At 64.5% G+C, this 115343-nt stretch carries 95 protein-coding genes and 2 pseudogenes (1 of these 97 cut by a window edge); 43 read left to right on the top strand and 54 right to left on the bottom strand.

Annotated elements, in window-relative coordinates; translation table 11 throughout:
* Positions 1–61: 61 nt before the first annotated feature.
* From ACFY68_RS10175 to ACFY68_RS10165, 3 genes are read left to right on the top strand one after another with little or no spacing between them, the layout of a single operon-like run.
* Positions 62–1399, top strand: coding sequence for a DUF1329 domain-containing protein (locus ACFY68_RS10175; RefSeq protein ID WP_387526368.1), 1338 nt, complete (start codon positions 62–64; stop codon positions 1397–1399).
* A 12-nt stretch (positions 1400–1411) separates the two neighbouring features.
* On the top strand, positions 1412–1801 hold the full coding sequence (locus ACFY68_RS10170) for a YidH family protein (RefSeq protein ID WP_387526365.1): 390 nt from the start codon (positions 1412–1414) through the stop codon (positions 1799–1801).
* Positions 1791–2090: a DUF202 domain-containing protein gene (locus tag ACFY68_RS10165; RefSeq protein WP_387526362.1), complete on the top strand. Its 300-nt coding sequence runs from the start codon at positions 1791–1793 to the stop codon at positions 2088–2090. The genes ACFY68_RS10170 and ACFY68_RS10165 overlap by 11 nt, the downstream gene beginning before the upstream one ends.
* Positions 2091–2108: 18 nt before the next feature.
* Here ACFY68_RS10165 and ACFY68_RS10160 read toward each other — a convergent pair whose 3' ends face one another.
* Both ACFY68_RS10160 and ACFY68_RS10155 read right to left on the bottom strand, forming a co-directional pair.
* Positions 2109–4067, bottom strand: coding sequence for an alkyl/aryl-sulfatase (locus ACFY68_RS10160; protein ID WP_387526359.1), 1959 nt, complete (start codon positions 4065–4067; stop codon positions 2109–2111).
* A 101-nt stretch (positions 4068–4168) separates the two neighbouring features.
* Positions 4169–5068, bottom strand: coding sequence for a LysR family transcriptional regulator (locus ACFY68_RS10155; protein WP_387526356.1), 900 nt, complete (start codon positions 5066–5068; stop codon positions 4169–4171).
* Positions 5069–5168: 100 nt separating this feature from the next.
* On the opposite strand from ACFY68_RS10155, the gene ACFY68_RS10150 reads away from it, so the two are divergent.
* The 7 genes from ACFY68_RS10150 (at position 5169) to ACFY68_RS10120 (ending at position 14556) form a co-directional block, all read left to right on the top strand.
* The gene (locus ACFY68_RS10150; protein WP_387526353.1) at positions 5169–6407 is read left to right on the top strand and encodes a 3-hydroxyacyl-CoA dehydrogenase NAD-binding domain-containing protein; all 1239 of its coding nucleotides are present in this window, start codon (positions 5169–5171) and stop codon (positions 6405–6407) included.
* On the top strand, positions 6404–8191 hold the full coding sequence (locus tag ACFY68_RS10145) for an acyl-CoA dehydrogenase C-terminal domain-containing protein (RefSeq protein ID WP_387526350.1): 1788 nt from the start codon (positions 6404–6406) through the stop codon (positions 8189–8191). Before ACFY68_RS10150 ends, ACFY68_RS10145 begins: the two co-directional genes overlap by 4 nt.
* 43 nt (positions 8192–8234) lie before the next feature.
* The gene (locus tag ACFY68_RS10140) at positions 8235–9398 is read left to right on the top strand and encodes an iron-containing alcohol dehydrogenase (protein ID WP_387526347.1); all 1164 of its coding nucleotides are present in this window, start codon (positions 8235–8237) and stop codon (positions 9396–9398) included.
* Positions 9399–9400: 2 nt separating this feature from the next.
* On the top strand, positions 9401–9835 hold the full coding sequence (locus ACFY68_RS10135) for a thioesterase family protein (protein WP_346612460.1): 435 nt from the start codon (positions 9401–9403) through the stop codon (positions 9833–9835).
* 21 nt (positions 9836–9856) lie between these two features.
* On the top strand, positions 9857–11041 hold the full coding sequence (locus ACFY68_RS10130) for an acetyl-CoA C-acyltransferase (RefSeq protein ID WP_387526344.1): 1185 nt from the start codon (positions 9857–9859) through the stop codon (positions 11039–11041).
* A gap of 318 nt (positions 11042–11359) precedes the next feature.
* Positions 11360–13213: a DUF1302 domain-containing protein gene (locus ACFY68_RS10125; RefSeq protein WP_387526341.1), complete on the top strand. Its 1854-nt coding sequence runs from the start codon at positions 11360–11362 to the stop codon at positions 13211–13213.
* Between the two features lie 20 nt (positions 13214–13233).
* Entirely contained in the window at positions 13234–14556 is a 1323-nt protein-coding gene (locus tag ACFY68_RS10120; protein ID WP_387526338.1) for a serine hydrolase domain-containing protein, read from the top strand.
* Here ACFY68_RS10120 and ACFY68_RS10115 read toward each other — a convergent pair whose 3' ends face one another.
* On the bottom strand, positions 14557–18648 hold the full coding sequence (locus ACFY68_RS10115; RefSeq protein WP_387526335.1) for a DEAD/DEAH box helicase: 4092 nt from the start codon (positions 18646–18648) through the stop codon (positions 14557–14559).
* A gap of 376 nt (positions 18649–19024) precedes the next feature.
* Between ACFY68_RS10115 and ACFY68_RS10110 the strand changes: the two genes are divergently transcribed.
* Positions 19025–19720 (top strand): 3-oxoacid CoA-transferase subunit A, encoded by a 696-nt coding sequence (locus ACFY68_RS10110; RefSeq protein ID WP_346612465.1) that lies wholly within the window; start codon positions 19025–19027, stop codon positions 19718–19720.
* Positions 19721–19728: 8 nt separating this feature from the next.
* Positions 19729–20370, top strand: a complete 642-nt coding sequence (locus tag ACFY68_RS10105; RefSeq protein ID WP_346612466.1) for a 3-oxoacid CoA-transferase subunit B — start codon at positions 19729–19731, stop codon at positions 20368–20370.
* A 467-nt stretch (positions 20371–20837) separates the two neighbouring features.
* Here ACFY68_RS10105 and ACFY68_RS10100 read toward each other — a convergent pair whose 3' ends face one another.
* The 5 genes from ACFY68_RS10100 to ACFY68_RS10080 all read right to left on the bottom strand — a co-directional run bounded on the left by ACFY68_RS10100 (position 20838) and on the right by ACFY68_RS10080 (position 25676).
* Positions 20838–21071: a hypothetical protein gene (locus ACFY68_RS10100; RefSeq protein WP_387526331.1), complete on the bottom strand. Its 234-nt coding sequence runs from the start codon at positions 21069–21071 to the stop codon at positions 20838–20840.
* A 223-nt stretch (positions 21072–21294) separates the two neighbouring features.
* Positions 21295–22548, bottom strand: coding sequence for an aspartate aminotransferase family protein (locus ACFY68_RS10095; protein WP_387526328.1), 1254 nt, complete (start codon positions 22546–22548; stop codon positions 21295–21297).
* A 61-nt stretch (positions 22549–22609) separates the two neighbouring features.
* Positions 22610–23515, bottom strand: coding sequence for a LysR family transcriptional regulator (locus ACFY68_RS10090; protein WP_387526325.1), 906 nt, complete (start codon positions 23513–23515; stop codon positions 22610–22612).
* Positions 23516–23606: 91 nt separating this feature from the next.
* On the bottom strand, positions 23607–24143 hold the full coding sequence (locus tag ACFY68_RS10085; RefSeq protein WP_387526322.1) for a 2,4'-dihydroxyacetophenone dioxygenase family protein: 537 nt from the start codon (positions 24141–24143) through the stop codon (positions 23607–23609).
* A gap of 123 nt (positions 24144–24266) precedes the next feature.
* A complete protein-coding gene (locus ACFY68_RS10080) occupies positions 24267–25676 on the bottom strand; it encodes an amino acid permease (RefSeq protein WP_387526319.1) in 1410 nt (469 codons plus the stop codon).
* Positions 25677–25922: 246 nt separating this feature from the next.
* Here ACFY68_RS10080 and ACFY68_RS10075 point away from each other — a divergent pair, with 246 nt between their 5' ends.
* Complete coding sequence (locus ACFY68_RS10075) at positions 25923–26174, top strand: hypothetical protein (RefSeq protein WP_346612476.1); 252 nt, start codon at positions 25923–25925, stop codon at positions 26172–26174.
* A gap of 463 nt (positions 26175–26637) precedes the next feature.
* On the opposite strand, the gene ACFY68_RS10070 is transcribed toward ACFY68_RS10075, so the two are convergent.
* The 8 genes from ACFY68_RS10070 to nikA all read right to left on the bottom strand — a co-directional run bounded on the left by ACFY68_RS10070 (position 26638) and on the right by nikA (position 41435).
* Positions 26638–26904 carry a hypothetical protein gene (locus ACFY68_RS10070; protein WP_387526316.1) on the bottom strand — a complete coding sequence of 89 codons (267 nt, stop codon included), beginning with the start codon at positions 26902–26904 and terminating at the stop codon, positions 26638–26640.
* Between the two features lie 90 nt (positions 26905–26994).
* Positions 26995–27714: a Crp/Fnr family transcriptional regulator gene (locus ACFY68_RS10065; protein WP_387526313.1), complete on the bottom strand. Its 720-nt coding sequence runs from the start codon at positions 27712–27714 to the stop codon at positions 26995–26997.
* A gap of 54 nt (positions 27715–27768) precedes the next feature.
* On the bottom strand, positions 27769–36402 hold the full coding sequence (locus tag ACFY68_RS10060) for a GH36-type glycosyl hydrolase domain-containing protein (protein WP_387526310.1): 8634 nt from the start codon (positions 36400–36402) through the stop codon (positions 27769–27771).
* 96 nt (positions 36403–36498) lie between these two features.
* Complete coding sequence (nikE, locus tag ACFY68_RS10055) at positions 36499–37311, bottom strand: nickel import ATP-binding protein NikE (protein WP_387526307.1); 813 nt, start codon at positions 37309–37311, stop codon at positions 36499–36501.
* Entirely contained in the window at positions 37308–38078 is a 771-nt protein-coding gene (gene nikD / locus ACFY68_RS10050) for a nickel import ATP-binding protein NikD (RefSeq protein WP_387526304.1), read from the bottom strand. Before nikD ends, nikE begins: the two co-directional genes overlap by 4 nt.
* The gene (nikC, locus tag ACFY68_RS10045) at positions 38079–38924 is read right to left on the bottom strand and encodes a nickel ABC transporter permease subunit NikC (RefSeq protein WP_387526301.1); all 846 of its coding nucleotides are present in this window, start codon (positions 38922–38924) and stop codon (positions 38079–38081) included.
* Positions 38921–39862 carry a nickel ABC transporter permease subunit NikB gene (nikB, locus tag ACFY68_RS10040; RefSeq protein WP_387526298.1) on the bottom strand — a complete coding sequence of 314 codons (942 nt, stop codon included), beginning with the start codon at positions 39860–39862 and terminating at the stop codon, positions 38921–38923. Before nikB ends, nikC begins: the two co-directional genes overlap by 4 nt.
* Position 39863: 1 nt before the next feature.
* Positions 39864–41435, bottom strand: coding sequence for a nickel ABC transporter substrate-binding protein (gene nikA / locus ACFY68_RS10035; RefSeq protein ID WP_387526295.1), 1572 nt, complete (start codon positions 41433–41435; stop codon positions 39864–39866).
* Between the two features lie 227 nt (positions 41436–41662).
* Between nikA and ACFY68_RS10030 the strand changes: the two genes are divergently transcribed.
* Both ACFY68_RS10030 and ACFY68_RS10025 read left to right on the top strand, forming a co-directional pair.
* Positions 41663–42187: a cupin domain-containing protein gene (locus ACFY68_RS10030; RefSeq protein ID WP_387526292.1), complete on the top strand. Its 525-nt coding sequence runs from the start codon at positions 41663–41665 to the stop codon at positions 42185–42187.
* A 121-nt stretch (positions 42188–42308) separates the two neighbouring features.
* Positions 42309–42653 (top strand): hypothetical protein, encoded by a 345-nt coding sequence (locus ACFY68_RS10025; protein WP_387526289.1) that lies wholly within the window; start codon positions 42309–42311, stop codon positions 42651–42653.
* Between the two features lie 4 nt (positions 42654–42657).
* Here ACFY68_RS10025 and ACFY68_RS10020 read toward each other — a convergent pair whose 3' ends face one another.
* Positions 42658–43746, bottom strand: a complete 1089-nt coding sequence (locus tag ACFY68_RS10020; RefSeq protein WP_387526286.1) for a polyamine ABC transporter substrate-binding protein — start codon at positions 43744–43746, stop codon at positions 42658–42660.
* 43 nt (positions 43747–43789) lie between these two features.
* Positions 43790–45088 (bottom strand): NAD(P)/FAD-dependent oxidoreductase, encoded by a 1299-nt coding sequence (locus ACFY68_RS10015; RefSeq protein WP_387526502.1) that lies wholly within the window; start codon positions 45086–45088, stop codon positions 43790–43792.
* 133 nt (positions 45089–45221) lie between these two features.
* Here ACFY68_RS10015 and ACFY68_RS10010 point away from each other — a divergent pair, with 133 nt between their 5' ends.
* On the top strand, positions 45222–46136 hold the full coding sequence (locus ACFY68_RS10010) for a LysR substrate-binding domain-containing protein (RefSeq protein ID WP_387526284.1): 915 nt from the start codon (positions 45222–45224) through the stop codon (positions 46134–46136).
* 55 nt (positions 46137–46191) lie between these two features.
* Here ACFY68_RS10010 and ACFY68_RS10005 read toward each other — a convergent pair whose 3' ends face one another.
* Positions 46192–47937: an FAD-dependent oxidoreductase gene (locus tag ACFY68_RS10005; protein WP_387526281.1), complete on the bottom strand. Its 1746-nt coding sequence runs from the start codon at positions 47935–47937 to the stop codon at positions 46192–46194.
* 183 nt (positions 47938–48120) lie between these two features.
* Between ACFY68_RS10005 and ACFY68_RS10000 the strand changes: the two genes are divergently transcribed.
* The 5 genes from ACFY68_RS10000 to ACFY68_RS09980 all read left to right on the top strand — a co-directional run bounded on the left by ACFY68_RS10000 (position 48121) and on the right by ACFY68_RS09980 (position 53529).
* The gene (locus ACFY68_RS10000) at positions 48121–48897 is read left to right on the top strand and encodes an IclR family transcriptional regulator (RefSeq protein WP_387526278.1); all 777 of its coding nucleotides are present in this window, start codon (positions 48121–48123) and stop codon (positions 48895–48897) included.
* 136 nt (positions 48898–49033) lie between these two features.
* On the top strand, positions 49034–50086 hold the full coding sequence (locus ACFY68_RS09995; RefSeq protein ID WP_387526275.1) for a Gfo/Idh/MocA family protein: 1053 nt from the start codon (positions 49034–49036) through the stop codon (positions 50084–50086).
* Between the two features lie 33 nt (positions 50087–50119).
* Positions 50120–50935, top strand: coding sequence for a sugar phosphate isomerase/epimerase family protein (locus tag ACFY68_RS09990; RefSeq protein ID WP_387526272.1), 816 nt, complete (start codon positions 50120–50122; stop codon positions 50933–50935).
* Positions 50936–51218: 283 nt separating this feature from the next.
* Complete coding sequence (locus ACFY68_RS09985) at positions 51219–52760, top strand: gamma-glutamyltransferase family protein (RefSeq protein WP_387526269.1); 1542 nt, start codon at positions 51219–51221, stop codon at positions 52758–52760.
* 73 nt (positions 52761–52833) lie between these two features.
* Positions 52834–53529 carry a GntR family transcriptional regulator gene (locus ACFY68_RS09980; protein WP_387526266.1) on the top strand — a complete coding sequence of 232 codons (696 nt, stop codon included), beginning with the start codon at positions 52834–52836 and terminating at the stop codon, positions 53527–53529.
* Here the strand turns inward: ACFY68_RS09980 and ACFY68_RS09975 are convergent.
* From ACFY68_RS09975 to ACFY68_RS09960, 4 genes are read right to left on the bottom strand one after another with little or no spacing between them, the layout of a single operon-like run.
* On the bottom strand, positions 53498–54745 hold the full coding sequence (locus ACFY68_RS09975) for an amidohydrolase family protein (RefSeq protein WP_387526263.1): 1248 nt from the start codon (positions 54743–54745) through the stop codon (positions 53498–53500). The genes ACFY68_RS09980 and ACFY68_RS09975 overlap by 32 nt on opposite strands.
* A complete protein-coding gene (locus tag ACFY68_RS09970) occupies positions 54742–57228 on the bottom strand; it encodes an ATP-binding cassette domain-containing protein (RefSeq protein WP_387526260.1) in 2487 nt (828 codons plus the stop codon). Before ACFY68_RS09970 ends, ACFY68_RS09975 begins: the two co-directional genes overlap by 4 nt.
* Positions 57225–58094 carry a branched-chain amino acid ABC transporter permease gene (locus tag ACFY68_RS09965; protein ID WP_387526257.1) on the bottom strand — a complete coding sequence of 290 codons (870 nt, stop codon included), beginning with the start codon at positions 58092–58094 and terminating at the stop codon, positions 57225–57227. The genes ACFY68_RS09970 and ACFY68_RS09965 overlap by 4 nt, the downstream gene beginning before the upstream one ends.
* 15 nt (positions 58095–58109) lie before the next feature.
* Positions 58110–59282, bottom strand: coding sequence for an ABC transporter substrate-binding protein (locus ACFY68_RS09960; RefSeq protein WP_387526254.1), 1173 nt, complete (start codon positions 59280–59282; stop codon positions 58110–58112).
* Between the two features lie 185 nt (positions 59283–59467).
* Here ACFY68_RS09960 and ACFY68_RS09955 point away from each other — a divergent pair, with 185 nt between their 5' ends.
* Positions 59468–59866, top strand: a complete 399-nt coding sequence (locus ACFY68_RS09955) for a nuclear transport factor 2 family protein (RefSeq protein ID WP_346612497.1) — start codon at positions 59468–59470, stop codon at positions 59864–59866.
* Between the two features lie 46 nt (positions 59867–59912).
* Here the strand turns inward: ACFY68_RS09955 and ACFY68_RS09950 are convergent, their stop codons facing one another.
* From ACFY68_RS09950 to ACFY68_RS09935, 4 genes are read right to left on the bottom strand one after another with little or no spacing between them, the layout of a single operon-like run.
* Complete coding sequence (locus tag ACFY68_RS09950; RefSeq protein ID WP_387526251.1) at positions 59913–61589, bottom strand: FAD-dependent oxidoreductase; 1677 nt, start codon at positions 61587–61589, stop codon at positions 59913–59915.
* 20 nt (positions 61590–61609) lie between these two features.
* On the bottom strand, positions 61610–61930 hold the full coding sequence (locus ACFY68_RS09945; protein ID WP_387526248.1) for an NIPSNAP family protein: 321 nt from the start codon (positions 61928–61930) through the stop codon (positions 61610–61612).
* Positions 61915–63648, bottom strand: a complete 1734-nt coding sequence (locus ACFY68_RS09940) for an FAD-binding protein (RefSeq protein WP_387526246.1) — start codon at positions 63646–63648, stop codon at positions 61915–61917. The genes ACFY68_RS09945 and ACFY68_RS09940 overlap by 16 nt, the downstream gene beginning before the upstream one ends.
* 4 nt (positions 63649–63652) lie before the next feature.
* Positions 63653–64462, bottom strand: a complete 810-nt coding sequence (locus ACFY68_RS09935) for a shikimate dehydrogenase family protein (protein ID WP_387526243.1) — start codon at positions 64460–64462, stop codon at positions 63653–63655.
* 298 nt (positions 64463–64760) lie between these two features.
* Between ACFY68_RS09935 and ACFY68_RS09930 the strand changes: the two genes are divergently transcribed.
* Positions 64761–65531 carry an IclR family transcriptional regulator C-terminal domain-containing protein gene (locus tag ACFY68_RS09930; RefSeq protein ID WP_387526240.1) on the top strand — a complete coding sequence of 257 codons (771 nt, stop codon included), beginning with the start codon at positions 64761–64763 and terminating at the stop codon, positions 65529–65531.
* An 81-nt stretch (positions 65532–65612) separates the two neighbouring features.
* On the opposite strand, the gene ACFY68_RS09925 is transcribed toward ACFY68_RS09930, so the two are convergent.
* Positions 65613–67334, bottom strand: coding sequence for an amidohydrolase (locus tag ACFY68_RS09925; RefSeq protein ID WP_387526237.1), 1722 nt, complete (start codon positions 67332–67334; stop codon positions 65613–65615).
* Between the two features lie 244 nt (positions 67335–67578).
* Here ACFY68_RS09925 and ACFY68_RS09920 point away from each other — a divergent pair, with 244 nt between their 5' ends.
* The 4 genes from ACFY68_RS09920 (at position 67579) to ACFY68_RS09905 (ending at position 72218) form a co-directional block, all read left to right on the top strand.
* Positions 67579–68490, top strand: coding sequence for a LysR family transcriptional regulator (locus ACFY68_RS09920; protein ID WP_387526234.1), 912 nt, complete (start codon positions 67579–67581; stop codon positions 68488–68490).
* Positions 68491–68729: 239 nt separating this feature from the next.
* The gene (locus tag ACFY68_RS09915) at positions 68730–69800 is read left to right on the top strand and encodes a C45 family autoproteolytic acyltransferase/hydolase (protein ID WP_387526232.1); all 1071 of its coding nucleotides are present in this window, start codon (positions 68730–68732) and stop codon (positions 69798–69800) included.
* Positions 69801–69856: 56 nt separating this feature from the next.
* Positions 69857–71230: an MFS transporter gene (locus ACFY68_RS09910; RefSeq protein WP_387526229.1), complete on the top strand. Its 1374-nt coding sequence runs from the start codon at positions 69857–69859 to the stop codon at positions 71228–71230.
* A gap of 361 nt (positions 71231–71591) precedes the next feature.
* Positions 71592–72218, top strand: a complete 627-nt coding sequence (locus ACFY68_RS09905; RefSeq protein ID WP_387526227.1) for a VOC family protein — start codon at positions 71592–71594, stop codon at positions 72216–72218.
* Positions 72219–72398: 180 nt separating this feature from the next.
* Here the strand turns inward: ACFY68_RS09905 and ACFY68_RS09900 are convergent.
* A pseudogene (locus ACFY68_RS09900) lies at positions 72399–72878 on the bottom strand (helix-turn-helix domain-containing protein); the annotation flags it as partial.
* On the opposite strand from ACFY68_RS09900, the pseudogene ACFY68_RS09895 reads away from it, so the two are divergent.
* Positions 72868–73008 (top strand): annotated as a pseudogene (locus ACFY68_RS09895) (EamA/RhaT family transporter); the annotation flags it as partial. The pseudogenes ACFY68_RS09900 and ACFY68_RS09895 sit on opposite strands and share 11 nt — an antisense overlap.
* 126 nt (positions 73009–73134) lie before the next feature.
* Here the strand turns inward: ACFY68_RS09895 and ACFY68_RS09890 are convergent.
* Positions 73135–74658, bottom strand: a complete 1524-nt coding sequence (locus tag ACFY68_RS09890; protein ID WP_387526224.1) for an MFS transporter — start codon at positions 74656–74658, stop codon at positions 73135–73137.
* A 103-nt stretch (positions 74659–74761) separates the two neighbouring features.
* Here ACFY68_RS09890 and ACFY68_RS09885 point away from each other — a divergent pair, with 103 nt between their 5' ends.
* Together ACFY68_RS09885 and ACFY68_RS09880 are read left to right on the top strand one after the other, a co-directional pair.
* Complete coding sequence (locus ACFY68_RS09885) at positions 74762–75664, top strand: LysR substrate-binding domain-containing protein (protein WP_387526221.1); 903 nt, start codon at positions 74762–74764, stop codon at positions 75662–75664.
* 812 nt (positions 75665–76476) lie between these two features.
* A complete protein-coding gene (locus ACFY68_RS09880) occupies positions 76477–77742 on the top strand; it encodes a DUF4303 domain-containing protein (RefSeq protein WP_387526218.1) in 1266 nt (421 codons plus the stop codon).
* A 313-nt stretch (positions 77743–78055) separates the two neighbouring features.
* Here the strand turns inward: ACFY68_RS09880 and ACFY68_RS09875 are convergent, their stop codons facing one another.
* Complete coding sequence (locus ACFY68_RS09875) at positions 78056–78340, bottom strand: hypothetical protein (protein WP_346612511.1); 285 nt, start codon at positions 78338–78340, stop codon at positions 78056–78058.
* A gap of 90 nt (positions 78341–78430) precedes the next feature.
* Between ACFY68_RS09875 and ACFY68_RS09870 the strand changes: the two genes are divergently transcribed.
* From ACFY68_RS09870 to ACFY68_RS09855, 4 genes are all read left to right on the top strand, one after another.
* Entirely contained in the window at positions 78431–79423 is a 993-nt protein-coding gene (locus ACFY68_RS09870; protein WP_387526215.1) for a hypothetical protein, read from the top strand.
* Between the two features lie 337 nt (positions 79424–79760).
* The gene (locus tag ACFY68_RS09865; RefSeq protein WP_387526213.1) at positions 79761–80264 is read left to right on the top strand and encodes a sigma-70 family RNA polymerase sigma factor; all 504 of its coding nucleotides are present in this window, start codon (positions 79761–79763) and stop codon (positions 80262–80264) included.
* Complete coding sequence (locus ACFY68_RS09860; RefSeq protein ID WP_387526210.1) at positions 80261–81229, top strand: FecR domain-containing protein; 969 nt, start codon at positions 80261–80263, stop codon at positions 81227–81229. Before ACFY68_RS09865 ends, ACFY68_RS09860 begins: the two co-directional genes overlap by 4 nt.
* A gap of 114 nt (positions 81230–81343) precedes the next feature.
* Complete coding sequence (locus ACFY68_RS09855; RefSeq protein ID WP_387526208.1) at positions 81344–83830, top strand: TonB-dependent siderophore receptor; 2487 nt, start codon at positions 81344–81346, stop codon at positions 83828–83830.
* A gap of 537 nt (positions 83831–84367) precedes the next feature.
* Here the strand turns inward: ACFY68_RS09855 and ACFY68_RS09850 are convergent.
* From ACFY68_RS09850 to ACFY68_RS09840, 3 genes are all read right to left on the bottom strand, one after another.
* Positions 84368–84562: a DUF1737 domain-containing protein gene (locus ACFY68_RS09850; RefSeq protein WP_387526205.1), complete on the bottom strand. Its 195-nt coding sequence runs from the start codon at positions 84560–84562 to the stop codon at positions 84368–84370.
* A gap of 155 nt (positions 84563–84717) precedes the next feature.
* Positions 84718–86265 carry a J domain-containing protein gene (locus ACFY68_RS09845; RefSeq protein WP_387526202.1) on the bottom strand — a complete coding sequence of 516 codons (1548 nt, stop codon included), beginning with the start codon at positions 86263–86265 and terminating at the stop codon, positions 84718–84720.
* A gap of 3 nt (positions 86266–86268) precedes the next feature.
* On the bottom strand, positions 86269–87963 hold the full coding sequence (locus ACFY68_RS09840; protein ID WP_387526199.1) for an Hsp70 family protein: 1695 nt from the start codon (positions 87961–87963) through the stop codon (positions 86269–86271).
* A 193-nt stretch (positions 87964–88156) separates the two neighbouring features.
* Between ACFY68_RS09840 and ACFY68_RS09835 the strand changes: the two genes are divergently transcribed.
* Both ACFY68_RS09835 and ACFY68_RS09830 read left to right on the top strand, forming a co-directional pair.
* The gene (locus tag ACFY68_RS09835) at positions 88157–89134 is read left to right on the top strand and encodes a YiiG family protein (protein ID WP_387526196.1); all 978 of its coding nucleotides are present in this window, start codon (positions 88157–88159) and stop codon (positions 89132–89134) included.
* A 286-nt stretch (positions 89135–89420) separates the two neighbouring features.
* Positions 89421–89894, top strand: a complete 474-nt coding sequence (locus tag ACFY68_RS09830) for a hypothetical protein (protein WP_387526194.1) — start codon at positions 89421–89423, stop codon at positions 89892–89894.
* A 246-nt stretch (positions 89895–90140) separates the two neighbouring features.
* Here the strand turns inward: ACFY68_RS09830 and yfcF are convergent, their stop codons facing one another.
* Positions 90141–90773, bottom strand: coding sequence for a glutathione transferase (yfcF, locus tag ACFY68_RS09825; protein WP_387526192.1), 633 nt, complete (start codon positions 90771–90773; stop codon positions 90141–90143).
* 318 nt (positions 90774–91091) lie between these two features.
* On the opposite strand from yfcF, the gene ACFY68_RS09820 reads away from it, so the two are divergent.
* Positions 91092–91802: a tellurite resistance TerB family protein gene (locus tag ACFY68_RS09820; protein ID WP_387526189.1), complete on the top strand. Its 711-nt coding sequence runs from the start codon at positions 91092–91094 to the stop codon at positions 91800–91802.
* 18 nt (positions 91803–91820) lie between these two features.
* Here ACFY68_RS09820 and ACFY68_RS09815 read toward each other — a convergent pair whose 3' ends face one another.
* Complete coding sequence (locus tag ACFY68_RS09815) at positions 91821–92375, bottom strand: YdeI/OmpD-associated family protein (protein ID WP_387526186.1); 555 nt, start codon at positions 92373–92375, stop codon at positions 91821–91823.
* Positions 92376–92724: 349 nt separating this feature from the next.
* On the opposite strand from ACFY68_RS09815, the gene ACFY68_RS09810 reads away from it, so the two are divergent.
* From ACFY68_RS09810 to ACFY68_RS09800, 3 genes are all read left to right on the top strand, one after another.
* Positions 92725–92967, top strand: coding sequence for a hypothetical protein (locus ACFY68_RS09810; RefSeq protein ID WP_387526183.1), 243 nt, complete (start codon positions 92725–92727; stop codon positions 92965–92967).
* 154 nt (positions 92968–93121) lie between these two features.
* The gene (locus ACFY68_RS09805) at positions 93122–93382 is read left to right on the top strand and encodes a DUF3077 domain-containing protein (protein WP_387526180.1); all 261 of its coding nucleotides are present in this window, start codon (positions 93122–93124) and stop codon (positions 93380–93382) included.
* Positions 93383–93557: 175 nt separating this feature from the next.
* Positions 93558–94478, top strand: a complete 921-nt coding sequence (locus tag ACFY68_RS09800) for an NAD-dependent epimerase/dehydratase family protein (protein WP_387526177.1) — start codon at positions 93558–93560, stop codon at positions 94476–94478.
* A gap of 65 nt (positions 94479–94543) precedes the next feature.
* On the opposite strand, the gene ACFY68_RS09795 is transcribed toward ACFY68_RS09800, so the two are convergent.
* On the bottom strand, positions 94544–94792 hold the full coding sequence (locus ACFY68_RS09795) for a CsbD family protein (RefSeq protein WP_346616060.1): 249 nt from the start codon (positions 94790–94792) through the stop codon (positions 94544–94546).
* Between the two features lie 185 nt (positions 94793–94977).
* On the opposite strand from ACFY68_RS09795, the gene ACFY68_RS09790 reads away from it, so the two are divergent.
* Positions 94978–95673, top strand: coding sequence for a GntR family transcriptional regulator (locus ACFY68_RS09790; protein ID WP_387526173.1), 696 nt, complete (start codon positions 94978–94980; stop codon positions 95671–95673).
* 61 nt (positions 95674–95734) lie between these two features.
* Here the strand turns inward: ACFY68_RS09790 and ACFY68_RS09785 are convergent, their stop codons facing one another.
* The 15 genes from ACFY68_RS09785 to ACFY68_RS09715 are packed head-to-tail and all read right to left on the bottom strand — an operon-like array spanning position 95735 to position 110319.
* A complete protein-coding gene (locus ACFY68_RS09785; RefSeq protein ID WP_387526499.1) occupies positions 95735–96016 on the bottom strand; it encodes a YceK/YidQ family lipoprotein in 282 nt (93 codons plus the stop codon).
* A gap of 44 nt (positions 96017–96060) precedes the next feature.
* Positions 96061–98532, bottom strand: a complete 2472-nt coding sequence (locus ACFY68_RS09780; protein ID WP_387526171.1) for an alpha/beta fold hydrolase — start codon at positions 98530–98532, stop codon at positions 96061–96063.
* A 9-nt stretch (positions 98533–98541) separates the two neighbouring features.
* A complete protein-coding gene (locus tag ACFY68_RS09775) occupies positions 98542–99984 on the bottom strand; it encodes a TIGR01777 family oxidoreductase (protein ID WP_387526168.1) in 1443 nt (480 codons plus the stop codon).
* The gene (locus ACFY68_RS09770; RefSeq protein WP_387526165.1) at positions 99977–100462 is read right to left on the bottom strand and encodes a cell division protein; all 486 of its coding nucleotides are present in this window, start codon (positions 100460–100462) and stop codon (positions 99977–99979) included. Before ACFY68_RS09770 ends, ACFY68_RS09775 begins: the two co-directional genes overlap by 8 nt.
* A 51-nt stretch (positions 100463–100513) precedes the next feature.
* Entirely contained in the window at positions 100514–102748 is a 2235-nt protein-coding gene (gene gspD, locus ACFY68_RS09765; protein ID WP_387526162.1) for a type II secretion system secretin GspD, read from the bottom strand.
* Positions 102745–103257, bottom strand: coding sequence for a hypothetical protein (locus tag ACFY68_RS09760; RefSeq protein ID WP_387526159.1), 513 nt, complete (start codon positions 103255–103257; stop codon positions 102745–102747). Before ACFY68_RS09760 ends, gspD begins: the two co-directional genes overlap by 4 nt.
* On the bottom strand, positions 103254–103865 hold the full coding sequence (gene gspM / locus ACFY68_RS09755) for a type II secretion system protein GspM (RefSeq protein WP_387526157.1): 612 nt from the start codon (positions 103863–103865) through the stop codon (positions 103254–103256). The genes ACFY68_RS09760 and gspM overlap by 4 nt, the downstream gene beginning before the upstream one ends.
* Positions 103849–104886, bottom strand: coding sequence for a type II secretion system protein GspL (locus tag ACFY68_RS09750; RefSeq protein ID WP_387526154.1), 1038 nt, complete (start codon positions 104884–104886; stop codon positions 103849–103851). The genes gspM and ACFY68_RS09750 overlap by 17 nt, the downstream gene beginning before the upstream one ends.
* Positions 104883–105596 carry a type II secretion system minor pseudopilin GspK gene (locus tag ACFY68_RS09745; protein ID WP_387526151.1) on the bottom strand — a complete coding sequence of 238 codons (714 nt, stop codon included), beginning with the start codon at positions 105594–105596 and terminating at the stop codon, positions 104883–104885. The genes ACFY68_RS09750 and ACFY68_RS09745 overlap by 4 nt, the downstream gene beginning before the upstream one ends.
* Positions 105593–106198, bottom strand: coding sequence for a prepilin-type N-terminal cleavage/methylation domain-containing protein (locus ACFY68_RS09740; protein WP_387526148.1), 606 nt, complete (start codon positions 106196–106198; stop codon positions 105593–105595). Before ACFY68_RS09740 ends, ACFY68_RS09745 begins: the two co-directional genes overlap by 4 nt.
* Complete coding sequence (locus ACFY68_RS09735) at positions 106195–106557, bottom strand: type II secretion system protein (RefSeq protein WP_387526145.1); 363 nt, start codon at positions 106555–106557, stop codon at positions 106195–106197. The genes ACFY68_RS09740 and ACFY68_RS09735 overlap by 4 nt, the downstream gene beginning before the upstream one ends.
* On the bottom strand, positions 106554–106994 hold the full coding sequence (locus ACFY68_RS09730) for a GspH/FimT family pseudopilin (RefSeq protein WP_387526143.1): 441 nt from the start codon (positions 106992–106994) through the stop codon (positions 106554–106556). Before ACFY68_RS09730 ends, ACFY68_RS09735 begins: the two co-directional genes overlap by 4 nt.
* Positions 106995–106996: 2 nt before the next feature.
* Positions 106997–107419 (bottom strand): type II secretion system major pseudopilin GspG, encoded by a 423-nt coding sequence (gspG, locus tag ACFY68_RS09725; RefSeq protein ID WP_387526140.1) that lies wholly within the window; start codon positions 107417–107419, stop codon positions 106997–106999.
* A 10-nt stretch (positions 107420–107429) separates the two neighbouring features.
* Positions 107430–108629, bottom strand: coding sequence for a type II secretion system F family protein (locus tag ACFY68_RS09720; RefSeq protein ID WP_387526137.1), 1200 nt, complete (start codon positions 108627–108629; stop codon positions 107430–107432).
* Between the two features lies 1 nt (position 108630).
* Positions 108631–110319: a GspE/PulE family protein gene (locus ACFY68_RS09715; RefSeq protein ID WP_387526134.1), complete on the bottom strand. Its 1689-nt coding sequence runs from the start codon at positions 110317–110319 to the stop codon at positions 108631–108633.
* Positions 110320–110593: 274 nt separating this feature from the next.
* Here ACFY68_RS09715 and ACFY68_RS09710 point away from each other — a divergent pair, with 274 nt between their 5' ends.
* On the top strand, positions 110594–111043 hold the full coding sequence (locus ACFY68_RS09710; RefSeq protein ID WP_387526131.1) for a hypothetical protein: 450 nt from the start codon (positions 110594–110596) through the stop codon (positions 111041–111043).
* A gap of 75 nt (positions 111044–111118) precedes the next feature.
* Positions 111119–113773 (top strand): glycoside hydrolase family 3 C-terminal domain-containing protein, encoded by a 2655-nt coding sequence (locus ACFY68_RS09705; protein WP_387526496.1) that lies wholly within the window; start codon positions 111119–111121, stop codon positions 113771–113773.
* A gap of 8 nt (positions 113774–113781) precedes the next feature.
* Here ACFY68_RS09705 and ACFY68_RS09700 read toward each other — a convergent pair whose 3' ends face one another.
* Positions 113782–114426 (bottom strand): TetR/AcrR family transcriptional regulator, encoded by a 645-nt coding sequence (locus ACFY68_RS09700; RefSeq protein WP_387526128.1) that lies wholly within the window; start codon positions 114424–114426, stop codon positions 113782–113784.
* Positions 114427–114486: 60 nt separating this feature from the next.
* A protein-coding gene (locus ACFY68_RS09695) for an MATE family efflux transporter (protein ID WP_387526125.1) crosses the window boundary here: on the bottom strand, positions 114487–115343 show its 3' portion. The gene runs 490 nt beyond the window's last position; only the last 857 of its 1347 coding nucleotides appear in the window; its start codon lies beyond the right edge, outside the window; it ends in the stop codon at positions 114487–114489.

Below are 115343 nucleotides of genomic sequence, written 5' to 3'. Positions count from 1 at the left end.
CCCGAAAGGGCGTGCCAAGGCAAGCCCGGCCGGACACCACAACAACAAGAGGCCAAGCCCGATGAAACCATTCGCCCTGCTGCGCAGCTTCCTGTTCGTCAACGCCAGCCTGCTGAGCCTGTACGTGGGGGCCACGCCACTGCCCGCAGGCCTGACGCCGGTGGGGGCCGAACGCGGGCCCAGCAGCGACGGCCGCATACCGGCCTGGAACGGCGGCCTGCAGGCGGGGCAAGTGTCGCTGGCGGTCAACGGCACGCCGCTGGACCCGTACGCCGATGAGCAGCCGCTGTATGTGATCACCGCCAACAACTACACCCAGTACCGGGAGCAACTGACGGCGGGGCAGGTGGCCTTGATGCAGCGTTACCCGCAGTCGTTCCGCCTGCCGGTGTATCCCTCGCACCGCACTGTCGCGGTGCCGCCACCCGTGGGCGAGTGGGCCCGGCACAATGCGGCCAGTGCGCGGCTGGTCAATGACGGCAACGGCGTGCAGGGCTTTGCCGGCGTAGTGGCATTCCCCAAGCCCGAGAATGGCCTGCAGGTGCTGTGGAACCACCTCACCCGCCCGCGCAACGGCAGTTACAGCCTGGCCTCGGACAGCATCACCCCGCGTGGCGATGGCCGCTTCGCAACGATGAGCCTGCAACAGAACTTCGCCCGCCCCGACGTACTGGAGGGCGGCCAAGCGGGCAACGTGCTGTATTACCTGAGTTACCGCATGACCGCGCCGTCGCGCCTGGCGGGCGATGCCGTGGTGTTGCACGAAACCCTCGACCAGGTGGCCCAGCCGCGCCTCTCGTGGCTGTACAGCAGCAGCCAGCGGCGGGTGCGGCGCGCCCCGGCGCTGGCCTATGACAGCATCACCCCGGGCACGGCCGGCCTGCGCACCGCCGACAGCCGCGACATGTTCAATGGCGCCCCGGACCTCTACCAGTGGACCCTGGTGGGCAAGAAGGCCCTGCACGTGCCGTACAACAGCTATCGCCTGGCTTCGCCCGTGCTCGGTTATGCCGCGCTGGTCGGGCCGGGCCACGTCAACCCGCAACCCACCCGCTACGAGCTGCACCGGGTGTGGGAAGTGGTGGGCACCCTCAAGCCTGGGGCGAAGCATCTTTATGCCAGCCGCCGCTATTACCTGGACGAGGACAGCTGGGCCATCCTCGAGGCGGACTTCTTCGACCACAAAGGGCAGCTGTGGCGCACTGCCCAGGCCCACAGCTACTACCACGTGACCGGGCAGGCGCTGGTCAACGCCATGGAGGCGATCTACGACCTGCGCAGTGGCCGCTACCAGCTGTCTGGCCTGACCAACGAGCAGCCAAAGCCGTACGCCTTCGACGTGCGCACCAGTGCTTCCTACTTCTCCCCCGGCGCATTGCGCAGCCAAGGGCTGCGTTGACACAGGGCTCTCATGAATTCCGATCACCGTCATACCCCTTGGGAACGCTGGTTGCTGGGGCAGGGCAAGGCGCCCGACCCGCGTTTTACCCTGGCCAATGAGCGTACCTTTCTTGCCTGGATCCGCACCGCTTTGGCCTTGCTGGGCGGCGCCATCGCCATCGAAACCTTCGCGGCCCAAGCCTGGCCGCCGTCTGGGCGCGTGGCGATGGAGCTGGCGTTGCTGGCCACCAGCTTGCTGGTGAGCCTGGGCGCCGGCTGGCGCTGGTTGGCGGTGGAGCGCGCATTGCGCCGCGAGGCGCCGCTGCCGTTACCGCGCCTGGTGCCGCTGCTGAGCGTGGCGTGCGGGCTTGCCTGCCTGGCGCTGGTCGGCGTGCTATGGGCGCGTTGGCATGGCGGATAGCGCCGGCGACACGGGGCTGCAGGCCGAACGTACGGTGCTGGCCTGGCGGCGCACGCAGGTGTCGTTGCTGCTGGTAGCGTGCCTCGCCTGGCGTGGCGAAATGTGGGTGGTGGCCGGCATGGCGGCGCTGCTGGCGCTGCTGGGGCGGGCCCGTGAGCGCGGGGTATACCGCCGTGGGCTGGGCATGCTGCACCGCGAGCAGGGCCACGCGGCCGCCTGCAGCGTGCTGCTCTGCGCCCTGGGGGTGGCGGGCCTGGTGCTGAGCGTGTGGTTGCGCCGCTCGCTTTAGGGCGGCGCTGTGGGTGGTTCAGGGGGTGACGATATTGAAGCGCCCGTCCGGCTCGTCCAGCCCTGCCATGAAGCGCATGAATTTCACCCGCTCACCACTGATCTCGATATCACCCACGGTCGCCTCCTTGAGAAAGCCGGTCTGCTTCAGGGCGATGCGGTCCAGGGTAGCCTTGCTCATTTTTACCTCGACATCCGCCTGCCCGTGGCGGGTGTGGTCGCGGTGGGTGAGCACGCCGTTGCGCAGGGTCAGGGCGTAGTCTTCGTTCAGGTCGGTGAAGTGCCAGTTGATGGTCAGGTCCTGCTCGGCGGCCTTGGCAGCATCCACGCGTACGCCCAGGTAATCGAAGAACAGCGTCGGCGTCAGGGCGCGTACCAGGTCGTCCGCGCTGCCGCCTTTGCTGGCGGCCGGCGCCACACCGTTGCGCAGCTCTTGCGCACCGGTCAGGTAGGCGTTGCGCCAGGTGGCGTTCTCGCTCTGGTAGCCCAGTTGCTCCAGGGCGTCGGCCTGCAGCTCGCGCGCTGCGCTGTTGTCGGGCTGGGCGAATACCAGGTGCCGGGTGAGCTCGGTAACCCAGCGGTAATCACCGCTGCCGTAAGCCTCACGGGCCAGGGTCAGCACCCGCTCGGCGCCGCCCAGGGCCTTGACGTAATGCGTGCCGGCCTCGCTCGGCGGCAAGGGGTTGAGGGTTGCCGGGTTGCCGTCGTAAAAGCCCATGTAGCGCTGATACACCGCCCGCACGTTGTGGCTGAGCGAGCCGTAGTAGTCGCGGCTGTACCATTTGCTGGCCAGCCGTGGCGGCAAGCTGGTCAGCTCGGCGGCGATCTCGGTGGGGCCAAGGCCGCGGTTGATCAGGCGCAGGGTCTGGCTGTCGATGAAGGCGTACATGTCGCGCTGGTCAGCCAGGTAGTCGCGGATCGCCGCGCCGCCCCAGGTCGGCCAGTGGTGCTGGGCAAATACCACTTCGGCCTGCTCGCCATAGCGCAACAGCGACTGGTCGAGGTAGTGCGCCCACACCTTGGCGTCGCGCACCTGGGCGCCGCGCAGGGTCAGCACATTGTGCTGCACGTGCGAGGCGTTCTCGGCCATGCACAGGGCCTTGAACTGGGGGAACCACAGGTTCATTTCAGCGGGCGCTTCGGTGCCAGGGGTGAGCTGGAACTCGATGTCGACACCGTCGATGCGCAGGGTCTCGAAAGGCTGGTCGATCAGCCGGGTCGGGGTAATCAGGCTAACCGTGGCATTGGCCGGCACACCCTTGCCCAGGCCGGCATCCACCTGGCCGCGTGGCCCGCGTGGCAGTGGCGCGCCGTACATGTACTGCGCCCGCCGCTTCATTGCCGGCCCGGCCAGCACGTTTTCGCTGACGGCATGTTCGAAGAAGCCCTGCGGGGCGATGACCTGCACCTTGCCGGCCTTGACGTCGGCCTCGTCGATCACCCCACGCACACCGCCGAAATGATCGACGTGCGGGTGGGTATAGATCACCGCCACCACCGGCCGCTGCGGGCGATGGCGAAAATACATGGCCAAGCCGGCCCTGGCGGTTTCCACCGACAGCAGCGGGTCCATCACGATCAAGCCGTGCTCGCCTTCGATCAAGGTCATGTTGGCCAGGTCCAGGCCGCGCACCTGGTAGATGCCTTCGCTGACCTTGAACAACCCGGCAAGGGTGTTGAGCTGGGCAATGCGCCACAGGCTCGGGTTGACCGTGGCCGGTGCCTCGCCTTTCAGGAAGGCATAGCGCTGCAGGTCCCAGACGGTTTTGCCGTCGGCATTGACCACGGGCTGGTCGACGGCTTCGAGCAGCCCGCGGCGGGCATTGTCGAAGTCGCTGCGGTCGTCGAAGGGCAGGCGCTGCAACCATTGCTGATTGCTCTGGCGGGTGAGGTCGCTGGCGTCCTTGGCCGGCCCGTCGGCCAGCGCCGCGTAGGGCAGGGCCAGGGCCAGCAGGCAGGGCAGTGTGCGTAGGCGCATGGGGTGGTCCTTGTTGTTCTGAGGGCGAACACTCTAAGGACAGAGTTCGCTGGCGAACCAATACCACTCTTGCATGGCCACCCATGCCCAAATGCGATGGCTCAGCCGGCACCAATGTCCATGATGCGCGCCACCAGCCAGGCCAGTGCCGGGTCGTGCTGGCGATGGGCAAGGTACACCAGCTCCAACTGGAAGGGCTGCAAAGCGAACGGCAGGTCGAATACCTGCAGCGGCAGCAGCCGGGCGAAATGGCGGGCCAGGGCGGTGGGCAGCACCACGCACAGGTCGGAGCTTGCGGCCAGGTGCGCGGCCTGCAGGTAATTGGGCGTGGTGTAGACGATGCGCCGGGCCAGGCCCTGTTCCCCCAGCCATTGGTCGACCATGCCACGGGTCTGGCCGCCGTGCACCCACAAGTGGCGCAGGGCGAGAAACGCTTGAAGGTCGAGCGTGCCATCCACTTCGGGGTGGCCCTGGCGCACCGCCACGTGCAGGGTTTCGCTGCGCCAGTGGCGCCGCTCGTAGCGCGCGGGCACCTCATCGAAGCGCCCCAGCACCAGGTCGAGTTCGCCGCGGTCGAGGGCTTCGGCGGGCAGGTTGGGCGTCAGGTGCAGCACGTCCACGCGCAAGTGCGGGGCCTGGTTTTGCAAGGTGGCCAGCAACTTTGGCATGCACAGCTGTTCGGCGAAGTCGGTGAGGGCGATACGCAGCTGGCGGTGGCTGAGCTGCGGGTCGAAGCTGTCGCCGGCGCCAAGGGTCTGTTCGATCTGTAGCAATGCCGCGCGAATCGGGCCTTCCAGGGCCAGGGCGCGCGGGGTGGGGCGCATGCGCCGGCCCACGCGCACCAGCAGCGGGTCGCCCAGCAGGTCGCGCAGGCGCGCCAGCGCATTGCTCACCGTCGGCTGGGTCAGCGCCAGGCGCTCGGCAGCGCGCGACACGTTCTGTTCACGCAGCAGCATGTCCAGGACGCGCAGCAGGTTGAGGTCGAAGTTGGCTATATTCATGCGAAAAATACATGGGATGGAAAATGAGAATTTCAAAAATAGTAGGCGCCTGACTAGGGTGAGGGCAATGCCTTCACACCTCGAATCAGGAGCGTCACCCGTGAGTACTCCCTACAACGTTCAGCAGGCGGCGGTGATCGGCGCCGGCACCATGGGCCGCGGCATCGTCATCAGCCTGGCCCGTGCAGGCCTTGCGGTGCTGTGGTTGGACAACGACCCCAGCGCCACCGAAGCCGGCCTGGCGATGATCGCGCAAACCTGGGCACAGCAGGTGGCCAAGGGCCGTATCGATCAGGCCGAGGCCGACGCTTGCCTGGCGCGGGTGCGCCAGGTAACGGCCTATGACGACCTCGCCAAAGCCGACCTGGTGATCGAGGCGGTGTACGAGAACCTGGCGCTCAAGCAGGCCATCTTCCGTACCCTGGACAGCACGCTCAAGGCCGACGCCATTCTGGCCAGCAACACCTCGGCACTGGACATCGACGCCATCGCGGCCGTCACCCGCCGGCCCGAACAGGTGCTGGGGCTGCATTTCTTCAGCCCCGCCCATGTGATGAAGCTGTTGGAAGTGGTGCGCGGCGAGCGCACTTCGCCTGCGGTACTCGAGGCGGCCCAGGCCCTTGGGCAGCGCATGGGCAAGGAAGTGGTGGTGGCCGGCAACTGCCCGGGCTTCATCGGCAACCGCATGCTCGCCAGCTATGTGGCCGAGGCGCGCAAGCTGCTGCTCGAAGGCGCCACGCCGCGGCAGGTTGATGGGGCGCTGCAGGCGTTCGGCATGGCCATGGGCCCGTTTCGCATGTACGACGTGGTCGGCATCGACCTGGAGTGGCGTGCGCGCCAGCTGGCCGGCAAAGACATGGATGCGCCGTTGGTACAGGTCGACAATGCCCTGTGCGCGCTGGGGCGTTTCGGCCAGAAAAGCGGCCAGGGTTACTACCGTTATGCCCCCGGCAGCCGTGAAGCCGTGCACGACCCCGAGGTCGATGCGCTCGTGCTCAAAGTCGCCCAGGACCTGGGCGTGCACCGGCGCGCGATCGACGACGAGGAAATCCGCGAGCGCTGCCTGCTGGCGCTGGTCAACGAGGGTGCGAAAATTCTCGAGGAAACGGTGGCCAGCTGCAGCGCTGACATCGACCGGGTGTACCTGCATGGCTATGGCTTCCCGCACGAGGTCGGCGGGCCGATGCGCTGGGCCGACCAGCAGGGCCTGAGCTTGCTGCTGGCCCGCCTGGAACGTTTGCAGGGCCTGTTCGGCGAGCACTGGCGCCCGGCCGGGTTGCTGATGCGCCTGGTGGCTGAGGGCAAACAGCTGGCCGACGTCCGCGAGGGCCGCGCATGAACTACCGAGCCCCCCAGCGTGACATGCACTTCGTGCTGCACGAACTGTTCGATGTGACGGCGCATTGTGCCCGCCTGGGCAATGAGCTGGACCGCGAAACCATCGATGGCATCCTTGAGCAGGGTGCACGCTTTGCCGGCGAAGTGGTTGCGCCGCTCAACCGCCAGGGCGATGAGCAGGGCTGCCGCCTGGAGCAAGGCAACGTGCGCACACCGGAAGGTTTTCGCCAGGCTTACCGGCAGTATGTGGAGCAGGGCTGGGGTGGCATGACCGGCCCGCTGGAACATGGCGGCCAGGGCCTGCCGCAAATGGTTTCGGCCTGTTTTCACGAAATGCTGATGGGCGCGTCGCTGTCGTTTCGGATCTATTCCGGCCTGACCGAGGGCGCCGTGCTGGCCTTGCACCGGCATGGCAGCGCAGCGCTCAAGCGCGATTACCTGGGCAAGCTGGTCAGCGGCGAATGGGCCGGCACCATGTGCCTGACCGAGCCGCAGGCCGGTACCGACCTGGCGCTGCTGCGTACCTGTGCCGAGCCGCAGGGCGATGGCAGCTACCGCATCAGCGGCAGCAAGATCTTCATCAGCGGTGGCGACCAGGACCTTACCGACAACATCGTCCACCTGGTGCTGGCGCGCCTGCCGGATGCGCCGGCCGGTGTGCGTGGCATCAGCCTGTTCCTGGTGCCCAAGTTCGAGTGCACCGAAGGCGCAGGGTTGGGCCCGCGCAATGCGGTCGAATGCGGCGCGCTCGAGCACAAGATGGGCATCAAGGGCGCGGCGACCTGCGTGATGAATTTCGATGGCGCCCGTGGCTGGCTGGTGGGGGAGGCCAACCAGGGCCTGGCGTGCATGTTCACCATGATGAACGATGCGCGCTTCCAAGTCGGCCTGCAGGGGCTGGGCATCGCCGAGGCGGCCTTCCAGGGTGGCCTGGCCTATGCCCGCGAGCGCTTGCAGTCGCGCAGCCTGGCAGGGCCGGTGGCGCCCGAGCGCAGTGCCGACCCGATCATCTGCCACCCTGACGTGCGGCGCATGCTGCTGACCCAGAAAACCCTCAGCGAAGGCTGCCGCATGCTGGCGGCCTTTGCCGCCCAAGCGCTGGACCTGGAGCACGGCGCTTTGCAGCCTGAGGTGCAGGCGGCCGCCGGGCGCCGGGCGGCGTTGCTGATCCCCATCGTCAAGGCCTTCCTCACCGATGTCGGCCAAGAGACTGCCAGCCTGGGCGTGCAGCTGTACGGCGGGCATGGCTACATCCGCGAATGGGGCATGGAGCAACTGATGCGCGACAGCCGCATCACCCAGCTGTACGAGGGCACCAACGGCATTCAGGCGTTGGACCTGATTCGCCGCAAGCTGCTTGGCGACGGTGGCGAGCAGTTGCGCCTGCTGATTGATGAGTTGCTTGAAGCGGCACGCAACTGCCGCGCAGACGCCCTAGCCGGGATGGCCCAGGCGGTTGCCCAGCGCCTGCAGGAATGGCGCAGCCTGAGCGCCGAGGTGCTCGACGCCTGCCGCTGCGACCCGCAGGAAATCGGCGCGGTGTCGGTGGATTTTCTCGCCTATTCGGGCTACGTGCTGCTGGCCGCGCTGTGGCTGCGGGCGGCCGAAATCGCCAGCGCGGCCTTGGCCGCCGGCAGCCAGGACAGCGCCTTCTACCAGGCCAAGTTGCACGCTGCAGCCTTTTACTGGCGGCGGGTGTTGCCGCGCGCGAGTGCCCACTGCGAGGCCGTGCGCGGCGGCGCGCAGTGCCTGATGAGCCTGGATGAAGCGCACTTCGCCTTTTGACCTGGCCCGGCTGTTCACCCACAAGAACAAGAGGAACATGAGCATGCAGCCTTTCAGTTTTGCCACTACTCCCCATTTGCTGTGCGAACCCGGCGCCGCCGGGCGCCTGGCGCAGCTGTGCCAGCAACGCGGCGTGCGCCGCGTGCTGATCGTGACCGACCCGGGTATCGTTAACCTGGGCATGCTCGATGACTTGCTGCCAGGGTTCACCCAGGCCCGCCTGAGCGTAGCGATCTTCAGCGAGGTCAGCGCCGACCCCAGCCATGCCTGCGTGCTGTCGGCCGTCGCTCGGGCGCGGCATATCGGCGCCGAGCTGATCGTCGGCTTCGGTGGCGGCAGCTCCATGGATGTCGCCAAGCTGGTGGCGCTGCTGGCGCACCCGGCCTGTGACCAAACCCTGGAGGCGGTCTACGGCATCGACCAGGCCAAAGGCCAGCGCCTGGCGCTGATCCAGGTGCCGACCACCGCCGGAACGGGGTCGGAGGTTACACCCGTGGCCGTGATCACCACCGGCGAGGCGGCCAAGATGGCGGTGATTTCACCCCTGTTGCTGCCCGACCTGGCGTTGCTCGACGCCGAGCGCACGCTGGGCCTGCCCCCGGCGATCACCGCCGCCACGGGGATCGATGCCATGGTCCATGCCATCGAGGCCACCACCAGCCAGTTCAAGCGCAACCCGCTGTCCAGCCTGTTGGCCCGTGAGGCGCTGGCGCTGCTGGCCGGCAACCTCGACCAGGCGGTGCACAACGGTGGCAACCTGGCGGCGCGCCAGGCCATGCTGCTGGGCGCCTGCCTGGCCGGGCAGGCGTTTGCCAACGCGCCGGTGGCAGCGGTGCATGCGCTGGCCTACCCATTGGGGGCGCGTTACCACGTGCCGCATGGGCTGGCCAATGCGCTGGTGCTGCCCCACGTGATGCGCTTTAACCGTCGCGAAGCGTTCGCCGACTACGCCGCGCTGGCCCCGGCACTGCTGGGCGATCGGCTGGTGCCTGGTGACCCGCATGAGCTGTGTAACCAGTTCATCGATGAGCTGGAGCAGCTGGCGCCACGCTGCGGCCTGCCCAGCCGGCTGCGAGATGTAGGGGTACCGCGGCACAGCCTGCCATTGCTGGCCGAGGATGCCCTGCAACAGCAACGGTTGCTGGTCAACAACCCGCGCAAGGTTACCCTCGACGACGCATTGGCCCTCTATCAGGCGGCGTTTTGAACATGGCCAGGGAACGCCCGCTGCGCGGTGCCTACCGCCACTTCCAGCCGATCACCACGCGCTGGCACGACAACGACCTGTATGGGCATGTGAACAACGTCGTTTATTACGGTTTTTTCGACAGTGCCGTGAATACCTGGTTGATCGAGCACGCTGGCCTCGATATCCACCACGACCCGGTGGTGGCCTACGTGGCCGGGTCCGCCTGCGACTATTTTGCCGCCGTCGCCTTCCCGCAACGCATCGAGGTGGGCATCGCCGTCGAACGGTTGGGCAACAGTTCGGTGCACTACGCCCTGGCCGTGTTCGTCGAGGGCGAGCCCGAGGCCTGCGCCGCTGGCCGTTTCACCCATGTGTTCGTCGATCGCCGCAACAACCGCCCGGTCACGATTCCCGCCAAATTGCGCAGCGCCTACGCAAGCCTGCTGCCGGTGTAATTGCCCAAGGAGAGCCGTTTCATGCAAGACGCCGTCATCGTATCCACCGCGCGCACGCCCATCGCCAAGGCTTGGCGCGGCGCGTTCAACGACCTCACCACCCCCAGCATGAGCGCCATTGCCATCCGCGCCGCCGTCGAGCGCGCCGGCGTGGAGCCGGGCGAGGTCGAAGACCTGTTGCTGGGCACCGCCATGCAAAGCGGGACCGCCGCCATCAACCCGGCGCGCTTGTCGGCCTTGGCGGCCGGCTTGCCGCAGTCGGTGGCCGGGCAGACCATCGACCGCCAATGCGCATCAGGGCTGATGGCCATTGCCATCGGCGCTCAGCAGATCCGCGGCGAGGGCATGCAGGTGGTGGTCGGCGCCGGGCAGGAGCAGATCAGCCTGGTGCAGCAGGCGCACATGCAGGCCGCCAATGCTGCCCAGGACGCCATGGTGCGGCGCCTGTGCGAGCACGCCTACATGCCCATGCTGCAAACGGCCGAGCACGTCGCCAAACGCTATGGTATCGACCGCCACGCCCAGGACCGTTACGCCTTGCTGTCGCAGCAGCGCACAGCGGCAGCGCAGGAGGCGGGGCTGTTTGCTGATGAAATCGTGGCGGTCACGGCGCAGCGCAAGGTCGTCGACAAGGCTACTGGCGTCCAGTCCCCCGAGCGCGTGCACTTGACCCAGGATGAAGGTAACCGCCCGCACACCCGGCTGGCGGACCTTGAGGCACTGCAACCGGTGATCGAGGGCGGCTGCGTGACTGCGGGCAATGCCAGCCAGTTGTCCGACGGTGCCAGCGCCTGTGTGCTGATGAGCGGTGCCCGGGCGGCACGCGCAGGCTGCCAGCCGCTGGGGTTGTACCGGGGCATGGCGGTGGTCGGCCTGGCCCCGGAGGAAATGGGCATCGGCCCGGTGCTGGCGATACCGCGGCTGTTGGCGCGCCATGCGTTGCGGGTCGAAGACATCGGCTTATGGGAGATCAACGAGGCATTCGCCTGCCAGGTGCTCTACTGCGCCGAACACCTGGGCATCGACCCGTCGCGGCTTAATGTCAACGGTGGCGCCATCGCCATCGGCCACCCCTATGGCATGAGCGGTGCGCGCATGGTCGGGCATGCCTTGCTCGAAGGCCGCCGGCGCAAGGTTCGCTACGTGGTGGTGAGCATGTGCGTGGGCGGGGGCATGGGCGCCGCAGGCTTGTTCGAAGTGCTCTGAAACGCCGCCATCGAGCCATAACGAACCGGCATGGCATTGATCCGAAGACGCTATTTGTGAGCGCAATCAAACCTACCTGATACTGCTCGTCACCGACACCGCCGGCCTTGGCGGCCGGCGCGTCCGCGCTAAACCCATCATTTCCCTCTCTAGGGTTTGTACGAAAAGTCGCCGAGCGGCGATCAGGCAAGGCGAAAGCAGGCGAGGAAGCGGAGTTTACGGGTTGTAAATGAGCATTCCGAGCCTGCTTTCAACGCAGCATGATCGTCGCGCAGGCACTTTTCGTACAAAGCCTAATAAAACAACAAGAGGTTAAGAGTGAGCGCAACCCTCCTATTCTGCCGGCGCCAGGCGCCGCTGGCGGCCCTGTGCTGCCTGCTCGCCACCCCGGTTGCGGGCGTTCAATTCGACGTTGGCGCGCTGCAAGGGCGTTTCGACTCGGCGCTGTCATTGAGTACCGCCGTCAGCACTGCCAACCCCGACAAACAGCAGTTGCAGGCAGCCAATGGCAACGACGCGCGGCGCAATTATCGCTCGGGCGATGTGTTTTCGGCGATGTTCAAAGGCACCCACGACCTGGAGCTGCGCCGCGAGAACGTGGGTGTATTCCTGCGTGGCACCTACTGGTACGACACCGCGCAGCGCGACCACAGCCAGCGGGCCGTCGACATCGACGACCGCAACCGCCAGGTTTCGGCGAAAACCGCGGGGGCCGAGCTGCTCGATGCATTCGCCTATGGCCTTTACGACATTGGTGGTGAACCCGGGTCGCTGCGGGTGGGCAAACAGGTGGTCAACTGGGGGGAAAGCCTGTTCATCCAGGGCGGGCTGAACGTGATAAACCCCTTCAACCAGGCTGCGCTACGCCGGCCGGGCTCGGAAGTGAAAGACGCCCTGGCGCCGGTCAACCTGCTGTATGTCACGCAGAACCTCAACCAGGCGCTGTCTTTCGATGCCTTCTACCAGCTGGACTGGGAGCAGACCCGGCTGGAGAACTGCGCAACGTTCTTTTCCGGCAACGACTTCATGCCCGAAGGCTGCCAGGGGCTGGATGTCGGCGGGCAGATGGTGACCAACCCGGCCGTGTCGCCGGCCCTGGCCCCGTTTGGTGTGACGCTGACGGAGGAGGGCGTGCGCGTGCCTCGGGGCGCCGACCAGGATGCACGCAACGGTGGCCAATGGGGTGTTTCGCTGCACTGGTACGTTGAGCCACTGGATACCGAGTTCGGCCTGTTCGCCGCCAATTACCACAGCCGTTCGCCTTACCTGGGCACGGTCAGCAGCCGCTATTACGCCAATACGGGCTTTGCCCGTGAACTGTGCGGCAATGTCGGTGTGGCGCTGGCCAATTGCGGGGCTTTTCTGGCGTCCAGCAACGGGCAGACCCTGGCCGGCGCGCTGCGCATGGGCACCTCGCAGTACCGGGCGCAATACCCCGAAGACATCCGCCTGTACGGCCTGACCTTCGCCACCACCCTGCGCAACGGTGCCGCCGTGCAGGGCGAACTGAGCTACCGGCCGAACATGCCGGTGCAGCTCAACGGCAACGATGTGCTGCAGTCATTGCTCAATGCCCCCGGCCGCAGCCCGCTCAACGGCGACGGCCTGCGCCCTGCGACAGACAACACACCCTTTGACGGTTACCGGCGCAAGGAGGTGACCCAGGCCCAGGTATCCGCCGTGCAGGCGTTCAGCCAGGTCATGGGCGCCAACCAGCTGCTGCTGATGGGTGAGGTGGGCGCCACCTATGTCGGCGGGTTGGAGGGGCGTTTCGGGCCGCGTTATGGCCGCTCCGGTGCCTATGGCAACGGCGAGCTGGCCGACAACAGCCTGTGCCTGGCGATCTCGAAAAGCCCGGGCGACTGCAACGACGAGGGCTTTGTCACACCCTTTTCCTGGGGCTACCGCCTGCGCGCGACCTGGAGCTACCCCAACCTGATCCAAGGCCTGGACATTCGCCCAGGCCTGGCCTGGGCCCATGACGTCAAGGGTTACTCACCGGCGGACAGCTCGGCCTTCAACGAAGGCTCGCGCTCGATCAGCCTGGGCGTGGACGTCAGCCTGGCCAGCCAGTACTGGGCAAGCCTTGCCTATACCGATTACCTCGACGGCGATTACGGCACCCGCGGCGACCGCGATTATGTGGCGTTCAGCGTGGGCGCCAACTTCTAGTGCAACCAAGGAGCAAGACCATGTCCAAGCGCAGCATGCAGCCTTCATCCGCCAACCTGACTAGTATCGCCCTGGTGCTGGCCGGTGCCTTGGCCCCAACGCTGGCGGTCGGTGCACCGACCGGGCAGGGCGTGATGCAGGGGTTCCCTCCGGCGCCGGAGTTGCGGGTTAACCAGGCCAATGCCTTTCAGCCACCGTACTTGCGCTGGTCAATGCGCCACGCCCGGGAGGTGTCGCCCACCCGGGGCATCGGCCGCGCAGCCACACCGCTGGCCTTGACCGAAGGCCGCGCGGCGGCGCTCGACCAACTGGCTTTCAGCGCCGGCGAGCAGCCGGTGACCTTGGCCGGCTACCTGCAGCAAACCAGCACCGACGGGCTGATCGTGCTGCACCGGGGCAAGGTGGTGTACGAGCGTTACATGGACGGCTTCCAACCCGGCCAGCCCCATATCTGGGCGTCGATGACCAAGTCGGTCACCGGCCTGATCGCCGCCCAGCTGATCGCCGAAGGTGCACTGGACCCGCAGCGTACCCTGGCGCATTACGTGCCGGAACTGCGCGGCACGCCGTTTGGCGAGGCGACGGTGCAGGCCAACCTGGACATGCAGGTAGCGGTGCAGTACCCCGCGCAGATGCCACCGGACCTCGGCCTGTTTGCCGCCACCGGCCTGATACCGCGGGGCGAGGGCATGCCGGGGGATATCTACAGCTTCCTGCGGCAGGTGCAGCAGGCGCCGAACCCCGCTGGCCAGGCGCCGTTCTTCTACCAGAACGGCTCGCCGGAAGCGCTGGCCTGGGCGTTGCGGCGCATCACCGGGCTGAACTGGGCGCAGTTGGTCGAACAGCGGTTGTGGTCACGCTTCGCCGAGGACGATGCCTATGTGCAAGTCGACCCGCTCGGTACCGAAATGGCCAGTGGCGGCATCAGCTGCAATTTGCGCGACACCGCCCGCTTCGCCGAACTGGTGCGCCGCGAACTGGCCCGTGATGCCAAGGGCGACAGCTTCAACCAGGCGGTGCACAGCACGTTCCAGCCTGCGGACCCGGCAGTGTTCGCCCAGGGCAGCCTCGGCCCCGGCCGCCCTGGCTACAGCTACCGCAATTACTGGTACCAGAAAAACGACGGTGACGGTTCGTTCGAGGCCAGCGGGCGCTTCGGGCAGAAAATCTACATCAACCCTCGCCGCGAACTGGTGATCGTCAAGCTCTCAGCCACCGCCGACCAGGCCCGTCGCGCCACGCGTGCTGACGGCGAGGCAAACGCCCCCGCGCGCGTGGTGGACTCGCCGGCTACGTTCAATAGCATGGTGGGTGCGGTGCTGGCGGCGCTGCCACGCTCATGATCAGCTCGCAGCGCCAGCAAGCAGCTTCAACAATGCGTCAGCGTCGATTTTTGCACTGACCTCGCCACCCTCGAGCAGGCTGTCGGCCAAGTCGCGCTTGCGGGCATGCAGGGCGACGATCTGTTCTTCGATGGTGTTCTCGGCCACCAGCCGGTAAATGGTCACCGGGCGCTGCTGGCCAATGCGATGGGCACGGTCACTGGCCTGGTCCTCGACCGCCGGGTTCCACCAAGGGTCGAGGTGGATCACATAGTCGGCAGCGGTAAGGTTAAGGCCGCTGCCCCCGGCTTTCAGGCTGATGAGGAACACCTCACCGACCCCGGCCTGGAAGGCATTGACCCGGCTTTCCCGGTCCTTGGGCAGCACACTGCCATCGAGGTATTGGTAGGCGATACCTTTTTTTGCCAACCAGGCGCGGACGATGCTCAGCTGGTCCACGTACTGGCTGAAGACCAAGGCTTTGTGGCCATTGTCCAGCAGCTCTTCGACGATCGCCATGAACGCCTGTAACTTGCTGCCGGGCAGGGTAGTTTCCGGCATCACCAGCGTCGGGTGGCAGCAGAACCGCCGCAGGCGGGTGATTTCCGTGAGTATCTGGAAAGACTTGCCTGCCCCGGGCGCCAAGCCAGACACATTGTCGACCGCTTGCTGACGCAGGGCTTCGTAAAGATGCGCCTCTTCGTCGGAGAGCGGGACTTTGTAGGTGATCTCGGTGCGTGCGGGCAGTTCGTCGAGCACCTGGCTTTTAAGTCGGCGCAGAATGAACGGTTGAATGAGCGCTTTGAGCGCCCGCCGGGCCGTTGCATCACCCTGCTCGATGGGGAGTGCAAAGCGGCTGCTGAAACTTTCCTGGCTACCGAGCAGGCCTGGGTTGATGAAGCGGAACAGGTTCCACAGCTCGCCCAGGTGGTTCTCCACCGGAGTGCCAGTGGCGACCAGGCGGAAATCGGCCTGCAAAGCCATGACCGCCTGGGAACGCTTGGTCTGTGCATTCTTGATGGCCTGGGCCTCGTCGAGCACCGCGCTGTGCCAGTGGCACGCGGCGAAGGCGGCACTGTCCTGCTGCAACAACCCATAGCTGGTGATGACCACGTCGCCAGGGCCGAGGTCACTCAGCATGCGCGTCTTGTGGTACAGATGAAGCCTCAGCTGCGGCGCGAAACGCCTGCTTTCGGCCTGCCAGTTGAGCGTTACCGAAGTCGGGGCCACCACCAGTTGCGGCCCTGCTGCTGCACGTTGCAACAGCAGCGCGAGGATCTGGACTGTCTTGCCCAGGCCCATGTCGTCGGCCAGGCAGGCACCCACGCCCCAGTGCGCCAGGCGCGCCAGCCAGACGAAGCCGTCATGCTGGTAGTCGCGTAAATCGGCCTGCAGGGCGCGGGGTAGCTGAGGTTGGTAAACGCGCAGCGACTGCAGTTTCTCAAGGTGCGCTTGCCAGCTTTTGTCGGCTTTGAACTCACCTGCCTCTTCGGCCAGCCCGGCCAGCAGCGGGCTGGTCAGCGGGCTGAGGCGAAGGCCTTGGTCGGTGACCCGATCAGCCAGGTGCGCCAGCTCATCCAGGCGCTTGCGCAGGCGTTCGTCAAGTGCCAGCCAGTCGCGCTCGTTGAGCTTGAGGAAGCGCCCGGGGTTGGCCTTGAGCCGTTCCAGCAGTTCACGCAGTTGCAGCACCTTGCCATCGTCGAGGTCGATTTCACCTTGCAGGAAAAACCAGTCTCCCCGCTGGCGCAGGCCCAGCTTGAGTGCCCTCAAGTCCGGGCGGCCCTTGATTCGCATACGCTCGCCTTCCGGCCACACGCAGTGCACCTGGTCGCCGTCCAAGGCATGCAGCTCGCTGAGTACCTGCAAGGCGTGCTGAGGCTGGTCAAGTTGCCATTCCTGGCCATCGCCGCTCGCGTTGGCCAGCCCGGGGCAGGCGTCCAGCACCTGTTGCAGCGCCTGGCGTTCACTTGCCAGGTCACGGCTAACCTGCAGTGGCTTGCCATCACGCTCGCCGAGCACGTTCTGCGCCCCTTGGCCCGGGTGGAACCAACTGCTTTCGGCCAACGGACGCACCAGCAATTGCAGGCGCAAACCCTCGGCAATGGGCAGCAAATGGGCGTAGAGGCGTGTATCGGCGGGCTCCAGTTCGAGCTGCGCGGTGAGCTCTGGCAGGTCCGAATGGATGGGCACCAATGGGGTGATAGCGCTGACCGCTTCGATCAGTTGCGCTTTGCCCGATTGCGGCACGCTCAGGCCGTCGCCGACGATCTTGGCGATCTGGCGTATGTCGCTGCTCACCGCATAGATCAACAGCCGGCTGGGTGTCTGTTGGTGCAGGTAGTGCGTGTCGTCGGTGACGATGCCCTGTGGTTCCAGGCGCAGCTGGATCATTCCGTCCTGAGCCTCAAGGTGCAGGCTGCAGTGGCCGGTCTCAAGTTCGATACGTACATCAGGTGCGTCGTGCCAGAACAACGCCGGATGGCCGACTAACCTGGACAGGCCCAGGCTGACCGGTAATTCGTACTCGGCGCTGGAATAGTAGGTCTGGCTGGCCTGGATCAAGCTGATCGCCTGACGGTCCTGCTCGCACAGAAACGCCAGCCGGTCACCTTCTTCCATCAGGCGTTTGAGCGCTACCGGGCGGCCCTTGCTCCATTGCCCCTTGGGGCCGAGCTTCTGCTCGCGCGGTTCAAGTTGGTTGGGATAGCCATGGAAATTCAGCAGCCACGCCAGGCGTGTGGTCTGCCTGCCCGCAGAGCTGGCTGCATCACTGGCCGGCTTGAGCTGGCTCAGTGCGCTGAGTGCATGCTGCCAGGCCGCCTGGCGCTGATGCAGCGAGAGCAGGGGGGCAAGGCCGGCGTCCCGATGCAGGTCGGGGAGCTGCCGTGGCGCGCCGAACTGCGCGGCAATCAGCGCGTCGAATTCTGCCGCCAGCCAGGCGTAACCTTGCTGGTCGAGTACGGCCCGGTAATCTTCCAGCATTGTGCGCCAACCCGGCTCACGCGCCAGCGGTGCATCCAGCCAGTACAGCGCCAGGGCCATCAGCAGACCATCCAGGCCATTGAGCGTGACGCTCCTCAGGTATTTCAACTCCGGCTTGTTGCCCTGCAGCTGTTCGAATAGCTCAAGCAGTGCGGAGTAAGCCTGGCCGTAGTTCTGCTTTTCGCCCAACGCCAGGGCCTGCTTGAGTGCTGCGTGGTGCTGGCTGTCGTTTTCGCCGATAAGGGCCAGGCAATAGAGCGCATTGAGCAGCGGCGGCAGGTCGATCTTGCGTTTTTTGGTCTGCCTGCGCTGCTCGGTAAGCCATGCCCTTAGCTGTTGCAAGGTTTCGGCGACTTGGCCACGCATCAAAGATTGCACACACCGGGTTGCCAGCGGATAGCCCTGAGTGCCGTACTCTTCCAGCGCCTGCCATTCCCCGCGCCAGAGTGCCTGCAGCATTACTTGTCGCCCCAGTTCGGCGCACGGGCTGATCGCCAGTTCGCGCTTGGCCCAGGTGTAGCTGGCGGTGGCCGGCCCCAGCCGTCTATTGATCAAGCGAAGGTGGTCTTCGAGCAGCAGCCAGCGCACCCTGTCATCCAGCTGGCCGAACACTTCCAGGCCTGCTGCATCGGCCTGCAGCAAGTGCATGGGGTGCAGCACATCCCATTCCTTGGCCGGGAACATTAGGCTTGAATGACCCAGCAATGACTTGAACCGCTCGCTTTCAGCGCTTAGCAGGCTGAGCCAGAGTTCTTGCAGTGCCCGCTGTTTGCCAATTGCCTGAAAGGGGGCAAGTGCGGGCAAACTGGCGTTGATCTGGCCCAGGTGAGCCTTGCCTTGCGCTGCGCCCAACATGCTCAGCAGCACGCTGTTACGCCGCTGCGCAGCCACGGCAAAATATTGCCCTTCGTTGCGCTGCTCCACTTCGACCCAGCCGTGTTCCTGCAGCCATTGCAGCGCGGCGGGGAGGGAGGTGACGTCAAACAGTCTGCCGTCTGCATCCTCGATAGCCATTGTCCGCAGCAGCTTGAGCAGCGCGGTCTTGCCTTTGCCAGGAAAGGACGTTATCAGTGCATGGAGCACGGCCTTGTAGTGGTCTGGCAGCGTGTCGTAGCTAGGGGAACGGGGCATCCTGAATCTCGTGCGTAGGCCGGGAGCGGCAACATGGGGTTCAAAAGCTGTCAGGATACCAATCGCACCCAACCGTTCACCACCATCACGCTGCAAAGCAGCCACTGCATGCCCCCGACCCCGGCAATTCGATACATCGCCCGGCACGTAACGAAGTGTATTAAACGCTGGGCACTACTGACCGAAAAACGCACAATCGTTCGGTAACCGCACATATTCCCGCAACCCCCCCTCTACTGTTGCCCCGTCTTGCGGCACGCTATAGCCATATCAGCAAAACAACGCCAATCGCTGAGTGGCCCAGTAATTCACCCATGGCTTGGCGGCTGACCACTGACCAGATAAACCCTACTCCAGGAACCACCAGGAGCTCGCCTTGATCAACAAAACGTTTGAGTCCATCGCCAGCGCGGTAGAAGACATCATCGACGGTTCGACCATCATGGTCGGTGGCTTTGGTACGGCCGGCATGCCGTCCGAGCTCATCGACGGGCTGATCGCCACCGGTGCCCGCGACCTGACCATCATCAGCAATAACGCCGGCAACGGCGAGATCGGCCTGGCCGCGCTGCTCAAGGCGGGCTGCGTGCGCAAGGTGGTCTGCTCGTTCCCGCGGCAGTCCGACTCGTATGTGTTCGACGAACTGTACCGCGCCGGCAAGATCGAGCTGGAAGTGGTGCCGCAAGGCAACCTGGCCGAGCGCATCCGCGCTGCAGGCTCCGGCATCGGCGCGTTCTTCTCGCCGACCGGCTACGGCACTCTGCTGGCCGAAGGCAAGGAAACCCGCGAGATCGACGGCCGCATGTATGTGCTGGAAATGCCGCTGCACGCTGACTTCGCGCTGATCAAAGCGCACCAGGGCGACCGCTGGGGCAACCTGATCTACCGCAAGGGCGCGCGCAACTTCGGCCCGATCATGGCCATGGCCGCCAAGACCGCCATCGCTCAAGTCGACCAGGTTGTCGAGCTCGGCGTGCTAGACCCGGAGCACATCGTCACCCCGGGTATCTTCGTCCAGCGCGTGGTTGCCGTCCCCGGCGCTACCGCTTCCTTGATCGCCAACGCTGTCTGAGGCCTGCCATGACCATCACCAAAAAGCTCTCCCGTACCGAGATGGCCCAACGCGTGGCCGCAGACATCCAGGAAGGCGCCTACGTTAACCTGGGTATCGGCGCCCCGACGTTGGTGGCCAACTTCCTGGGTGACAAGGAAGTGTTCCTGCACAGCGAGAACGGCCTGTTGGGCATGGGCCCGAGCCCGGCGCCGGGCGAGGAAGACGATGATCTGATCAATGCCGGTAAGCAGCATGTGACCATGCTTCCCGGCGGCGCATTCTTCCACCACGCCGACTCGTTCTCGATGATGCGCGGGGGCCACCTGGACATCGCCGTGTTAGGCGCTTTCCAGGTGTCGGTCAAGGGCGACCTGGCCAACTGGCACACCGGTGCCGAAGGTTCGATCCCCGCCGTGGGCGGCGCGATGGACCTTGCTACTGGCGCCCGCCAGGTGTTCGTGATGATGGACCACCTGACCAAGTCCGGCGAAAGCAAGCTGGTGCCCGAGTGCACCTACCCGCTGACCGGCTTCGGTTGCGTCAGCCGCATCTACACCGACCTGGCCGTGCTGGATGTGACATCTGACGGGCTGCGGGTGGTCGAGATCTATGCGGATATCGACTTCGAGCAGTTGCAGGCGTTGAGTGGCGTACCGCTGATCCAGTGATCGGCGCAGTACGCATTGCCACTGCGTTCCACGAGGGGCTGCTATCGACCCATTGCGGACGTTCGCCATGACATCGTCTGCGCCTATGAGATCGAGCGCCGCCCGCGCGGCGCATCGCGGATAAATCCGCTCCTACGTTTGTTTTTGGCCAATTATGTCGGAGGGGTGCGCGCGACCGCCTTGGTGCGTGACGCAATATCGAGTCGTACAAACAAGGGTTCGCGCGCGTCTGTCACTGACGTTACTGGCCTGAAACAAACGTAGGAGCGGATTTATCCGCGATGCGCCGCGCGGGCGGCGCTCGATCTCATAGGCGCTGAAGATTTCAAGGCGAACACATCCGAACACCGCACTCACCCCAAGGCATCTAGGGACCGCTTCAGGTCGATTGCGGTGATCCATGAGGATCAGCTTGCGATCCGAAGCGCAGGGTTGGTTTTGGGCATAGAGGTGTGGTTGAGTGAACCCTAGCTGTCGCCGTCCTGCACGGTAACCCTCACGCCCGTCGCTACGATCTCGTATTCGCGTTCGGAAATCTTGTTTACGGCACCCCCAAACTGCATTTCAAAATGCTTTAAGCCGGGATGTCGAATCATGCCATTGGGCGAGCGCTCCACGGTCTCGTCCTGATAAATGTTGATGACGTAGCTCACATTATCCGTGCCAACTCCGACTATTTTTCCAACATATTTATCGGCCATGTCCGCACTCCTTGAGTGAAACTTCAAGGTAGCCGCAACGGATGGATCAAGCCACAGCAATCAGCGATTTACCGTGACCGGCTATCCTGCGGGCCAGGGGTGTGCACGCCTGAAGGCAATTGTCGCCATTGAGATCGAGCGCCGGCAGCGGCGCTCGATCATGAACAACAAACCCACATTGGCGAGCGCCGCAGGCTTGCAGGAAAAAATGCTGACCCGTGGCTCAACGATTCCAATCGGCAAAACGCGGCGCCAGCTGCACTGCAGCTGCTTCGAACGCGCGCGTCATCTGCTCCACGATTGCATCGCTGTGCTCGAACGACAGGTAAATCCGCCCGTACTGCGACGGCATCACCAGCAGCCCCTGCGCACGCAGCGCCAGGTGCAGGGCCTGGCTGAAGCCTGCATCGCCGAACGCAACCGCTTCTGCATAGGTGGCCGGCGCACGCGCTGATGGCCAGATGGCGAATACGTTGCCGTAGCCGCTGGTGCTGATGGTGATGCCCTGGGCCTTGAAGATCGCCTGCACGGCCTGGCGCAACTGCTCGCCGCGTGCAATCAGCTGTGGGTAGTCGCCAGCGTCCAGTTGCTCCAGCGTGGCGAGCACCGCCGCGCACGCCAGGGGGTTGCCGCTGAAGGTGCCGCCGCGCAGTACCTTGCCTTGCTCGAAGCCCGCGAGGATATGCGGCTTGCCGACGATGGCCGACACCGGCACGCCGTTGCCGATGGCCTTGCCGACGCTGGCGATGTCCGGGTCCAGGCCGGCGTGCAGGCTGGCAAGCCCGGGATGCAGGCGAAAGCCCATCAGCACTTCGTCACTGATCACCAGCGCACCGTGGCGGTGAGCCACCGCCTGCACGTGCTGCAGGTAGCCTGGCGCGGGCATGATGCAGCCGGCATTGGCGAGCATGGGTTCGAGGATCACCGCGGCGATGTCCTGGTCTTCGTCGAACAACCGCTCGACGTCGTCGAAGTCGTTGAAGCGCAGCAGCGTGGTGCGCGCGGTGGCGGGGCGCTCGCCATCGGCGAACGCGGCTTCGGGTGAGCCGACGTTACCGAAGCTGACATCGTCGAACCAGCCGTCGAAGCCGGCCGCCATCTTGGCGATGCGGCCGCGCCCGGTATGGGCGCGCGCCGCACGGCAGGCCAGGTGCACCGCTTCGCTGCCGGAATTGGTGAAGATCACCCGGCTGAGGGCGCCAGTATGGGCCGCCAACGCGGTGGCGGCGGCGTGCTCGCGCACGTGGGCCCAGGAAGGCGAAGCGGAGTCGGCCAGGGCCTCGGCCACCTGCGCGTTGACGTTGGCGTTGGCATGGCCGAGCAGCACGGCGCCGAAGCCCAGTGCGGTGTCGATGTACTGGCGGCCCTGGTCGTCCCACAGGTGCGGGCCTTTGCCGTTACGGATGAACAGGGCCTGGCCGTCGAGTGCCGGGAGGATCCGAGCGGCGCTGGAAACATCGCCTACGAGATTGCGCATGTGTACCTCTGTGTTGTTGTGCGGTGCAGGGCTGGCGGTGCGCCTGGCCCTGTTCTGTGCCTCAGCGGGTGTTCCATGGGCTGCTCGCGAGCTTCTGTTCAAGAAAATCGCGGAACACCCGGATGCGTGGGCTGAGGTGTTTGCGGTTGGTGTAGATCATGTAGATCGGTTCGACGCTGCCCTGGGCATACGGTTGCAGCAGCGGCACCAGGCGGCCTTCCTGGATGTCCTGGCCGATGTGAAATTCGGCCAGGCGCACAATGCCAGCGCCGCTGAGTGCCAAGTCGCGCAGCAAGTCGCCCTGGGCGAAGGTGGCCTTGGGCACCACGGGCACGGTGACGGCCTGGCCATCGACCACGAACCCCCAGGTGTTCCACACGCTGCTGAAGCCGAAGGAAAAACAGCTGTGCTGCAGCAGCTGCCCCGGGTGTTCAGGCGTGCCGTGCGCGGCCAGGTAACTGGGCGATGCGCAGATGACCCAGCGGCTTTGGCCGATCTTGCGGGCGATGCGCGACGAGTCGGGCAGCACGCCGCTGTGGATGGCCACATCCAGCCCCTGGTCGAACTGGTCGCTGAACTGCGCACCCACCTGGATATCCACGGTCAGCCCCGGGTAGGCAGCGAGGAATTCCGGCAGCCAAGGGATGATCTGGTGCTTGGCGAAGGTGGTCATGGTGTGCACCCGCAACGTGCCGCTGACGCGGGTGGGGAAGGCCTCGGCCAGCGAATCGGCTTCGGCCATGGCGTTGCTTACCGCGCGGGCGCTGACCAGGTAGGCAGCGCCTTCCTCGGTCAGCGTCAGGCTGCGGGTGCCGCGCTGGAACAGGCGCACTTGCAGGCGGTCCTCCAGGCGCGAAATCAGCTTGCTGATGGCCGACGGGGTCATGCCACAAGCACGCGCCGCAGCAGAAAAGTTGCCGTGCTCGGCGGCGCCGAGGAAGGCCAGCAGTTGTGAGTAGTTGTCCATGTTCTGCCTCCATCAATCAGCAGAATGCTGGCAGCGCCGCGTCGGGGTGGCAACCGGCGTACCGATTGCTACGCCAGTGGGGTGAGGCAGCTCAGCGAATGAACTGCTCGATGTAGTCGTCGGGCAACCCGAGCGTCTTGTAGTGGGCGCGGGCGGTTTCCAGCTTGGTGAACACGTCCTCGTAGCCCACGGCGACGCCCTGCGGGTCCACATAGGTATAGCCGCCTTGCACGTGGAACCAGGTGATCATCTCTTCGACGTCTTCCGGCACGAACAGGGTGTGGGTTTCACCTGGCGGCTCGAAGGCGAACGAGCCTTCTTCGGCGATCCAGTCATGCTCCAGGTAGTACCAGCGGCCTTTGAGCACCAGCGCATGCACGCCGCCGGTGTGGCGGTGGCGCGACAGCACGCCGCTCTGACGTACCCGCAGCAGGTTGATGTAGTAGCCGCCGGAGACGCTCAGCAGCAGCGGCTTGAACGACACCGAAGCGGTGACCGGCACCCACAGCTGGTCGTCTTCGAGCCACTTGCCGAGTACCCCGGGGTGCACCATGTCGGGGGACATGAACGGCACTTGCGGCAGTTGAAAAGGGATGGCCAGTTCGTCGGGTTTTGGCGCAATGCTCATGAAGGGCTTCCACAGTTTGATTTGTTGGGTTGCCCGGCCCGCTGTGGGCCGGGGTACAGCCAGGTTAGGGCTGCGTTACAGAAGGAAAAAGAGCGTGCGCGGCACAGCCGCTGTGACCGCGCGTCACGGCGTGCTGGTTTCGAACTGCAACGCGCTGCGCTGCGCCGACAGCGCCGGCTGGCGCTTTTGCAGGTAGGTGCCGATGGCGACCAGCACGGCGGTCAGCCCCAGTGTGCTGAGCAGCTCGGCCCGTTGCCCGGGGAACGCCGCCATGATCGCGAACACGCTGACGATCAGCACGATGGTGAACAGCGTCAGCCACGGGAACAGCCACATGCGCACCTCCAGCTGCTTGCCCAGCGCCACCAGTTTGCGGCGCATGCACAGCTGGGTAATGGCGATCACCAGGTACATCAGCAGGGCCAACGCGCCGCTGGTGGCCAGCAGAAACTGGAACACTTGGGCCGGCAGCAGGTAGTTGGCTGCCAGTGCCGCCAGCGCAGCGGCTGAGGTGAGGGCGACGGCCAGCAGTGGCACACCCTTGGCAGTGGTGCGTGAAACCGCCTCGGGTGCATCGCCGCGGCGGGCCAGCGAGTAGGCCATGCGCGAGGCCGTGTAGATGGCCGAGTTCAGGCAACTGGTGACCGCCACCAGCACCACGATGCTCATGATGCCCGGCGCCCAGGGGATGTTCATCGCGGTCAGTACTGCCTGGTACGAGCCCTGCGCCAACCCCGGTGCGTTCCACGGCACCAGGCACACCACCACGAACATCGAGCCGAGGTAGAACAGGCCCAGGCGCCATACCACGGCGCGGATGGCCTTCTTGATGTTGGCTTTCGGGTCACGCGACTCGGCGGCGGCGATGGTCACCACCTCGCTGCCCTGGAAGCTGAACATGGCCGTCAGCAGTGCGGCGACGATGGCCACGTTGCCGTTGGGGGCGAACCCGCCGTTGGCGTACAGGTTGCTGATGCCGCTGGTGGACGAGCCCGGCAGGAGGCCGAAGATCGCCAGCACGCCGAGGCCGATGAAGCTCACGATCGACACCACCTTGAACAGCGACAGCCAGTATTCCAATGTGCCGAACGAACCGACGCTGAGGCTGTTGCAGAAGATCAGTACCAGGGTCATGGCGAAGGCCGTGAACCAGTGCGGCAAGCCTAGCCAGTCACCGAGGATGTTGCCCGCGACGATGGCCTCGATGGCGATTACCAGCACGTAGAACCACCAGTACAGCCAGCCGATGGAAAACCCCGCCCAGCGCCCGATGGCCTGGTCGGCGTAGGAGGAAAACGAGCCCGTGTCTGGCCGCGCCGTGGCCATTTCGCCGAGCATCTGCATGACCAGTACCACGATTGCCGCGGCGATCACGTACGCCACCAGCACCGCTGGCCCTGCGGCGGCGATGGCATTGCTCGAGCCTACGAACAGCCCGGCGCCAATCACACCGCCGATCGAGATCATCGTGACCTGCCTGCCTTTCAAGCCAGTCCCCAGCTTGTTGTTAGTCTTTTCTTGATCCCCACGCATCGGCTTGCACCTCGGTTGCACGCTTGTTGTTGTCATGGGCCGACAGCTGCACGGCCTTGCAGGGCTACCTTAAGCGGCAAAGGCACACGGGATTAGCCGGCGCAGCGTCATACCGGGTGTGACGACAGTTCACAGGTGGGTTAAGCAGGTGCAGGGAGTGGGCTGTTGGTCCGATATAAACCCTTTGCCAAGCGTGAAGGCGCACACTCAAGACAGCTCAGGACTTCTGAGCATCGAGAGGTGTGTATGACCATTGGCAAGAGCTTCACCGATATCGACGCCCCAGGTGGCAACCCCGATGAGGAAGCAGACTGGCCAACCGGCGAAGACGAAGAGGGCAGTGAAGAAGGCGAGGGCTCGAATGCGCAAGATCATGATGATCATGGGGATGAGCAGGCGCGCAAGGAAAGCGTGAAGGGCTCTGGCCGCCCAGACCCGTCCAGGGCCTCGGAGGCGGAGCGGTACAGCTACCAGCCGTGGCAAAAAATGAAGCCGTGAATAATTGAGCTTGCGCGCTCCCACTTCAACGGCATCGGCCTCAAGCCCTATGCAGGACCTGTGGGAGATTACCCAGCCCTTCGGGCTGCGCTGTCGCGCAGAGCACAAAGCCCGCGAGCGCGCCGCATACCCTGTGGGAGCGGCTTCAGCGGCGAAGCAGGCACCGCGGTGGATGGCACCGGCTTCGCCGGTGTTCGCGGCTGAAGCCGCTCCTACAGGATCCCCGCAAGAGCACAAAGCCCGCGAGCGCGCCGTATACCCTGTGGGAGCGGCTTCAGCGGCGAAGCAGGCGGCGCGGTGGATGGCACCGGCTTGGCCGGTGTTCGCGGCTGAAGCCGCTCCTACAGGACCCTCGCTAGTGGACAAAGCCCGCGAGCGCGTCGCATACCCTGTGGGAGCTGGCTTGCCAGCGATGAGGCCTGCCCAGGCAACTCAAGGCAGTTGCTGCCAAAGGCGTTCGACGTCAGTGCTTGTCGAGGTAGTGGTGTGGGTACAGCACTTGGTCTTTCTCCAGCTTTTCAGCATCCCCCACGCGCTTGCGAACTTCCGCATAGAACTGCTGGCTCTGGTTCTGAAACCTGACGTAATCCCGGGTGCAGACCTTGAGCGCACAACTGAGCTGCTCACCGCTCAGGCCTTCTGCCCGCTTTTGCGATGCAAGGTACGCCTGCCAGCTGTTCTCCACCTGCAACAGCCCCTGCGCGAACGCGGTTGTCTCGATTGTCGCCATTGCTGAACCCTCGTTGAGCCGCCCGAGCGACGAATGAGCCTTCGAAGAACCGAGCGTAGCCTGTTTTGCCTGGCACGCCTGCGCGGGCTGCTAAACGGACGGCAGGTAGGGCAGCAGCCGGTCGGTCTCTTTCTTCACCACCGCGTAGCATTCGCAGCTGAGCTGCTCCAGGCGTGCCCTGTCGAGCACCCGGATATGGCCGCGGTTGTACTCGATCACCCCTAGCCGTTGCAGTTTGCCGGCGGCATCGGTCACACCCTCGCGGCGCACACCGAGCATGTTGGCAATCAATTCCTGGGTCATGCGCAACTGGTCACCCGGCAGGCGGTCCAGCGACAGCAGCAGCCAGCGGCACAGTTGCTGGTCGATGGCATGGTGGCGGTTGCACACTGCCGTCTGCGCCATCTGGGTGATCAGTGCCTGGGTGTAGCGCAGCATCAGCATCATCAGCTCGCCATGGCGATTGAACTCCTCCTTGAGCTGTTCGCCCGGCAGGCGGTAGCCATGCCCTGCGCTTTGCACGATGGCGCGGCTGGGCGTGCTTTCACCGCCCATAAATACTGCAATACCCACCAGCCCTTCATTGCCCACCACCGAAATTTCCGCCGACGCACCGTTTTCCATGACGTACAGCAGCGAGACGATTGCATCGGCGGGGAAATACACATGGCGCAGGGTATCGCCCGATTCGTACAGTGATTTGCCCAACGGCAGGCTGACGCGCTCCAGGTGCGGCTCGAGCCTGCTGAACGTCTGCGCCGACAAGGCCGCCAGCAGGTAATTCTGTTTGGGGTTGAACACCGATTGCATGCGTGGGACCGTCGCGGGCAGCTGTTGTGGCAACAAGCCTAGCCCAGGGGCGGCTCAGGCTGTGGGCAAGGGCGACGGTTGGCACTGGGCGATGACGTGGTGCTGGCCGCCATCATCCTGCAAGGGCAGCGTGGCCTGGTCGAGCAACTGGCCATCCAGGCTCAGGGTCAATTCGGTACTGGCACCGTTGCGCACTTCGATGCGGTAGAGGGTGCTGCCAAACCGATAGTGCAGGGTGTAGCCGGGCCAATGGGCCGGCAGCAGCGGCTGGATGCGCAAGCTGTCACCGCGGCGTTGCAGGCCCAGCAGGTGCTCCACGATAAACCGGTACATCCAGCCTGCGGAACCGGTGTACCAGCTCCAGCCGCCACGCCCGATGTGCGGTGCCAGGGCGTAGACATCGGCGGCCATCACATAGGGTTCGACCTTGTAGGTGTCGATCAGCTCATCACTGCCCTGGCGCACCGGGTTGATCAGGCGCAGCAGCTCCCACGCCTTCGCGGCATCGCCCAACTGCGCATAGGCCATGCCGGCCCAGATCGCCGCGTGCGTGTACTGCCCGCCGTTTTCGCGCACGCCCGGCAGGTAACCCTTGATGTAGCCAGGGTCCAGGCTGCCACGGTCGAAGGGCGGGTCGAGCAGTTTGACCACACCCAGGTCGCGGCGTACCAGGTGGTGTTCGAGCGCAGTCATGGCGGCGCGTGCGCGCTCGGGCGAAGCAACCCCGGAGAGTACCGCCCAGCTCTGGGTCAGCGAGTCGATCCGGCATTCCTGGTTGCTTGCCGACCCCAGCACCTGGCCATCGTCGAACCAGGCCCGGCAATACCAGTTACCGTCCCAGGCATGCCGTTCGAGGTTTTCCGCCAGGGCGGCGGCCTGCGTCGTGCAGTGCAGGGCAAAGCTGCTGTCGCCGTGGTGCAGGGCCACGCTGGCGAACGCGCGCAGCACTTCATGGCCGAAAAAGCCCAGCCACACGCTCTCACCACGGCCTTGCTCGCCGACGCGGTTCATGCCGTCATTCCAGTCGCCGCTGCCCATCAGCGGCAGGCCGTGAACGCCGCACTGCAGCCCGTGCTGGAGGGCGCGCTGGCAGTGCTGATACAGGCTTTCGACCAGGCTCGCGTGGGTGGGCAGGTCGTAATACGACTCTTCACCGGCATTCAGCGCACGCCCGGCCAGGTAGCCGACCGGTTCATCCAGTACCGTGTAATCGCCGGTGATCGCCACATAGCGGCTGGTCGCCAATGGCAGCCAGAGCATGTCGTCCGAACAGCGGGTACGCACGCCCCGTTGCATCGGAGGGTGCCACCAATGCTGCACATCACCTTCGACATATTGGTGCGCCGCACAGCTCAGCAGGTGCTGGCGCGCCACTGCCGGCGCTGCGTGGAGCATGGCCATGCTGTCCTGCAACTGGTCGCGGAAACCGAAGGCGCCACCCGACTGGTAAAAGCCGCTGCGTGCCCAGAAGCGGCAGGCAATCACCTGGTACATCAACCAGCCGTTGGCCAATACGTTCAGCGCAGGTTCTGGTGTTTCGATCTGTACGGTATCGAGGGTTTCGCGCCAGTAGCGCTGCACCTTGTCCAATTCGTCCATGGCTGTGCGAAGCCCGCGATACTGTTGCACGCAACGGCTGGCGGCCGTGGCATCGCACTCGGCGCCCAGGCGGAATACCACTTCCAGGCTGTCGCCAGGCGCTAGCAGCAGGCCTACCTGCAACGCCGCGCATGGGTCGAGCCCGCCGCCCATGCGCCCAGACAGCCGCGCCTGGCGCAGGCCGGCGGGCGACTGGTAATCACCGTTGCGCCCAAGGAATTCGCTGCGATCACAGGTAATGCCTTGCGACGGCAGGTCGCAATCAAGAAACGCCACATGCCCAGAAAACTCGATGTTGAACGCGTTACGGGCGAACAGCGCGCCACTGACCGGGTCGGCCTCGCTGACCACATGCAGCGCCGATTTGCTGCGCAGGTCACCCAGCACCCATTCCACGAAGCAGGTCACCGACAAGCGCCGCGCCCGCCCGGAGCGGTTGTGCAACTTGAGCCGGCTGAACTTGACCGGTGCATCCAGCGCCACGTGCACCCAGAGTTCGCTGTCCAGCTCGTCATCGGCATACTCGAATACGCTGTAGCCAAAGCCATGCCGGGTGCGATAGCGGCCGGGGCCGGGGCAGGGCTGCGGGGTAGGCGACCAACAGCGGCCGCTGTCCTCGTCACGCAGGTAGAAGGCTTCGCCGCCAGGGTCGGCAACTGGGTCGTTGTGCCAGGGCGTCAGGCGGTATTCGTGGGCGTTTTCGTACCAGCTGTAAGCACTGCCGGCTTCCGACACCACGCTGCCAAACCGCGGGTTGGCCAGTACGTTGACCCACGGCGCCGGTGGCGGCGCGCCGGGGCTATGGGTAATGACGTACTCGCGGCCATCGGCGTTGAAGCCGCCATAGCGGTTGGCGAGCTGCAGTGCAGGGGCAGCCGGCAGCGAGCGGCTGGTGGGCATGGGCCGGGCGTTGGCCAGTGTGGGCGTGAAGGCGGCAGGCGCCGCAGGAGGGCGGCGGTGATGCAGTTGCTCGGCCAGTGTGCCCTGGCTGTCGCTGAGCACCATCCGCGCCACCGACAGCGTCAGTACGCGGTCCTCTTCGGACAACTGCTGCGCCGGGCGCACGAAGATCCCACCGGGGCGGTCGAGTAGCGCGGCTTCGCTGCCAGAGGTGACAATGCCGACGATCATTTCCTGCAATTGCTGGCGGTAGCCGGCCTGGTCTTCGTTCCAGATCACCAGGTCCAGTGCCAGGCCTTTCTGCCGCCAATAGGCATGGGCCAGCACCATCTGCTTGACCAGCTCGATATTGGCGAGGTCGCCGATCTGCACCAGCACGATCGGCAGGTCCCCCGACAGCCCCTGGCCCCACAGGCCGGACTGGCTGCGCCGGTTGCTGGCCAGCAGCGCGGTGCTGGCGCGCATCAGCGCATTGGGGTAAATGATCGATGCCGCCATCTGTTCGAACAAGCGTGCATCGTTAAGCGACCCGTTGAGCTGGCGCAACAGCACCTGGCTGTGCGGCCAGGCCAGGTCGAACACCCGGTCGGCCAGGTGGCGGTCGCGGTATCTGGCGACCTGTTGCAGGCACGCGTCGCGGCTGTCGGCCACGCCGGTGGCCAGGTCGACCGTGGCGGCTTGGCCAGGCGCCAGGGTGATGCGGCAGCGGATCGCGACGATAGGGTCGAGCACCGGCCCGGCGCTGCCGGACAGCGCCTCGGTGTGCCGGTCCAGGGCTGCCGGGGCGCGCAGGGTGCGGCCGCGGCCGATGAAGCGGGCGCGGTCGGTTTCATAGGAAATGGCGTCGATATCCACACCATGCACCGCCAGCACATGGCACATCCAGGGCGTTGCATCGAGCAGCGAGCGCGGCCGCCGGGTACAGAGGATGGCCTGCAGCGGGCGGATCAGCTCGGTCTGCACGAACAGCTTGCTGAAGGCTGGGTGCAGCGCGTCGCTCAGCGCCGGCGCTAGCACCACTTCGGCGTAGCTGGTCAGCTCCAGCGTGCGGCGCTGGTCACCATGGTTGGTCAGGTGCAGGCGCCGCAGCTCGATGTCGTCCTCGGGCGAGACGGCAATCTCGGTATGGCAGTCGAAGTCCCGTTCGCGCACGCGAAACTCCGCCCGGCCATCGCTGAAGATCGCTTCCTGGTTGTGGCTGCGGTGTTGCGTCGGCTGGTAGGTGGTGGACCAATACGCACCGCTGGCGACGTCGCGCAGGTAGCAGAAGCTGCCCAGCTCGTCGTGCGTGGCGTCCTCGCGCCAACGGGTGACGGCCAGGTGGTTGTGGTGGCTGTAGCCACTGCCGACGTGGTTGACCATGACGTGGTAGTGGCCGTTGGAGAGTAACTGCACGGCGGGGTGGCGCCGGTTGGGCTCGGTAAATACGCGCAGCCGCGCTTCACCGCTGTCCCGTGCGCCGTCGACGGCCGGTGACTGCAGGGTATGCAGGTACGGGGCCGCGGTTTTCGGCACGCGTTCCTGAAGCAGCAGCATGCTGGCCTGGAACTGTGGGTCGCAGGCGAAGCGCCGTTGCATGGGCTGGTCCAGCAGCACTGCAGTGAGGGCCAGAAAACTCATGCCCTGGTGATGCGCCATGAACGAACGGATAACCACCGCCTCTTGCCTGGGCGGCAGCCGTGCTTCGCTGTAGTCCACGGCTTCGTACAGCCCGAAGCGGCCCGCCATACCGAGTGCGCTCAGGCGCTGCAGGTTGTGGCAGGCGGCGCTGGGCGCCACCATCAACGCCAGTGTGCTGGCGTAGGGCGCGACCACCCGCTCTTCGCCCAGGCCGCGCTTGAGGCCCAGCCCCGGCACGCCGAACGCCCGGTACTGGTAGTTGAAGTGGGTGTCCAGCGCGTTGTAGGCCGACTCCGAAACGCCCCACGGGATGCCCAGCAGGTGGCCATGCTCGATCTGCCGGCTGACGGCGGCCTGGCAGGTCTGGTCGAGCAAGGTGCCCTCGTAGTTGGGCATCACCAGCAGCGGCATCAGGTACTCGAACATCGAACCGGACCACGACAGCAGCACCGGCACGCCGGCATTGCTGGTCAGCAGCCGGCCCAACGCGAACCAGCTGGCCTGGGGTGCCTGGCCCTGGGCGATGAGGACGAAATTGGTCAGGCGCATTTCCGATGCCAGCAGGTCATAGAAGGACGCGTCCAGGCGATGCTCGTCGGCGTTGTAGCCGATGGCGAACAGGTCGCGGTCGTTGTCGTAGAGGAAGCTGAAGTCCATGTCGGCCAGGGCGGGGATGCGCGCCGCCAGCCGCTGCGCCTGGCCGATGCGCTGGAGGGCGAAGGTACGCACTTGCGTCACCGCGGCCTGGTCGGCGCTTGGCCACTGGCGTGGGTCCAGGTTTGCCAGTTGTTGCCAGCTCGGGGTGCCAGGCAACCCCGGATCATGACTGCCCGGTAGCTGCACAGCTTGCAGCTCGCTGGCCAGGTCCAGGCACTGCTCCAGCATCATCTGCAGCCAGAACCCGCACTCATCGGCCTGCGTGTCATCGGCAGCGGGCAGGGCGTACTTGCTCAACAGGCCTTGCAATTGCCCGGCAAGCAGCGCCATCAGTGCGGCTGGCGGCGGCTGCGCAAGCGCATGGGCTTGCGCGACCTCGCGGCGCAATGCCTGCAATTCTGCAACCTCGCGGCCTGCCTGGGCGAACGCCTCGAGCAGTATGTCGAGGGTATCCAGCAGCCCTTGGGTCACGCGCGGGTGCGGTACCGGGGTGTCGGCCATCGCCAGCAGCCCGGGCCTCAACGTCAGCAGCAGCGCGGCCAGGTTGCCGCTGTCTACCGAGGACACATACAGCGGCGGCAGTGGCTGGAGGGTGTGGGTGTCGTACCAGTTGTAAAAGTGCCCTTTGTAGCGCTCCAAGCCGTCCAGGCTGTCGAATATGTGGCCCAGGCGTTCGAACAGGCGACCGGCAGACAAATAGCCAAAGTCATGGGCTGCCAGGTGCGACAGCACGGCCATGCCGATGTTGGTGGGGGAAGTGCGATGGGCGATGCTGGGGAAAGGCGGCTCCTGCAGGTTGTCTGGCGGCAGCCAGTGGTCGGCGGGGCCGACATGGCGGTCGAAGAACGCCCAGTTGCGCCGCGCCAGCCGATGCAGAAAGCGCAGGTCGCCGGCCGAGGGGGCAAACTCGGTGCGCACCCGCGCGCGGCTGAGCCACCACGCCAGTGCCGGGCCGAGTAACCAAAGCGTGAGGATTGGCGAGGCCAGCAACAGGGTGCCTGGCTGCAGCGCCAATGCGCCGGTCAATGCCAGCGCCAAGGCAGGTTGCAGCCACTGCTCGCGGTACACCGCCTGCAGGGTATCGGCGCTGCTGCGTTCCTCTGTTTGCGAGGGGTTCCATTGCAGCAGGCGGCGTTTGCTCACGGCCAGCCGCCACAGGGTGCGGGCGATGGCCCCCAGGCTGTAGCTGGCTTCGAAAGGTAGCCAGGCCAGGAACAGCCCGGCTCGCACAAAGTAGATGCCCGAGGTTCGCAGGGCTGCAAGCAGGTGCTCGGCCAGCAGCACGTCAGTGGTCTTGTGCAGCAACTCCAACAGCGCATCCAGCAACGGGCGCACCAGTAGCAACCCCAGCAGCGCCAACGTCCACAACAGGGGCGAGGCGCTGGCCAGCCAGCCCCACAGCAAGACCGTCAGCAGGGCTGCGGGCTCCAGGCTGCGGCGCAGGTTGTCGAAGATCTTCCAGCGCGACAGGGCACTCAGCGGGTTCTGGTCGCCACTGCGCTGGCGTAGCAACAGCCACGGCAGCAATTGCCAGTCACCGCGGATCCAGCGGTGACGCCGTTTGGCATCGGCGCTGTAGCGCGCCGGGTAACCTTCGAACAACTGCACGTCGCTGAGCAGGCCGGAGTGCGCATAGCAGCCCTCGATCAGGTCATGGCTGAGTATTCGGTTGTCGGCAAAGCGCCCCTCCAGGGCCTGCTCGAAGGCATCCACCGCGTAAATGCCCTTGCCGATGAACGAGCCGCTGAGGAACAGGTCCTGATACACGTCCGAAACCGCCTGGGTGTAAGGGTCGACCCCCGCATCGGCAGCGAACAGGCGCGCATAGGCCGAGCGCGAAACACTGGGCAGGCTGATGCCCACCCGCGGTTGCAATATCGCGTAGCCCGAGCGCATGCGGCCGGTTTGGGGGTCGAAACGCGGGCGGTTGAGCGGGTGTTGCATGGTGCCGACAAATTTCTGCGCCGTGTCGCGCGGTAGCAGGGTGTCGGTGTCCAGGGTGATGACATAGCGCACATCGCCCAGTGTGTGCACATCGCCAACGGTAAGCATGAAGCAATCGGCACCGTGCCCGCGCAGCAGGGCGTTGAGCTCGGCGAGCTTGCCGCGCTTGCGTTCACGGCCCATCCAGCAGCGTTCGGTGGCGTTCCACACCCTAGGCCGATGCATCAGAAAAAACCGCGCGCAGCCCGGGTTCGGATACTTGCCATTGAGGGCCTGGATGCCGTCGCTGGCAAGGTCGAGCAGGGCCTGGTCGCCTGGGCAGGTCTGTTGCTGGGCGTCGACGAAATCACTCAGCAGCGCAAAATGCAGGTGCGCGTCACGGTTGGCCAGAAAGCGCACTTCAAGGCCTTCGACAAGCGCCTCCACATCACCGGCACTGCCCAGCATGCAGGGCACGGCCACCAGCGTGCGCGCGTCGGCCGGGATGCCCAGGGTGTAATCCAGGCGTGGCAGGAACGACGGCTTGACGGTCAGGGTGACCAGCCAGTTCACCAGGCCAACGGCCAGGCGGCTGGTTGCAAGCAGCAGGGGGATGGCCATGAGCGCCGCAACCCAGGCCGGCCAGCCCTCGCCGACAATCGTGTCGAGAAAGCCCCAGGCCAGCAGGCCTGACAGCAGCACCACCGGCACCAGGTAGAACGCCAGCGGCGCCCGGTGCAACAGGCGTTGCCAACGGTCGGCCAGCGCAAGCCGTGCACCAAGCTGGCGTTCCAGCGCCGGCAGGCCCTCGCCGGCCAGGTAGTAGCCGACATGCCTGGCCTGGTCATCTGCCCCGGCGCCTGCGGCCTGGGCAAGCGCGATGGCCGCATGTGCGACCTGTACTTCGCCAAATGCGCTATGCCGCGCCAGGCGTTCGACAATGTGCCGGTAGTGGTCGCGGCTGGCAAAGTCCATGGCCGGGTAGACGGCGGCCGGGTCCTGGCTGAGCACCTGTTCCACATGGCTCAGGTGCTCGACGAACAGCCGCCAGTCGATGGTCGACAGCAGGCGCAGGCTGCCGATGCTGTTGCTGATGGACAACTGGTCGACGGCCTGCTGTTGCGCATCGAGTTGCACACTGCGCTCGATGCTCAGCGCCGACTCGCCAAGCATTTGCTCGATCCACGCCAGCGGTTGGGTCAGGGTGCTGCCGTGGCCCTGCAGGCGCCTGGCCAGTTCGGCGACGAAGGCCGGGGTCATCGGCGGGGCCGAGCGGGCCATGTCGGCCACCACCAGCACCACGCTCTTGGCATCGCGTTCGGCGGTTTCGCTGAGCTTGTCGGCCCAGCCATTGGCCAGGTCGCGGTCTGCCCAGTTAGCCATTACCCGGGCCGCCACCCGGCGCAGGTTTTCGATCAGCGCCAGGCGCAGCATGATGGGGATCGCCCACAGCTCGCCCAGGGTCAGCGGGGCAGTGTGCTGATAGGCTTCGACAAAGCGGCTGAGGCTGTCGCCATCGACCCGGCCATCACCGTGGGAGATGGTTTCCAGCGCGATGTCATAGACCCGCGGCAGGCCGCTGGAGGGGCCGTTGTCCAGGCGCGGCAGCTGCAGGCTGTAATCGGACGGCAGATGGCGCTTGGCGATGCGGATATGGGTTTCGACCAGGTAAAAGTTGTCGAGCAACCATTGCGCGGCCGGCAATGCCGGGCGTGCCCCGGGCAGGCTGGCGGCCAGGGCAGAACAGCTGGTGTAGAGCATGCGCTCGTTATCGGCCAGGCGATCGAGCAGCGAGTCGTCGGCAGGCAGTTGGCTCAAGCGGTGCTGGCTGGCCAGCCAGATGCCGTGGTCGGCCAACTGCTGGGCGCTGTAGAGCTCCGAGCGCAGCAGGCTCTCGTAGGTGAACCTGTGCCGCGGCGTGCGCCAGCGCCGGGCACGGCTGGCCAGGCGTTGGAGGTAGGCGAGGGGGCGAAGCCAAGGGGCGTCCATGGTGTCGGGGTTACCGCGAGCTGGCCGGTCAGACCCTCAGTCTGCACGGCCGGCGCGAGGCCGGTCTGTTCGGTAGCGAACAGACAGGAGCGGGTGTCAGCCGGTGCGCAGGTTTGCCGCCTCCGGCTTGAATGGCCGTGCCGGCAGCATGGCGGCTTGCAGCTGCTTGCCCAGTTCATGATCGAAGCACAGGTTACCGTCCACCGGGCGGTCCTCGACGATACGCCCAGCGTCCAGCAGCAGCACCCGCTGGCAAAAGTAACGCACCAGGCTCAGGTCATGGGTGATCAGCACGAACGCGGTACCGCTTTCGCGGCGCAGGGCTTCCAGCCGCTGCAGCAGCTGCAACTGCAGCACCCGGTCGAGGTTCGACAGGGCCTCGTCGAGCACCACCAGCTGGGGCGAAAGCGCCAGCGCCCGGGCGATATTGGCGCGTTGCAGCTGCCCGCCACTGAGCTGGTGGGGCAGGCGCTGGACATGTTCCTCACCTAAGCCCATTTGCTGCAGCAGGGTCAGCACACGCTGTTCACGCGCTGCGCTGTCGAGGTCACTGAGGTGGCGCAGCGGCTCGGCGATGCTCCAGCCGATGCTGCGCTGCGGGTTGAACGCGCCGGGGGCATCCTGAAACACCAGCTGCACGGCGCTTTGGAAGGCGTGCGCCTGGCGCCCGCGCAAGCGGCTGACATCCTGGCCGGCGAAAGTCACCTGGCCGTGGGCGGGTGTTTCCAGCCCCAGGAGCAACCTTGCAAGGGTGCTCTTGCCACTGCCGCTGCTGCCAAGCAGCCCGACCGACTCGCCAGCCTTGAACTCAAGCTGGATGCCGTCGAGCACCTGCAGCCAGCCCCGCCTGGCCAGCAGCCCTCCAGTGCGGTAGCCGTGGCCGATGTTATTGACGTGCAGCAGGGTCATGGCGTGCTCCCGGCAAGGGTCTGGTGGGCGTCGAGCAGGGTGCGGGAAGCCGCACTGGCCGGGCGCTCGAACAGGCCATGGACCGTTTGCCGCTCGACGATGCGGCCGGCGTCCATCACCGCAACGTGATCAGCGCAGCGGGCGACCACGCCCATGTCGTGAGTGACCAGCAGCACCCCCAGCCCATGCTGCTGCACCAGCGCCATCAACAGGTCGAGAAACCGTGCCTGGCTCAAGGCGTCAAGGTCACTGGTGGGCTCGTCTGCCAGCAAGAACGGGGTTTGCGCCATCAGCGCCAAGGCGATCATCATGCGCTGGAGCATGCCGCCGCTCAGCTGAAAGGCGAAGGCCTGCAGCACCCGCTCGCGGTCCTCAAGGCCAACGGCTTCCAGGCACTGCGCCATGCGCGCGCGGGCAGCTGCGCCGGCGATACCGCGCAGCTTCAAGGTTTCCTGGGCATGGCTGGCCATGTTGCGCACGGGGTTGAATGCGCTGCGCGGGTTTTGCAGGACCAGGCTGGCGACCCGGCCGCGAACCTGTGCTGCCGGCAACGCTTGGCCATCAAGCCGCAACTGGCCGTGGGTGCGGGTCAGGCCTGCTGGCAGCAGGTCGAGCGAGCCCAGGCAGGTGAGGGATTTGCCTGAGCCGCTGCTGCCGACCAACGCGCAGACTTGGCCGCGGCGCAGTTGCAGATCGACGTCCTCGACCAGCACGCCCGCCCGCCCTTCAATACGCAAGCCCTGCAGCTCAAGTGTCGAATGCTCCATTCAGTGCACCTCCCGGGTAGGGTCCAGGCGGTCGCGCAGCGCATCGCCCAGCAGGTTGAAGGCCATCACCGAGAAAAAGATCATCAACCCGGGCAACAGCAACAGTTGCGGGTGGGTCCAGATGAATTCCTTGGCATCGTTGATCATCACCCCCCACTCGGCGGCAGGCGGGGTAACACCTAGGCCGAGGAAGGACAGGCCTGAGACGTGCAGCATCATGTGCCCGATATCCATGGTCGCCAGCACCAGCAAAGGGCCGGCGATGTTCGGCAGCACGTGCTGGCGCAACCGCGCCCAGCGTGAAGCACCGGCCAGGCGCGATGCCAGCAGGTATTCGCGGCCGCGTTGGGCAATGACCATGCCGCGGACCATGCGCGCATACCAGGCCCAGTGCGACAGGGCGATGGCGATGACCACATTGCTCAGGCCGGTGCCCAGCAGGGTGACGAAGAAAAACGCCAGCACCAGGGTGGGGAAGGTCATGAACATGTCGCACAGGCGCATCAGCAGCAGGTCGACCTTGCCGCCCAGAAAGCCGGACACGCCGCCCACCAGCAGGCCGAGCAACAGCACCAGGGCCAGGGTCAGCATCACACTGCCCAGCGACAGCTGGGTACCGACGATCAACCGCGAAAGCAGGTCGCGGCCCAAGTGATCGGTGCCTAGCCAGTGGCTGCTGTCAGGGGGCAGCAAACGCTGGCCGAGGTCGACCAGGTCTGGGTCATGCGGGGCGAGCCATTGGCCGAAAACGGCCAGCAGGGCCAGCAGGCTGACCAGCACCAGCCCGATCATCAGGCTGTTTTGACCGGCCAACGCCGGGCGGCGGAGCAGGGCCACGACACTCATGCGCTGACCCCTTCCAGGCGGCTGCGTGGGTCGAGCCAGGCATAGCACATGTCCACCACCAGGTTGCAGACCATCAGCAAGCCGGTGAGCAGCAGGGTGAAACACTGCATCACCGGGAAATCCCGGTTGAGCACCGCCGACACGGCAAAGCGCCCCACGCCGGGCCAGGCGAAGATGGTTTCGATCACCAGTGCGCCACCGATCAATTCGCCGATGTGCATGCCCGTGGCGGTGACCAAGGGCAGCCAGGCGTTGCGCAGTACATGGCTGCCCCAGACCTGGCGCGCCGGCAGGCCGCGTGCGCGGGCATAGGTGACATGGCGCTGGCCGCTGGCCTCCAGCAGGCTGGCGCGCAGCAGGCGGGCATTGATGGACATTGACATCAGCGCGATCGCCAGCACCGGCATCACCAGGTGCCCGGCGCCGCCACGCCCCAGTGGCGGCAGCCAGCCGAGCCACAGCGAGAACAGCGCAATCAGCAGAAACGCCAGCCAGAAGTTGGGCATCGACACGCCGAGGAACGTTACCGCCCGGACCGCGTGATCGGGCCAGCGCCCTTGCCAACGCGCCGCCACAAGCCCTAATGGGATCGACAGCAGCAGCGTGCAGGCCAGGGCCAGACCGCCCAGCTGCAAGGTGGCGGGCAGGTAGTAGAGCAGGTCGTCGAACACCGGCCGGCCGGTCAGGTAGGAGGTGCCAAAGTCCAGCTGCAGGGCCTTCCACAGCCAGCTCAGGTATTGCGCATAAAGAGGCCGATCCAGGCCCAGGGCATGGCGTACTTCGGCGATGGCGGCGTCGGTGGGTGGGATGTGCGACAGGCGCAGGTAGTCCAACGCCGGGTCTGTGCTGCCCAGGTGCAGCAGCACGAACACCAGCAACGACACGCCGAGCATCACCGGCACCAGCAGCACCAGCCGCAAGAGGATATAGCGCAGCATGTCAGTGCTCCTGTTGCGGCGTCATGGTTTCGAACGGCACGTCGAACAGCGTGCTGCCGAATTGAACGTGGGCCACCGAACCACGCCGCACGCTGATGGCAGTGAGGTAGGAAATGGGCAAGTACACCGCCTGCTGGTGCAGGGTGGTGAGGATGAAACGGTATTGTTCAGCGCGTTGCTGCTCGTTGGTGCTGGCCAGCACCTGGCCGATGCGCTGGTCGAGTTGGTCCTTGATCGGCAGGCCACGTTGCGCCATGTAGTCGGCATGCCCGGCATAGCGCATGGAGCTGACGAAGGAGTGTGGGTCGTAGGGCGCGCCCCAGGTATCGGCGAAGATCATGCCGAAGTCGCCGTCACGCTGGCGGCGCACCAGCGCGCCTTCTTCCACGGCGCGCAGCTCGATGTGCATGCCGGCCTTGGCCAGCTCACCTTGCAGCACCTCGGCCAGGCTCTTCTGCAGAGCGCTGGTGCCGAGGAACACCAGCTCGATCGACAGCGGCTCGCCACCCTTGCTGCGCACCGTAGTGCCCGGCGCCAGGCGCCAGCCGGCGGCGTCGAGTTCGCGGGCGGCGAGGGCCGGGTCGTAGGCGTAGGGCTCAAGGCCCAGGTCGGCATAGGGCATGTTGGGGGCGAACAGCGTGTCGGCGCGGGGCTCCAGGCCATAGAGGATCTTGTCGATGATCGCCTGCTTGTTCACCGCCTGGTTGATCGCCTGGCGCACCACAAGGTCGCGGGTGGCGCCACGGCCGGTGTTCATGGCCACACTGCGGGTAGCCAGCGGCGCCGAGAGCGCGGTGGCGAAACCTTGGTCGCGCAGGCGCACGAAGGTGCTGGCGGTGATCTCGCCTGCTGCGCCCTGAATCAGCTGCAGTTCCCCGGTTTGCAGGGCCAGGGCGCGGCTGTTGGGGTCGGGGATGACCTTGACCAGCACCTCGCCGTAGGCCGGTGTCGGGCCCCAGTACAGAGGGTTGCGGGCAAAGCGGTCGTATTCGCCCAGGCGTGAGTCGACACGCACCCACGGCCCGGTACCGGCAGGTTCACCCGGCTTGGCCTGCGGCGACCCGAACCGCAGCGGGCGCACTTGCGCAAGCTCCATCAGGGTCGGGTAGTAGGGGTGTTTGAGCACCAGGCGCAAGGTGAGCCGGTCGGGGGCCTCGACGTGGTCGAGGGTGGTGACCAGTTCCATCCAGCGGTGGCGCTGGCTGTTGGCCAGGACGGCGTCCAGGTTGGCTTTGGCGGCCGCTGCATCGAACGCTGTGCCGTCACTGAAACGCACCCCGTCGCGCAGGGTGAAGGTGTAGACCTTGCCATCGTCGGACACCTGCCAGGCCGTCGCCAGCCAGGGCTCGATGGTGCCGGATGCGCTGTAGCGTACAAGCGGCTCATACACCATCGCCTGGGCGTACATCTGGTTGGGCGCGTAGCCACGCGGGGCCAGCGGGCCTGCATTGACCGGCCAGGAGTACACCAGCGTCGGTGCGTTCTGGGTTGCATCTTCAGCGTTGGCAAAGGTGCTTGCGGCAAGCAGGAGGAGGCCCCACAGGGCACGCTTTCGATTACCTGGTTGCTGCATCACACGGGGCCCCTCAATTCAACGGAGGCGGTAGGCTAAAGAGGCTCGTGGGTGATGTCCATGTAAAATCATCCGGCTGGAAGTTACAAAATGCGACAGATGCCCTGGCGCTTCACAAGTGCTCGACGCTGACCTCGATAGCCGCCACTTGCGCCTTGGTCGACCGGCAGGAACCTCTTCAATCGCACACGGTTCACAGGGGAATCACTCACTTTCAGGGGCTGATCATGCCTGGCGACGACGCGACCGACCTTTCAAAAACACTTGCGCAAAGCCTGCGCTTTGATGACGACGGAGCAACGCCGAACAGCCAACTGCCGGTGTTGCTGTACCGGCTGACGTTCGACCCTGCAGCCGACAAGGCCGCGCTGTTCGAGGCGATGTTTGCTGAACATCGCTGGACGCCACTGTGGCGCGACGGGATTTTCGACTATCACCACTTCCACCCCAACGCCCACGAAGCCCTTGGCATCGCCCGCGGGCAGGCCAGGGTGACCTTGGGCGGCGAGGCGGGCCAGACGTTGACGGTCAAGGCGGGCGACGTGCTGGTCTTGCCGGCAGGCACTGGCCACCGTTGCGTGGAGCACAGCAGTGATTTTCTGGTAGTCGGCGCCTACCCGCAGGGGCAGGAAAATTACGCCATCCAGCGGCCCGACTCACGCTTGCACAGCCAGGCGCTGGCACGAATCGCCGAGGTGGCGGTGCCTGAACACGACCCGGTGACGGGGCAGCAGCTGCCTGGCTGGCACTGATTGATAGCCCCTTGCCAGTTGTCTGATTCAGTTCGATTTTTCAACCTGCAGGGTTGCAGCCCTACCGCCGTCGGCTAGCTTTTTAACCTACGGTATAAGACTAAAGTCGTAGGAGGGCGGCATGCGGATTCGCGGTGATCTGTTCTGGGCCTGGGCTGACCCGATGCTTCATCATCGGACTCACGACGAAACATTGAGTGACGGCACGTTCATCGACGTGCAGGTGAGGCTGTCGCGCACGGGCAACACGCAAATGTTCATTGGCGTCTATGCGGCGGGCGGCATGGCGTTGCACGAAGAGGTGTTCGACTCCAGGCCCGGCGAGTCGATGACGCGCGCCATGGCCTGGGGCGTTGGGCGGGCTCGGCGGATTGCGCTGGATGGGCCTGGCGCAGTCGGCGCCAGGCCCGCTGCAAGGTCGTCCGCACAGGCTGACGCACAAGCCCGCCCTCCAACCGGTGGGTGAGCTGTCACCTGCCGGTGGTAACCCGCGTCCACAACCGGGTACTCAAGCGCATGCCCGTCGGCGATAGCGTCTGGATCGGGAACAGCGTGTCGAGCACCGCCTGCGGTGGGTACACCGCAGGGTTGTCGCGCAGGGCCGGGTCCACGTACGGCAGCGAGGCCGCATTGCCGTTGGGGTATTTCACCGCATTGCTGATATGTGCCATGACTTGGGGCTGGAGCAGGTAGTTGAGGTAGGCGTAGGCGGCGTCCAGGTGCGGCGCGGCTTTTGGAATTACCACCATATCCACCGCCACCGTAGACCCTTCGCGGGGGATGCTGTAGCCCAGGTGTACACCATTGTTGGCCTGTTGCGCGCTGGTCATCGCCTGCAGCACATCGCCGCTGAAGCCGATGGCCACACAGATATTGCCGTTGGCCAGGTCGCTGACGTATTTGGACTGGTGGAAGTAGCTGATCGACGGGCGAATGCTCAGCAGCGCCGCCTCGGCTTTTTTCAGGTCTTCAGGCTTTTGGCTGTGCGGGTCCAGGCCGAGCACCTTGAGGGTGATCGGGATGATCTGCGTCGGGTTGTCGAGTAAGGCCACGCCGCAGGCGCTGAGCTTGTGGATGTTTTCCGGGTTGAACAGCATCTGCCAGGACTCGGTCACTGCAGTGTCGCCGAAAATCGCCTTGATCTTGTCGATGTTGTAGCCGATGCCCGTGGTCACCCACATGTACGGGATCGCGTAGCGGTTGCCCGGGTCGCTGGTTTGCAGCAGCTGCATCAGCTTGGGGTCGAGGTTGTTCCAATTGGGCAGCTTGCTGCGGTCCAGTTCCTGAATGGCGCCGGCCTTGATCAGCCGGGGCAGGAAGTGGTTTGACGGGCTGACCAGGTCATAGCCGCTGCCACCGGTCATCAGCTTGGCTTCGGTGGTCTCGTTGCTGTCGATCAGGTCGTAGGTGGTCTGGATGCCGGTGTTGCGGGTGAACGTGGTCAGCGTGTCATCGGCGATATAGCCGCTCCAGTTGGCGATGTTCACCGAGTCGGCGGCCTGCGCCGCCAGGCTGAACAGCGCCGTGCCGAGCACGGCCATGCAGGTGCGTTTCATCATCTTGCCCTCTGTTGTTGTAAGTGTGTGCAAGGGTTCGGCCGCGTCAACGTTCCCGCTTGGCGCGGCGCACTTCCCAGGCCATGCGCAGGGACGCGCCGATGTCGAAGAATGGCCGGGGCGGCAGGTAGCCTGGGTGGGCCTGGCCGAGAACGTCAGTGAGCAGCGCTGAGGTGTCGCCTGCCGCCATCTCCACCAACAGCCGGCCCCACAAGGTGCCGCGCGCCACGCCGGAACCGTTGCAGCCGGCCACCGCGTGCAGGCCCTCATCGATACGGGCGAAGCAAGGTTCGCCCGAGCGCGTGCCGCTCAGGTGGCCCGTCCAGGTGTATTCAAGGTCTTCAGCTTTCAGGCCCGGGAAGCGCTTTTGCAGCCCGTGAACGTGCGCGTGCTGGCGCTGTTGCAGTTGTGCAGGGCTGAGATCGCGCTGGCGGTATTCCACGGTGTTGCGGATCAGCAGGCGTCGGCCCGGCAACAGGCGCAAGGTAGCGCCGCCCGGCAGGGTCGACAGCACGCCCCAGGTACGCTCGCCGAACTGGCTTTTCCAGTGCGCTTCGGTCAGCGGGCGGGTGATGCTGGCGCTCAGTTCCAGCGCGAAGGTGCCGCTGTGGTGCACGCCGAGCCTGGGCAAAAACGCCCCAACGCAGGCCAGCACCTGCCCGGCGATGACCTGGCCGGTGACAGTGCGCGCTTGCCAGCGGTTGCCGGCCCGACGCAGGTCCAGCACCGCGCTGTGCTCGAAGGCTTCCACGGCCCCGGGCAAACCCTCGGCCAGGCCTTTCACATACTTTGCCGGTTGCAGCAGCGCGTTGCCGCCCGCGCAATGGATGGCGCGGCTATAGAAGCTGCTGCCCAGGCGTTGCTGCAACGCGTCACCTTCCAGGTAGGCCGCGCTGGCGCCCACGGCTTCGAGGGTACGGAGCACGGCATCGGTCTGCTGCAGGTGCGCAGGCTGATGCACGGCGAAGTGACAGCCCTTGGCTTCGTACTCGCAGTCGATGGCCAGTGCGTCGAGGCGTTGGCGAAGCTCTTGCCCGGCTGCAACGCCAATGCGTGAGGCCACCTGGTAGCCCGCAAAGCCGGGGTTGCCCAGCAGCTCGCCAGGGGCGGGCAGTTCGTGGCTGACGGCAAAGCCCGAATTGCGCGCCGACGCACCTTGGGCGATGCGTTGCCGGTCGAGCAGGATGATGCGCTGGCCAGGGAATCGCCCGGCCAGAGTATGCGCCGCAGCAAGGCCGGTAATGCCGGCGCCGATGATCAGCCAATCGCAGGCATGCTGGCCCTCAAGGCGCGGGTAAGGGGCGGCCTCGCCGGCCAGTGCTATCCATCCGCAACGGTTGTCGATCGCCATCAGCTGCTCCACAATCAATGCGCACGGTTTATCGGTATGAATGGGGAGTGCGCTCTCAAGCCTTAATCTACGAGGCCTGGAGGCGTGTTTCTAACGCTAATATTTCATTCAGCTATTCTCAAAACGCATGGACAAGACGTTCCGCATACCTTCGCTGCAAGCCCTGCAGGCGCTCATTCACGTCGCTGACAGCAGCAGCTTCACGGAGGCCGCCAGGCAGTTGCACCTGACGCAAAGTGCAATCAGCCGGCAGATTCAGCAGCTGGAGGAGCACTACGGCGTGGCGCTGTTCGACCGCACCAGCCGCAAGGTGGCGCTGACCGAACAGGGCCGCGATGTGTATGCGGTGGCAAGCACCGCCCTGGGCGACCTGCGCGCCCTTGCTCAACGCCTGTCCCCGGCCGCCCAGGACCGCCCGTTCCGCATTCGCATTTTCGTCTCGCTGGCGGTTCGCTGGTTGCTGCCGCGCTTGAGCAGCTTCTATGCGCTGAACCCGGCGTTGTGCCTGTCGATCGAGACGGTCAGCGGGGAGGTGGTAGAAACCAGCGGCGATTGCGATGCCTATGTGCTGTACCTGCGTGACGGCCTCGATGAGCGCCCGTTGACGGTGCTGTTCGACGAATACCTGGTGCCGGTTTGCGCGCCGCGCCTGGGCGCTGGCCAGCCACCACCGGGTTCGCTGCAGGCGTTGGGCAAGCATGCGCTGATCCATGGCTCGACCGGGCGCCATGAGTGGAACCTGTGGCTGCAGGCGCACCAGGACCCGCCCGAGCGGGCCTACAAACACCTGATGTTCAACCTTGACGACCTGGCACTGGATGCCGCCGCCCGAGGCTTGGGAGTGGCCATGACCGACCAGGTGCTGGCGCACGATGCGCTGGCCCGCGGCGACCTCGTCGTACCGTTCGGCGAGCCGCTGAAGACCGGCGCGGTCTACGCCCTGTGGTTGCGTGACAGTGGCGTGGCGCACCCGGCCTGCACGGCGGTGCTGCACTGGTTTGAAGAACAGTTGGAGCAGACCCGGCCTGTGCGCAGCCGCTGACAACGACTGCGCGATAACCATTGCAGGCCGCCCCGTTCTACCCGCTGACGCTGAGCTATACGGTTGAGTTGTTCAGGGCAGTGCTGGTTGCTTCATCCGCCCGGTGGCCGGCGATGTGCCGGCCGGCCACGTAGCCGAAGGTCAGCGCCGGGCCTAGGTTGATCCCCCCGGACGGGTACCAGCCGCCGAACACGCTGGCCATGTCGGTGCCTGCCGCATACAGGCCGGCGATGGGCTGGCCGTGGCTGTCCAGCACGCGCGCATGGCCGTCGGTGCGCAGGCCGGCGAAGGTGCCGAAGCAGCCGGGCTGTACCTTCACCGCATAGAACGGCCCGTGCTCGATCGGCGCGACGCAGGGGTTGGGGCCCTTGTGCTGTGGGTCGCCCTGCTTGCGGTTGAACGGCGTCGAGCCGCGGCCGAATGCAGGGTCCTGGCCGAGGCGTGCATGGTGGTTGTAGTCAGCGACCGTGGCGCTCAGGCCGGCAGGGTCGATGCCGCAGGCCTTGGCCAGCTGTTCCAGGCTGCTCCCACGCTTGAGGTAACCGCTGCGCAGGTGTGGCCAGGCCGGCAGCGGGGCCGGGCGGGCGTGGCCGAGGCCGTAGCGGCGCAGAAAACGGTGGTCGCAGATTAGCCACGAGCAGGCCTCTTCGCCCTCCGGTACTGCCTTGAGCATGGCCGAAACATAATCGTAGTAGCCGTGCGCCTCGTTGACGAAGCGCTTGCCGCTGGCCAGCACGCCGATGATGCCGGGCTTGCCGCGCTCGATGATGTGCGGGAAGTGGCCGACGCTGCCGTCGCGGTGCGGCACCTTGGACACCGGTGCCCAGGCCACGGGCGATTTCAGGTCGGTGGCGACAACACCGCCGGCCGCTTCGCCCAGGCGCAGGCCGTCGCCCGAACACGACAGTGGCGGCAGGGCCAGGTTGTCATGGCCACTGGCGTCACGGGGGAACAATTGCCGACGGCGGGCGGGGTCGTTGGGGAAACCACCGGCAGCCAGCACCACGGCCTTGGCCCTGACGCTCACATCGCCTTGCGCCGTGCCGATGACGGCGCCGCGCACCTGGCCGCCCTCCATCAGCAGGCGCTTGGCTGGCGCCGATTCGACCAGCTTGACGCCCAGGTCTTCGGCGGACCTGGCCAGGCGTGCCACCAGCGCCACGCCGTTGACCAGGTGCATGGCCCGGCCATGGCGGGCGAGGTGGTACAGGTGGCGGCCAAAGCGCTTGCACACATGCAGCAAAGCGCGCGGCGAGCGGGTCATGTTGAGGAAGGCGGCCAGGTCGGCGCCGGCCATGATCGGCATGCCCATGAACGAGGTTTCGCGCAACGTCTTGCGCAGGCGTGGCAACAGCGCGCCGAGTTCTCGCGCATCGTAAGGGGCAGCGATGACCTGATGGCCGCCCGTTGCAGCGCCGGGCGTGTCGCCATGCATGTCGGGGATGGCGTTGCCATCGACGAACTGCAGCGCAGTGTGCTGCTCGAAAAACGCGACCATGTGCGGGCAGGCCTCCAGGAACGCCTTGACCCGTTTTTCGTCAAAGTGTGTGCCCAGTTCATTGCGCAGGTAGGTGAGCGGTTGCTCGATGTCTTCGACGATGCCGGCCCGCTGCGCCAGCGGGTTGCGCGGCACCCACGCCCAGCCACCGGACCAGGCGGTGGCGCCGCCGAACACCGGGTCTTTCTCCACCAGGGTAACCCGCAGCCCATGCCAGGCGGCCGTCACTGCGGCGGCCAGCCCGGCGGCGCCGGAGCCTATGACCAGTACGTCGCATTCGGCTTGCAAGCTGTCGGTGGGCATCGTGGCGTCTCCAGTATTATTATTGGAACAAGGTTCCACATTCTTCGTGGTTGCCCGATCGCGATGCAAGCCACGCCGACAAGTACTGGTCGATAACCGGACACTTCCACTCGGCCCGGCTGCGATCACCCGCGATGCTATGGAATCATCTTCCACAATCCGCCACATATTAGGGTCCTAACCATGGCCGGTAGTCAGATCGAGCGCGCCTTCAGTCTTGTAGAGAGCCTTGCCGCCGAGCCCCAAGGGCTCGGGCTGCAAACACTGGCCGAGCGCCTGGAGATACCCAAGAGCGCGGCCCATCGCATGCTTACCGAGCTGGTCCGGCTGGGTTACGTGCGCCAGAACCGCGACACCAGCCGTTATCAGTTGTCCGCCAAACTGGTGGCGCTGGGCTTTCGCTACCTGTCCAGCAGCGGTGCCGACATCATCCAGCCGATCCTCGACCGGCTGGCCCAGGACAGTGGCGAGCTGGTGCGCCTTGGCGTGATCGACGGTGGCCGGCAAACCTGGATCGCCAAATCCCAGGGCGCCCGTTCCGGCCTGCGTTACGACCCCGACATGGGCCGCGATGCACCGCTGTTCTACACCGCCTCCGGCCATGCCTGGCTGGCCAGCCTGAGTGATGACGAGGCGCTGCAGAGGGTCTTGCGCCAGGGCATCGCCGACCCGGAACAGTTTGGCCCGAACGCGCCGCGCTCCCCTGAAGACCTGCTCGCCTACTTGTCCAGCGCCCGTGAGCGCGGTTATGCCTGGGTCGAGCAAACCTCGGCAGTCGGCACCTCGGCATTGGCCGCCGTGGTGCGCAGGCCGCAAGGTAATGACGTGATCGGCGTGCTGAGCATCGCCGGCCCCAGCGCACGCCTTTCGCCGGCACGCCTGCCAGACTTGGCCCCGCTGTTGTTGGCCGCAGCGCAAGAGCTGTCGGCTGCCAGCCAGGCAAGCGAACTGTTCGCCTGAAATTAGCGGTCGATAACCGCACACTCTGCGTTCAGTGTCCTAGTACAAAGCGGACCGCAGTTCTAAATTGTCGATGGCTTAATGTGGAACACAGTTCCGGAATAGCTAAAAACAACAAAGACAAGAGGACTGCCCGTTGAACGCACCCCTTCGTATCGCCCTGGTTGGCGCCGGCATCATGGGCCGCCAGCATTATCAGCACCTCTGCCGGGTCCCGGAGGCGCAGTTGTGCGCAGTTGCCGACCCTGGCCCGCAAGCCGAAGCTTTTGCCAGTGAATGCGGCGTGCCGTATTACGCCGACCACCGGCAGATGCTGGCGCAGGTTCGGCCCGAGGCGGTAATCGTCGCCAACCCGAACAATCTGCATGTGGCCACGGCGCTGGACTGCGTCGAGGCCGGTGTGCCGGTGCTGGTGGAAAAGCCGGTCGGGGTGCAGCTGGATGAAGTCCGCGCGCTGGTCGAGGCATCGCGGCGCCGTGGCGTGCCGGTGCTGGTCGGCCATCACCGCCGGCACAACCCGCTGATCGCCAGCGCGCGCGGGATGATCGCCGATGGCGCCCTGGGCCGGCTGATCAACGTCACTGCGCTGTGGCAGCTGCAAAAGCCCGACAGCTATTTCGATACACCTTGGCGCCGCGAGCCGGGCGCGGGTTTTTTGCTGACCAACCTGATCCACGACCTGGACTTGCTGCGCTACCTGTGTGGCGAGGTAGTGCGGGTGCAAGCGTTCACCCGCAACGACGTGCGCGGTTTCGCCAACGAGGACGGTGCGGCTGTGCTGCTGGAATTCGCCAACGGCGCACTGGGCAGCCTGACCGGCTCCGATGCGGTGGCGGCGCCGTGGAGCTGGGAGCTGAGCTCGGGTGAAAGCCCGATCTATCCGCGCCAGGCAGACCAGCCGTGCTACTTGCTGGCCGGCACCCGGGGCGCGCTGAGCATTCCGCAGCTCAAGCACTGGCAATACGCCGAGGCCAACTCGGGGTGGCACACGCCGCTGTTGCAGGGCGAGGCGGGCATCCCGGCCGGCGCGGCGTTGACCTTGCAGCTGCAGCACTTCGTGCGTGTCGCCCGGGGTGAAGAGGCGCCGCTCACCGATGCCGCCGACGCTGGCCGCACCCTTGCGCTGATCGAAGCGATCCGCCAGGCCGCCGCCAGCGGCCGTGCTAGCGCCCCCGAACTCATTGCCTGACGCGTAAACCCGACCCTTCCTCAGGAAACAACCATGACCGACCGTATCTTTTCCCTGGCCGCCTTGACGGTACTCGAGCTGTCCCCACCCGCAATGATCGAAGCGGCCGCCCGCGCCGGCTATAGCCATGTGGGCCTGCGCCTGGTCCCGGCCACCCTCGAAGAACAGCACTTCCCGCTGGCGACCGACCCCGAGCTGCGCCGGCAGACCCAGGCGCGGCTGCGTGACACCGGCATCAAGGTGCTCGACCTGGAAATCCTGCGCCTGAAACCCGACACCCGCGTTGCCGATTTCGAACCGATCCTGGCAGTGGGCGCTGAACTGGGTGGCACTGAACTACTGGTGGCGGGTAACGACCCCAGCGAAGCACGCCTCACCGAGCGCTTCGCCGAACTGTGCGACCTGGCGGCTGACTACGGCATTCACCCGCATCTGGAGTTCATGCCCTGGACGGATGTGCCTGACTTGCACCAGGCCATGCGTGTCGTGGGCAACGCAGGCCGCCCGAATGGATGTGTGTTGGTGGACGCTTTCCATTTCAACCGCTCGCAATCGTCGCTGGACGACTTGGCGCGGCTGGCGCCGCAGCGCATGCGCTATGCGCAGCTGTGTGACGTTGCCGGCCCGGTGCCTGCCGATATGGATGAAATCCTGCGCCAGGCCCGCAATGAGCGGCGCTTCCCGGGGGAGGGGGATGCCGACCTGCTTGGGCTGTTGCGCCAGTTGCCGGCGACCGTGCCCTTGAGCCTGGAGATACCCACCCGACAGCTGCTGGAGCAGGGGGTGAGTGGCGAACAGCGGGCGCGGATGGCGCTGGAGAAGGCCAGAGCTGTACTTGCGCTGGTTTGAGTAACTGGAGCAGCTCGCGGCCCATCGCCCCACTCCTGCGGGAGCGCGGGGGTCGGGCACTGCGGGGCCCGGTGTAGGAGCTGGCTTGCCGGCGATGGGCTGCGCAGCAGCCCCCTATCAGCCCTGCAAAGCGCCCAACCCAACGTATAGCAACAGTCAATGGTGCTGCTTTGCAGCCCATCACGGGCAAGCCCGCGCCTACAGGCCACGGTAATTACCCTGCGTCGCCGCCACTGGGAACGATCTTTGCTGATTGCTAGCAATATCCACAAAGGAGCTAGCAATGAACAACCCTCTGACTGCCCACTCCCGCGGCGGCGTGCTGTGCACCCCACACCCCTTGGCAAGCGCGGCAGGCCTGGAAGTGCTAGACGGCGGCGGTACCGCCATCGACGCGATGCTCGCTGCCAGCGCGGTGCTGGCGGCGGTCTACCCGCACATGACCGGCCTTGGCGGCGATGCACTGTGGTTGGTCCACGACGACCAGGTACGCACCATCATCGGGATCGGCCAGGCGGGCAGGCGCCTGCCGGAAGCGGGTGCGGTCAGCCTGCGCGGCCCCGCCTCGGTGGCGACCACGGCCGGGGCCATGGCCAGTTGGGAGAGGGCCAAGGTGCTCAGTGAGCAGTGGGGCTCGCGGTTGAACTGGGCCGACCTGCTCAGCGGTGCCGCAGTGTTGGCCCGTGATGGCGTGGCGGTGTCGCCATCGCAGCTGTTCTGGCAGGCACAGCGCGCCAGCCTCATTGAAACCCTGCCCAGCCTGCAGCCCTTGTGCACGCGCGCGGGTGGCCGCTTGCGCCAACCCGCCCTGGCCAACAGCCTGGAGCAACTGGCACGGCGCGGGCCGGGGGACTTCTACCACGGCGAACTGGCTGAGGCCTTTGGCGTGGCGTTCGATGCCCTGGGCTGCGGCCTGACCACCGACGACCTGGGCGCCACAAATGCCCATCTGGCAGCGCCGATCTCGGTGCGTTACCGCAATGGCCGGCTGTACAACGTCGCGCCGCCCACGCAGGGGCTTTACACACTGCGCGCCATGGCGGCACTGCAAACCCTGGACTTGGGTGCAAACGGCTCGCCGCGCTATTACCACCTGTTGGTCGAGGCGATCAAGCAGGGCCTGCTGCAACGCAACCAGCAACTGCACGACCCGCTCGCCAGTGGCTGGGCCTTCGAAAACGCCCTTGCCCAGCCCACCGCCATGCTCGATCAGCAGCAGGCGACCCCCTGGGCCGAACCCGGACAACCCGCCGACACCGTGTGGATGGCCGCCACTGACCGCGCAGGGCGCAGCGCCTGCCTGATCCAGAGCCTGTTCCACGACTTTGGCTCCGGCTGCATCCTCGGCGACACCGGCATCCTCTGGCACAATCGCGCGGCAGGCTTCAATCCGCAACCGGGGCACTGCAATGCCTGGGCACCTGGCAAGCGGCCGGCGCATACCCTCAACCCCTCGGCGTACCTGGCCGACGATGGGCGGCGCTGGTTCTTCGGCACCCAGGGTGGCGATGGCCAGCCGCAGACGCAGATGGTGCTTGCCACCCAACTGATCGACTACCAGCAGTGCGCCGAAGCGGCATTGCGAGCACCGCGCTTTTTGCTGGGCCGAAGCTTCTTCGACAGCACCGACAACCTCAAGCTCGAAGCCGATGTCGGCGCATCGGTGCTGGAAGGGTTGGCAGAACGTGGCCATGCCCTTGAGACCACGCCCGCGCTCAACCCGTTGATGGGCCTGGCCGGGGTGATCGCCATCGATGCTGACGGCAACCGCAGCGCCGCCTACGACCCTCGCAGCCAGGGCAGTGCCCTCGGCCAGCAGGCCTGAAACGCACGATTGCCGCGGCGGATGGGCCGGCGGATAATGCCGGCCGAATGCGTTTGCAGGTTTTGAGGTCTGGATGAAAGGCAAGGTGGTCAGCAGCAAGCAACAGGAAGTCCAGCGCATCGCCGAGATGCTCGCCAATGCCATCGCCCAGCACCGGCTGCGCCCCGGCGTGCGGCTGGTCGAGGCGCAGATCGTCGAGACCTTGCAGGCCAACCGCAACCATGTGCAGGCTGCGCTGCAGCGCCTGGCCATGCAGCGTATCGTCGACATCGAGCCCAACCGTGGTGCGACGGTGGCCCAACCCAGCGCCCGCGAAGCGCGGGAAATCTTCGCTGCCCGCCGCGCGGTGGAGAGGGCGATCGTCGAGGCCATCACCCCGGCGCATATCGCCGAGCAGCAGGCGCGCATCGAGCAGCACATGCACAACGAACGCACCGCGACCGCGAGCACCGACCGCCGCGCCATCGTCCGTGAACTGAGCGCATTTCACTTGTTGCTGGGGGACGTGTGCGGCAACCAGGTGCTGGCCCAGATCCTCGGCAACCTGATGGTGCGCAGCTCGCTGATCGTCGCGCTCTACCAGCGTGGCGACAGCCCGCCCTGCGCCTCGGACGAGCACCAGGCGATCATCGACGCGCTGCGCGCCGGTGACACGCAGGCCGCCGTGGCCGAAATGATCGAGCACCTGGACGAGCTCGAGGGCCAGTTGGCCCTCGAAGAGGTGGACGCGCCTGAGGTCAACCTGCGTCAGGCACTGTCTGGGCTGTGAGCTGCTTGTGGAACAGCTCTGCCGGTGGCCGGCTGAAAGTCTGCCGACCCTGTTTGAAGCCCATCAGCGGCGCGGCGATGCGCCCGATCACTTCGGCAGGCGAGGGGGCGTCAAACACCACGAAATCGGCCCTGCAGCCAGGCTCAAGGCCATAGTCGGCAAGGCGTAGCAGGCGCGCCGACTGCCGCGAAATCCAGCCCAGGCACAGCAGCAGCTCCTGCGGTGTGCCCAGTTGGGCGACGTTGGCGTACAGGTTGGCCTGGCGCACCAGCGAAGCATCCCCATAGGGCGTGAAAGGGTTGCCGATATTGTTGCTCGACAACGAGCATGTCACCCCGCAGGCATGCAACTGTGCCAGTGGCGCCACGCCCCTGGGCTTGTTGTGGAAGCGGTCACGGCCAGTCAGAAACAGGTCGGTCGCGGGCAGGCAGGTCACTTGTACGCCGGCTTCAGCCAGGGCGCGGGCCATACTGATCAACTCGGGCTGCGGTAGCGCCGAGAGCTTGGTCACATGCCCCACGGTAACCCGGCCTTGCCAGCCATGCTGGTGGGTGCAGCGGATCACTTCACCGAGGGTCATGCCAGCGACCTCCAGGTCAAAGTCCAGGTGCAGGTCCAGGTCGCGGTCGTAGGCCACCGCCAATTCGAACAGGCGGCGGATCTGGGCGTGCGGGTCGGCGTCGGTGTAGGGGCAGCCGCCGAGTACCTCGGCACCCTCGTCCAGGGCCTGGCACAGCAGGGCCTCGGTGCCAGGGTTGTCGAGCATGCCTTCTTGCGGGAATACGCAGATCTGCAGGGTTACGGCCCAGGCATAGTCGGCTTGCAGGCGGCGGATTGCACGCAGGCCGGTCAGGCCGATGCCGGGGTCGATCTCGACATGCGTGCGCATGTGCGTGGTGCCCTGGACGATGGCCTGCTCCAGCACCGCAGCGCCGCGTGCATAGACGTCGGCCTCGGTGAAGTCCGCCTTGGCCAGGCGGGTTTGGGCGATGGCTTCGGCCAAGGTGCCTTCACTTAGCTGACAGCGCGAGAGGATGCACGCCTTGTCGAGGTGGATGTGGGTCTCGATCAGGCCCGGCAGCACCAGCCGGCCACCCAGGTCGAGCTTTGGCGCTGGCCGGCTCAGTTGCGAGACGAAACGGCCATCTTCGATCAGCAGCTGGCTTAGCGCCGGGCCAGCACCCAGGCGGACGTTGATCAATTCCAATCGGCTCATGCGGCAGCTCCTGCGCCCAGGTAGGCGGCTTCCAATTGCGGGTCGCCGCGCAATTGCTCGGCGCTGCCCTGTTTGACGATGCGGCCGGTTTCCAGCACGTAGGCGCGGTCGGCCACCTGCAGCGCCAGGTTGGCCATCTGGTCGACCAGCAGCAGGGTGACGCCTTCGTCGCGCAGGGCGGCGAGGGCGTCGTACAGTTCGCCGATCATAGCCGGGGACAGGCCCAGGGACGGTTCGTCCAGCAGCAGGATGCGCGGCTTGGCCATCAGCCCGCGGCCAATCGCGACCATCTGCTGTTCACCGCCCGACAGCAGCCCGGCGGGGCTGTCGATGCGCTCGCGCAGGCGCGGGAAGCGGGTGAGGATGGCGGCAATTTCGGCATCGGCATCGACGCTATCCTGGCGCACATTGGCCCCCAACAGCAGGTTTTCACGCACGCTCAGCTGACCGAACAATTGCCGGCCTTCGGGCACCAGGGCCAGGCCAAGGCGGGCAATTTGACTGGCATCGAGGCTTTCGATGCTGCAGTTGTCCAGCACGATGCTGCCGCCGCGTGGCCGGTGCAGGCCGGCGAGGGCCTGCAGGATGCTCGACTTGCCGGCACCGTTGGCACCCAGGATGGCGATCAGTTCGCCGGGGTTGACCACCAGGTCGACACCTTCAACCACGGGCGCGGCGCCATAGTCGATGCACAGGTCGCGCACGTGCAGCACGGCGTCGCGCGAACCGGCCCAGGCCTGCGCGCGCGGCTGCGCCTGGTACTCGGTGCCACCCAGGTAGGCCGCGATCACCCGTGGGTTGCAGCGCACCTGCTCGGGCGTGCCCCAAGCAATCGGCTTGCCAGCGTCGAGTACCAGCAGCCGTTGCGACACGGCCATCACCAGCGGCATGTCGTGCTCGACCAGGATGATCGCCAGGTTGAATGCAGCCAGGCGTTGCAGCAGGGTGGCCAGGTGGTCGGTGTCCTGGCGGCCGAGGCCGGCGGCAGGCTCGTCGAGCAGCAGCACCTGCGGCCGGCTGGCCAGCGCCCGGGCGATTTCGACCAGGCGGCGGTCGACGTGGGGCAGGTCATCGGCTGCGACGTGCAGGTTGCCACGGTAGCCGACCAGCGCCAGCAACTGGATCGCCAAGGCCTTGCGGCTGGCCTGCTGGCGCGGCCAGGGCCGTTCGATGGCGCCTTGCTGGAAGGCCACCAGCAGGTTTTCCAGCACGCTCAGTTCGCCAAACAGTTGAGTGGTCTGGTAGGTGCGGGCGATGCCGGCGCGGGCAATGCGCCAGGCGGGTTGCCCGGCCAGTTCCCGGCCCAGCTGGATGGAGCCGCTGTCGGTGCGGTAGAAGCCACTGATCAGGTTGAGCACGGTGGATTTACCCGCACCGTTGGGCCCGATCAGGCTGGTGATGCTGCCCGGCAAGGCCTGCAGGCTGACCTGCTGCGCGGCTTGCACGCCGCCAAAGCGGATGCCGATGCCCTCGACGCTCAGCCCGTTCTGCGCGCCACCGGCAAAGAACCCCTGCAGCACGCTGTTATCGGGCTGTTCCATGACCGGCTCGTGCCGCGGCCGCCAGAAGCGCCGCGCAAGGCTGCCCAGCACACCGCGCGGCGCCGCCCACAGCACCGCCAGCAGCAATACCGAAAACGCCAGCAGCCGGTACTCGGCAAAGTCCGCCAGCAACTCCGGCAGCAGCACGATCACCAGCGCGCCGAGCACTGGCCCGAACAGCATGCCGGCGCCGCCGACGATCACCGCCAGGACGAACAGGATCGACTGCGAGAATGGAAACGCCGCCGGGTTGATGAACATCAGGACCGGGGCCACCAGCGCACCCGCCGCGCCCGCCAGGCCTGCCGAAAGCGCAAAGGCCAAGGTGCGTGTCTGCACCGGGTTGACGCCAAGCGAGCGCGCAGCGATTTCCGAAGCCTTCACCGCCCGCATTGCCAGGCCCCAGCCGCTGCGCTGCAGGCTCCAGTAGAACACCAGCGCCGCGAGCATCAGCAGCACGGCGCCCAGCGCCAGCAGCAACGCAGGGTCCAGCGTACCCACCTGTGGCAGCGGGATGCCCATCAGGCCATTGGCCCCACCGGTCACGCTGCGCCACTCGATCAAGCCGTTGTGCACGACCAGGGCAAAGGCAATGGTGATCATCGCCAGGTACGGCCCGCTGACCCGCAACGCCGGGATCGCCAACAAACCGCCGAGCAGCGCACAGCCAAGGGCGGCCAAGGGCAATGCAGCTGCCAGGGGCAGGCCGGCAAGCGTCAGCAGCGCCGACAGGTAGGCCCCGATGGCATAGAAGGCGATGTGGCCGAAGGACATCTGCCCGGACAAGCCGATCAGGATATTCAGGCCCACGCCGACGGTGACCGCCAGTGCGTACAAAGTCAGGATCAACAGCCAGTAGCTGTCCAGGCCCAATGCCAGGCCAAGGCTGACGACCCCGAACAGGGCCAGGCCAAGGGGGGCGAGTCGTTCGCGCATGGTCATACCTTCACCCAGAGTTTGCGGCCGAACAGGCCGTCAGGACGTGCCGCGAGCACCACGATCACCAGTGCAAAGCACAGCAATTGGGTGAACGCAGAGCCGAAATACAGCGTGACCAGCGCTTCGATCAGGCCAAACAGCAAACCTGCGGCAAACACCCCGCCGGCACTGGCGATACCGCCAAGGATGGCCACGGCGAATGCCTTCAGGCCGAACAACGTGCCCATGTCGGCATGCACGCTGTAGAGCGGCGCGATCAGCAAGCCGGCCAACGCGGCGAACACCGTGGACAGGGCAAACGCCGCTGCCACCACCCGGTTTACTTCGATGCCCATCAAGCGTGCCGCCCTCGGGTTCTGCACGCAGGCTTCAAGGCGCAGCCCCAGTTGAGTGCGCCGGCGCACCCAGAACAGCGTTGCCGCCACCCCGGCACCGGCCAGCGGGATTGCCAGCTGCACTGCGTTCAGGCTGCTGTCGCCCAGGTCCAGGCGCAGGCTGGCCAGGGCGCTGCCGAACTGCCGTGGTTCCTTGCCGAAGGTGAACATCGCCAGGTTGTCCAGCAATAACCCGCCCGCCACTGTCGCCATCAACCAGGCGTCCGAACCGCGAGCGTGGAAGGGCCGGACCAGGAAGCGCTCGATCGCCAGCCCCAGCACCGCGCACAACACCAGTGTGGTTGGCAGTGCCAGCCACAGCGGCCAGCCCCAGGTCACCGCCAGGCTGTAGCCGAGCACGGCGCCAACCATCATCGCGCTGCCCTGGGCAAAGTTGACCGTGCGCGACACGGCGTAGGTGAGGTGAAAGCCCAGGGCCAGCAGCGCGTACATGCTGCCCAGGCCCAGGCCGCTGACCAGTGCGGTAGTGATCATTTCGAATGCCTCTGCTCAGGGCGTCACGGGCACGATGGTGTCGCCATCGAAGCGGCTGAAAACGTAGTCGTCAGGGCCCAGCGCATCGTGGCGGTCAGCGGTGAAGGGCTGCTGGTAGTGCTTGATCAGCCCGGGGTATTCGCTGATGGCGTAGAAGCCGTCGCGCACCTTCACGCCCTGGGTGTCCTGGGCCTTGTCGATCGCCAGGCCCACCAGGTGCATGGCGTCGTAGGCGTTGGCGATGCCCACGGCTGGGGTCACGTCGGCCAAGGTCTTGACCTGCGGGTAACGCTGTTTGAGGGCAGCCAGCAAGGCATCGCCGCGGGCGCTGTTGTGTGCGCTGAACACGAAGGTCTGGACGAAGTGCACGCGGCCGGCACCAGGCCCCGCCAGCTCGCCAAAGCGCCCACCGGCCGGGCCCCAGTGCGACACCACCGGCACGTTCCAGCTCATCTGCTCCAGGGACTTGACCACCTGCGCCGAAGGCCCGACGTTGCCGACCAGCAGCAGCGTGTCGACGCCCGCGTTTTTCAGGCGGGTGAGCTGCGGCACCATGTCCAGGTCGCTGTCTTCAAAGCGCTCGGCCGGCGCTTGGGCCATGTTGCGGCGGGCCAGGGCGGCGTGGAGCCCTGCCAGGTTCGATTCACCCCAAGGGTTGTTGGCCAGGATCAGCCCCGGCTGCTTCATGCCTTGGCGCAGGCCATAAGCAACCAGCGCCTCGTCGACCTCTTCATCCACGGCCGAGACGCGGAACACGTAGTTATCTTTCGCGCCATTCTCGGTGATCTTGGTACCGGCCGCCCAAATGCCCATGAACGGCGTTTTCAGCTGGTTGGCCAGCGGCACGATGGCCAGCGAGACCGGGGTATCGAGGCCACCGAACAGCACGCTGACTTTCTCCCGCTGGATCAGCTCGCGCGCCGCGAGCATGCCTTTGGCCGGGTTGCTTTCGTCGTCGCGGCGCACCAGCTCCACGGGCCGGCCAAGCAGCCCGCCCTTGGCGTTGATCTCATCGATGGCCAGGGTCAGGCCGCGGGTGAGGGCCTCGCCAGACTTGGCGGACTGCCCCGACAGCGCGGCGACCAGGCCCACTTTGATCGGCTCGGCGGCTTGTACGAAGCCTGTGCAGCAGGCCAGGGAGAGGGCTGCACAGGGCAACCAGCGACGCAGCAAGGAACGGGTGAACATGGCGTGAACTCCTGATTGCTAGCAATTTATAAAAATGTGCTAGCAAAACAGGTGCCATCTGGAAAATACTCTGAACACCCCGTGGTTTGGGGCTTGCGCCACTAGGTTCAGCGCCCCCTGTGTGCACTGGATCAAGGCATCGCTGGGGGCAGACGCCCCATTCTGGACAACCTCGGAGACTTGATATGACCGACAGCAACAGCGCAGTACAGCTCGTGCGCGACTTCCTCGCCGCTTCCATGGCACCCGACCCGGTGCGGGCCGCCACGTTCATGAGCGACGACGTGCGCATTACCTTCACCGGCGGCCGGGCGATGCCGACGCCGACCGACATTACCGCCTTCAATGGCGCGCGTTATACCTGGGTGAAAAAACAGCTGGGGCAATTTGATTGGTGCGAACGCGATGACCATACGGTGGTGTATTCCAACGGTACGCTCTATGGCCAATGGCCGGATGGCCGTAGTTTTTCAGGCAACCGGTACCTTGATCGGTTCGAAGTGAAGGCCGGCAAGATCGTGCGCATGGATGTGTGGAACGACAGCGCGGAGTGGATGCTGGTGCCCGAGATCGGCAAGGCGTAAGCCAAAGTCGGCAGGCGCATCTGCCGACCTTGCAGCCAGGGGCAGGTCAATGCAGCCCACACAATCTCAAGCCCGCCAGATACCCGAACGTCATGCCCGGCCCAAGCGTGATTCCGCCACTGGGGTAATGCCCGCCCATGATGCTGTGCATGTCGTTGCCCACCGCAAACAACCCGGGTATCGGCTGGCCCGTTTCACCCAGCACCTGCGCCGACGCATCGGTGGCCAGCCCGGCAAACGTCCCAAGGCTGCCCGGCAGCAGCTGCACTGCATGAAAAGGCCCGCGCAGCAGTGGCCGCAACGCAGGGTTGGGCGCGTGCTTCGGCTCACCTTGCGCCTGGTTGTAGGCCGAGGCGCCACGCTGAAAAGCCGGGTCCTCGCCCAGCGCCGCGTGCTGGTTGAAAGCCGCCACGGTGCGCTCGAGCTGCTGTGCGTCAATGCCACAACGCGCTGCCAGTTGCCCCAGGTCTTTACCGCTGAACAGGTAGCCACGGCGTTGGTAAAACCAGGTAGGGAAGGGGAAGGGCTTGGCCCAGCCGATGCCATAACGCCGTTGCGCAGCGTGATCGCAGATCAGCCAAGCCTCTGCTGGTTCACCTTCGGGCGTGGCGGCGAACAGCGCATTCATGAAGTCGTGGTAGCAGTCGGCTTCGTTGACGAAGCGCCGACCGTCACGGCGCACGGCGATGAAACCGGGTTTGGCGCGGTCGATCAGGTGTGGGAAATGCCCCACGCTGCCATCGCCACGCAGCACCCGTGAAACCGGTGCCCAAGCGCCCGCATGCGCCAGTGCCGTGCCGACCTGCGCGCCTGCCTGCTCACCCAGGCGCAGGCCGTCGCCGGTGTTTTCCGGTGGGGCCGCAGAGTAATGGCCGGCACCCTGCGGCGCGTGCGGCATCCATTGGGCGATACGCTGACGATCATGGGCAAAGCCACCGCAGGCCAGCACCACGCCACGCCGCGCATGGACCTGCTGGCCATCGCCAAACTGCGCACCCTTGAGGCGCCCCTCGCCCAGCAAGCGCACGGCGGGTTTGTCGGTGAGCAGCGTCACGCCCAGGTCCAGCGCGCTGCGCAGCAGGCGCGCCACCAGCGCATTGCCATTGACCAGCTGCAACCCGCGCCGATGCAGCAGCAGGTCGCGGCCGTGGCGCAGCAGGCGCTTGCCCACATGCCAGGCCGCGCTTGGCGAGCGGCGGGCGTTGAAGAAAGCGGCCATGTCCGCACCCCCGGCGATGCCCATGCCGGCCAGGCTGACGATGTCCAGCGGTGGCCGCAGCTTGTGTATCCAGGGCCCTAGCCGGCGCCCATCGAACGGCAGCGCACACAGCGCTCGCCCGCCCCGTGCGCTGCCATCGCCCTCGCGCATGTCGGGCAGTTTGCTGCCCGCCTGAAACTGCACGGCGGTGTGCTGCTGAAAGAACGCCACCATTTCCGGGCCATGGCGCAGAAACGCGCGCTGGCGTGGGCACAGCTCGGCGACGTGGGTTTGCGCGCGCAGGTAGCGCTCTGGTGCGTCGCCGTTCTCCAGCATACCTTCGGCGACCGCCAGCGGGTTGCGCGGCACCCACAACCAGCCACCCGACCACGCGCTGGTGCCGCCCAACTGGCCGGCCTTTTCCGCGACGATCACCTTCAGGCCATGGTGCGCGGCGGTAACCGCCGCGGCCAGGCCGGAGGCGCCGGAGCCGATGACCAATACGTCACACTCAAGAGGTTGCATGAGGCGCTCCGGTCCAGGTTTCACTGCAGCGGCGAGAAGCCGGTGGGGCGTAGCAGGCGTGATTGCAGCCGCAGCACGGCGCCCAGCTCACGGTTGCGCCGCGAGAACTCCGCCCAGCGTGGGTCTGCCGCCATCGCTGCGCGGCGTTCGGCGCGCTGGTCGAGGCTGGTGTAGCCCCACAGGTGCACCACCTGGTTGACCTCGCCGAACTCACTGGTGAAGAAACCGACCAGGTTGCCCAGGTGCTCTGTCTGTACGGCCAGTGCATGGCTATGATACAGGGCCAGCCAGTCGGCCATTTTCAGCGGGTCGAGGGTGTAGGTTCTCAGTTCGTAGTACATGCGGTGGTCTCCTTGTGTGGGGTGGGGGCTTGCAGGCGTTCTGCGATATGGCTGGCGGCGATCCAGCCGAAGGTCAGGGCAGGGCCGAGGGTGATGCCAGGGCCTGGGTACGTGCCGTTCATGAGCGAGTTCATGTCGTTGCCGGTGGCGTAAAACCCGGGGATCGGCGTGCCGGCACGGTTGAGCACATTGGCGTTGGCATCGGTCACCAGGCCGCGCGCCGAACCGAGGTCGCCGGTGTGCAGGCGAATGGCATAGAACGGCGCCTTGGTCAGCGGCGCCAGGCAAGGGTTGGGCGTATGTTGCGGGTCGCCCATGTAGCGGTTGTAACTGTTGCCGCCCTTGTCGAACTGCCGGTCGATGCCATTGCGGGCGTCAGTGTTGAAGCGCTCCAGCGTCTGCTGCAGTGCCTGCGGGTCGACACCGATGGCGTTGGCCAGGGCCTGCGCAGAGTCGGCGCGGTACAGGTAACCCGACTGGATCAAAGCGGTGTTGTCTACCGGCTTCGGCCGCGCCAACCCCAAGCCGTAGCGGTTCATGGCCTCTGCGTCGCAAACCAGCCAACACGTGCTGAGACCATTGGCGAACATGGTCTGCACGAAGTGGTGATAAGAGTTGGACTCGTTGACGAAGCGGCGCCCGCCAGGGTCGATCGCGATCACCCCGGGTTTGGCGCGGTCGGTGACCAGGTGCGGAAAGCGCTCGCGTTCGCCGTCGGCATGGCGCCGCTCGGACACCGGCGCCCAGAAGAAATTGGCGGCCAGGCCTTCGCCATTGGCGGCATCCACGGCCTGGCCAAGGCGCAATGCAGCACCGTCGTTACCACTGGGTGACATGGTCAGGTGGGGCGCGGCAGGGGCCGGGCGGTAGGCCGCCGCCAAGGCACCCGCCGCGAAGCCGCCCATGGCGCAGACCACGCCACCGCGGGCGACCACACGCTCGCGGCGGCCCTCGCGCAGCACCATTACCCCGGTAACCACACCGTGCTCGACGATCAGCTCCTGTGCTTCGCTGCGCAGCCACAGCTGCGTACCCTTGGCAAACGCGCTGCTGGCCAGCCGGGCGATCAGCGCGTTGCCGGTGGTCAGGCGTGTGCCCCGGTGATGGCGCAGGCGGTCCAGCCCATAGCGCGTCATCAGTTTCAGGCAATGCCACAGCGACCCAGGTGAGCGGCGCAGGCTGAGGAAGTGCTGGATATCCACGCGGTTGACCATCATCCCGCCGAACAGCAGCATGCCCGGTGGCGGCATTTTCAAGTCTTTGAAGCGCGGGCCGAGGCGACGCCCGTCGTACTCGACCATTTCCAGCGCACGGCCGAACTGCGTGGCGCCGGGCTCGTCGGGGTAATAATCCGGCGAGTGCGGGCGCAGGGCATAGCGCAGTTCGGTGTTGCGCTCCAGCCAGCGCAGCGCCTGGTGCCCGCGGGCGATGAAGGCGTCCACCAGTTGGGCGTTGTAGCCGGCACCGATGATGGTTTGCAGGTAGGTGCGCATGGCCTGCGGTGAATCCTGCGCCCCTGCGGCACGGGCTTGGTCGGTGCCATACACCCATGCCGCACCGCCCGAGATCGCCGAGGTGCCGCCAAAGCGGTCGGCCTTTTCCACCACCAGTACGTTCAGGCCAAGGCAGGATGCCGTGGCTGCGGCAGCGAAACCACCGGCGCCGCTGCCGAGGACGACCAGGTCGTACTCATGCTGTGTGTGCTCGATTGAAGGCATGCGGTCAGATCTCCAGCGGCGTGACGCCCATGAAGGCGCCGAGGTGGCCGAGTTGCGCAAAGGCCATTTCCGGCCCGGTCTGGATCGAGCAGCCATGCTGGCGCGCACGCTGCAGAAGCGGCGTGATCTCCGGCGAGGTGACGACATCGGCTACGTGGGTGGGCGGCTGCAGCGTGGCCAGCATGGCTGCCGGCAGTGGCAGCTCGCCGGTCCCGCCCATGCCGACGGGCGAGGCGTTTACCAGCAGGTCGAAGCCTTCCAATGCGGCGAATTCAATGGCGATGGCAAGGGCAGGGAAGGCCTTGCCGAGCAGTTCGCCAAGCGCCCCGGCACGCGCTGCGTCAGGGTCGCTGAGGGTGACCTGAGCCGCACCTGCTTCGCCCAGCGCATAGGCAATGGCGCTACCCACGCCACCACAGCCGATCACCAGCGCACGCTTGCCTGCTGGGTGAAAACCATGCTTGCGCGCGGCCCCCAGAAAACCTGCACCGTCGACGTTGTCGCCGACCAGGCGACCGTCGCTTTCGCGGCGCACCACGTTGACCGAGGCCAACGCCGCAGCACGTTCGCTCAGGCCATCCAGGCACGCGGCGAACGCCTGCTTGTATGGCACGGTAACCACGCAACCGCGCAGGTTGCGCCAGCCGCGCAGGCTGCCAAGAAAGGCATCCAGCGCGGTGGGGTGCAGGTCGATGGGCAGCATCGCCAGGTTGCGGCCGTTGTTGCTGAACCAGGTGTTGAAGTTTTCCGGCGATTTCACTTGGGCGATGGGCGAGCCAACGATGGCGACCAGCTCTGTCGAACCTTTGATCATGATGACCTCCGTTTTTGCTGTTGTTGTGGAGGTGAGGGTGACGCGGCTGTGGAGGCGCAACAATGCGCTTATCGAGGGTTTACTGCGATAATCGCAGTGCTGTAGCGGTAATCGCGAGAATGGGGCTTTTCTCTCAGGCATAATCCCGTAGCAGCGGGGTTGCCCCGCGAAGACGCCAGCCGGAGCAACCGAGGTGTATGGCCAGGGCGTTGCCCTGGTTCGCGGGGCGAGCCCGCTCCCACACGCATTGGCCAGTCTTAAGTGAGCTGCATTTGAATGGGAAGCCTGGACTGAAAGCATGGACAAACCCGAGATACACCCCCGTGACCTGATCGCGGGCCTGCAGAAAGGCCTGGCGCTGATGCAGCTGTTCAGCGCCGATCAACCGCGCCTGACCGTTCCCCAGGCGGCCAGGCAGTCAGGCCTCACCCCCAGCGCCGCACGGCGTTTTCTACTGACCTTGGTGCACGAAGGCTTCGCCGAAACCGACAACCGCCACTACTGGCTCACCCCCAAGGCCCTGCGCATCGGCCAGGCCTACGTGGATTCCGCGCAGTTGCCGCGCATGCTGCGCCCCATCGTCGAGCAGGTGGCCCGGCAGACACAGGAGCATGTGTCGGTGGGCACCCGCGACGATGACGAAATCATCCACCTGGTGCGCAGCCGCTACAGCCACATCGCGTCGCTGTCGATCCGCCCCGGTTCGCGGGTACCGATGTACTGCACCGCCGGCGGGCGATTGTGGCTGGCAGCGCTTGGCCAGGCACAGCGTGATGACTATTTCGCGCGCAACCCGTTACGCCCGCTGACGCCCTACACGGTGACCGACCGGGCGGCGCTGGAGGAGGAGCTCGAACGGGTGAGCGAGCAGGGCTACTGCATCGTCGACCAGGAGTATGAAATTGGCATGCGCGTGGTTGGGGTGCCGTTGCTGGACCGGGCAGGGCGGTTGAAGGCGACGCTGACGATCACGACCCATGCGTCGAGGTTGAGCGTTGATGAGATACGGCTGCGCTACCTGGCACCGCTTTATGAGGCGCAGGCGCTCTTGAGACCGGTGTTTGATTGAGCATGGGCATGAGGAAGGGGATCGCTGATATCGACCGGGACTCGTGTCGAGTCTGTGGAAGTGGGTTTCTCCGCGATCCGATCAGCGCTGGTAGATTTGCTTGCCGGCGAACCAGGTCTGCAGCACCTGGGTGTCACGCAGTGCCTCGGGATCGACGTTGAGCACGTCGCGGTCGAGGACGATCATGTCGGCCTGTTTGCCCACCTTCAGTGAGCCGACCTGCTGCTCCAGGCACATGGCGCGGGCGGCATTGAGGGTGTAGGCCTGGAACATGGTTTCGCGGTCGATGGCTTCGTCGGCATTGAGCACGCCCTTGGGGCCCTTGCGGCTGACGGCTTGGTAGATCGCCTGCCACGGCTCCGGGGTGGTGATCGGCCAGTCGCTTGCGCCGGCGATGGTCGCTCCGGCCTTGTATAGCGAGTGGGCCGGATAGCTGTGGGCGAAGGCATGCTCATCGACATAGGGCTTGACTAGGTCGACGTTGGTTTCGTCGGCACTGGCCCAGTACAACTGCATAGAGGCGATCACATCGAGTTGTTTGAAGCGCGGATAGTCCTGAGCGCTGACCATCTGCAAGTGGGTGATCGAGTGTGGGACACCACTGTGTCGCGCGCGTCGGGCCTGTTCCATGCCGTTGAGTGCCTCGCGCACGGCGCGATCGCCGATGGCATGCACATGCACCAGCCAACCACGAGCATCGGCGGCATCGACCAGTTCACCGAAGTGCTTCGGATCCAGCAGCAGTTCACCGCGTTGGCCGGAGTTCTTGTAGGGCTCGAGCATCGCCGCGCTCTGCGCCGGCATCTCGGCCACGCCGTCGGCGAAGACCTTGATACCGGGCAGGGTGAGATTGCGTACGCCGAGGAACTGCTGGCGCACCTTGTCCAGTTCATCCAGATCGGCTGTGCGGGCCTTGGAGTCAGCCATCAGCAGTGCGGCGATGTGCGCCGTCAGTTCGCCTCGTTCGGAGAGGTCCTTGTAGACCGGCAGCACGCCCAGCGAGTCGTTCTTCACATCCGCGCCGGGCAGTTCGTTGGCCAGTGGGTCCATCCAGCCGGTGATACCCAGCTGCTTGGAGTAGTCCAGGGCCATGCGTCCGGCGGTCATCAGGGTGTCGTGGGACAGCGGTGGCAGTAGGCCGGTCACCGGGTAGTAGCTGGCGTCGGCCAAAAAACCGTTGGGCGTGCCGTCCTGGTGCTGGCCAATGGTGCTGCGCGCTTCGGCGGGCAACGCCGCGATGGTCTTGGCGTCGATCTTGGCGCGCTTGAGCAGGGCCTGGTTGGCCCAGCCGGTGTGCATGTCGTTGGCGGCCAGCAGGATCGGCTGGTCGGCCCACTCGCCGTGGTTGAAACGTTGCTCCAGGGCCGGGATGTCATCCCAGTAAGTGCCCGGCACGCCACCGACGGCCAAGAACTCGCCACGCACGGCCTTGCCATCTTTACGCCACTCGCGCAGGCGCTGTTCCAGTTCATCGAGGGGGGTCTGCTCGCCCATCAGGTTGGCCAGCTCCAGCTGCAGGCCGCCTTTGATGGCATGGGAATGGGAGTCAAGCATGCCTGGCATCAGCACCTTGCCGCCCAGGTCGATGACCCGGGTGCCGTCAGCCTTCAGGCCCAGCACGGCCTGGTCCGAGCCCACGGCGACAATCTTCTCGCCCTCGACCGCCACCGCCTGCTGCAGCGGCTGGCCTGGTTCGGCGGTGTAGACCTTGGCGTTGTGAAAAATCACGTCCACTGCCGCGAAACTGTGCAGGGAGGTGCAGGCCACGCCCGCGCTGATCGCTATCTTCAGTAGGTGCTTCATTCGATACCTCGTTCTTGTTGTAACGGAGCCGCAGCCTAGCCAACGCGCAAGGCCAGTTAAATGCGACGACAGGCACAATTCTTTTCGCGATTAGGAAATAATTCCTGGCCTATGATTGCCTTGCTGCAAGCCACAGGCCGCCGTACGCCTATTCAAATCCGCGCCATTTGCGGGTCTGATGAAAACGCGCGGATACTCGCGCGTTGCCTCCCATCGCCTGGCTTGTGCCGAACAGGAAGAAACCATGGACAAAATGACGGCCCTGACCATCTTCGTCGCCGCCGCCGAGCACGGCAGTTTCAGCCGTGCGGCCGAGCAGTTGGGCAAGACGCCCTCGGCCATCACCAAGGCCGTCGCCCACCTGGAGGCCGAGCTTGGGGTGCGCCTGTTCGAGCGCACCACCCGGCGCATAGCGCTCACCGAGGCCGGCAGCCTGTACCTGGAAGGCGCGCGTCAGGCCTTGATGCACCTGCAACTGGTGACCGAGGAGGTGGAGCAGTTGCAGCACGAACTGCGTGGCACCTTGCGCATCACCGCGCCGCCGTCGCTCGGCCCGGCGTTTCTCAACCAAGTGTGCTTTCGCTTCATGCGCGAATACCCGCAGGTGCGCCTGGAGGTGAACCTTAACGATGCCAACGAAGACCTGATCGACGGCGGCTATGACCTGTCGCTGCGCGACGGCCCCACCGACCAGCCCGAGCTGATCGCCCAGCCGCTGATCGAGAACCGCGTGATCCTCTGCGCCAGCCCCGACTACCTGGCCCGGCGTGGCGAGGCCATTACCCTGGAGAACTACGCCCAGCACGACTGGTTGCTGCTGCGCCATCCTCTGCTCAATCGCAGCTTCTGGTGGGTCGAGCACGAGGGCCAGACCTTGCGCGTGCGCCAGCCTACGCCTCGCCTGATGAGCGACAACTTCGACTTCCTGCTTGCCTGCCTGCTCGATGGTCATGGCCTACAGTTCGTGCCCACCTGGTGCGCCGCGCCTTATCTGGCCAAGGGGCAACTGGTGGCGGTGTTGCCCGACTACTGGCGGGCGTTGAGTGCCTTCGGGCCCTGGGTGCACGTGCTGTACCTGCCCCATCGGCGCAACACGCGCAAGGTGCAGGCCTTCATCGCATTGCTGCACGAGCAACTGCGCAGCCAGGGGCTGTAATCAGGCAGCGGCGCTCAATTGTTCCGCTCAGGCACAAAAGTTGTGCGGGTTGTGGCGATGATCGACCAGGGGTGGCTCGCTAGGCTAGCGGTGGTTCCTTGAACACAGCGGCCACTTCGTGCCCGGTCCATTGCCCTATCACTCTCAGGGCAGGTACATGCGCCACGGGGCGAGGCGGCCTCACTCTTTCCAGAACAGCAACGATGCCTCGAGCCTGCTGTACCAGGAGTTCCCCCGCAGTGAAGATCCACACCCTAGTCACCGATATCCGCACGCCCTCCGATCGTGGTCGCCAGATCGGCGAGCGCTTTGCCGAGCAGATCCGCCATACCACCCGGCTGTACTTGGGCTTCTTCCCGCGTGTGGGCGTGTCCCTGCGTGAGGCGCAGCGCATCGGCGAAAACAGCCTGGCCGCCCTGGAGGCCTGGAGCCCGAACCTGGCGGCCGAGGTGAACGGTATGGCCGGCGGCGCCGACCTGCCGTTGTGGCAGCTGGCAAGCCTGAACGCCCGTACCGAGGTGCTGGCGACGCGCACCCGTCACAGCGAGTGTTCCACCACTGTGCATGCGCCGCGCGGCCCGCGTGCGCCGCAGACCCTGCAGACCTGGGACTGGCACGACAGCCTCTGCCCCCACGGCCTGATGCTGGCGATGCACACCGAGCGTGGCATGAACGTCAAGCTGTTCTGCGAATTCGGCATGCTCGCCAAGCTCGGTGTGAACAGCGCAGGTCTGGGCCTGCATTTCAACATCCTCCATCACACCAGCGACAACGGCAGCGGGGGTGTACCAGTGCATGCGATTGCCCGCCGCCTGCTCGAAGACGCCTGCAGTGTCGAGGAAGCCATCGAACTGGCCCGTTCGGCGCGGGTGAGCGCTTCCACCGTGCTCACCGTGTTCTCCCGCGAGGACAGCAGCCCGCGCGCCGTCAGCATCGAGCTGAGCCCTGAGCGCACGGCGTTGGTGCTGCCGCGTGAAGACGGCTGGTTGCTACACACCAACCACTTCCTCGACCCGCAGCTGAGCCTGGGCGAGCAGGTCGCCGACCGCGCCGACACCCAGTGCCGCCTGGGGCACCTGGAGCAGGTGATCGGCCAGATGGGCAACGCCGATCTGCGCGCCCGTGCCGAAGCCATGTGCGGCGCGCAAGGCGACAGCGCACCGATCTGCTTCCATCCGGACATGGCCATGCCCGATACCGAGCGTTGGGAAACCCTGCTGAGCGTGGGGATCGATACCGAGCGCTGCGCGCTGGAATACGCAGCGGGCACGCCGCTGCAACTGGCCAAGGCTGGCTTCGAACGTTTCTGAGCCCACCCGGTGCCGCCTGAACAGGGCGGCACCTGCTGACAATGAGAACAACAACAATGCATGCGGAACATTCCAACCCTGCGTCGTCCCGGTCTGCGCTGCGGACCTTCTGCGTCTCCGGCATGGGCACTGCGCTGGAGTTCTATGACTTCATCATCTACGGCACCGCGGCTGCGCTGGTGTTTCCCCAGGTGTTCTTCCCCCAGATGGACCACCTGACCGCGACCTTGGTGGCGTTCAGCGCCTTTGGCGCCGGCTTCTTCGCCCGTCCGCTGGGCGGTTTGGTGTTCGGCCACTACGGTGACCGCATCGGGCGCCAGAAGGTGCTGGTCGCGACCTTGCTGCTCATGGGCCTGAGCACCTTCCTCATCGGTTGCTTGCCAAGCCATGCCAGTATCGGCGTCGCCGCGCCGATACTGCTGGTGCTGTTGCGCCTGATCCAAGGCTTTGCCGCCGGTGGTGAATGGGGCGGTGCCGCGCTGTTCGGCATCGAGTCGGCGCCGCCGGGCAGGCGAGGGTTGTGGGGCAGCTTCACGAGCATGGGCATCGGCGTCGGCGGCATCCTCGGCGCTGCGGTGTTCGCCATCGTCAGTGCCGCCTTCAACGACAACCTGGTGGACTTTGCCTGGCGCATCCCGTTCTGGCTCGGTGGCACGCTGGTGCTGATCGGCCTGTATGCACGGCTGAAGGCACCGACACCGGTCGCTGCCCCGGCAGTCAAGCCGGTCCGAGCGCCGCTGGCTGAGGCCCTGCGTCAGCGTCCGCGTCAGCTACTGCTGTGCACCGGGATTGCCTTCGGCTACTGCACCATCGCCTACATCGGAAGCACCTTCTTCCTGACCTACGCCACTCAAGTGGGCTTCGGCAGCACCCAGGCGTTGATGTTCGACCTGACCTTGTCGATCGCCATCGTGTTCTCCGCGCCGCTGTTCGGCTACCTGTCGGACCGACTGGGCCGGCGGACGGTGATGGTGTTCGGTGCGGTGGTCATGGCACTCGGGCTGTTCGCCTTCTTCGAACTGGTCGGCATGAAGAGCTTTGGTATCGCCCTTTTCGCCTACAGCCTCACGGGCCTTTTGATGGGCGCTACCCAAGGGCCGATCCCGGCGTTCCTAGGCGAGCAGTTCCCCCGCAGCATGCGCTACACCGGGATCTCGGCGAGCTATCAGATCGGTGCCGCGCTGGGCGGTGGGACAGCCTCAAGCATCGCCACGGCGATCCTCATCCTCACCGAACACAACCCCCTGGGCGTGGCGCTGTATGGGGCAGGAGCGCTGGCGTTGGTCGCGATGTGCTCATTGAAACTGCGTGAGACATCGCGGTTGAGCATGGCGCAAATTGATGAGGAGCCTGATTGCGTTGCTTGTGGAGGCGAAGTCACTGAGGCACTAGCGGGCATTGGCGAAAAAAATAGAAGTCGTTGCACATAGTGGTCTCAGTGAATCTGCCGAGGTTCGAGTCACAACGGATATAGGTTGGCTACCCTCCAAAATCCGCCTTTAGTGAGCAGCATCCGTGGGTTGATAGCGGTCAGTCGCGATAGACTGCTTTCGACCCATAGGGACGTTCAAAAAAGGGCAGCTAACGGCCATGGCGGCCATCCGAAGGCCGGGGCCGCTTCGCGGCCCATCGCCGGCAAGCGCGGCTCCCACAAGTACTGCACAGGCCCGGAGACTCAGTATTCGCCGTTATCGCGTGAACTGATCAAGCGTAGGTAAGTGGAATTAAGATCGAGAGTGCTGGATAGAGCAGGCAAGAAACGAGATTTTCTGATCAGGGAGATAAAAGACCATGAGGCGTTCAACCTTGGATCATCTGGTCATTGTTTCACCGACCCTTCCGTTGGGGGCGCAATTTATTGAGCGTCAGCTTGGAGTACGGTTGCAGCCAGGGGGTGAGCATCCGCGCATGAGCACTCACAACCTGCTGCTGCGGTTAGGAGAGTCTTTCTATCTTGAAGTGATAGCTCCGGACAGTAAGGCGCCCTTACCCACCAGGCCTAGGTGGTTTGGTCTGGATGGACTGAGCGCGCAAGCGTCGCCATGTCTAGTCCACTGGGTCGCGCGTACAGAGCATCTGGATACCGCAGACGGAGGACTCCGGAAGGTTTTTGGCGAGATTGAACCGATGAGCAGGGGGGCGCTTTCGTGGAAAATCACCATTCAGCCTGATGGGCATCTACCTCTGAATGGGGCAGTCCCGAGCTTGATCGATTGGGGCGAATCGGAGCATCCAGCTCAGAGACTCGGTGATCAAGGCTGCGAATTGGAACGCTTGGAAATTGCTTTACCGGATCCCCGTTTGGTGGAACGCCAACTGGAGTCTATCGGTTTTACTGGCCCGGTGAGTGTATTACGCAGCGAGCGATATGCATTGAAAGCTTATATCAATACACCGAATGGCCTGGTCATTCTGTAACCTGCAACCTGTCTTTATGGTGGAGGAGACCGACGATAGCGAGCCACGAGCCTGCGGCATGCGACAGGCAGCTTTTGCCCAGTGTCCTCAAATCATCGACAACCGGTCTGGGGCGGTTAGCGCCTCTGGATCGGGCTGACCATCCTTGTCGTCCTCGCATCAGATCGGGCTACCGCCCACTCAAGGGTGCTCGATCACCATTACCGCCGTTGTGTCTGGCGCGAAGGCTTCGAACACGTGGGGCAGGTGCGCCCAATAACTAATGTAGTCGCCCGCATGCAGCAACACGGGAGCGCTAGCCGGGCCCACGTTTGCGCTGCCAGTGCACAGCACCACGTGCTCGACCGTGCCAGGGGGGTGGGGTTGCGAAAAACGCGCCTCGCCGGGCTGCACCTTCAATCGGTATATATCGCGTTGCGCGCCGGCAGGGCAGTCGGCCAGCAGGGTCGCAGCGTAGTTGGAGGCTTCGGCGTAGGCCGTTATGCCCTCGTTGGCGCGGATCACGCGCAGATGCTGCTGGGGCTGTTCGAAAAACTTGGTCACCTGCAAGCCCATGGCTATGGCCAGCGACCACAGGGTCTCGATGCTGGGGTTGCCGATACCCGATTCGAGCTGTGACAAGGTCGACTTGGCAACGCTGGCGCGCTTGGCCAGTTCGGTCGATTGGCTTGCCTTCAGCCATCCCCTCGGCGTGCTGCAAATGGCCGGTGCTGCCGCCATCCTGCTCGCTGCGGCAGGCATGAACTTCGGCTGGACGCTGACGCGTGCGAAGGGTCAGGAAGCGGCTTGACACCTGGTGCAGCGCGCTGGGCCTGTTGAACACTGCGAGTAGCATGATCAGCCATGGGCATGGTCGCTTGTTTCGATGAACAATTAGGGGCAAAAGAAAGCTGGCTGCTAGGCCGGCCAGGGGCCATTACCGGCCAGTGCGTGGCGCAGCATGGGGTGTCGACGAGGGTGCGCGGTCGCGCAGCGCCCAGCGGCTGATCAGCGCTGCGCTCAATGTCAGCCCGGCCAGCCCGTAGCACAGGGCCTTGAAAGCTTGGGAGTACAGGCTCATCAGGCCTGCGGGGCTGAGGGGCTGGGCGCTCGACTGGGCTGCGGCAAAGTTACCGGTGACCAACTCGGCTGCGACCCTGGCGGCGTTTTCCCCAGGCAGCGCACCCGCCAGCTGGCCTTGCATCAGGCTGTTGAGCACAGACAGCGCTGCGGCAACGCAGATCGCCTCACCGCAGGCGCGCATGGTAGTGAAGATGCCGGTAGCCATGCCCGCTCGCTCGACCGATACGACCTTGATCGACAGGTCGTCCATCAGTCCCCAGGGGATTGCCGAACCGACGCCAATGAGCAACATCGGCCAGCAGAACGCGAGCCAGTCACTGCCCACCTCTACAGACGCAAGCCAGATCAGCCCCAGACCGGCCAGCAGCAAACCGGTAAAGCAGAGATTGGCGGCGGCGAGATGGCGGGCGAGCATCGCCGAGAGGAAGGGCACCATGAGCATTGGCAGTGACAGCGACATCATCAGCAAACCGGCCTGGCCGGTGCCTAGGGTCTCGACCCCGACGAAACGCAGCGGCAGCAGAATCAGCAATACGATGAAGCTCAACGCCGTGGCGATGGGCAGCAACTGAACGCCGATGAAGCGTCGGTCGCCGAACAGCGAGAGATCGAGCATGGGGCGTTGCTGGTGCTGCTCGATGCGGATGAACAGCGCAAACAGCAAGACGCTGGCGCCGAGCAGGGCAAGGACGCTGACGCTGCGCCAGCCATGGGCGGGAATCTGCATGATGGCGAAGGTTAGCAGCACCAGCATGGCACTGAAGGCCAGCACGCCGGCCCAGTCCAGTTGACGGGCGCCGGGATCGCGGGTTTCGTGCATCCGCGCCGCTGCCAGCAGCCAGGCCAGCGCCCCGAACAGAGCACCCAGCAGAAAAATCGCACGCCAGTTGAGGAATTCGACCAGGGCCCCCGAGATAACCGGCCCGAATGCCAGGCCGAGGCCGAACGCGGTGCCCAGCAGGCCGAATGCCTTGGTCCTGGCATGGCCCTCGAACTCTTGCGCCAGGGTTGCCGCCCCCCCGGCCATGGTCAGTGCCGCTGCGATGCCTTGAAGGCCTCGCATCACGTCGAGGAAAACCACATCCAGGGCGCAACTGACGATGACCGAAAGGATCGTGAAACTGCCGATGCCCCAGCAGAACATGCGTTTGCGCCCGTAGAGGTCGGCCAGCGTGCCGGCCGCCATGATCGAGCTGCCGAAGCTCAGGGCGAACGCATTGACTACCCAGGCCAGGGCGATCGCGCTGCCGCCCAGGTCGCTGCCGATCGCTGAAAGGGCCATTGCCGGGCCCGTGTATTCGAGGGGCAATATCAAACCGGCCATACACACTGCCAGTAACACCGGTGCACGCCGCTTGGATTCGTTCCGGGCCGCCATTCCTTGGTTCCTTACCTTGTCTGATTCCTGGACTTGACGATGCTATTCGAGGGATAAATGCACTTGAAGAGGACAATATCCAAAAGAGAATTGCGGTTCGTGCATGAATGATGACATTTCGCTATGGCGCTTGTTTTTCCGCATTGTCGAACGCGGCAGCCTGACCAAGGCTGCTGATGACCTGGGCTTGGAACCCTCGTCGGTGAGCCGACGGATCGCTTCACTGGAAAAGCGCCTGAATGTTCGGCTGCTCAACCGCACCACAAGGCAGGTCACGCTTTCAGAGGCGGGGGCCAGGGCGTATGAGCAGATGAGGCCCCTGATTGAGGAGATGGAACGGGTAATCGCCGACCTCGACGGCACAGCGCCGCAGATCGCCGGGGCTATCCGCATGACGGCGCCGGTCAACTTCGGTGAACGGCACCTGGTTCCGTGGCTGACCGCGTTCCAGCAACTGCATCCCCAGGTGGTCGTAGACCTGGTGCTGTCCGATTACAGGCTGGACCTGAGTGGCGAGGCCATCGACTTGGCGCTGCGGGTGGGCGACTTGCCCATCTCCGACATGGTCGCCCGCAAGATAGGCCACATGCCCAACGTGCTGTGTGCCAGTCGCAGCTATGTGCAGGCGCACGGGCTGCCTAACAAGCCACAGGACCTGGTTGGCCACCGGGCGATCCTCTATTCCCTGGGTCAGGAGCGGCACCGAACCCGCTTGCGCTTGTGTCGCAACGGCAAGGAAATGTCAGTCGAGCTGCGTGGGGTGTTCTACCTCAACAATGCCGGGGCAATCCTCCAGGCGGTGCGGCAGGGCGCCGGCATTCATCCTGGGCCGCGCTGGCTGTTCGAGGAAGGGATTCGTGCCGGTGAGTTGGTCGAGCTGCTGCCGGACTGGGGGCTGGTGGGGCTGCCTGTGCACCTGCTGCGCTTGAACAATCGCTACGAAGCCCCTCGTGTCAGGGCATTGGGTGACTGGATTGAAAAGTGCTGGGCTGAGCAGATGCACTGAGCCTCTCATATCGGATCGAGTCACCCATGAGCCAAACCGCATCATCAAGACGCGTCTGCGCAAAGACTTGACTTGTCATGAACATCGTCGCAAACCATAGCCGTCAGCCTTGGAACAAAGGGAAATCGGTGGGCAGAAAGCCCCGCCACGACTGAGAAAAAAGAGCAGCTAACGGCCGTGGCGGACATCCGAAGGCCGGGGCCGCTTCGCGGCCCATCGCCGGCAAGCGCGGCTCCCACAAGTACTGCACAGGCCCGGAGACTGGTGATATCTCAGTGGGAGATTACCCAGCCCTTCGGGCTGCGCTGTCGCGCAGAGAAACGCCCGCGAGCGCGCCGCATACCCTGTATGAGCGGCTTCAGCCGCGAAGCAGGCGCCGCGGTGGATGGCACCGGCTTCGCCGGTTTTCGTGGCTGAAGCCGCGCCCACAGGATCCCCGCCAAATCAGTACGCCAAGTGCGCCCGCCGAGGGAGCTTTCGCTGTTCTGCACGCTACCGAGAAGGGCGAACCGTTATGAGCAAAGCGGTGGGGCTGGAACGACGAAAATGGCAAAATCCAATACTTTGCAGTGACTATTGTCGACCCTTTGCGCAGGTACGCTCATGAGCGACATTGACGTACTGTCCCTGTCTCCAGGCGGTCGCTACCAAGTTCAGGCGACTCCCTGGGAAGCAGGCAACTCGCATTGGCTGTTCCCGCCGCAAATCATAGATACCCGAAACGCAAATTGAACTGGCTCGCCTGGAAAGCACCCTTTAGGGGATACTCGATCTGCTCGACTGAGCTTGTTTGTCAGCAAGGACCTGAATCGATGAATTGGAAAGCTCTGGAGCAAGCGCTGTTCGAGGCTGCTAGAAAGGCGCTGCAAACGCTGCTCGATGAGGGCGGTAGCCCTTTATATGCCGCAGCGTTTCATGCCAGCTACCGGGAAGAAGAGGCGGTTTTATCGCTGCCCAACTTTGCCGCCAACAGCCTTGAAGCACTCAGCGAAGACTTCCCCGACGAGGAAGACGAAAGCTTCAGTTCGGTCAAGTGGAATCCGGTGGACTGGCGCTGGGATTGGGAAATCTGCTCTGGTGAGCCGCTCACGCGGCTCGATGATGAGCTGCAAGCGCACGCCAACCGGCTTGGCCCGCGCCAATGGCACGCGGCTGAGCAACGCTTGCTGGTCACCGTAAGCCGTGCCGCCAGGTCGCTGGGCCGGCATTTCAGTCAGCATCCTGGTGTGACGCCTGGTTTCGTTGTGATTTTTCATGACTTTGCAGGCTACATGCCCTTGGCCAAGCGCAGCATGACCCGCCAGCAGTTCGAGGATAATTTCCCTGTCGAGCTGGCCATTGAAAACACCCTGCGCGATGTCGCTGCCCTGCCGCTCACCGAGCAGGTCGCGTTCTACGTCAGCAGCTTGCATTGTTCGGAGGGCATTTCGAGGGAGGACGCAGAGCGCTGGCTGATTGCCAACGGCCGTTGCGCACAGGCAGCGCTTATCGATCAGCTCAACGGGGATAGAGAGCCTACCGCTGCCGCGCGTATCCTCGGGCTGGCCGGCTTGGCTGATGGGCCCGTCATCCAGGCCCTGCGCCGGCAGGCGATTGAGGCCTGTGAGCAGCCGACCCGCAACTGGTGCACAAAAGCCCTGGGTTACCTTAAGGATTTCGACTGGCTGATGCAGCAAGCGCCCGATGTCGCTGTCGCGGGTATTTGCGCCAACTTCGACGGTTTCCGCTGGCGGGGCGTGGAGCCACCGGTGCTGGACTACACGCCCGTTGAGCGTTTGCTTGATCAGCGCCCTGAGCTTCAGACTGCTGTTGAAGCAGCCCTGGAAGAACTCTACGGCCAGATCGATACCACCACTGCCGATGTCAGCGAAGCGTTACGCGGGCTTGTTTCACCTCAGGCAGCCATTCGTCGTCATGCTGTGAGTGGATTGAACAACCGTGGCCTGCTGCCCGGTGACGCGCTTCGAGCCATCGATGGGCTACACCTGGCAACAGAGGATACCGATCAGCAGGTGAGACACCTAGCGGGTCTAGGCCTGAAAGCTATGAGTCCCAGCTTTGGTCATCGTCCCTGCTGAGTGCACCTGAGCCTGGATTGAGGTTAACTGACTTCCTCAGGGCGTGAAGCGGACATTCCAGCCCAGGCGATATTCCAACAGGCTCACCAACTTCCTGGCACATCCCAGGCAATCCGGCCGTTCGAGCATCTTCCCCAAAGGTGTTTACCTGACAGGCTCCATTGCAGTTGCGCAAGACCACTGCATTTGGCGTCGTCGGTTTTCAGTGCCAGCGATCGCCCACTTTGCCGGTTTCATGCAGATTGCCTCCTTGGCAGTGTGGCGGTGCGGGCTCGCTCCTTGTCGAGACTGCTCAACCGAAGATATGAACGGGTTAGAAGAATGGAATTAATGTGGCAACTGCCGCACCGGATTGAACCAAGAGCATTACCGAGAGCCATTTGGGCTCCCGCCGGATAAACCAGTAAACCCCGTTGAATATCATTGAAATCAGGTTGGTGAGCCCCAGGATGACGAATGCAATGGCGCCCGAGATATTGACGGGTGAAGTGGTTGGCGATTGCAGCACGTAGAGCGCCAGGATCGGGCCCAGGATGACTGTTGTGATCGAAAGGCCAGCGACCGTACGGGTAAGGAGTAAAGCCTCGTCGGGCGTCATGCTGGGGATTTCCTTCTCTGATCGGGATTGGGGCATCACTGCCAATGGGTCTATTCTGCGGCGTTCACATAAGGGTTAACAAGGACGTCCATGATTCCCGTCGATATGCCGGTCATGTTGCTCGGCTACATGATCTACATTTTTTCCGAGGTTTTTCTCTGGCTTTTCATCGCCGGCCTGATCGCCTTGCTGGTGCCGCGAAGCCGTCGTTTCATGGTAGCTCGGCGCTGGAGGTTCGGCTTGTTGCTGATGTTGCTGGCAGTCGGGAGTGTGCCTTACATCGAGTCCAGCTACAGGCTCTGGCAGGATTGGCGTGCGCACAATCCTCGCCTCGAACACGAGGAGGTGCTCGGGGACTTGGTGCTTCCGGCTGGTACGCGGGTCCATCTGAAAGACCTGGAGCCTTTTAACGACCTGTCCGGCGATCCCGTGCCCTACGGCATGCAGAGCCTGGATCATGCTGATTTCGACCGCACGCCAAGTCACATCATGGGCATGCCTGTGCGTCGTCTGAAACTGGCGCAGGGCCATGGTTTCGCTACGGTCGAGACCCTGTCGGCCCATGAACTGGCAGGATGGAAATGTGAGCCTGGGGAGATCGAGTTCGATTTTCCGTTCGGTGCTCATTTCAAGTTTTCCGAATGGAAGGTGAGTCGATGCACGCTGGCGCCCGGTACCGAGCTGGGCGGCATCGTTTGGCCTGGGGCGGTGAGGGTATCCTCCAACACTCCTGGTTGGCTGGCCGAGTCAGAGGAGCGCCCGGTCAAGGTAATGGGGATCGAAATGCGCTCACTGATCATGATCCTGGATCGCCCATATGGGGAGGGGCGCTGGTGGCAAGGCCACGCGAACCAGCCCTTCGACTTCGGCCCTATTCACTATCCGGCCGACATCCAGGTCAGCCTTGATCAAGGCCAGATGCTGTTCAGTCTGCCACCGGACGCACAAGCCCAGGATCGACGTACAGGAGCGCCCATAGAGGGCGGCCAGACAGTGGTCCAGAGCATGGCCGGTCAGGTGTTGCGAATACGCACCAACCGCTCTATGGGTGTTTATTTTCCTGACGAAATCATAGTGCGCTGAGGCTCAATGAGCTGAGGCGGGCAGCAGTGTCGGCAATGGGTCGACAGCTGCCGGTCGTAAACGACCCGAAGCGGTCCCTACATGCCCTGGGGTTAGTGCGGTGTTCGGATGTGTTCGCCTTGAAATCTTCAGCGCCTATGAGATCGAGCGCCGCGCGCGCGTCGCTCGATCTTCAAGGCGCTGTAGTTTTCGAGAATGCACTTTGCCGTCCGTAGGTTTCCAGCCCACCAGACCCTTACCATTTGCCTCCGAGCCTCAAAACGCATCTGGCAAGCATCGCCCATCCCAGGTAATAATGCGACTGATTAGCAATAACACCGACATGGAATCTTTCGGCATGTCCGCTCCGCACTCCCTGCAACACCTCTACGTCGAGCACCACGGCTGGCTGCAAAGCTGGCTGCGCACACGCTTGAACAATGCAGCTGATGCCGCAGACCTGGCTCATGACACATTCCTGCGCATATTGCAGCGCCGTCAGGTTCCCGCTGTGCTGGAGCCACGCGCCTATCTGCGTACCATCGCACGGGGCCTGGTGATAGACCTTTGGCGGCATCGGGACATAGAACAGGCCTGGCTGGAAACCTTGGCCGGGCTGCCGGAGGTGCAAGTGCCGTCACCGGAAGTCAGTGCGTTGGCCATTGAGGCATTGGTCAGCATCGACCGCATGCTGGACACATTGCCTGAGCGCATGCGCAGCATCTTCCTGATGGCCCAGCTCGACGGATTGCCTTGCCCGCGCATTGCCGAACACTTGGGGATTTCGCTGTCGACCGTCGAACGTGATCTGGCCAAGGCATTGCGCCATTGCTATCACCTGATGTTCGAGGCACCGGTTTGAAAGACGCCGGGCTGCAAAGCCTGCCGGAACAGGCGCTCGAGCAGGCCATCCAGTGGTCCATTCGTATCACCTATAACGAACCCGACGCGGCCACTCGCAACGCCTTTGAGGCTTGGCTGGCCAGTGATGTGTCGCATCGGATGGCTTGGGCGCGCTTGCAGAGCCTGAGCAGTCACTTCAGCCACGTGCCTGCGGGGCTGGCACGTCAGACGCTGGGCAAGCTGCCAGAGGCGCGGCTGCAGCGCCGTCAGGTGCTCAATCTGCTCGCACTAGGGGGGGTATCGGCAACGTTTGCATGGGCCGGTCGCGATGAGTTTTCCTGGCAGCGCCTGGTCGCTGATTACAGCACCGGCGTTGGCGAGCATCGAAGATGGGCACTGAGCGATGGCAGCCTGCTGGAGCTCAATACTGACAGTGCTGTGCGCCTGCGCTTCGACGTCGATGCACGTGTGGTGGAGCTGCTGCGTGGTGAGCTGTACCTGGCGACCGGTGCCGATCGCTCCAGCACGCGGCACCGGCCACTGCAGGTGTCGACAGCATTCGGTGCGTTTGAAGCCTTGGGTACCCGGTTCAGCGTACGCAGGCTCCAGCACAGCTGCCTGTTGGGCGTAACCGAGGGCGCGGTAAAGTTGCAACCGCTGGCCGGTGAGGCCGCCGTTGCCCAAGCCGGGGAGACTTGGGCGATGACGGCCAGCAGCGTGCAGCGCATGCCTGGCAATGCCGAGGATGCGGCAGCTTGGCGCGACGGCGTGTTGGTTGCACGTGAGATGCCCCTGGCCGACGTGCTCGCTGAACTAGGCCGCTACCGCAACGGTTACCTTGGGTGCGAGTCACGGATTGCCCAGCGCAGGATCAGCGGCAATTTCAATCTCGAAGACACCTACGGGACGCTGGCTTTCATCGCCCAGACGCATGGCCTGCGCCTGCGGTCCATGACTCAATATTGGGTTCGCCTTGGCGTTTGATCGCGTTACACCTCGGCTTCGGCAGGTGAGAAAAAATGAGCGGTTTGTGAAGGGGTTTTGTTTTTCGCCCGGCATACACATCAGAACAACTCATTTAGCCAACGAGACCTTCACGTGCCCCATCAGTCGCCACTTCGCATCACCATCCACCGTGCCCTGATCTGTGCCAGCCTTGGCCTTGGTAGCATTCCCTGCCTGACCCAGGCGGCCACAGCCGGTTACAGCGACCAGGTACATGACCTGGCACTGCCTGCCGGCTCGCTGGATGCCGCGCTCACCGCATTAAGCCGCAGCACAGGCCTGAACATCGCGTTCGCCCCTGGCGATCTGGCCGGTAAGTACACGCCTGGGCTGCAAGGCCGCTTCAGCAGCGCCCAGGCGCTTCAGCGATTACTGACCGGCAGCGGCCTGCAGGCCGTGTTGCAGCCGGACGGCGGCTACCGCCTGATAATGGCCCCGGATTACCTTGCGGCGGGTACCGTGGCGCTGGACCCGACCAGTGTGGTGGGCATCGGGCTCGGGGCCACCACAGAGGGTACAGGCTCATACACCACCGGCACCGCCAGCGTCGGTGGCAAGACCCAGAGAACCCTGCGTGAAACGCCGCAATCGGTCACGATCATGACCAAGCAACGCATGGAAGATCAGAACCTTAACAGCCTGACTCAGGTGCTCGACCAAACCACCGGCATCACGGTAGTCGGTGGGAACGACTCGAAGAACGAGATTTACTCCCGCGGCTTTCTCATCCGCAGTATCCAGGTTGATGGTGGGGCGCCCATGCTGCGCAACGAGGCGTATGACAGCCTGCCAGATATGACGGCCTTCGATCACGTCGAAGTGCTGCGTGGGTCCGATGGCCTTTTTGGCGGAACGGGTGACCCGGGAGGCAGCATCAACCTGGTGCGCAAGCGTGCGCTACCGTACAACCAGTTGAAGATCAGCCAGTCCGCCGGCAGCTGGAACAACTACCGCAGCGAGATCGACCTAACCGGGCCGCTGGCCTTCGAGGGCGCTCTGCGTGGTCGAGTGGCCATGTCGTATGAGGACAAGCAGTATTTCTACGACAATGCCGACAGCGAAAAGCACGTGATCTTCGGCACCCTGGAAGCGGACCTGACGGCAGACACCCTGCTGACAGTGGGCGGTACCTACGAGTGGCGAGACATGGACGGTTACTGGGACAGAGGCCTGGTCCGCTACAAGGACGGTACGCCGTTGAACGCGTCGCGCAGCACATCACTGGCCGCCGACTGGTCCTCCAACAACTACAAACGCACCGACTATTTTGCCAAGGTCGAGCACGCATTCGACGAAAACTGGAAGTTAAACAGCAGCTACACCAAGACCAGGTTCGATTCCACCCAGGACATTGGTGAGGTGAAGTCCTCGATCACCCAGGGTGTTGCCAATGGAGGAACGTTCTCGCGCTTCATTCGCGGCTACACCAACGACCAGGACCTGTTCGATATCAACCTGGCCGGCAAATTCAATGCATACGGGCTGCAGCACGAATGGTTGATAGGAGCTGACTACTCGGAGGTTAAACGCACCTATTCGGACCACACTGACTTGAGGACGGTCAGCGACATCAATGTGCCGTTCGACCCGGCCACCGATGACGCCGGCTCCATGCCCAAACCGGCCAAACCTGGGATCTATTACTACAATCCGGACTGGAACCAGCGCAAATCCGGCGCCTACACCACGTTCAAAGCACAGCTGGCAGAGCCACTGCACCTGACCCTCGGCGCCCGCTATTCCGACTACCGTGACTATGTGCGCACGGTGGTGCCTAGCTTCAACATGGACACCCCGGTGAAGGAGAGTAACCGCGGGGTCATTACTCCATTCGGTTCGTTGGTGCTGGATGTAAGCGAGCAATGGTCGCTTTACACCAGCTACGCTGAGATCTATCAGCCCCAAACAGCCTACAAGAGCCTCAGCGGTTCGCCGCTCGATCCGATCGAAGGTGAGACTTATGAGTTAGGGACCAAAGGCGAACTGTTCGGCGGTCGGTTGAACGTCTCGTCTGCGCTGTATTACACCAAGCGCATGAACGAAGCTGTCAGCACAGGTAACGGTTTCTACACGGCCTCTGGCGAAGCCATCAGCAAGGGCCTGGACAGTGAAATCTCCGGCGAACTGGCGCCGGGCTGGCAGGCCATGGTGGGCTACACGCTGAACTTCAACGAACAGCGCTCGGGAAATACAACCAGCAATAACGGCAAACCGACCAGCTCACAGACACCCAAGCATCTGTTCAAGTTTTTCACCACGTACCAGCTACCGGGGAATTTCGAGCGGTGGAAGGTGGGGGTCGGCGCGACGATCCAGAGCGATAGCTACAAAAGTGGTACCGTGCAGCAGCGCTTGCCTGACGGTGGCCTGAGCAGCGCCGAGGCTTATGCGTTCGAACAGTCAGGCTATGCGGTGTGGAATGGCTTGGTCGAGTACAAGATCGATCAGCATTGGACCGCGCAACTCAATGGCAACAACCTGTTCGACAAAACCTATTACCAGACGGTCGACTCCACTGCTGGCGGCAACTGGTACGGCGCGCCTCGCAACTATATGTTGACGCTACGCGGAACGTTCTGAGCCGATTCGGTCGAGAGCCAAACCCTCTGTGAGCAGCATGGACCTACAGGCTCTCGCAGGATTGGCGTGCGCATAAGTCGACATCCGAATGTCCACTTCAAATCTTCAGCGCCTATGAGATCGAGCGCCGCGCGGGCGGCGCTCGATCTCCTAGGCGCAGACGATGTCATGGCGCAGACCCGAAGGCCGGGGCCGCTTCGCGGCCCATCGCCGGCAAGCCGGCTCCCACAGGTACTGCGCAGGCCCGGAGAATGGTTATATCTGTGTGGGAGATTGCCCAGGCCTTCGGGCTGCGTTGTCGCGCAGAGAACAAAGCCCGCGAGCGCGCCGCATACCCTGTGGGAGCGGCTTCAGCCGCGAAGCAGGCGTCGCGGTGGATGGCACCGGCTTCGCCGGGGTTCGCGGCTGCAGCCGCTCCTACAGGATCCCCGCCAAATCAGTAAGTTAGCGTTTGTTCTATAGGAGCCGTCTTGCCGGCGATGAGGCCGGTACTGACTACACAGCGTTGGGGCGGTGTCCGCCATGGGTCGGTAGCAGTCAGTGATCAGCGGCCTGCCCAGGCCAAACAACGGCCTGCGCGACGATCACATCCTGGCCATTGAACGTGAGCGCAGGTCCGCCATGCAGTCGGTAGCCGAGTTCCAAAGCCTCACTGACCCGCCGGCAAAAGCCAGCGTCATCGGGGCCCGTCAGCACGCGGTAGATCGGTAGTCCATTCGGAGGTTGGGGCATCTTTAGCTTCCTTGAGTTGTTTCGCCAACAAGCAACGCTGTTACTACGCTGTGCAGCCACGGCAAAGTATCGCCCTTCGCAGCAGTTTGAGCAGCGCGGTCTTACCTTTGCCAGGAAAGGACGTTCGGGAGCGCAGGCTTGGGTGTAAAGGGCGATCAGGATACCAATCGCACCCAACCGATCACCACCACCATCACGCTGCAAAGCAGCCACTGCACGCCACTGAGCCCGGCAATCCGATACACCGCCCGCAGCGGCCTGCGCCAGCGATAGTCGCTGGCCTGCGGCCCCCAATCGGCTGGTTGCAGCAGGCCGATGATGCCAATTAGCACGTAGGTGCCCAGGCCAAGCGGCCCCAGCCAGTGCCATAACAGCAGGGCCAGCCCCAGCAACGGCCCTGCGTTGCGTATGACCAGGTGGCGGCGGTCACGGGTGATGCGCTTGCTGACGCACCAGGCGCTGACGCGTTGATCGATGTCCTGAAGGCTGGCTGCAATCTGCGTCCAGTGGCCGAACAGCCACTGGCCCATCTTCGCTGCAAGCAGCCCACCCGCCGCGTAAAGCGGGAGCATGAGCAACGTGGTGACAGGGTCCAGCTTGGGCAGGCCATTGAGCGCCAGGGCCAGTGTGATCACAGCGGCGGCGCGCTTGACGCCATGGGGCGGGTCGCGGGGCTCGACCAGCGTTTTCCAGAACCAGGCGTCATGGTTGGGGAACATCCCCAACAGGTCTGGGTAGCCCGCTGCGAACGCCTCTGACAGGCGCTCGCAGGCTTGCCAGTCGGCCTCGACGAAGGCGGCGGCCATTGCCTTTTGCCGCTCATGTTGGGGCGCCAACAGAAACAGCGCGGCGGCGTTGGCATCGGGGCTGGCCTGCACCTCGCGTCGATCCGCCAGGCTGCGAAGGTGGCTCAGCCAGGCTCGCTGTTGGTAACGCCTGCGCAGGGTTTGCCAGTGTTCGTCTGCAATCGGTGGCTCGGCACCTGAAGCGTTCCAGGCGAATGTCTGGCACAGGTGCTCGAACAGCTCGGGCGGCCAGTCTTCATCGTCCAGCAACAGGGTCAGCACGTGCACTTGAAGCGCTTGGCGACGCTCCAGGTCCGCTAGCCAGCCTTGGCGACTGGCCCGCTCGAGCATGCCGCTAAAGCGCTGATGCTCGCCGGCGGCCAGTGATTGTTCGAGCGCGTTGTAGAGGGTGACAGCGAGTATGAGCGCCAGGCGCTGCTGTTCGGCGGCCGAGGCGGGAAACTGCTGCCAAGGGGTGAGCCACTGACGCTGTTCGATGCCCCAGTGCAGGGTATGGGAATGGGCTGACGCTGCGCGCAGGCAACGCTCGAACAACAGGCGTTCGAAGACGCCCTCGATGCTTTTTGCTTGCGCTTCGGGCCAAACCTGTTCGATGGCCGAGTCGACGAACCCGTCAAGCAATGCAACGGCTTGCTCATGGGCTGAACGCGCGTGAAGCGTACGGCTGGCGGGTGGTGTGTCGGGCGGTGGCGCGCGTTCGGTAACTTGAGCATCCGTCCGCTCCCCCTGCAGAGCCTGCAGCGCCTGTTCATAAGCGTCGCGCAGCTGCTGGAACGCGGCCGGGTCTTCGTCGGGTCGCGTGACCTTGAGCAGCTTGGCGTACTGGCGCTTGAGGCTTCGCTCGTCGCACGCGGATGCAAGCTCCAGCACCCGCCAGCAATCGGAAACTGAGTTCATCGGTCAGCGCCCGTCGCTGCTTTCGAATGATGCCATGCGCGCGCCCAGCTCATGGCGCGCCTGGCCGATGACACGTTCATCCTGGCTGGCAAGCGCCTCTTGGAACCGCGTGGCCCAGTGGTCTACCAGCTCGCGACGCTCGCCCAGGCTTTCTTGATAGAGGCGCTCAAGCCGCGCGACCAGCAGGGTGTTGACCTGCTGGTCGCGTGGGTGGACTTTCAGCGCTTCGAGCTTGTGCAGGCGTTCGGCAATGTCCTCGGCGCTGAGCACGCCGGGGTTGTTCTCGATGACCAGCGCGAACTGCTCGCCAGTGATGGGGATGCTGACCTGGCATTCGAGCAGGCCGTTGCTGTCGTAGGTGAAGCGCACATCAAGGTCAACCACGCCCTTGTTCGTTGGCACCGGGATTTGCAGTTCGCCGAGGGGGATGTTGTCACGCACCAGGCGGCTCTCGCCCTGGTAGATCTGCACCTGCACGATTTCTTGCGCCTCATGCACCGTGCACACGGTTTTTACCCGGCTGACCGGGACGGTGGAATTGCGCTCGATGATCGGCAGATAGTGCCCGCTCTCATGTTCGTTGCCCACACGGCGCGCTGTCGCGATGCCAAGGGTATAGGGGCAGACGTCGGTCAGCACCACTTCTTCCAGGGCCGCGTGCCGTGCCTTCAAGGCGGCCTGCACCGCAGCGCCGAGCGCCACGGTCTCGTCCGGGTTCAGCTGCACCGAAGGGAAGCGGCCGAACAGGCTGGCAGCCAGCTTGCGTACCAGCGGCATACGCGTGGCGCCGCCCACCAGTAGCACCTGGTCCAGCTCGTCGCTGCGTATGCGGGCATCGCGCAGGGCGCGTTCCACAGGGTTGCGCAGCCGCTCCAGCAGGGGCTCGAACAGCGTGGCCATGGCCTGCTGGGTAAAGGTGTGCTGCCAGCGTCGCGCACCGACCTGCAGTACGAAATCGCTGGTGGGCGAGTGGCCCAGTGCGATGCGTACTCGCTCGGCCTCGCGGTGCAGTAGCGGGCTGATCGACGCGCTATCCGGGAAGTGCGGATCTTCAGCGTGGGCCTGGATAAACTGCCTGGCCAGCAACTGATCGAAGTCCTCGCCACCCAGGTAGTTGTCGCCTGCGCTGGCACGTACCTCCATCACGCCGTCGAACAGCTCGAGGATCGACACGTCGAAGGTACCACCGCCCAGGTCGAACACCAGAAACGACGACTCACTGCCCTGCTGGGGGAGGCCGTAGGCGAGCGCCGCGGCGGTCGGCTCATTGATCAGCTTGTCGACTTTCAGCCCGGCCAGCTCACCGGCGATGCGGGTCGCCTTGCGCTGGGCATCGCTAAAGTAGGCCGGCACGCTGATCACCGCTTCGGTGACTGCCTCGCCATACGTGCGCTCGACATCTTCCTTGAGGCTTCTGAGCAGCATCGCCGACAGCTCTTCGGGGCGAAACGGCATTGCGCCCAGCTGCAGCGTGCGGGCACTGCCCATATGCCGTTTGAATAGCGCTGCGGTCAGCGACGGGTGCGTGCACAAGCGTTCGCGGGCAGCCTGGCCGACCAGTATCCGGCCTTCGTCGTCGAGCCCGACCACAGAGGGGGTCAGCAATTGCCCCAAGGCATTGGGCACCAGTTCACTGGTGTGTTCGTTCCATACCGCGACCAGGCTGTTGGTCGTACCCAGGTCAATCCCGACAATCATGGCGAATTCCTTTTCGTTGCGAATGCAAGTTTACGGTGCTGTCACCGAGGCAGAATGCGAAACCAACCGCAAAAATGCAAAAAGGCAGGCCATGCTTGAACTTCATCGACTATTGAGGCTCTAGGATAGCGCTCCCGGCTGATGGCAATGTGTCAGCAGCTGATCGCCCCAGGACAAGACAAGGATGAAGACAATGCAAGTAAGCAGGGTGTGGCTAGGACTGCTGATCGCCGCAGGGGTTCTGCTGGCCGGTTGTGATAACGCGCAGGCACCTCGCAGTGCGACGGCCCCGCAGGGGCAGGTTGCGGCTGAACAACCCAGCGCCGAACAGATCGAGATCGAGAAGTACAACGCCTATGTCGATGCCGCCAACCGCGGTGGCAATTTTGCGGCCATTCTGGATCATCGCCGTACAGAGTATTCGAAGGACCTGCAGTCCACGAACAAGCTGTCGACGTACAACCTGTTCAGCGCCTATGACATCAGCCTCCTGCGCGACAACCTGAACAAGGCCCTGGCCTTGCCGTCACCCATGCCGGAGCTAGACGCGCCAGCAAAAGCGATGCTGGTGGCGCTGGAAAAGCTCCAGCCCCTCCACAGTGAGCTCGCCAACTACGCTGCCTCCAAAGGCTACCTGAGCGATGGTGGCCAGAAGGCCAGGGAGATGGAGCCGGCCCTGGATGCAGCGCTCGAAGGCGTTGCCATCGAGCAGGCCAAGTTCTATGACGGTCTGGCCAAGCGCGATGAAGTCAACACCCGGCAGGCGTTCGACGAGGCCGAAAAGGACTCGCTGGCGTATTACCGCGCCGGGATCGTGCTATACGCCAAGCAATCGATGCGCTTGTCCACCGACTTCTTCCAGTCGGCCGGGGCCGAGGCGTCGGTCAAGCCGTTTGAAGAAAGCCTGGGCAAAACCGCGCAGATGATCGAAGGCTGGCACAAGCAGAACACGGCAAACGGCCCAGGCTGCAGCGTGGTGCTCAGCCGCATGAACCAGTTTGTCGGCAAGGGCCGCGAGGCTATCGATACGGCCCGATCGGGTGGCTACAAATACGATGAGCAACGCCAGATGGCATGGAAGCACAACAATCCGATCGAGCGTGATGCCAAGTTCTTCGGTAGCGCGTTTGACGATGTGATCAACGACCTGAACTCCACGAGCTGCAGCTGAGGAATTTTGGCCACTGCGCAAATGGGTCGGTAGCTGCCGTTCACCAGCGGGCACTTTCCAGCTTGTACATTGATCCAAGGTTTTGCGTTGTCAATGCAGGCCATCGCCGGCAAGCACGGCTCCCACAGGTACTGCGCAGGCCTGGAGACAGGTTATATCTCTGTGGGAGCCGGCTTGCCGGCGTTGGCGACGTTACCATCACAGCTATTGATACCCCGTGCACTTAGCCCGTGACACCCAAAAGGATGAATCGTGGTGATTTTCACCTTCGAATAAGCTGAAACCCATGAACAAGACGGAACTTCAAACCCTGATAGTCAAAGTCAAAAAGTATTTCGCGATTTTCTTTTTGATCTGCCTTGCATGCGTTCTCACCTACGGATACCTGCACAAGCCGGAACTTCCGTCTGAGGTAGTGCTGAAGCAAGATTTCATTGCGGGCCAATCGATCTACATCGTACAGGATGCCAGAGATTCAGATGAGCCCAAAAGCCTCAGGTTCTACGTCAACGACGGCGACGGCAGGAGTGATGCGACGATGAAGGTGCTACTGGCCAAGACCCCGCCATTCCTGATCTCGGACACCGATTTGAAAGACGTGTCAATCCAGCGGGTGTCCAACGGCCTGCACATCAAGCTCAAAGGCGCAGTCTCGCGTTACCGGAGCGACCTTTACCTTGAGGACGGTGACACTTACACCACCTACCGTGTAAGCCTTGAACAAGTCGAAACGCGGCCGCCTTTGCCGAGCGGTCGGTAAGCTGGGCTGCAAGTTATCACGACAGCAGGCGCTTGCGAGGGACTGCTTTCGGCATGGCGGACACCGCCCCAGCACTCTGTAGTGGCCCCATCGCCGGCAAGTCAGCTCCCTCAAGAACCTAACCAGTCTCCGGGCCTGCAGAGTACCTGTGGGAGCTGGGTTTGCCGGCGATGGGCGGCGAAGCCGCCCCGCTATCAGTCGTGCATGGTCGACCTATAGCGGATAGCGACCGCCGATGCGCTGCGGCTACAGTCGGGGTCGCTCCAGCTTGACCCATTCCTGCACGCTCGGGCGCTGCCATTGCCGCTCAGCATAATCCTCCAATTGGGCGGGGAGGCTGTCGCCATTGAGTATCAATCGATTCAGCATCAACGCGAGTTCTACATCGGCGATAGACCATTGGCCGAAAAGGTAGTCCGCGCTATCAGCCAGCAGCAGTTGCGCGGCCTCCACCAACTTTTGGGTCGAAGACTGAGCGCACGTCGACAAAGCGCCGTATTTGACGCCATAGAACACAACTAGCGTGGAGCGCTCCTGGCGAATAGGGAGTAAGTCGCTGCGCAACCAGGCTTGAACTTGCCGCGCCTTGGCACGCTGCTGCAAGTTTGACGGGTAGATCGGCGTCTGAGGGAACAGATCTTCCAGATACTCGGTAATTGCCGACGATTCAGACAACGCAAAGCCTTCATGCACCAATGTGGGCACTCTCTGAGTCTGCGAAAGGTGGGAATAGTCCGCTGCCTGATGCTCCCGTGTATCCAGGTCAAGTGTATTCATCTTGAATTCGATACACTTTTCCCGAAGCGCCACAAAGCATGACATGCCGTAGGGGCTGGTGAATTGAGCATCTACGTACAGGCACAGCCTTGAATCATTCATACCGTCATCTCCATATGCAGGAGAAAGTACGGTATGGGTTCTGCAGCTATAAATAAAATTCATGTTTTTTATAGAGGCATTCCTGTCGGGAATGCAAACGGTGCAAGGGTGCGTTCCGCGAAGCCGCTACCGGTCGATAGCGCTCAGCCGGGCGTGACCTGTGGTAGCCGCGCTTGCCGGCGATGGGCTGCGAAGCGGCCAGGGCCTGCAGATGTCCGCCCACCTACCGGCTTACGTCGGCCAAACGGTCATGGCGGATTACCTTGACGGGACTATCGTTGCTTGTCGGGGCAAACACTACCGACCGAGGGCGGTGCCATGAACACTAGCGATCTGCTTGAACAGTTGCTTCGAGCCGGGCAGGGCGCGCAAGCGCAGCAACGGAGCGGTGGCCTGTCATCGCAAGGCGGGTTGGGCGGCTTGCTGGGCGGTTTGCTTGGCGGCGGTGGTGCAATGGGTGGCGGTGGTGGCCTTGGTGGTTTACTGGGCGGCATTCTGGGAGGCGGTCGCAGCGCTGGCGGCTATGCCCAGGGGCGCGCCGCGGGAGGTGTCAATTACGCGGCCCTGGCGTCGTTGGGCATGATGGCGTTCCAGGCCTATCAAAACTGGCAGCGCAGCCAGGCGGCAGCGCCGCAACAGGCCATGCGTACCGTCGACCAGCTGTCCGGCGCCGAGGCCGAGGGCCACAGCCATGCCATCTTGCGCGCGCTGATTGCGGCCGCCAAGGCTGACGGTCGCATCGACGCCCAGGAAGAGCAATTGATCTACACCGAAATCAAACGCCACACCGACGACCCGCAATTGCAGCAATGGCTGGATGAGGAGGTCAACAAACCACTCGATGCTGCCGAAGTGGCGCAGTCGGCCCGGGACCCGGCAATGGCGGCAGAAATGTACCTGGCCAGCGTGATGCTGGTGGATGACCAGCAGGCCGCAGAGCGGGCTTACCTTGACGAGCTGGCCAGCGCCCTGCAAATCGACCCGACCTTGCAGGTGCACCTGGAACAGCAGGCCAAGGGTGCAGCCTGAGCGGGGCCCGATGAACATTCATTGATCTTGCGCCTGTGGCGCACGGAAGGCCTTGCTGTAATAGCCAGACGGATCGAAACAGCACACGTGCTTCTTGCCGGATGCAAGCATGTCGCATGCATTGGCAATGCGTTTTGCGCGCGTCGCGGGCTGTTTGGCTGAGGTCATCCAGTGTATCCAGTCCACTCGCGCGAGGGTTGTCGTACTGTTCCAGACCACACGCGCTTCAGGGGCGTTTGCCAATGCGTTCTCCAAATCCGCTGGAACCTCGGGTTCGGGCTCCTTCTTCACAGGGGCCAACTCCAGCGCAACGATGTCGCCAATGGCCGCGTTGGCGGCTTGGAGTAACGCAGGACTGACCTGCAGCCAATGGCTCAGCTGACCATCCGGCTCAAGGGTTGCCTTGAAAGGCTGCCCATTGATTGTCCCTTCAACGGTTGTTCTTCCGCGTCTTGGAAGTTGTGCACTCACGGCCTTTGGCAACACCACGAATGCCCATGACGCATCAGTTTCAGGTTTTGCCGGCCGAAGCAGCTTTGCTTCGAATCGGGATTTCACATTGATGGTTGTCATTGCGAGGCCTCCAGTCCCGGCGCCAGGTTCAGTTGCAGTAAAGACTCACCTCATAAAAATCAGAATTACCCCCTTTCTTGTAGTCCATTTCCCAAACATACTCCTGCCGCCTTTTTTTCGTTGCCGCCGCTCTGACAGCCCTCTAGTCTCGGCGGGTCGCTGAACCCAGCGATCGGCTTTGACAGGCCGACTCAACAGTAAGGTAACGTTCACCTCCATGGTGGCTGTGCGTGGGGCACCTCGTGTGCGCCGGGTTTTACCTCTGTTGACCGGTCTGTCAACCCACGTACAGCTGCCACCCAATTGTTTGACAGCAATGGGTGTCGGTCCCTGACAGAGGTATATAACGATGTTAAAGATCGTCCCCGATCCACCCCACAATCACCACTCCCTCGAAGACACGATCATCCAGGCCACAGAATATGCGCTGTGCGCGCAGACCGTGGCGCAGCAGGCGGTTGCGCTGCAGCCCAGGTCGCCCGCTGCTGTGCTGATGATGGCCTCAATGCATGAGCTTGAAGCGCTACGTGTGCTTCTTGAGTCAGCGTTGATCCAGATGCAGATGGCGGCGCAGCAGCGCACGCAGCATTAAAGGTCGAAACTTGCGCTTTACGATCGGGCCTCATCGCCGGCAAGCCGGCTCCCACAGGTTCCCGGCAGTGCCGAGGATTGTCTTTTACCTGTGGGAGCTGGCTTGCCAGCGAAGAGGCCCGGGCAAGCGACGGAGATTCCAGGGAGACTGAACAATGACCACAGAAACCAAAACAACCGTCGGCAAAACCAGGTTCTATCAGGGTGAAAACAAGACCCAGCCGCTGTTCTGCATCGAGCCCGGCATCCCCTGCCAGGACGCCCGGGAGCAGGCCTCGGAGCTAATGGGCTGTGTGCGCGACATGACTATCGCTGGCCTGATGGACGACAACCCGCAGCTGATCTGGGCTTCCCATTACCTGAGCGCATTGGCCAAGGCGCTGATTGACGATGCCGAACTGGGCATGAGGCATTGAGCCTGCTAGTCGGGCGGGATGCCGTGTCTTGCGGCATTCACCACGCTTATAAACCGAGATTTGCGCCTGAAGAAGCCCTAGCAATGCTTGACCTTGAACCTTACTTCAACCCTAGGGTATGAACACTGGCGCCGCCTGAGGCATCCGGCCCGCCGTCCAGCTTCGAGGAAATCGCATGCAAACCATCTTGGGCGCCACCGGGCAAATTGCCGTGGAACTGGCGCGTGAACTGAACCGTTCTTTCACCCAGGAGCTGCGGCTGGTCAGCCGCCGTCCACGCAAGGTCAATGACGCCGACAGCCTCATGCCCGCCGACCTGCTCGATGCGGCGCAGGCCGCCAAGGCCGTGGAGGGCAGCAGCATCGTCTACTTCACGGCGGGCCTGCCGCCAGACACCCAGCTGTGGGAAACGCAGTTCCCCGTGATGCTGAAGAACGCCCTGGACGCAACGCGTGCGGCAGGGGCCAAATTCGTCTACTTCGACAATACCTACATGTACCCGCAGGACGACCGCCTGCTGACCGAAGCGACCGAGTTCGCGCCGGTTGGCCGCAAAGGCAGGGTACGTGCAGCCATGGCGACCATGGTGATGGAGGAAATGGCCCGGGGCGAGATCCCTGTGCTCATCGGACGTGCCCCTGAGTTCTACGGCCCGGACAAAACCCAGAGCATCACCAACACCCTGGTCATCGACAAGCTCAAGGCTGGCCAGACACCGCAGGTACCGGTACGCGATGACACGCTGCGCACGCTCATCTGGACGCCCGATGCCAGCCGTGCGCTGGCGGCGCTGGGCAACGCGCCGGATGCGTTCGGGCAAACGTGGCATTTGCCCTGCGACGACGACCGCCTCACTTACCGGCAATTCGTGGCCCTGGCCGCCGAGGTGGGCGGTCGCGAGGCGGATTATCGGGTGCTCGGCAAGTGGCTACTGATGGCTGCCGGCCTGGTATCGCCACAGGTCCGTGAGCTGCGGGAGCTTCTGCCGCGCTATGCGCAGGACAACCTGTTCGATTCCTCGAAGTTCAAGCAGCGCTTCGCGGCTTTTGAAGTGACGCGTTATCGCCAGGGGCTTGAGCATGTCCTGGCCGGCTGACCACGATCGGTATAGCGGCCCGAAGGGCGCAGCAGGAAGCCTTCTGCGCCACTCAAGCCTGATCATCAGCGGCGCAGCAGGCGGGATACAACCAGCGTGATGGCTGCACCAATCGCCAGGGCGGTGATCGGCTTTTCTCTGACGAAAGTGGAGACGTTGTTCAGGGCATCACCATAGCTTTTGGTGAGCTGGCCGGCTGCCTGGCGCCCGTCGCCTTCGGCCTCCAGTGCCGGGTCCTCGATAAAGCGGCCTACCGCACTCTGCGCTTTACCTGCGATTTTCTCTGCAACACCTTCAACCTGTTCGCGCTTCATAGTGATCCTTCCAAATGAGTGTCAGTGGGCTTGTTGCACAGGGTTAGGGAGTTGGTGAATCTGATTAGTTCAATGCGCATTGCACCAGCTTGCCTCGGCCGCCAGCGCTGAACCGCGCCGATTGCCGCGCCGCATGGGCCGGCGGATAATGCCGGCCGAATGCGTTTCAGGGTTTTGGGGTTGCAATGAAAGACAAGCCGGTTAGCAGCAAGCAGCAGGAAGTCCAGCGTATCGCCGAGGTGCTCGCCAAGGCCATCGCCCAGCATCGGCTGCGGCCCGGTGTGCGGCTGGTCGAGGCGCATATCGTCGAGATCATGCAAGCCAACCGCAACCACGTACAGGCAGCGCTGCAGCGCCTGGCCATGCAGCGTATCGTCGACATCGAGCCCAACCGCGGCGCCACCGTGGCCCAGCCCAGCGCCCGTGAAGCGCGCGAAATCTTCGCCGCCCGCCGTGCGGTGGAGCGGGCGATCGTCGAGGCCATCACCCCGGCGCGTATCGCCGAGCATCAGGCGCGCATCGAGCAGCACATGCACGACGAACGCGCCGCGACCGCCAGCACCGACCGCCGCGCGATCGTGCGGGAACTCTGCGAGTTTCACCTGCTGCTGGGGGAGGTGAGCGGCAACCAGGTGCTGGCCGGCATCCTCGACAACCTGATGGTGCGCAGCTCGTTGATCGTCGCCCTCTACCAGCGGGGCGACAGCCCGCCCTGCGCGTCGCACGAGCACCAGGCGATCATCGATGCGTTGCGCGCCGGTGATACCCAGGCCGCCGTGGGCCAGATGATCGAGCACCTGGACGAACTCGAGGGGCAGTTGGCCATCGAGAAGGCAGACGCTGCAGACGTCAACCTGCGTCAGGCGCTGTCAGGGCTTTGACCTGCGAGCAAATCCCGGACGTGTTGCTTGGGATGATCCGGGCCTGGTGTAGGGGGGGCTGCTACATCACGTGGAGCGAGCCCCCGAGATCGCACTCCTTGTCATCGCCACCCATGCCCTGCGGTAGAAATGCGGTGAGATCGTAGGGCAGTAACACGGTATCCAGTGCGAAAGAAAACGGCACATCCACCAGCGCGATCCAGGCCCCGCTGTTCTCGGTGGCGAAGTTCCAACCCAAGCGCGTGCCCGGGTAGACGCAACGCTGCCCATCCAAATGCATGAACGTGCTCCAGCAGCCGCTCAGCGTGAGTGGCAACACCAGACCAAGTTGGGCCAGCAATATTTTTCGAACAGGTAGCATAAGGGTTGTCTTACAGTCCTTGTCGTTCAGGAGGCCCGTGGTGTGGCGAGGCCCGTGCCATGTGCCCCTACCAAGCGCAGTTCACCGTCATGCAAAAGCACCTCGCACCCCAGCCACTCGCTGCCCACCTGCGGGAGTACCGCGGACGGCTTGCGCAGTTCGCGCAGCAAGGTGGAACCATGGGACAGGCGCCCACCCATGCGCGCGATGACGGCGCGGGCGGCTTGATACTCAGCATGGCGGCCGGGGTCCAGGCTGTCTTCGAGGAGGATGTCCTGGCCCAGAATGCCTTGCACCTGGCCGGGGTAGATCATGAAGCCTGCGGCCTGTTCGCTGCCCTGGCTACCGTCCTGCCAGAAGCTGCCATCGCGGCTGCGCACCTGCGGGTGAGGGCCGAACCAGTGCGCCCGCTGTGCTTCGGGCATGGCATGGTGCAGGCGGAAGAAAATCCGCATCAGGTTGTCCCGGTACCACTCGCGTACCTGCAGGTAATAGCCGCGCAGGCCGGGCAGGCCGAGCCTGTGTGCGAGTGTGATGGAGGCTGGCCACGCCGGTAGCGGCTGCAGCGGCAGGTCGGTCAGGGCAGGGCGCGGGGTGCCGGGGTCTGTCTCCCAGGGCAGGCGGTGTGGGCTGTTCTGCAGGTTGTCGTAGGCGGTAGCCGGCCTGCCCAGCAGCGCGCCGCCACTGCTGGCCAGCGCCGTGGCGATGCACAGGTTGCCTTGCACTACGAAGACGTAGAAGCGACTGAACCAGTCGGCCAATTGTTGGCCATCGGCACCGTCGGCGCGCAGTTGCCCCAGCTCCTGGTCGAAACGTTGCAGCCCGGGTGCCAGGTTTTGCAGGTGAGCACGGGCACTGCGCTGCATGCGCCACAGCCGTGGCAGTGACCGCAGCAGACGCAGCGGGCGCCACGGCAGGGCCGGGGTTGCACCGCCCACTTCACCCGCATAGTTGGCGGCCGAGATGCCCCAGTCGGATAAACGCGCGAGGAACAAGTCGTTATTGATGTAAGAGGCACCGCCGAAAACGGCAGTGAAAGGCTCGTTGTCTTGCAGCACACGGCTGTCCCAGCGCGCCATGATCGCCGGGATGCTGGCGGCGGCGCGGCGTTGGCCATACTCGACGAAGCGGCTGGGCTGTGGCGGCAGAATTTCTGCGATGTTGGCCGAGGTCAGGTGGCGACGCCAGCCATGCTCGCTGATCGGCCGGTATTGCAGCAGCCACAGCTGCTGGCCGTCCCATGCCCACTCGACATCGCCCGGCACGTAGTGGAATGCCTTGAGCACACCCTGCAAGAAGCGCCACAGTGCGGTTGCTGTCAAACCATGCAGGGCTTGGAATGCACCGCTGCGCCAGGCAGGGCCGAGGCGCGAAAGCGTGGCCCGCTGTGGCGTCGCCTGGCCGTCGGCGAGGGCTTCCAGATGGCCTTCCAGCCACTCCACCTCCACGGCCAAGTGGCGAACGAAAGCGATGCCGGAAACCTGCGGGGTGATGAAGCGCTGCACCACCACTTCCTCAACCCCCTCGCTGCGTAATTGCCTGACGCGTGCTGCGACCTGGTCGCTGGGCACGCGCAAGTAAGTGGTGCTGAGGCCTGCGTTGGCGGCATCGGCCTGGTCTTCGCCATAGCTGGATGAACGCACGGCCCATAACGCGTTGGGGGCCGAAGCCAGGAGCGGGGGCAGGCGCGGGTCGGCGCTGTCAGCCAAGGTCACGGCCTTGGGCACCGGCTGCCCGGCAAGCTCGGCCAGGCGCAGGCGGCCGCCTTTGGTGTGGGCGACGAAGCCTTCAGGGCCGGATTCCAGCCAGGCGGCGAACGTGGCCGGTGCGTCGATCCACGGGTAGTGCCCCCAGCCAGCCTGCAAACTGATGCGCAGGTCGGCGCGGGCGAGTATCGCCGACCACGCTGCAGCCTGCGCGATACCCAGCACCTGGTCCTGGTCGCCCCATATCAGCTCGACCGGGTCGGTTATCCATTCCAGCAGCGGCAGCGCGGTGTCGGCACGCAGCTGGTCCCAGTAGGGCACAAAGGCCCTGCAACGGCGGTAGCCTTCGCCCATGCGGCGGTACTGCGCAGGTGTCCAGCGCTGCACGGAAAACTTGTGGGCGAACCAGTGCGGCTTATGGCTGAGCAGCCAATGGATGCCTTTGCGCAGGGGCAGCGGCGACATCAGGGCCGGCAGGCGACGTTGCCACAGAAATGCGCCGACCGGTGCCAGCAGTACGCTGCGGCTGAAATGCCCCGGGCGACGCTGCAGTGCATGCAGCACGATCAACGCGTTGACGCCGACCGCCAGGATAGCCTGGCCAGGGCGGGTAAGGCGCAGCAGCGCTTGCGCATAGTCGGCCAGGTCTGCGCAGGGCGGTTCTGGATTGTCACCGAACCCCGGCAACTCCAAGGCTTGGACCTGGTAGTGCTGAAAGTGCGGGATGGCATCCTCCCACCAGTCGGCGGCGCTACCATTGCCCGCCAGCAGGTACAACAAGGGCTTGCTCATGATTGCTCCTCAGGCCAGGTCACGCAGCGCGCTATCGAGCGTCGGGTAGTTGAAGCGGTAGCCCGACTGCTCAAGGCGAGCCGGCAACACGCGCTGGCCATCGAAGAACAGTTCGGCCATTTCGCCGGCCAGGGCACGCACCGGCGCTGCCGGGACATGCAGCCAGACGGGGCGCTTGAGCAGCTTGCCAGCGGTGGCAGCAAACTCGGCCTGGCTGACGGGCTCGGGTGCGACCATGTTGTAGGTGCCTTGCATTGAGGGGTCAGCCATCGCACGCGCCATCACCTGCAGCACATCGTCACGGTGCACCCAGCTGATGATCTGCTGGCCATCTCCCATGCGCCCGCCCATGCCCAGGCGCAACGGCATCAGCAAGGGCGTCAAGGCACCCCCGGGGCCGAATACCACGCCCAGGCGCAGGACTACCTGGCGAGTACCGAACTGGCTGGCAGGGCTGGCCGCCGCTTCCCAGCGTGCGCACAGCTCAGCCATGAACCCGGCACCTTTGTCGGACGTTTCGTCCAGGCGCTGGCTGCTTTCGCGCACGCCGTAATAGCCAATGGCAGAGGCTTGAATCCACAGGGCCGGCTTGTGCCTGGCCTGTTTCATCCAGCGCAGCAACGCCTCGGTGGTGCCCACTCGGCTGGCCAGTAGCTGAGCCTGGCGGCGGGCGGTCCAGCGTGGCCCGGCGACCGGAGCCCCGGCCAGGTTGATGACCACATCAAATCGCTCGTCGTGGCCGAGCTTGTCGAGGCTGCGCAAGCAGCGGGCGCGGCCGTCGAACAGATAAGCAGCGCGCAGTGGGTCGCGGGCGAGGACACTGACGGTATGCCCCGCATCAAGCAATTGGTTGACCAGGGTCTCACCGATAAAACCGGTACCACCGGTCACCAGCACCTGCTTGTAGGCACCGCCTGCAAAAGGGTTGGCCGGCAACCCTCTGCGCTGCATGCGCAGTGTGGCCAGTGCATCGCGCACACCCGAAGCCGTCACGCCCACGGCGAACAGCGTCAGCAACCAGCCGCGCCAGCCGAGGTCGAGTGCAGCCAGGCCAGTGGGCAGGCTGGACCACTGCAGCAGTTGCAGGCCGTACAGGGCGAAGAAGGCACCTGCGTTGATGGCCAACACGGTGTGCATGATGCGCTCGATGGCCGGCAGCTTGCGGCTGCGGTCCTCGACCACGAAGTCCCACAGTGTCAGGCCGATTTCCAGGGTGAACACGACGGCCACGATAACCGCCCAGACCCCTTGGAAGGCCACATGGGCGATGCCCAGAAACAGCACACCGTAGCAGCAGGAGCGCACCGCGTGGATGGCCAGCTCCAGGCGTGCACTGTGGCGTCGGGGCAAAGCAACGGTCAGCTCATGGTGGTAAAGCGTGTCGAGGGCGCCGAGCACCCCTTGTATCAGCAGCAGGTTGATGGCCCAGGTCAGGATCGGCAGATCAGCCACGTTCAAGTCCTTTCAAAGTGGTGGTGGGGCGGTCATGGCGGTAAAGCCACAGCAAAGGGGGCAGCAGGGCGAGCAACGCCAGGGCATCGATGACCAGGTGCGACCACATGCCGGCCTGCAGCGACACCAGCACGTCCTGGGGCGCCCATAGCACGATGCCGAACGCCAGCCACGCCCAGGCGCTGTGGCTGCGCAGGCGGTTGCCCAGGTGAATGAGGCCGAGCATGTACAGTGAGTAACTTTGCAGGGTGGCGCCAAACAGCGCGAGCCACCAGACCTGCTGGTGGCGGGCAGCTGCCGGGGCGGCCTGGCCCCAGAACGCCTGCTCGATACTCAGTTGATAGGTGCCAAGCAGCGCGGTATTGCCGGCCCAGGTCAGGCCCAGGCCTACTAGCAAGTGCACCAGCGCGGCCGCTTGCAGCCAGCCCACCAGTGCACGGCGCACACGGGCCTTGTGTGTAGATGAGGGGGGTAGCATTCCTTGTCCTGTCGGCTTCCATGGCGCCGGCCAGTTTACCCCAAGCCTGCCTCAGTGAGCGCCTGCCGATTGCAGCTTAAGCAGTTGCATCTGCTGACGGTAATCAGCCGTCACCTGCCGCGACTGTTCGGGGTTGTTCACCACCTTGGGCGTGATCAGCACGATCAACTCGGTGCGGTCACGGCTTTTCGAGGTGCTGCCGAACAGCCAGCCCATGCCGGGAATGCTCGAAAGGCCGGGCACGCGAGTATCGGACTGGCCGTTGTCCTGCTTGATCAGGCCGCCGAGCAGCACGGTCTGGCCGCTCTGCACGGCCACCTGGGTCGAGACGGCGCGGCTGGAAATACGTGGGTTGGGCTGGGTGGTGGTGACGGCGCTGTCGTCGGCGTCGCTGACCTGCTGCTGGATGTCCATGTACACCAGGCCACCGGGGTTGATCCGTGGCACCACGTCAAGGATCACGCCGGTCTGCACGTACTCGACGCTGCTCAGGGTAGTGTCGGAGGTGCTGGTGTTGACGGTGGTCTGGCTGATCGGGATGTTGTCGCCGACCTGGATCTGCGCCTGCTGGTTGTTCAGCACCACCAGTGACGGTGCCGAGAGCACCTGGGTCAGGCCGCGGGTTTCCAGGGCGCGCAAGGCGACCTGCAGGTTGTTGCTGACAAACGAATAGAACATCGAGCTGCTGCCCAGTGCGACGCCACCGGCACCCAGTGCGCCTTGGCTGCCGCTTTCGTTGGCGACGGTGGTGCTGGACGAGTTGCCGGCCAGGCGGCCCAGGTACCACTGCACGCCGAGGTCGAGGTCGCCGGTGAGCTTCACTTCAAGAATGCGCGTCTCGATCTGTACTTGCAGCGGCGGGCTGTCCAGGCGCTTGATCGCTGACTCGATCTCTTTCCATTGGGCCGGACGAGTCCTTACCAGCAGCTGGTTGCTGCTTTTCTGCGCGGTGATGCGTACCGATTCCTCAAGGCTCTTGGCCGAGGCGTCGCCGGGCTCGACGCTGCTGGTGTCGGTTTGTTCAGCGTCGTCGTACTCGTCGCCCGAGGTGTCTTCGCTGTTGTTCTCCTGGGTGCCCATGCCGCCCAGGCCTTGCGAGGACTGGCCTGCGGTACCGTTGAGCGAAGTCAGGCTAGTGGTTTTCAGCCCTGGCGCGACCTTCGCTGCCTTGTCATCGGCTATCTGCCCCGAGCCGTAGATCTGGCGCAGGTAACGCGCCAGGTCGGCGGCTTTCATGTTGCGCACGTCGTACACGAACAGCTGCGGTTCGTTGCCGCCACCCTCGTCGATGGTCCTGATCCAGTCGCCGACCTCCTGCAAATATTCCGGTTGTGCGGATATGGCGACGATCGAGTTGGTGCGCTCGTTAGGCATGAACCTGACCATGTCCGACAACGGCATGCCGCTGTCGGGGCCGAACAGCTTCTGCAGCTGCGGCATGAGTTCCGCTACCGAGGCGCGTTGCAAGCCATAAACGCCGATCGACATGCCTTTGAGCCAGTCGACATCGAAGGTGTCGATGGTGTCCTGATAGTTCGCCAGTTCATCCGGGGTGCCTGCCAGGCTGATCACATTGCGTGCAGGGTCCACCAGCAGGAAGGCGTTCTCGCGCACGAACGGCTTGAGCAGTTTCTGCATTTCGCTGGCGCCGATGTAGCGCAGCGGGTAGAGCCTGGCCGCCAAACCGCTGGCCGGCTGGGCGGCCGTGGTTTCGGGCACCAGCTTGCCGGCGACGGCCTTGTCTGCAGGCAGGATCACGTAGCGGTCACCCTGGCGGATCATGGCGTTGTCGGTCCACGACAGCAGCGTTTCCAGGATCGACAGCGCCTGCTGTTTGGTCACCGGCTTGGAGGTAGAGAAGCTCACGCTGCCTTTGACGCCTTGGCTGATGCTGTAGTTTTCGTGCAGCAGGTCGCCCATGACGCTGTTGATCACCGCCTCGATGGGTTGGTCGGTGAAGTTGAAAACGATGTCGCCTTGTTCGGCCTGGGCCTTTGATGCTGCGGGGGAGGCGGGGCGGATGAACCGCTGGTTGCCCTTGATGATCTGCCGCCCAGGCGCCGTGCGTGGGGTGGCGGCGCCAGGTGCGTCGGCGCTGCCTGCAGCGGGCATTTCGGCGCTGGCAGCGGGGGCAGGGTCGCCGGCGCCGTTCAAGGCTTGCTGCATCAGCGCCGGGTCGGTTTGCATGTCGCGCTGCGAGGTGGCGCATCCGGCCAAGGCAACGGCGACGCTCAGGCCGAGCAACGGGGTGAGCAGAGGGTTACGAGAAGCAAGTGGCATGGTCATGGGGTTTCAATACGCGGAAGGGTAATGGCGGAGGCCTTGGACGGCGGCGGCAGGCGCAGCACGGGCATGCTCAGGGTCTGGTTTTGCCCGGCACGGGTGAAGGTGGCGGTCAGCGGGGTCAGCTGGGTGAGGGCCCAGCCGCTGGCCAGCGTTGTGCCCAGTGCGACCTTGCTGGCGGGCTTGTTGCCTTCGCGCAGGAAGGCCCAGCGGGCCTGCCCGTCGAGCACCACACCGGTCAGGGTCAGGTTGGCCAGCGCAACGCTGTGCTGGCCTGGCTTGTGGGGGTCGGGCTGGCGGTCGACACTGAAGATGGGCTGGGCCCATGTTGTGGCGCGCACCGGCTGCGCCAGTTCAGCCAGCGCTGCCGGCGGCAGCCGGGCAGGCAGGGGTGCAGGCGGGTGCGCGGGTAGCCACTGGGGAGGGTTGGGGGCAAGCAGCAGCCAGGCACTGGCCAGCAGTGCACCCAGGTTGACGGTCAGCAGCACCAGGGTTGATCTGCGCAGCTTCATGAGGCGCTGCCTTCTGCCGATTGGGTGCGCAGGTAACCGCGTATCAGCAGGTGCACCTCCAGGCGCCCAGCGGGCCCTTTGGCCGGCGCCGCGGAGCTGCGACGGATGCTCAATTGGTCGATGAACAGGCTCGGCTGCCCGTACTCCAGCGCATGCAGCAGGGCGGCCAGTGGCTCGATGGCGCAGGTCAGCGTCAGGCTCACTTTTACCGGGCGATAAGGCTCGGCTTGTTCCTGCTCGGCCGGGGCGATGGGCATGCGCTGGGTGATGTCGCAACCCGGCCCAAGTTGCGCCTGGGCCTTGACCTGGTCGACGGCGTGCTGCATCAGGTCGGCGGCGACGGCGTTGGGGTCGTCGCCCGGCAGCAGGCTGTTGTGCTGGGCGGGGTCATTCTGGCTGCGCTTGAGTTGCGCCTGCAGGCCAGGCTGCTCGAGCATCAGGCTGGCATAGCGGCGTTGCTGTTGGCGCAGGGCCTGGGCTTGTGCATCAAGGCTGCGCAATGGGCCGAGCCACAGGCATTCGAATAGTACGTACCACGATACCCACACCAGCAGGCCAAGCAGGCCGAGGGCAGCAATCTTGCGTTCACGGTTAGTGAGCGGGCGCATTCGCCACCTCCTGTCTGAGCTGCGCGGTGATGGAAAAGCGCTCGCGGCCGGTAGCCTTGTCCGCCTGGATGACGCCCTGGAACTGCGCGTGCTCAAGCGTTGTGCAAGCCTTTACCTGGGCCAGCAAGGCGCTGGCGTGTGCGCTCTGGCCGGTGAACGTGACATGCGTACCATCGCGTACTTCCAGTTGCTCCACCCAGGTGTCACTGCCCAGGCAGGCAGTCAGGTTGGCCAGCAGCGCGGTGAGAGTTGGGCGTTGCGCCTTGAGGCTCGCCAGGTAGGTTGAGGCGCCCAGGGTGCTGTCGAGGGTTTGGCGCAACTGCTGCACCTGCTGGGTGGCCTGCCGCTGTACGGCAACCTCGCGCTGCATGGCCTCCACTTCGCCCTGGCGGCGGTCGAGCCATGCCGCTGCCAACAAAACCGTGCAGGCGCAGCAGCCGAGCCAGAGCCAGCGATTGAGCCTGCCGCGGCGGGCGAGCGCGCCGGCACTGCCGGTGGGTAGCAGGTCGATTGACAGGCGTTGGCCATGCGGGCCGAGGGCATCGATGCCGGTCAGTTGCACGCCCTGTTCGCCACAGGCCGCGAGCATGTCATCCAAGGCACTGCGGGCGATGGCCACCAGCTCGACCTGGGCCAGTGGTGCCCGGCGATGCACCACGCTGGCGACAAAATGCACCTGTTCGGCGGTGTATGGGGTGTACCGATCAATCTCGTAGGCCAGTACCTGCAGGAGGTTGCCGGTGGCCGCCAGCGGCAAGTCGATGCGCTGCGCCAGCACCTGCGACGTATCCAGCAGCAGCACCGCAGGGCCCTGTTCGCAGTGTGCGGGCAACGGCCACGCCAGTACTCGGGGCGTATTGCCAGTGGCCAGGCGTGAGGCCAGCGCAGGCGGCAGCATGCCCTGCAACTCGGCCAGCCAGGCAGCCAGCCAGCGCGAGGCAAGGCTGGTTTGCCAGCGTGCCTGGTACACCTGCCACTGGCTGCGCCACTGCGCCGCACAACGGGCGGCTACGCGGATCAATCCTGCCACCGCAACACCCGGTACGGCTTGCCGCCGGCATAGCCTGGCAGCAGCACGAAGGTGGCCTTGAGGCGTGAAGCAAAGCCGCTGGGCAGGGTGGCGGTGCTGGTGACGGTCAGAATCTGCCCGGCATCCAGCGCTGGCCCACGGTAGCGCGGCAGGCCGAGTGCTTTTGCCAGGGCCGGTGCGGCCAGGCTCGGGTCGGGTTGGGCAGTGCCCGACCAGACGGTGATGAAGGGCAGGGCGCGGTCATAGAGGGCATAGGACATGCCGGGCAGTTCGCGAAATTCTTCAAGCATTCGCAGGGGTACCTTGTTGCGCCTCTTCCTTAAAGCCTGAGTGATGGTTCTGGAGCGTTCGTCGCTGGCACCACTGGCGCGCAGCAATTGTTCCACTGAGGTGGCCGGTGCTGCGTTGAGGTCCAGCTTGCCGCGCTCGCTGACCACGCTGAGGTGCAGCGTGCTGTCAGCGAACCGCAGGGCGTGGTCGCTACCGTCGGCGAGCCAGCGTGCAGGGCCATCGGCGAGCAGGTTGGCCACGGCCAGGTTGAAACCTGCCTGGGCGGCGAACGCGGCCTGGGCCTGGTTGCCTTGCCAGCGCGCCTGGCGCTGCTGCAACTGCACCGAAACCGCCAGCCCGCCCAGCAGTACGCTCAGCAAACCGACCACCCAGAGCACCAGCAGCAGGGCCGCGCCGCGCTGTCGGCTCATGGCCGGCCACCGTCGCCGGACAGGTCGAGCAGCAGGTTGACCTGCAGCAGCGGCCACGCCTGGCTGCCCTGCAGCTGCACCGCCACGCGTACGGCTTGGGGCAAGCGCTCTGGCCAGGGCCACTGCGGTTGCCAGCCGGTGAGCTTGCCCAGCGGCGAGTAGCCGCGGTAGCTCAGCTGCAGCCCCTTGACCCCATCGAGCAAGCGTTGCGGTTCGCCCCAGGCCTGTAGCCGTTGGCCCTGAAGCCTGGCCAGCTGGACCTCCAGGCGCCCGTCACGCAGCCCTAGGCGCTGGCGGTAGATGCCGCCGCCCACCGAGCTGGGCAGGGTGGCAAAAAACACCACGCTGTCGTCCTTGCCTTCGAACGTCGTGGTGTGGGCGCCGTTGCCGGTGGCTGCAGCCAATGGCAGTACCTGGCTCAGCGACTGGCGCATAAAGCGTTGCGTGGCGCGCAGTTCGTCGAGCCTGGCGCTGGCGCTCTCGGCCTTGGCCACGGCGCGGTTGGCCGCCACCAGTGCGCCGCCGACCAGCCCGAGCAGCAACCCCAGCAGGCTGATCACCACCAGCACTTCGAGCAGGGTAAAACCGGCCTGGCGCTTCATTTATTGCCCCCGGCTACGCGAGCGCGCAGGGTGCTGTAGTGCGACGTGCGCCCGTTATCGCTCAGGGTGAGGTCCAGTTGGTAGAGCGCCAGGCGCGATGTGGCTGCCGGTACCTGGTTAACGTCGAGCACCCATTCGATGCCCTGCCAGCTGCCGCGTTGCTGGCCCACCGCGAGCTCACCGAGGTCGAAGTCGTCCATCAGCGAACGCGCCGCCGCGTTGTGTCGATCGCTGTTCTGCACCTGCACCAGCGCGCGGCTGCTTTGGGCAAATGCACCCAACAGGATGGACGACGCCACCACCAGCAGGGTGATGGCCGCCAGCATTTCCAGCAGGGTGAAACCGCGTTGACGGGTCATGGCAGTGCCCGCAACTGCACGCTGCCGGTCAGCCAGCTCACATCGATCCGCCAACGCGCCTGGCCACGGCTAACCAGAATGTTGCCGCCACTGGCTGCCCCGTCGGGGTAAAAATCGAACGCCGCGCCCAGGCCGCGAGCGGTCTGCAAGCGCACCGTAAAGTCTTCAGGCCAACCCTCTGGCTTGCGACCGGGTGCCTGCACCTGCCGGCGCTGCAGGTCGAACCGCGCCCGTACCGGGTGCCCGCTGGCAATGGCTTGCACGCGGGCGCTGCGCAGGGCTGAAACCATGTGCGCCAGCGCGCTGCGCTCGCTGGCGGCGTGCATGCCCCGGCCAATGCCCAGCGCCAGGACCGACGTGGCAACGCCGACCAGCACGATCACGACAAGCACTTCGAACAAGGTAAACCCGTGTTCGCGGGGCGGGCGCGCTGTCACGGTTACTCCCAGTTGCCCAGGTCGGCCTTGTAGCCTTCACCACCCGATGCGCCATCCTGGCCCAGGAAGATCAGGTCGAAACTGCCGTGGCTGCCGGGATAGTGGTAGGCGAATGGGTGGCCGAACGGGTCGAGCAGGTCCGAGGGTTTGGCATACGGCCCAGCCCAGCGGCTGGCGGTGGCAGGCTTGTTCAGCAACTGTTCGAGGTTGGCCGGTGGGGCGCCGACATCCAGGGCATAGCTTTCGATCTTCATGCTCAGGCTGGCCAGTTGCGCTTTGCCGGCGCCGTACTTGCCCTTGTCGACGTTGCCGCCGACTTGGCGCACGACGATGGTCGCGACGATACCCAGCAGTACGATCACGGCGAGCATTTCGAGCAGGGTGAAGCCCGCTTGACGGGCGTTGGGGCGTTGCTTGGTGCGCATGGGCAGGTTCCTAGATATTGCTGGTCAGGCTCATCAGCGGCAGCATGATGGCGAGCATGATTGCCGCCACCATCACCGCCATGACGATGGTCAGGGTCGGCACCAGCGCCGCCAGCAGGCGGTCGATGGTGCGTTTGGCTTCAAGGTCGTAGACATCGGCGACTTTGAGCAGCATGGCGCCGAGGGTGCCGGACTGTTCGCCGACTTCGATCATCTGCAGGGCAAGTTCCGGCAGCAGGGCGTCCGCCGTCAGCGCCAGGGTCAGGCTGCTGCCTTGTCTGACCTGCTCGGTGGTCACGGCAACGTGATCACGCAGGGCATGGTTGGCGCTGACCTCGCGGCCGATGGCCAGCGCGCCGAGCAGGCTGACGCTGTTGCTCAGCAGCGTGCCCAGGGTGCGCGCCAGGCGCGCGGTTTCGAGGCGCTGCAGCAGCGGGCCGAACATACGGTTGCGCCATAGGCGCCGGTCCTGCGTGATGCGCCGCTGCGGGTTGCGGCGGGCGGCCAGGCCAAGCCATGTGGCGCCGAGCAGCGTCAGCAGGCTGGCCAGGCCCCAGGCATTGACGAATTCGCCCAGCGCCAGCACGGCTCGGGTAACCCATGGGATGGGCACGCCCAGGTCCTGGAAGATGGGGACGAACTGCGGCACCACATAGGCCAGCAGCAGCGCCAGCGAACCGACCACCCCGATGACCAGAAATGCCGGGTAGATCAGCGCGTTGATCACTTCGCCGCGCAGCTTGTGGCTTTGCTCCAGGTAGCCATTGAGCTGCCCGAGGGTCACGTCCAGCACGCCGCCGGCCTCACCGGCACGCACCAGGCTGGTATAGAACGGCGAGAAACTGCCGGGGTGTTCTTCGAGGGCTGCGGACAACGGCACGCCTGCTTTAACCTGGTCGCGCACCCGTTCCAGCACGGCCCGCGCAGCGGGCCTGCGGACGTTCTTGACGACGGTGCCGAGCGCTTTGTCCAGCGGCTGGCCCGCGCTGATCAAGGTGGTGAGTTGTTGCGTGAGGGTGATCAGTTCGACCGGTTTGAACACGCTGCGCACCTTGCCCGGGCTCAGCAGGCGGCTGCCTGGCTTGAGGCTCAGAATCAGCAGGCCGCGGCGCTGCAACTGCTGCGCGGCGCTGGCGCGGTCGCCGGCATCCACTTCGCCATGCTGCTTGCGGCCTTCGCTGTCGAGTGCGCTGTAGGAAAAAATCGGCACCTCAATCACCCCCCGTGACGCGCAGCACTTCTTCGAGCGAGGTGATGCCCGCCAAGGCTTGGCGCAGGCCATCCTGGTAAAGCGTTACCAAGCCGTTCTGGCGCGCATGGGCCTCCAGGGTGGCGGCATCGGTGTGGCGCATGAGCATGCCGCGCAGGCCTTCGTCCATGACCAGCAGCTCGGTGATCGCACTGCGGCCGTGGTAGCCACCGCCGGGTGCCTGTTCGTCGGGGCGGTACAGCATGATCGGCCGCTGCTGCGTATAGCGCGCCAATTGATGGCGCTCAATCAGCTCGGCCGGGGCCTCGAAGGCAATGCGCGTGGCCGGGTCGAGCCGGCGCACCAGGCGCTGGGCCAGAATACCCTGCAGGGTGGAGGCGAGCAGGTAGCCTTCGACGCCCATGTCCAGCAAGCGGGTAATGCTGGCCGCGGCGCTGTTGGTGTGCAGCGTCGACAGCACCAGGTGGCCGGTCAGCGATGACTGGATGGCGATGCGGCAGGTTTCGAGATCGCGCATTTCGCCGATCATGATCACGTCCGGGTCCTGGCGCACGATCGACCGCAGCGCTGTGGCGAAGCCCAGGCCGATGGCGGGTTTGACCTGGATCTGGTTGATGCCGGTGAGCTGGTATTCGACCGGGTCTTCGACTGTGATGATCTTGCGCTCGGCCGTGTTCAGGCCTGACAGCGCGGTATACAGGGTGGTGGTCTTGCCCGACCCGGTCGGCCCGGTGACCAGGAAGATGCCATGCGGGCGGGCCAGCAGTTGCTCGACCCGGTGCAGCGTTGGCCCATGGATGCCCAGGCTTGCGAAGTCGAAGCTGACGGTTTGCCGGTCCAGCAAACGCATCACCACCGACTCGCCGAAACTGGTCGGTACCGTCGAAACGCGCAAGTCCAGCTCGCGGCCCTGGATGCGCAGCATGATCCGCCCATCCTGTGGCAGCCGGCGCTCGGCGATATCCAGCCGGGCCATGATCTTCAACCGCGAGATGACCGCCGCCGCGTAGCCGGCGGGCGGGGCTTCGCCTTCGACCAGTACGCCGTCGATGCGGTAACGCACTTTCAGCTGTGTCTCGAACGGTTCCACGTGGATGTCCGAGGCGCGGCGGTCCACCGCGTGCTGCAGCATCAGGTTGACCAGGCGGATGACCGGCGCCTCGGAGGCCATGTCCTTGAGTTGCTCGATATCGCCTTCGTCGATGCTGTCGTCGTCCAGCGTCTGGATCAGCGCGCCCATCGCCGAGCGACCTTCGCCATAGGCCTGTTCGATCAGTGCCGTGACCTCATCAAGGGTGGCGACCACCAGCTCGATGGGCTTTGCGGCCTGATAACCGAGTGCGTGCAGGGCGTACGCCGAAAGTGGCACCGCCGCAGCGACCCGCAGGTGGCTGCCGCGTTCGCCCAGGGCAATCACACCATGGTGGCGGGCGAAGCGCTCGGTGGCCACGGGTGGGGCTTCGACGCTTTCCCCGTTAAGCCGTGGGGCGCTCAGTAACTCGGCATAGGCGGTGGCCATTTGCTGTTCTTTTACTGCCCCCAGGCGCAGCAACGTGCGCAACTTGTCATGTTCGCCAATACCCTGAGCTGCGCCTAGCCGAGTGACACGGTGCATATCGGCAGGTTGCAATGCGCCAGCATCGAGCAGCCACTCACATATGGCGTCAGCAGTAGGGATAATTGATTTCATAATGATGGCTTAGTTCAAGTGCTGGCTATATGGCGGCACTTTACTAGTGTCAGGACTGGAGGTGGCCGGGAGAATACTGCGGAAATTTATCCCGTGCAACAGAGTAAAATTTGGCAAATTCCTTATAGGACAAATGGCTATTCGCACGGGCTTCGATAGCTTATCAGCTTCGTAAACCTAATAGCAACTAGGTTTAGCCGATGGTGAAATATTGCTGTAAGTGTTGTAAAAACGCAACAAAAAATAAGTTATATCGGTCACCGCGCAATACCGATTGCGCAAAGTGACGATTGTTGTGTTCGTGTTGTGCTGTTCAATATTGTTTTTAACCCCCAATATCCACGGTTTATCCAATAATTTCCTCACGCTGGCCAGCCTGTTCTCATCACGGCTTGAACTTTTTATTGAAGTGCCCAGACTTACGCGCCGGCTCACCCTGTTCGGTCCGCCAATTCCTGTATTCCTTTTCGAGAACTATTCGATGAATAGACTATTGCTGTCATTCGCGTGTTCGGCACTGCTCGCCTCGCCGCTATCTGCACTTGCAGATTCAACGGCCACCTCGACCGACTCAGCGGCTTATCAAGCACGCGAACAACTGGAAAGCCAGCGTGAACAACTTTCAGGTGTCGGCGGTGTTGCCCAGCGCAGCCCTGAGGCCAATGCGTTCGTCGATGCGCCGGTAGACACCGACGATGCGCCGGCGCTGGTCAGCCAGCCCTGATCCGATCGCAACCCAGTTCCCATTCCGTTCTCAAGGTCCCTATCCGTGAAACATTTCAAACAGGCCCTGAGCCTGATGGCGCTTGGCGTCATGCAGGCATCGGGTGTACTCGCTGGCGCGCCAGCCACTGGCAACGAGGTGGAAGCCCGCGTCAGCTCCATCCTCGACAACATGAACCAGGCCGAGAAGATCAACTTCACCCGGGTAAACGACGGCCACATGATCCCGTCGTTGCTCAAGTGGGGCATCAAGGGCACGGTGGCCTACGATTCGTCCATGGGCGTGCACGTCAACAACGCCACGTTCGGCGCCCAATACCCCTCGCAGTCGGCACTGGCAGCCACCTGGAGCATCAACCGCGCCAAAGAGTTCGGCCTGGCCATTGCCTATGAAACACGTATTTCAGGCGGGCAGCAGATGCTCTCGCCGGGGGTCAACCTGTACCGCACCCCTTACAACGGGCGTTCGGCCGAGTACGTCAGTGGCGAGGATCCGTTCCTCGGCGCCGTGTTGGCGCCGGCCATCGTCAACGGCATCCAGGCCCAGGGTATTCAGGCCAGCGGCAAGCATTACCTGGCCAATGAACAGGAAGCCAACCGCCAGGCGGTCAACGTGGTGGCCGATGAGCGCACCCTGCGTGAGCTGTACCTGCCGGGCTTCGAGTCGATGGTCAAGAACGCCAATGTGGCCTCGATCATGTGTGGGTTCAACAAGGTCAATGGCGACTACGCCTGCGAAAACCACCACCTGATCACCGAGGTGCTCAAAGGCGAGTGGGGCTACCAAGGCACCGTGATCAGTGACTTCAATGCCATTCACGACGCGTTCAAGGGCGCGTGGGCCGGTACCGACCTGGACATGCCGTCCGGCCTGCAGTTCACCGAGGCCAACCTGCTGCCCTACCTGTGGAGCGGCCAGCTGACCCAGAACGTCATCGACGACAAGGTCAAGCGCAACCTGCGGGCGGTGGTCAGCTACGACTTCCAGGAACACCTCAACACCGCGCAGACGCTTGAGCACACCGAGTACGGCCAGCGCGCCTCGCTGAACGCCGCGCGTGAAGGCATCGTGCTGTTGCGCAACGCCGACACGGCGGCCGGCAAACCGTTGCTGCCACTGGCGCGCACGGCCAAGGTCGCGGTGATCGGCGACTGGGCCAACCAGGCACCTGCCTCGCCGTTCGGTACCGCCAACTCGCCACCTGACAGCTACGTAACCGAGCTGAGCGGGCTGCAGCAACTGGCCTCCAACAGTGCCAACGTCACCTACCTGTCGGCACTGAGCCTGAACCCGAAGGCCGCCGTCTGGTACCAGCCTGGCTCGGACAAGGCCAGCGTGAGCAATGCCGGGGTCAAAGCCGAGTACTTCAGCAACACCAGCCTCAGCGGCGACCCTGTGCTGACCCGGGTTGAACCTGGCGTGAACCTGAACTGGACCACCAGCACCAACGAGACCAACACTGGTACCACCGCCGTGTCCGGTTTCAGCCCGACTGCCGGCGCGTTCTCGGCGCGTTTCACGGCCACCATCAAACCGACCGTTTCCGGTGCCCATGTATTCAAGGTGCGTGCCGACGGCCCTTACAAACTATGGGTCGATGGCAAGCTAGTGGTTGAAAGCGACGGCGTGCCGTACTCCTCGGACGTGGTCAACGCGTTGACCACTTCGGGCAAGAGCGCTGCGCTGGTGGCAGGCAAGTCCTACACCGTCAAGCTGGAGTACCGCCGCGTACAGGGTAACTTCACCCCGGCACTGGGCGGCCTGGCTGGCGTGCAGATGAGCTGGGCTTCGCTGCGGCCACCGAAGGACATCGCCAACTACGATGCCGTGGTGATCGCTGCAGGCACCAATTATGAAAACGAAGGCGAGGGCTCCGACCACGGTTATGCGCTGCCGGATCAGCAGGCAGAGCTGATCAGCTTCGTCACCAAGGCCAACCCCAACACCATCGTCGTCACCCATGGCGGTGGCGTGGCCGATATGCAGCCGTGGGCCAAGAAGGTCGGCGCCGCGTTGCACGCGTGGTTCCCAGGGCAGCAGGGTGGCCAGGCACTGGCCGAGATCCTTTATGGCAAGGTCAACCCGTCGGGCAAGCTGCCGGTGACCATCGACAAGAAGATCGAAGACAACCCAAGCTACGCCTCCTACCCGGACCCTGCGGCCTACCGGGGTGACAACGCACTGACCGAGATCAACTACAGCGAAGGGCTGTACATGGGCTACCGTGGCTACGACAAGCGCCACGCCAAACCGCTGTACCCGTTTGGCTTCGGCTTGTCGTACACCACCTTCGGCTACTCGGACCTCAAGCTCTCGACCAACGTCATGACTCCAGGCAACACCGTCGACGTCACGTTCACCTTGACCAACACCGGGGACAAGGCGGGCTTCGAGGTCGCTCAGCTGTACATTCAGCCGATCGACCCACAAGTCGACCGCCCGAAGAAAGAGCTCAAGGGCTTTACCAAGGTGTACCTGGAGCCCGGCCAGAGCAAGACCGTGAGCCTGCCGATCGACTCGCGTTCGCTGGCGTACTTCGTGCAAAACACCGACAGCTGGGACGTCGATGCTGGCAAGTTCAAGGTCTGGGTCGGCCCGGACTCGGAAAACCTGACGTTGCAGCGCACCCTGGTAACCCTGATGCCGCAACACCTGACCACCCGTGACAGCAACCCGCTACCGGCACCGCTGCAAACGGCCGTGCAGGTCAGCGCCAGCCAGGCTTACTGACGGGCGCTCTACGCCTTGATGCAACAGGCAAGGCGTGACAGGTAGGCGTCGAACACCGCTTCGACGTCTACCTGGTCCGGGGCGCGTAGCCACTGGATCTGCAGGCCGTCCATGACGGCGAAGATTTCTGTCGCCAACAGCTTCACATCAATGTCCCCACGAATCTCACCCTGTTCGGCCAGCGCCGACAGGTGCGCCTGTGCGTGCGCATGGGTGAGGGCGAATTTCTCCTTGTACCACGGCCACGCCGGGTGCTGATCGGACAGGCTTTCGACGCTGATCATCATCGACGCCTGGCATTCGAGCAGGTTGTGCACACTCAGATGCATGCTCAAGCGCACGAACGCCAGGAAGTTATCCAGCGTGGGCGCTATCTCCAGTTCGGCGAACTGCTCGGTGACCCGGCGATCACGGCGGTCGAGCAAGGCTTGCAGCAACGCTACCTTGTTGGGGAAGTGATGCAGCAGCCCGACCGTAGTAATGCCGGCGATCTCGGCAACATCGCGCATCGACGCCGCCGCATACCCATCCTTGGCGAATACCACCGTGGCCGCATCCAGCAGGGCAGCGCGGCGCATCTCGCCCTTGGGCGCGCGGCGACGCTTGGTGGTAGGTGTGCTGGACGCTTCGGTATCGTTATCCTGACCTGACATAAACCAACTTCAAGCTGTGGTGAGTGGCGTGCCGGCTACGTTGAGCCGGCGAGACGGTGATTATGGCAAAACTTGCAGCGCTGGTGCGGGCTGCCTGTTGACCCACAGGGCCGTGGCGATCGAGGCCAGGGCCACCAAGGCATTGCCAACCCACAGGCCGAGCATGACCCCGCTGGCCCCCTGCAGCGCTGCCCCTGCAGCCACGAAGGGCAGCGTACCGAGGGTTGCGCGCAGCCAGGCGTAAAAGGCGACCCAGCCGACCTGGCCACGGCAGATGAACACCGAGATGGCGATGAAGTCCAGGCCCAGGATGACCCACAGCCCCGGGCCGTAGCGGCACAGGTCGTGGATCAGCGCCTGGCCAGGCCCTGACAAGCCGAAAGCATGGCTTAACCACGGGCTGGCAATCAACAGCACTGCCCAGGCCGCCAGGCCATACATCACCACCAGCTTGGCGGCACTGTAAAGCGCGGCCCGGGAACGGGCGCTGCGGTGCGCCCCCAGGTTTTGCGCAAGGATCGGCACCAGGGCGCCGGGCAAGGCGAAGTACACGCAGTAAGTGATCTGCAGCACCCGGTCCATCACCGCCATGCCAGCCATCGCCGACACCCCGAACAGCGCCAGCTGCGCCATGGTGTAGGTCAAGGCAACCGGCATCGCCAGGTTGGCGACGGTAAACGGCAAGGCGATGCGCGCCATGCGTGCGCCGTGCAACCACAACAGCCGCAAGCGCACGCGCGCCATAAGGCCCACGTGGCGCTTGACCTGGTGCAGGCCCAGCAAACAGCCGAGCATGCCCGCCACCAGGCACGACACCCCGGCGCCAAACAGCTTGAGGTCGAAGCCAAAGATCAACACCGGGTCGACGATTGCCAGGCACGCTGCGCTGCTGAGCACCACCGCCATGGCACGCCCGC

The organism is Pseudomonas sp. NPDC012596, assembly GCF_042902325.1.
Taxonomy (GTDB): Bacteria; Pseudomonadota; Gammaproteobacteria; order Pseudomonadales; family Pseudomonadaceae; genus Aquipseudomonas.
The sequence above is the reverse complement of the archived record's forward strand: the minus strand, read 5'-3'. Positions and strand labels throughout refer to the sequence as shown.

Excerpts from the sequence above, each read along its gene's own strand:
- ACFY68_RS10175 (WP_387526368.1), top strand. The coding sequence starts at position 62 with ATGAAACCATTCGCCCTGCTGCGCAGCTTCCTGTTCGTCAACGCCAGC.
- ACFY68_RS10170 (WP_387526365.1), top strand. The coding sequence starts at position 1,412 with ATGAATTCCGATCACCGTCATACCCCTTGGGAACGCTGGTTGCTGGGG.
- ACFY68_RS10165 (WP_387526362.1), top strand. The coding sequence starts at position 1,791 with ATGGCGGATAGCGCCGGCGACACGGGGCTGCAGGCCGAACGTACGGTG.
- ACFY68_RS10160 (WP_387526359.1), bottom strand. The coding sequence starts at position 4,067 with ATGCGCCTACGCACACTGCCCTGCCTGCTGGCCCTGGCCCTGCCCTAC.
- ACFY68_RS10155 (WP_387526356.1), bottom strand. The coding sequence starts at position 5,068 with ATGAATATAGCCAACTTCGACCTCAACCTGCTGCGCGTCCTGGACATG.
- ACFY68_RS10145 (WP_387526350.1), top strand. The coding sequence starts at position 6,404 with ATGAACTACCGAGCCCCCCAGCGTGACATGCACTTCGTGCTGCACGAA.
- ACFY68_RS10140 (WP_387526347.1), top strand. The coding sequence starts at position 8,235 with ATGCAGCCTTTCAGTTTTGCCACTACTCCCCATTTGCTGTGCGAACCC.
- ACFY68_RS10135 (WP_346612460.1), top strand. The coding sequence starts at position 9,401 with ATGGCCAGGGAACGCCCGCTGCGCGGTGCCTACCGCCACTTCCAGCCG.
- ACFY68_RS10130 (WP_387526344.1), top strand. The coding sequence starts at position 9,857 with ATGCAAGACGCCGTCATCGTATCCACCGCGCGCACGCCCATCGCCAAG.
- ACFY68_RS10120 (WP_387526338.1), top strand. The coding sequence starts at position 13,234 with ATGTCCAAGCGCAGCATGCAGCCTTCATCCGCCAACCTGACTAGTATC.
- ACFY68_RS10115 (WP_387526335.1), bottom strand. The coding sequence starts at position 18,648 with ATGCCCCGTTCCCCTAGCTACGACACGCTGCCAGACCACTACAAGGCC.
- ACFY68_RS10105 (WP_346612466.1), top strand. The coding sequence starts at position 19,729 with ATGACCATCACCAAAAAGCTCTCCCGTACCGAGATGGCCCAACGCGTG.
- ACFY68_RS10100 (WP_387526331.1), bottom strand. The coding sequence starts at position 21,071 with ATGGCCGATAAATATGTTGGAAAAATAGTCGGAGTTGGCACGGATAAT.
- ACFY68_RS10095 (WP_387526328.1), bottom strand. The coding sequence starts at position 22,548 with ATGCGCAATCTCGTAGGCGATGTTTCCAGCGCCGCTCGGATCCTCCCG.
- ACFY68_RS10090 (WP_387526325.1), bottom strand. The coding sequence starts at position 23,515 with ATGGACAACTACTCACAACTGCTGGCCTTCCTCGGCGCCGCCGAGCAC.
- ACFY68_RS10085 (WP_387526322.1), bottom strand. The coding sequence starts at position 24,143 with ATGAGCATTGCGCCAAAACCCGACGAACTGGCCATCCCTTTTCAACTG.
- ACFY68_RS10080 (WP_387526319.1), bottom strand. The coding sequence starts at position 25,676 with ATGCGTGGGGATCAAGAAAAGACTAACAACAAGCTGGGGACTGGCTTG.
- ACFY68_RS10075 (WP_346612476.1), top strand. The coding sequence starts at position 25,923 with ATGACCATTGGCAAGAGCTTCACCGATATCGACGCCCCAGGTGGCAAC.
- ACFY68_RS10070 (WP_387526316.1), bottom strand. The coding sequence starts at position 26,904 with ATGGCGACAATCGAGACAACCGCGTTCGCGCAGGGGCTGTTGCAGGTG.
- ACFY68_RS10065 (WP_387526313.1), bottom strand. The coding sequence starts at position 27,714 with ATGCAATCGGTGTTCAACCCCAAACAGAATTACCTGCTGGCGGCCTTG.
- ACFY68_RS10060 (WP_387526310.1), bottom strand. The coding sequence starts at position 36,402 with ATGGACGCCCCTTGGCTTCGCCCCCTCGCCTACCTCCAACGCCTGGCC.
- nikE (WP_387526307.1), bottom strand. The coding sequence starts at position 37,311 with ATGACCCTGCTGCACGTCAATAACATCGGCCACGGCTACCGCACTGGA.
- nikD (WP_387526304.1), bottom strand. The coding sequence starts at position 38,078 with ATGGAGCATTCGACACTTGAGCTGCAGGGCTTGCGTATTGAAGGGCGG.
- nikC (WP_387526301.1), bottom strand. The coding sequence starts at position 38,924 with ATGAGTGTCGTGGCCCTGCTCCGCCGCCCGGCGTTGGCCGGTCAAAAC.
- nikB (WP_387526298.1), bottom strand. The coding sequence starts at position 39,862 with ATGCTGCGCTATATCCTCTTGCGGCTGGTGCTGCTGGTGCCGGTGATG.
- nikA (WP_387526295.1), bottom strand. The coding sequence starts at position 41,435 with ATGCAGCAACCAGGTAATCGAAAGCGTGCCCTGTGGGGCCTCCTCCTG.
- ACFY68_RS10030 (WP_387526292.1), top strand. The coding sequence starts at position 41,663 with ATGCCTGGCGACGACGCGACCGACCTTTCAAAAACACTTGCGCAAAGC.
- ACFY68_RS10025 (WP_387526289.1), top strand. The coding sequence starts at position 42,309 with ATGCGGATTCGCGGTGATCTGTTCTGGGCCTGGGCTGACCCGATGCTT.
- ACFY68_RS10020 (WP_387526286.1), bottom strand. The coding sequence starts at position 43,746 with ATGATGAAACGCACCTGCATGGCCGTGCTCGGCACGGCGCTGTTCAGC.
- ACFY68_RS10010 (WP_387526284.1), top strand. The coding sequence starts at position 45,222 with ATGGACAAGACGTTCCGCATACCTTCGCTGCAAGCCCTGCAGGCGCTC.
- ACFY68_RS10005 (WP_387526281.1), bottom strand. The coding sequence starts at position 47,937 with ATGCCCACCGACAGCTTGCAAGCCGAATGCGACGTACTGGTCATAGGC.
- ACFY68_RS10000 (WP_387526278.1), top strand. The coding sequence starts at position 48,121 with ATGGCCGGTAGTCAGATCGAGCGCGCCTTCAGTCTTGTAGAGAGCCTT.
- ACFY68_RS09990 (WP_387526272.1), top strand. The coding sequence starts at position 50,120 with ATGACCGACCGTATCTTTTCCCTGGCCGCCTTGACGGTACTCGAGCTG.
- ACFY68_RS09985 (WP_387526269.1), top strand. The coding sequence starts at position 51,219 with ATGAACAACCCTCTGACTGCCCACTCCCGCGGCGGCGTGCTGTGCACC.
- ACFY68_RS09980 (WP_387526266.1), top strand. The coding sequence starts at position 52,834 with ATGAAAGGCAAGGTGGTCAGCAGCAAGCAACAGGAAGTCCAGCGCATC.
- ACFY68_RS09975 (WP_387526263.1), bottom strand. The coding sequence starts at position 54,745 with ATGAGCCGATTGGAATTGATCAACGTCCGCCTGGGTGCTGGCCCGGCG.
- ACFY68_RS09970 (WP_387526260.1), bottom strand. The coding sequence starts at position 57,228 with ATGACCATGCGCGAACGACTCGCCCCCCTTGGCCTGGCCCTGTTCGGG.
- ACFY68_RS09965 (WP_387526257.1), bottom strand. The coding sequence starts at position 58,094 with ATGATCACTACCGCACTGGTCAGCGGCCTGGGCCTGGGCAGCATGTAC.
- ACFY68_RS09960 (WP_387526254.1), bottom strand. The coding sequence starts at position 59,282 with ATGTTCACCCGTTCCTTGCTGCGTCGCTGGTTGCCCTGTGCAGCCCTC.
- ACFY68_RS09955 (WP_346612497.1), top strand. The coding sequence starts at position 59,468 with ATGACCGACAGCAACAGCGCAGTACAGCTCGTGCGCGACTTCCTCGCC.
- ACFY68_RS09950 (WP_387526251.1), bottom strand. The coding sequence starts at position 61,589 with ATGCAACCTCTTGAGTGTGACGTATTGGTCATCGGCTCCGGCGCCTCC.
- ACFY68_RS09945 (WP_387526248.1), bottom strand. The coding sequence starts at position 61,930 with ATGTACTACGAACTGAGAACCTACACCCTCGACCCGCTGAAAATGGCC.
- ACFY68_RS09940 (WP_387526246.1), bottom strand. The coding sequence starts at position 63,648 with ATGCCTTCAATCGAGCACACACAGCATGAGTACGACCTGGTCGTCCTC.
- ACFY68_RS09935 (WP_387526243.1), bottom strand. The coding sequence starts at position 64,462 with ATGATCAAAGGTTCGACAGAGCTGGTCGCCATCGTTGGCTCGCCCATC.
- ACFY68_RS09930 (WP_387526240.1), top strand. The coding sequence starts at position 64,761 with ATGGACAAACCCGAGATACACCCCCGTGACCTGATCGCGGGCCTGCAG.
- ACFY68_RS09925 (WP_387526237.1), bottom strand. The coding sequence starts at position 67,334 with ATGAAGCACCTACTGAAGATAGCGATCAGCGCGGGCGTGGCCTGCACC.
- ACFY68_RS09920 (WP_387526234.1), top strand. The coding sequence starts at position 67,579 with ATGGACAAAATGACGGCCCTGACCATCTTCGTCGCCGCCGCCGAGCAC.
- ACFY68_RS09910 (WP_387526229.1), top strand. The coding sequence starts at position 69,857 with ATGCATGCGGAACATTCCAACCCTGCGTCGTCCCGGTCTGCGCTGCGG.
- ACFY68_RS09905 (WP_387526227.1), top strand. The coding sequence starts at position 71,592 with ATGAGGCGTTCAACCTTGGATCATCTGGTCATTGTTTCACCGACCCTT.
- ACFY68_RS09890 (WP_387526224.1), bottom strand. The coding sequence starts at position 74,658 with ATGGCGGCCCGGAACGAATCCAAGCGGCGTGCACCGGTGTTACTGGCA.
- ACFY68_RS09885 (WP_387526221.1), top strand. The coding sequence starts at position 74,762 with ATGAATGATGACATTTCGCTATGGCGCTTGTTTTTCCGCATTGTCGAA.
- ACFY68_RS09880 (WP_387526218.1), top strand. The coding sequence starts at position 76,477 with ATGAATTGGAAAGCTCTGGAGCAAGCGCTGTTCGAGGCTGCTAGAAAG.
- ACFY68_RS09875 (WP_346612511.1), bottom strand. The coding sequence starts at position 78,340 with ATGACGCCCGACGAGGCTTTACTCCTTACCCGTACGGTCGCTGGCCTT.
- ACFY68_RS09870 (WP_387526215.1), top strand. The coding sequence starts at position 78,431 with ATGATTCCCGTCGATATGCCGGTCATGTTGCTCGGCTACATGATCTAC.
- ACFY68_RS09865 (WP_387526213.1), top strand. The coding sequence starts at position 79,761 with ATGTCCGCTCCGCACTCCCTGCAACACCTCTACGTCGAGCACCACGGC.
- ACFY68_RS09850 (WP_387526205.1), bottom strand. The coding sequence starts at position 84,562 with ATGCCCCAACCTCCGAATGGACTACCGATCTACCGCGTGCTGACGGGC.
- ACFY68_RS09845 (WP_387526202.1), bottom strand. The coding sequence starts at position 86,265 with ATGAACTCAGTTTCCGATTGCTGGCGGGTGCTGGAGCTTGCATCCGCG.
- ACFY68_RS09840 (WP_387526199.1), bottom strand. The coding sequence starts at position 87,963 with ATGATTGTCGGGATTGACCTGGGTACGACCAACAGCCTGGTCGCGGTA.
- ACFY68_RS09835 (WP_387526196.1), top strand. The coding sequence starts at position 88,157 with ATGCAAGTAAGCAGGGTGTGGCTAGGACTGCTGATCGCCGCAGGGGTT.
- ACFY68_RS09830 (WP_387526194.1), top strand. The coding sequence starts at position 89,421 with ATGAACAAGACGGAACTTCAAACCCTGATAGTCAAAGTCAAAAAGTAT.
- yfcF (WP_387526192.1), bottom strand. The coding sequence starts at position 90,773 with ATGAATGATTCAAGGCTGTGCCTGTACGTAGATGCTCAATTCACCAGC.
- ACFY68_RS09820 (WP_387526189.1), top strand. The coding sequence starts at position 91,092 with ATGAACACTAGCGATCTGCTTGAACAGTTGCTTCGAGCCGGGCAGGGC.
- ACFY68_RS09815 (WP_387526186.1), bottom strand. The coding sequence starts at position 92,375 with ATGACAACCATCAATGTGAAATCCCGATTCGAAGCAAAGCTGCTTCGG.
- ACFY68_RS09810 (WP_387526183.1), top strand. The coding sequence starts at position 92,725 with ATGTTAAAGATCGTCCCCGATCCACCCCACAATCACCACTCCCTCGAA.
- ACFY68_RS09805 (WP_387526180.1), top strand. The coding sequence starts at position 93,122 with ATGACCACAGAAACCAAAACAACCGTCGGCAAAACCAGGTTCTATCAG.
- ACFY68_RS09800 (WP_387526177.1), top strand. The coding sequence starts at position 93,558 with ATGCAAACCATCTTGGGCGCCACCGGGCAAATTGCCGTGGAACTGGCG.
- ACFY68_RS09795 (WP_346616060.1), bottom strand. The coding sequence starts at position 94,792 with ATGAAGCGCGAACAGGTTGAAGGTGTTGCAGAGAAAATCGCAGGTAAA.
- ACFY68_RS09790 (WP_387526173.1), top strand. The coding sequence starts at position 94,978 with ATGAAAGACAAGCCGGTTAGCAGCAAGCAGCAGGAAGTCCAGCGTATC.
- ACFY68_RS09780 (WP_387526171.1), bottom strand. The coding sequence starts at position 98,532 with ATGAGCAAGCCCTTGTTGTACCTGCTGGCGGGCAATGGTAGCGCCGCC.
- ACFY68_RS09770 (WP_387526165.1), bottom strand. The coding sequence starts at position 100,462 with ATGCTACCCCCCTCATCTACACACAAGGCCCGTGTGCGCCGTGCACTG.
- gspD (WP_387526162.1), bottom strand. The coding sequence starts at position 102,748 with ATGACCATGCCACTTGCTTCTCGTAACCCTCTGCTCACCCCGTTGCTC.
- ACFY68_RS09760 (WP_387526159.1), bottom strand. The coding sequence starts at position 103,257 with ATGAAGCTGCGCAGATCAACCCTGGTGCTGCTGACCGTCAACCTGGGT.
- gspM (WP_387526157.1), bottom strand. The coding sequence starts at position 103,865 with ATGCGCCCGCTCACTAACCGTGAACGCAAGATTGCTGCCCTCGGCCTG.
- ACFY68_RS09745 (WP_387526151.1), bottom strand. The coding sequence starts at position 105,596 with ATGAGCCGACAGCGCGGCGCGGCCCTGCTGCTGGTGCTCTGGGTGGTC.
- ACFY68_RS09740 (WP_387526148.1), bottom strand. The coding sequence starts at position 106,198 with ATGAAGCGCCAGGCCGGTTTTACCCTGCTCGAAGTGCTGGTGGTGATC.
- ACFY68_RS09735 (WP_387526145.1), bottom strand. The coding sequence starts at position 106,557 with ATGACCCGTCAACGCGGTTTCACCCTGCTGGAAATGCTGGCGGCCATC.
- gspG (WP_387526140.1), bottom strand. The coding sequence starts at position 107,419 with ATGCGCACCAAGCAACGCCCCAACGCCCGTCAAGCGGGCTTCACCCTG.
- ACFY68_RS09715 (WP_387526134.1), bottom strand. The coding sequence starts at position 110,319 with ATGAAATCAATTATCCCTACTGCTGACGCCATATGTGAGTGGCTGCTC.
- ACFY68_RS09705 (WP_387526496.1), top strand. The coding sequence starts at position 111,119 with ATGGCGCTTGGCGTCATGCAGGCATCGGGTGTACTCGCTGGCGCGCCA.
- ACFY68_RS09700 (WP_387526128.1), bottom strand. The coding sequence starts at position 114,426 with ATGTCAGGTCAGGATAACGATACCGAAGCGTCCAGCACACCTACCACC.